The sequence below is a fragment of the Bradyrhizobium cosmicum genome (assembly GCF_032290525.1).
GTDB classification, from domain to species: Bacteria; Pseudomonadota; Alphaproteobacteria; order Rhizobiales; family Xanthobacteraceae; genus Bradyrhizobium; species Bradyrhizobium cosmicum_A.
On record NZ_JASXTA010000003.1, the window covers coordinates 57,672 to 173,014 of the forward strand.

90 protein-coding genes, 1 other RNA gene and 6 pseudogenes are annotated in these 115,343 nt (G+C 61.8%); 44 read left to right on the forward strand and 53 right to left on the reverse strand.

From position 1 onward, the window contains the following. Window positions 1-180: 180 nt before the first annotated feature. Window positions 181-420 (reverse strand): hypothetical protein, encoded by a 240-nt coding sequence (locus tag QSV46_RS06390; protein WP_314948120.1) that lies wholly within the window; start codon window positions 418-420, stop codon window positions 181-183. A 14-nt stretch (window positions 421-434) separates the two neighbouring features. Here QSV46_RS06390 and QSV46_RS06395 point away from each other — a divergent pair. Continuing rightward, window positions 435-801, forward strand: a pseudogene (locus QSV46_RS06395) (translational GTPase TypA); the annotation flags it as partial. A 185-nt stretch (window positions 802-986) separates the two neighbouring features. Here QSV46_RS06395 and sfnG read toward each other — a convergent pair. From sfnG to QSV46_RS06445, 7 genes and pseudogenes are all read right to left on the reverse strand, one after another. Continuing rightward, window positions 987-2,080 (reverse strand): annotated as a pseudogene (sfnG, locus tag QSV46_RS41385) (dimethylsulfone monooxygenase SfnG). A gap of 42 nt (window positions 2,081-2,122) precedes the next feature. After that, window positions 2,123-2,914: an ABC transporter ATP-binding protein gene (locus QSV46_RS06420; RefSeq protein ID WP_314948133.1), complete on the reverse strand. Its 792-nt coding sequence runs from the start codon at window positions 2,912-2,914 to the stop codon at window positions 2,123-2,125. Window positions 2,915-2,934: 20 nt separating this feature from the next. Continuing rightward, the gene (locus tag QSV46_RS06425) at window positions 2,935-4,284 is read right to left on the reverse strand and encodes an ABC transporter substrate-binding protein (protein ID WP_314948136.1); all 1,350 of its coding nucleotides are present in this window, start codon (window positions 4,282-4,284) and stop codon (window positions 2,935-2,937) included. 83 nt (window positions 4,285-4,367) lie between these two features. Then, complete coding sequence (locus QSV46_RS06430) at window positions 4,368-5,426, reverse strand: branched-chain amino acid ABC transporter permease (protein WP_314948138.1); 1,059 nt, start codon at window positions 5,424-5,426, stop codon at window positions 4,368-4,370. A gap of 3 nt (window positions 5,427-5,429) precedes the next feature. After that, window positions 5,430-6,311, reverse strand: a complete 882-nt coding sequence (locus QSV46_RS06435) for a branched-chain amino acid ABC transporter permease (protein ID WP_314948141.1) — start codon at window positions 6,309-6,311, stop codon at window positions 5,430-5,432. 7 nt (window positions 6,312-6,318) lie between these two features. Next, entirely contained in the window at window positions 6,319-7,089 is a 771-nt protein-coding gene (locus QSV46_RS06440) for an ABC transporter ATP-binding protein (RefSeq protein WP_314948144.1), read from the reverse strand. 6 nt (window positions 7,090-7,095) lie between these two features. Next, entirely contained in the window at window positions 7,096-8,517 is a 1,422-nt protein-coding gene (locus QSV46_RS06445; RefSeq protein ID WP_314948147.1) for an LLM class flavin-dependent oxidoreductase, read from the reverse strand. Between the two features lie 512 nt (window positions 8,518-9,029). Here QSV46_RS06445 and QSV46_RS06450 point away from each other — a divergent pair. Both QSV46_RS06450 and QSV46_RS06455 read left to right on the forward strand, forming a co-directional pair. Further along, window positions 9,030-10,253: an acyl-CoA dehydrogenase family protein gene (locus QSV46_RS06450; protein WP_314948149.1), complete on the forward strand. Its 1,224-nt coding sequence runs from the start codon at window positions 9,030-9,032 to the stop codon at window positions 10,251-10,253. Between the two features lie 93 nt (window positions 10,254-10,346). Next, the gene (locus QSV46_RS06455; protein WP_314948152.1) at window positions 10,347-11,717 is read left to right on the forward strand and encodes a styrene monooxygenase/indole monooxygenase family protein; all 1,371 of its coding nucleotides are present in this window, start codon (window positions 10,347-10,349) and stop codon (window positions 11,715-11,717) included. A gap of 691 nt (window positions 11,718-12,408) precedes the next feature. On the opposite strand, the gene QSV46_RS06460 is transcribed toward QSV46_RS06455, so the two are convergent. The 10 genes and pseudogenes from QSV46_RS06460 to QSV46_RS06505 all read right to left on the reverse strand — a co-directional run bounded on the left by QSV46_RS06460 (window position 12,409) and on the right by QSV46_RS06505 (window position 21,258). Next, window positions 12,409-13,065, reverse strand: a complete 657-nt coding sequence (locus QSV46_RS06460) for a hypothetical protein (RefSeq protein ID WP_314948155.1) — start codon at window positions 13,063-13,065, stop codon at window positions 12,409-12,411. Next, window positions 13,053-13,643, reverse strand: a complete 591-nt coding sequence (locus tag QSV46_RS06465) for a hypothetical protein (RefSeq protein ID WP_314948157.1) — start codon at window positions 13,641-13,643, stop codon at window positions 13,053-13,055. Before QSV46_RS06465 ends, QSV46_RS06460 begins: the two co-directional genes overlap by 13 nt. Then, on the reverse strand, window positions 13,633-14,574 hold the full coding sequence (locus tag QSV46_RS06470; protein ID WP_314948159.1) for a CBASS oligonucleotide cyclase: 942 nt from the start codon (window positions 14,572-14,574) through the stop codon (window positions 13,633-13,635). Before QSV46_RS06470 ends, QSV46_RS06465 begins: the two co-directional genes overlap by 11 nt. A gap of 1 nt (window position 14,575) precedes the next feature. Beyond that, complete coding sequence (locus QSV46_RS06475; protein ID WP_314948162.1) at window positions 14,576-15,550, reverse strand: hypothetical protein; 975 nt, start codon at window positions 15,548-15,550, stop codon at window positions 14,576-14,578. After that, complete coding sequence (locus QSV46_RS06480; RefSeq protein WP_314948164.1) at window positions 15,540-16,160, reverse strand: 7-cyano-7-deazaguanine synthase; 621 nt, start codon at window positions 16,158-16,160, stop codon at window positions 15,540-15,542. The genes QSV46_RS06475 and QSV46_RS06480 overlap by 11 nt, the downstream gene beginning before the upstream one ends. Window positions 16,161-16,335: 175 nt before the next feature. Beyond that, window positions 16,336-16,527: a hypothetical protein gene (locus QSV46_RS06485; protein WP_314949271.1), complete on the reverse strand. Its 192-nt coding sequence runs from the start codon at window positions 16,525-16,527 to the stop codon at window positions 16,336-16,338. 1,850 nt (window positions 16,528-18,377) lie between these two features. Next, on the reverse strand, window positions 18,378-19,490 hold the full coding sequence (locus QSV46_RS06490; RefSeq protein ID WP_314948166.1) for a histidine decarboxylase: 1,113 nt from the start codon (window positions 19,488-19,490) through the stop codon (window positions 18,378-18,380). Window positions 19,491-19,572: 82 nt separating this feature from the next. Further along, window positions 19,573-20,175 carry a GNAT family N-acetyltransferase gene (locus QSV46_RS06495; protein WP_314948169.1) on the reverse strand — a complete coding sequence of 201 codons (603 nt, stop codon included), beginning with the start codon at window positions 20,173-20,175 and terminating at the stop codon, window positions 19,573-19,575. 428 nt (window positions 20,176-20,603) lie between these two features. After that, complete coding sequence (locus QSV46_RS06500; protein ID WP_314948171.1) at window positions 20,604-20,957, reverse strand: hypothetical protein; 354 nt, start codon at window positions 20,955-20,957, stop codon at window positions 20,604-20,606. Then, window positions 20,954-21,258, reverse strand: a pseudogene (locus QSV46_RS06505) (hypothetical protein). The gene QSV46_RS06500 and the pseudogene QSV46_RS06505 overlap by 4 nt, the downstream one beginning before the upstream one ends. Before the next feature lie 657 nt (window positions 21,259-21,915). Here QSV46_RS06505 and QSV46_RS06510 point away from each other — a divergent pair. From QSV46_RS06510 to QSV46_RS06520, 3 genes are all read left to right on the forward strand, one after another. After that, complete coding sequence (locus tag QSV46_RS06510; protein WP_314948172.1) at window positions 21,916-22,194, forward strand: recombinase family protein; 279 nt, start codon at window positions 21,916-21,918, stop codon at window positions 22,192-22,194. 1,000 nt (window positions 22,195-23,194) lie between these two features. After that, on the forward strand, window positions 23,195-24,487 hold the full coding sequence (locus tag QSV46_RS06515; protein WP_314948174.1) for a hypothetical protein: 1,293 nt from the start codon (window positions 23,195-23,197) through the stop codon (window positions 24,485-24,487). A 17-nt stretch (window positions 24,488-24,504) separates the two neighbouring features. Beyond that, the gene (locus tag QSV46_RS06520; RefSeq protein WP_314948176.1) at window positions 24,505-25,944 is read left to right on the forward strand and encodes a hypothetical protein; all 1,440 of its coding nucleotides are present in this window, start codon (window positions 24,505-24,507) and stop codon (window positions 25,942-25,944) included. A 14-nt stretch (window positions 25,945-25,958) separates the two neighbouring features. Here QSV46_RS06520 and QSV46_RS06525 read toward each other — a convergent pair whose 3' ends face one another. The 3 genes from QSV46_RS06525 to QSV46_RS06535 are packed head-to-tail and all read right to left on the reverse strand — an operon-like array spanning window position 25,959 to window position 34,076. After that, window positions 25,959-27,326 carry a hypothetical protein gene (locus tag QSV46_RS06525; RefSeq protein ID WP_314948178.1) on the reverse strand — a complete coding sequence of 456 codons (1,368 nt, stop codon included), beginning with the start codon at window positions 27,324-27,326 and terminating at the stop codon, window positions 25,959-25,961. Window positions 27,327-27,336: 10 nt separating this feature from the next. Beyond that, the gene (locus QSV46_RS06530) at window positions 27,337-32,124 is read right to left on the reverse strand and encodes a hypothetical protein (protein ID WP_314948180.1); all 4,788 of its coding nucleotides are present in this window, start codon (window positions 32,122-32,124) and stop codon (window positions 27,337-27,339) included. Next, window positions 32,121-34,076, reverse strand: a complete 1,956-nt coding sequence (locus tag QSV46_RS06535; RefSeq protein ID WP_314948183.1) for a CHAT domain-containing protein — start codon at window positions 34,074-34,076, stop codon at window positions 32,121-32,123. Before QSV46_RS06535 ends, QSV46_RS06530 begins: the two co-directional genes overlap by 4 nt. A gap of 3,442 nt (window positions 34,077-37,518) precedes the next feature. Here QSV46_RS06535 and QSV46_RS06545 point away from each other — a divergent pair. The 6 genes from QSV46_RS06545 to QSV46_RS06570 all read left to right on the forward strand — a co-directional run bounded on the left by QSV46_RS06545 (window position 37,519) and on the right by QSV46_RS06570 (window position 45,001). Beyond that, window positions 37,519-38,880 (forward strand): ferritin-like domain-containing protein, encoded by a 1,362-nt coding sequence (locus QSV46_RS06545; RefSeq protein WP_314948186.1) that lies wholly within the window; start codon window positions 37,519-37,521, stop codon window positions 38,878-38,880. Beyond that, a complete protein-coding gene (locus QSV46_RS06550; protein ID WP_314948189.1) occupies window positions 38,877-40,265 on the forward strand; it encodes a hypothetical protein in 1,389 nt (462 codons plus the stop codon). Before QSV46_RS06545 ends, QSV46_RS06550 begins: the two co-directional genes overlap by 4 nt. Continuing rightward, a complete protein-coding gene (locus QSV46_RS06555) occupies window positions 40,262-41,110 on the forward strand; it encodes a hypothetical protein (protein ID WP_314948192.1) in 849 nt (282 codons plus the stop codon). Before QSV46_RS06550 ends, QSV46_RS06555 begins: the two co-directional genes overlap by 4 nt. A gap of 260 nt (window positions 41,111-41,370) precedes the next feature. Then, window positions 41,371-42,474, forward strand: coding sequence for a radical SAM/SPASM domain-containing protein (locus QSV46_RS06560; RefSeq protein WP_314949242.1), 1,104 nt, complete (start codon window positions 41,371-41,373; stop codon window positions 42,472-42,474). Beyond that, window positions 42,471-43,844, forward strand: coding sequence for an NAD(P)/FAD-dependent oxidoreductase (locus tag QSV46_RS06565; RefSeq protein WP_314948194.1), 1,374 nt, complete (start codon window positions 42,471-42,473; stop codon window positions 43,842-43,844). The genes QSV46_RS06560 and QSV46_RS06565 overlap by 4 nt, the downstream gene beginning before the upstream one ends. Continuing rightward, a complete protein-coding gene (locus QSV46_RS06570; RefSeq protein WP_314948195.1) occupies window positions 43,844-45,001 on the forward strand; it encodes a hypothetical protein in 1,158 nt (385 codons plus the stop codon). Before QSV46_RS06565 ends, QSV46_RS06570 begins: the two co-directional genes overlap by 1 nt. On the opposite strand, the gene QSV46_RS06575 is transcribed toward QSV46_RS06570, so the two are convergent. Then, window positions 44,989-45,900, reverse strand: coding sequence for a cupin-like domain-containing protein (locus QSV46_RS06575; protein ID WP_314948197.1), 912 nt, complete (start codon window positions 45,898-45,900; stop codon window positions 44,989-44,991). The genes QSV46_RS06570 and QSV46_RS06575 overlap by 13 nt on opposite strands. Window positions 45,901-47,234: 1,334 nt before the next feature. Here QSV46_RS06575 and QSV46_RS06580 point away from each other — a divergent pair. Then, window positions 47,235-47,456 carry a hypothetical protein gene (locus tag QSV46_RS06580; protein ID WP_314948200.1) on the forward strand — a complete coding sequence of 74 codons (222 nt, stop codon included), beginning with the start codon at window positions 47,235-47,237 and terminating at the stop codon, window positions 47,454-47,456. Between the two features lie 2 nt (window positions 47,457-47,458). Further along, window positions 47,459-47,680 (forward strand): hypothetical protein, encoded by a 222-nt coding sequence (locus tag QSV46_RS06585; protein ID WP_314948202.1) that lies wholly within the window; start codon window positions 47,459-47,461, stop codon window positions 47,678-47,680. Between the two features lie 859 nt (window positions 47,681-48,539). Here QSV46_RS06585 and QSV46_RS06590 read toward each other — a convergent pair. The 4 genes from QSV46_RS06590 to QSV46_RS06605 form a co-directional block, all read right to left on the reverse strand. Further along, window positions 48,540-48,962 (reverse strand): hypothetical protein, encoded by a 423-nt coding sequence (locus QSV46_RS06590; RefSeq protein WP_314948204.1) that lies wholly within the window; start codon window positions 48,960-48,962, stop codon window positions 48,540-48,542. Between the two features lie 17 nt (window positions 48,963-48,979). Beyond that, entirely contained in the window at window positions 48,980-49,201 is a 222-nt protein-coding gene (locus QSV46_RS06595; RefSeq protein WP_314948207.1) for a hypothetical protein, read from the reverse strand. 283 nt (window positions 49,202-49,484) lie between these two features. Beyond that, a complete protein-coding gene (locus tag QSV46_RS06600) occupies window positions 49,485-49,673 on the reverse strand; it encodes a hypothetical protein (protein ID WP_314948209.1) in 189 nt (62 codons plus the stop codon). A 265-nt stretch (window positions 49,674-49,938) separates the two neighbouring features. After that, window positions 49,939-50,403 (reverse strand): phasin family protein, encoded by a 465-nt coding sequence (locus QSV46_RS06605; protein WP_314948211.1) that lies wholly within the window; start codon window positions 50,401-50,403, stop codon window positions 49,939-49,941. Between the two features lie 233 nt (window positions 50,404-50,636). On the opposite strand from QSV46_RS06605, the pseudogene QSV46_RS06610 reads away from it, so the two are divergent. Together QSV46_RS06610 and QSV46_RS06615 are read left to right on the forward strand one after the other, a co-directional pair. Beyond that, a pseudogene (locus QSV46_RS06610) lies at window positions 50,637-50,854 on the forward strand (NYN domain-containing protein); the annotation flags it as partial. Between the two features lie 523 nt (window positions 50,855-51,377). Further along, entirely contained in the window at window positions 51,378-51,506 is a 129-nt protein-coding gene (locus QSV46_RS06615) for a hypothetical protein (RefSeq protein ID WP_314948212.1), read from the forward strand. Between the two features lie 1,683 nt (window positions 51,507-53,189). Here the strand turns inward: QSV46_RS06615 and QSV46_RS06620 are convergent. Both QSV46_RS06620 and QSV46_RS06625 read right to left on the reverse strand, forming a co-directional pair. Next, window positions 53,190-53,933 (reverse strand): hypothetical protein, encoded by a 744-nt coding sequence (locus tag QSV46_RS06620; protein ID WP_314948215.1) that lies wholly within the window; start codon window positions 53,931-53,933, stop codon window positions 53,190-53,192. A 1,703-nt stretch (window positions 53,934-55,636) separates the two neighbouring features. Continuing rightward, window positions 55,637-55,837, reverse strand: coding sequence for a hypothetical protein (locus tag QSV46_RS06625; protein WP_057848204.1), 201 nt, complete (start codon window positions 55,835-55,837; stop codon window positions 55,637-55,639). 193 nt (window positions 55,838-56,030) lie between these two features. Between QSV46_RS06625 and QSV46_RS06630 the strand changes: the two genes are divergently transcribed. Next, window positions 56,031-56,261 (forward strand): hypothetical protein, encoded by a 231-nt coding sequence (locus QSV46_RS06630; protein ID WP_314948232.1) that lies wholly within the window; start codon window positions 56,031-56,033, stop codon window positions 56,259-56,261. Between the two features lie 13 nt (window positions 56,262-56,274). Here QSV46_RS06630 and ybgC read toward each other — a convergent pair whose 3' ends face one another. Further along, entirely contained in the window at window positions 56,275-56,718 is a 444-nt protein-coding gene (ybgC, locus tag QSV46_RS06635; RefSeq protein WP_314948234.1) for a tol-pal system-associated acyl-CoA thioesterase, read from the reverse strand. Between the two features lie 1,024 nt (window positions 56,719-57,742). Between ybgC and QSV46_RS06640 the strand changes: the two genes are divergently transcribed. Beyond that, on the forward strand, window positions 57,743-59,446 hold the full coding sequence (locus QSV46_RS06640) for a recombinase family protein (RefSeq protein ID WP_314948237.1): 1,704 nt from the start codon (window positions 57,743-57,745) through the stop codon (window positions 59,444-59,446). 129 nt (window positions 59,447-59,575) lie between these two features. Here QSV46_RS06640 and QSV46_RS06645 read toward each other — a convergent pair whose 3' ends face one another. The 5 genes from QSV46_RS06645 to QSV46_RS06665 form a co-directional block, all read right to left on the reverse strand. Then, the gene (locus QSV46_RS06645) at window positions 59,576-60,496 is read right to left on the reverse strand and encodes a metallophosphoesterase (protein ID WP_314948239.1); all 921 of its coding nucleotides are present in this window, start codon (window positions 60,494-60,496) and stop codon (window positions 59,576-59,578) included. A gap of 149 nt (window positions 60,497-60,645) precedes the next feature. Then, a complete protein-coding gene (gene ruvB / locus QSV46_RS06650; protein WP_314949243.1) occupies window positions 60,646-61,680 on the reverse strand; it encodes a Holliday junction branch migration DNA helicase RuvB in 1,035 nt (344 codons plus the stop codon). Between the two features lie 20 nt (window positions 61,681-61,700). Next, entirely contained in the window at window positions 61,701-62,318 is a 618-nt protein-coding gene (gene ruvA / locus QSV46_RS06655; protein WP_314948241.1) for a Holliday junction branch migration protein RuvA, read from the reverse strand. Continuing rightward, window positions 62,315-62,842 (reverse strand): crossover junction endodeoxyribonuclease RuvC, encoded by a 528-nt coding sequence (gene ruvC, locus QSV46_RS06660; RefSeq protein ID WP_314948244.1) that lies wholly within the window; start codon window positions 62,840-62,842, stop codon window positions 62,315-62,317. The genes ruvA and ruvC overlap by 4 nt, the downstream gene beginning before the upstream one ends. A gap of 215 nt (window positions 62,843-63,057) precedes the next feature. Next, on the reverse strand, window positions 63,058-63,804 hold the full coding sequence (locus QSV46_RS06665) for a YebC/PmpR family DNA-binding transcriptional regulator (protein WP_314948247.1): 747 nt from the start codon (window positions 63,802-63,804) through the stop codon (window positions 63,058-63,060). A gap of 218 nt (window positions 63,805-64,022) precedes the next feature. Between QSV46_RS06665 and QSV46_RS06670 the strand changes: the two genes are divergently transcribed. From QSV46_RS06670 to QSV46_RS06690, 5 genes are all read left to right on the forward strand, one after another. Then, complete coding sequence (locus QSV46_RS06670; protein WP_314948249.1) at window positions 64,023-65,768, forward strand: methyl-accepting chemotaxis protein; 1,746 nt, start codon at window positions 64,023-64,025, stop codon at window positions 65,766-65,768. A gap of 107 nt (window positions 65,769-65,875) precedes the next feature. Next, complete coding sequence (locus tag QSV46_RS06675) at window positions 65,876-67,300, forward strand: methyl-accepting chemotaxis protein (protein WP_314948252.1); 1,425 nt, start codon at window positions 65,876-65,878, stop codon at window positions 67,298-67,300. 674 nt (window positions 67,301-67,974) lie between these two features. Further along, window positions 67,975-68,439 (forward strand): (2Fe-2S)-binding protein, encoded by a 465-nt coding sequence (locus QSV46_RS06680; RefSeq protein ID WP_314948255.1) that lies wholly within the window; start codon window positions 67,975-67,977, stop codon window positions 68,437-68,439. A gap of 8 nt (window positions 68,440-68,447) precedes the next feature. Next, a complete protein-coding gene (locus QSV46_RS06685; protein WP_314948257.1) occupies window positions 68,448-70,613 on the forward strand; it encodes a xanthine dehydrogenase family protein molybdopterin-binding subunit in 2,166 nt (721 codons plus the stop codon). After that, entirely contained in the window at window positions 70,610-71,953 is a 1,344-nt protein-coding gene (locus QSV46_RS06690) for a c-type cytochrome (RefSeq protein WP_314948258.1), read from the forward strand. The genes QSV46_RS06685 and QSV46_RS06690 overlap by 4 nt, the downstream gene beginning before the upstream one ends. A gap of 195 nt (window positions 71,954-72,148) precedes the next feature. On the opposite strand, the pseudogene QSV46_RS06695 reads toward QSV46_RS06690, so the two are convergent. The 6 genes and pseudogenes from QSV46_RS06695 to QSV46_RS06720 form a co-directional block, all read right to left on the reverse strand. Further along, window positions 72,149-72,397: pseudogene (locus tag QSV46_RS06695) on the reverse strand (YmdB family metallophosphoesterase); the annotation flags it as partial. A 738-nt stretch (window positions 72,398-73,135) separates the two neighbouring features. Beyond that, window positions 73,136-73,960 carry a TIGR00282 family metallophosphoesterase gene (locus QSV46_RS06700; RefSeq protein WP_314948260.1) on the reverse strand — a complete coding sequence of 275 codons (825 nt, stop codon included), beginning with the start codon at window positions 73,958-73,960 and terminating at the stop codon, window positions 73,136-73,138. Next, window positions 73,938-74,534 carry a 5-formyltetrahydrofolate cyclo-ligase gene (locus QSV46_RS06705; protein WP_314948262.1) on the reverse strand — a complete coding sequence of 199 codons (597 nt, stop codon included), beginning with the start codon at window positions 74,532-74,534 and terminating at the stop codon, window positions 73,938-73,940. The genes QSV46_RS06700 and QSV46_RS06705 overlap by 23 nt, the downstream gene beginning before the upstream one ends. A gap of 202 nt (window positions 74,535-74,736) precedes the next feature. Next, window positions 74,737-74,897, reverse strand: a non-coding RNA gene (gene ssrS, locus QSV46_RS06710) — 6S RNA. Window positions 74,898-74,957: 60 nt separating this feature from the next. Continuing rightward, entirely contained in the window at window positions 74,958-75,341 is a 384-nt protein-coding gene (locus QSV46_RS06715; protein ID WP_314948263.1) for a cell division protein ZapA, read from the reverse strand. Continuing rightward, window positions 75,338-75,658 (reverse strand): DUF4164 domain-containing protein, encoded by a 321-nt coding sequence (locus QSV46_RS06720; protein ID WP_409997151.1) that lies wholly within the window; start codon window positions 75,656-75,658, stop codon window positions 75,338-75,340. The genes QSV46_RS06715 and QSV46_RS06720 overlap by 4 nt, the downstream gene beginning before the upstream one ends. A gap of 382 nt (window positions 75,659-76,040) precedes the next feature. Between QSV46_RS06720 and tkt the strand changes: the two genes are divergently transcribed. From tkt to QSV46_RS06760, 8 genes are all read left to right on the forward strand, one after another. Next, window positions 76,041-78,026: a transketolase gene (gene tkt / locus QSV46_RS06725; RefSeq protein ID WP_314948268.1), complete on the forward strand. Its 1,986-nt coding sequence runs from the start codon at window positions 76,041-76,043 to the stop codon at window positions 78,024-78,026. A gap of 170 nt (window positions 78,027-78,196) precedes the next feature. Then, complete coding sequence (gene gap, locus QSV46_RS06730; RefSeq protein ID WP_314948271.1) at window positions 78,197-79,204, forward strand: type I glyceraldehyde-3-phosphate dehydrogenase; 1,008 nt, start codon at window positions 78,197-78,199, stop codon at window positions 79,202-79,204. 125 nt (window positions 79,205-79,329) lie between these two features. Then, window positions 79,330-80,526 (forward strand): phosphoglycerate kinase, encoded by a 1,197-nt coding sequence (locus QSV46_RS06735; RefSeq protein WP_314948273.1) that lies wholly within the window; start codon window positions 79,330-79,332, stop codon window positions 80,524-80,526. A gap of 66 nt (window positions 80,527-80,592) precedes the next feature. Further along, complete coding sequence (gene fba, locus QSV46_RS06740) at window positions 80,593-81,660, forward strand: class II fructose-bisphosphate aldolase (RefSeq protein WP_314948275.1); 1,068 nt, start codon at window positions 80,593-80,595, stop codon at window positions 81,658-81,660. A gap of 230 nt (window positions 81,661-81,890) precedes the next feature. Then, a complete protein-coding gene (locus QSV46_RS06745) occupies window positions 81,891-82,916 on the forward strand; it encodes a class I fructose-bisphosphate aldolase (RefSeq protein WP_314948278.1) in 1,026 nt (341 codons plus the stop codon). Window positions 82,917-82,919: 3 nt separating this feature from the next. Further along, a complete protein-coding gene (locus tag QSV46_RS06750; protein ID WP_314948281.1) occupies window positions 82,920-83,594 on the forward strand; it encodes a thiamine phosphate synthase in 675 nt (224 codons plus the stop codon). Window positions 83,595-83,602: 8 nt separating this feature from the next. Then, window positions 83,603-84,685 (forward strand): tetratricopeptide repeat protein, encoded by a 1,083-nt coding sequence (locus QSV46_RS06755; RefSeq protein ID WP_314948284.1) that lies wholly within the window; start codon window positions 83,603-83,605, stop codon window positions 84,683-84,685. 84 nt (window positions 84,686-84,769) lie between these two features. Further along, entirely contained in the window at window positions 84,770-85,564 is a 795-nt protein-coding gene (locus tag QSV46_RS06760) for an inositol monophosphatase family protein (RefSeq protein WP_314948286.1), read from the forward strand. Window positions 85,565-85,587: 23 nt separating this feature from the next. On the opposite strand, the pseudogene QSV46_RS06765 reads toward QSV46_RS06760, so the two are convergent. The 4 genes and pseudogenes from QSV46_RS06765 to QSV46_RS06780 form a co-directional block, all read right to left on the reverse strand. Then, window positions 85,588-86,717, reverse strand: a pseudogene (locus tag QSV46_RS06765) (AAA family ATPase). Between the two features lie 122 nt (window positions 86,718-86,839). Further along, window positions 86,840-90,001 carry an efflux RND transporter permease subunit gene (locus tag QSV46_RS06770; RefSeq protein ID WP_314948290.1) on the reverse strand — a complete coding sequence of 1,054 codons (3,162 nt, stop codon included), beginning with the start codon at window positions 89,999-90,001 and terminating at the stop codon, window positions 86,840-86,842. Window positions 90,002-90,007: 6 nt separating this feature from the next. Continuing rightward, window positions 90,008-91,201 (reverse strand): efflux RND transporter periplasmic adaptor subunit, encoded by a 1,194-nt coding sequence (locus QSV46_RS06775; protein WP_314948294.1) that lies wholly within the window; start codon window positions 91,199-91,201, stop codon window positions 90,008-90,010. 231 nt (window positions 91,202-91,432) lie between these two features. Further along, entirely contained in the window at window positions 91,433-92,452 is a 1,020-nt protein-coding gene (locus QSV46_RS06780; protein ID WP_314948296.1) for a cyclopropane-fatty-acyl-phospholipid synthase family protein, read from the reverse strand. A gap of 206 nt (window positions 92,453-92,658) precedes the next feature. On the opposite strand from QSV46_RS06780, the gene QSV46_RS06785 reads away from it, so the two are divergent. From QSV46_RS06785 to QSV46_RS06800, 4 genes are all read left to right on the forward strand, one after another. Continuing rightward, window positions 92,659-93,678, forward strand: a complete 1,020-nt coding sequence (locus QSV46_RS06785) for a flagellar motor protein MotA (RefSeq protein WP_314948298.1) — start codon at window positions 92,659-92,661, stop codon at window positions 93,676-93,678. A gap of 4 nt (window positions 93,679-93,682) precedes the next feature. After that, window positions 93,683-94,711 (forward strand): peptidoglycan -binding protein, encoded by a 1,029-nt coding sequence (locus QSV46_RS06790; protein ID WP_314948301.1) that lies wholly within the window; start codon window positions 93,683-93,685, stop codon window positions 94,709-94,711. Further along, window positions 94,711-95,160 carry a GNAT family N-acetyltransferase gene (locus tag QSV46_RS06795; RefSeq protein WP_314948305.1) on the forward strand — a complete coding sequence of 150 codons (450 nt, stop codon included), beginning with the start codon at window positions 94,711-94,713 and terminating at the stop codon, window positions 95,158-95,160. The genes QSV46_RS06790 and QSV46_RS06795 overlap by 1 nt, the downstream gene beginning before the upstream one ends. Window positions 95,161-95,240: 80 nt before the next feature. Beyond that, a complete protein-coding gene (locus tag QSV46_RS06800) occupies window positions 95,241-95,507 on the forward strand; it encodes a hypothetical protein (RefSeq protein ID WP_314948308.1) in 267 nt (88 codons plus the stop codon). A 53-nt stretch (window positions 95,508-95,560) separates the two neighbouring features. Here the strand turns inward: QSV46_RS06800 and QSV46_RS06805 are convergent, their stop codons facing one another. Together QSV46_RS06805 and QSV46_RS06810 are read right to left on the reverse strand one after the other, a co-directional pair. Beyond that, window positions 95,561-95,752 (reverse strand): hypothetical protein, encoded by a 192-nt coding sequence (locus QSV46_RS06805; protein WP_314948310.1) that lies wholly within the window; start codon window positions 95,750-95,752, stop codon window positions 95,561-95,563. 150 nt (window positions 95,753-95,902) lie between these two features. Next, a complete protein-coding gene (locus QSV46_RS06810) occupies window positions 95,903-97,753 on the reverse strand; it encodes an ABC transporter ATP-binding protein/permease (RefSeq protein WP_314948312.1) in 1,851 nt (616 codons plus the stop codon). Between the two features lie 201 nt (window positions 97,754-97,954). Between QSV46_RS06810 and rpmE the strand changes: the two genes are divergently transcribed. Then, window positions 97,955-98,182 carry a 50S ribosomal protein L31 gene (gene rpmE, locus QSV46_RS06815; RefSeq protein ID WP_027530154.1) on the forward strand — a complete coding sequence of 76 codons (228 nt, stop codon included), beginning with the start codon at window positions 97,955-97,957 and terminating at the stop codon, window positions 98,180-98,182. Window positions 98,183-98,334: 152 nt separating this feature from the next. Here rpmE and QSV46_RS06820 read toward each other — a convergent pair whose 3' ends face one another. Further along, a complete protein-coding gene (locus tag QSV46_RS06820) occupies window positions 98,335-98,844 on the reverse strand; it encodes a DUF1465 family protein (protein ID WP_314948319.1) in 510 nt (169 codons plus the stop codon). A 547-nt stretch (window positions 98,845-99,391) separates the two neighbouring features. Further along, window positions 99,392-99,583: a DUF1192 domain-containing protein gene (locus tag QSV46_RS06825; RefSeq protein ID WP_314948320.1), complete on the reverse strand. Its 192-nt coding sequence runs from the start codon at window positions 99,581-99,583 to the stop codon at window positions 99,392-99,394. A gap of 112 nt (window positions 99,584-99,695) precedes the next feature. Between QSV46_RS06825 and QSV46_RS06830 the strand changes: the two genes are divergently transcribed. Both QSV46_RS06830 and QSV46_RS06835 read left to right on the forward strand, forming a co-directional pair. Next, window positions 99,696-100,694 (forward strand): NAD(P)H-quinone oxidoreductase, encoded by a 999-nt coding sequence (locus QSV46_RS06830; RefSeq protein WP_314948323.1) that lies wholly within the window; start codon window positions 99,696-99,698, stop codon window positions 100,692-100,694. 154 nt (window positions 100,695-100,848) lie between these two features. Further along, on the forward strand, window positions 100,849-103,725 hold the full coding sequence (locus tag QSV46_RS06835) for an EAL domain-containing protein (protein ID WP_314948325.1): 2,877 nt from the start codon (window positions 100,849-100,851) through the stop codon (window positions 103,723-103,725). A 141-nt stretch (window positions 103,726-103,866) separates the two neighbouring features. Here the strand turns inward: QSV46_RS06835 and QSV46_RS06840 are convergent, their stop codons facing one another. Beyond that, window positions 103,867-104,139 (reverse strand): hypothetical protein, encoded by a 273-nt coding sequence (locus QSV46_RS06840; RefSeq protein ID WP_314948326.1) that lies wholly within the window; start codon window positions 104,137-104,139, stop codon window positions 103,867-103,869. A gap of 158 nt (window positions 104,140-104,297) precedes the next feature. On the opposite strand from QSV46_RS06840, the gene QSV46_RS06845 reads away from it, so the two are divergent. After that, window positions 104,298-105,794, forward strand: a complete 1,497-nt coding sequence (locus QSV46_RS06845; RefSeq protein WP_314948329.1) for a sensor domain-containing diguanylate cyclase — start codon at window positions 104,298-104,300, stop codon at window positions 105,792-105,794. 6 nt (window positions 105,795-105,800) lie between these two features. Here QSV46_RS06845 and galU read toward each other — a convergent pair whose 3' ends face one another. Next, window positions 105,801-106,676 (reverse strand): UTP--glucose-1-phosphate uridylyltransferase GalU, encoded by an 876-nt coding sequence (gene galU, locus QSV46_RS06850; RefSeq protein ID WP_314948332.1) that lies wholly within the window; start codon window positions 106,674-106,676, stop codon window positions 105,801-105,803. 257 nt (window positions 106,677-106,933) lie between these two features. Here galU and QSV46_RS06855 point away from each other — a divergent pair, with 257 nt between their 5' ends. Together QSV46_RS06855 and QSV46_RS06860 are read left to right on the forward strand one after the other, a co-directional pair. After that, window positions 106,934-108,274, forward strand: coding sequence for a lytic murein transglycosylase (locus QSV46_RS06855; RefSeq protein WP_409997152.1), 1,341 nt, complete (start codon window positions 106,934-106,936; stop codon window positions 108,272-108,274). A gap of 182 nt (window positions 108,275-108,456) precedes the next feature. Beyond that, window positions 108,457-110,154, forward strand: coding sequence for an SGNH family hydrolase (locus QSV46_RS06860; protein WP_314948337.1), 1,698 nt, complete (start codon window positions 108,457-108,459; stop codon window positions 110,152-110,154). 187 nt (window positions 110,155-110,341) lie between these two features. Here QSV46_RS06860 and QSV46_RS06865 read toward each other — a convergent pair whose 3' ends face one another. Continuing rightward, entirely contained in the window at window positions 110,342-110,716 is a 375-nt protein-coding gene (locus QSV46_RS06865) for a CsbD family protein (protein ID WP_314948339.1), read from the reverse strand. A gap of 63 nt (window positions 110,717-110,779) precedes the next feature. Beyond that, window positions 110,780-111,517: an SDR family oxidoreductase gene (locus QSV46_RS06870; RefSeq protein ID WP_314948341.1), complete on the reverse strand. Its 738-nt coding sequence runs from the start codon at window positions 111,515-111,517 to the stop codon at window positions 110,780-110,782. A 108-nt stretch (window positions 111,518-111,625) separates the two neighbouring features. Here QSV46_RS06870 and QSV46_RS06875 point away from each other — a divergent pair, with 108 nt between their 5' ends. After that, window positions 111,626-112,405 carry an SDR family NAD(P)-dependent oxidoreductase gene (locus QSV46_RS06875; RefSeq protein ID WP_314948342.1) on the forward strand — a complete coding sequence of 260 codons (780 nt, stop codon included), beginning with the start codon at window positions 111,626-111,628 and terminating at the stop codon, window positions 112,403-112,405. 98 nt (window positions 112,406-112,503) lie between these two features. Then, window positions 112,504-113,391, forward strand: a complete 888-nt coding sequence (locus QSV46_RS06880) for a TauD/TfdA family dioxygenase (RefSeq protein ID WP_314948344.1) — start codon at window positions 112,504-112,506, stop codon at window positions 113,389-113,391. Window positions 113,392-113,613: 222 nt separating this feature from the next. Here QSV46_RS06880 and QSV46_RS06885 read toward each other — a convergent pair whose 3' ends face one another. Then, window positions 113,614-114,258, reverse strand: coding sequence for a YqgE/AlgH family protein (locus QSV46_RS06885; RefSeq protein ID WP_314948347.1), 645 nt, complete (start codon window positions 114,256-114,258; stop codon window positions 113,614-113,616). A gap of 142 nt (window positions 114,259-114,400) precedes the next feature. On the opposite strand from QSV46_RS06885, the gene QSV46_RS06890 reads away from it, so the two are divergent. Beyond that, on the forward strand, window positions 114,401-115,240 hold the full coding sequence (locus QSV46_RS06890; RefSeq protein ID WP_314948348.1) for a protein-disulfide reductase DsbD domain-containing protein: 840 nt from the start codon (window positions 114,401-114,403) through the stop codon (window positions 115,238-115,240). Window positions 115,241-115,343 lie beyond the last annotated feature (103 nt).

Sequence of the window (115,343 nt, forward strand, 5' to 3'; positions counted from 1 at the left end):
CACTGGCGCAGGATGGAGCCTTCCGGGCACCACGCCCCAGCCCCTTGTCAAGCCTGGAGTGCAACGTTCGCGGTAGAATAGCGTTTGCAGTGCCAAATCGGCCCCCGTGCTGCGTGGAGGTCCGCACCTTAATCCGCAGCACGGGGGCAGAGCGTATCGGCGCCGCCGCCGACAGCAGCGTCATGATGCACGTGCCTCGAGCCTACGATAGATGCCGTTGTCTGTCGCGCAGCTATACAGCAGTGCCACGCCGAACTGTTGGCCATCAGCCTTTGCCACTACCGATACGAACAGAGCGCGCTCGTCCGGTTCGCCGACTTCGGCGCTCCAACCGGCTTCACGCAATGGCCGAACCAAATCTTTGATGCAATCCTCTGACAGGAGGGCCTTTCGCAAGAGCACGCCGTCATCAGTCGGCATCTCCGGCACAAGACGTCCGTGTTTCCAGCGGCCAGGGCGAAGCGGTTGCTTACGCGATGTTCAAGCTGGAGGATCGCGGCCCGATGATGATCGAGCCGGGCTGGAAGGTCTACAAGGGCATGATCGTCGGCGAGCATACCCGCGACAACGACTCGAGATCAACGTACTCAAGGGCAAGCAGCTGACCAACATCCGAACCACGTCGAAGGATGAAGCGGTGCACCTGACCCCGCCGATCCGCATGACGCTGGAAAAGGCGCTGGCCTATATCGAGGACGACGAGTTGGTCGAGATCACGCCCAAGTCGATTCGCCTGAGCAAGGGCACCTCGACGCCACCGACCGCAAGCGTGCTAAAAATACTAAGGAGGCAGTGGCCTAGTTGTCCTAACATCGCACAATAATGCGATCGATCAGCAAGGATCAGCTCGACCCAGTCCGTCTCAGGGCCATCGAGGCGTTCTACCAAACATTTTGACACGAGCCCCAGGAAAATTGGGCAGTGCCGATCGATCATGCCGCCAAGCGCTACGCTTCCCAGGGCTTGTTTTGGATTGGCCTGTGCTCTCAGCTCATTCCTTTTCCAGACCTTGATACAGCCGGCTCAAGCAGGTTCGCTTCGTGGGTCCTACCGTCTTTGGCCGGGTTGAAGAGCGGAATCACCTCGCGGCCGAACGCCGGCAGTTCGTCGGTGAAATTCAAGGCGCAGAGGATCATGTCGACACCGATGGCCTCATAGGCACGGATGCGTTCCGCGATCAGCTCGGGAGGACCGAACAGACGCGTCTTGAAACCGTCGTTGGGCTGGACAAGATTGCGTCATTCGAATGCGCCCACATTCCGATCTTGTCCGCAGTCGATGCGCCAGCCTGCTTCACCTGTTCGGCGAAGGCCTGCACGATCTCGGGGTCGGCGCCGGCGATGATCGCTTCGAGTTGCTCGAGCGCTTCCCGCTCGGTCGGCCGCTGGATGATGAAGCCGTTGAGCCCGATCTTGACAGTGCGGCCTTCCGCGTTGGCGAACGCGCGGACCTCGTCGATCTGCTGCTTGGCGCCTTCCACTGTAACGCCATTGAGAAAATACCAGTCCGAATATTTCGCGGCCATTTGGCGCGCGCGGCCTTGGAGTTGCCGCCCTGGAAATCTCGGGGTGCGGCTGCGAGATCGGCCTCGGTTTCAGCCAGGCGTCATGCTATAGAAGTCACCTTTGAAGGTGGAACGGTCCTGCGTCCAGAGCCCCCTTGAGCACCTGGATGAACTCTTCCGAACGGCGGTACCGTTCGTCATGATCCAGCCAGGGCTCGCCAAAGGCACGAAACTCATCCTTGAACCATCCGGTGAGAATGTTGATCGCGAACCGCCCCTTCGAATAGACGTCGATCGTGGCCCCCACTTTCTGCGATCATGGCCGGGTGCCAGAAGCCGGTGTGAATTGCGCTGATGAGCTTCAGGCGCTTCGTGTGGGCGGAGAGCACCGCCGTGCAGGTGATGGCCCCCTGCTGCAACTCCCAGCCATGGCTCGCGACGAAGCGCGCCGGCGCAAGTTCATATTCGAAGCCGAGCCCTTCGGCCTCGCCGGCGAGCGAGGTATTGTAGTCGAGCGTCCCGGTCGGTCCGCTGCGGAACGTCGCTGATGACGAAGCCGCCGCTGCCGAGCGGCATCCAATATCAGAAACGAATAGTTATGACGCGCTGCTCCTACTCTCATATGACCGGAGTTTGGACTGGTTCAGCAACCGCCGTTCGGGTTGTTGCGGCACCGAGATAGAATTCGGCAACGTCGTCCCGTTCGGCGAGAACGGCCGCCGTGCTTGACGCGGCGACCCTGCCGTTCTCGATCACGTAGCCGTGATCGGCAAATCGAAGAACGAGAGGAGCGTTCTGCTCAGCCAGCAGAAAGCTGACACCCTCGTGCCTGTTGAGATCGCGGATGATGTGGAAGATCTCCTCCACGATGATCGGTGCAAGACCCATAGAGGGCTCGTCGAGCAGAACGAGGGTCGGACGCGTCATCATCGCGCGCCCGATCGCAACCATCTGCTGCTCGCCGCCTGAGGTCAGGCCGCAACGCGCGCTGCGGCGTTGCTTGAGCCGCGGAAACCAGGAATAGATGCGTTCGAGATCGTCGGCGAGCGCACGACGGCTCGGCCAGCGCACAAACCCGCCAACGAGAAGATTTTCCTCGACCGTGAGTTGGGGAAAGACGTGACGGCCTTCGAGTACCTGAACCACTCCCCTTGCAACAAGATCGGCCGGATCAAGCCGGTTGGTCGCCTCGCCGCGCCAGGTGATTGCACCACGGCTCAAGTGGCCACGCTCGGACCCAAGCAGGTTCGAGATTGCCTTCAGTGTGGTGGTCTTCCCCGCACCATTGGCGCCGAGAAGAGCAACGATTGATCCCTCTTCGACCCTGAGCGATACGCCGCGCAAGGCCAGGATCGCGTGACTGTAGAGGACCTCAATGTTATCGACTTCGAGAAACTGCGACGTGGTCATGGCGATCCTTCAGAGTAACATCAGTTGGTTGCATCGCGCGGCGTGATGCCCTTCTCCTTTGCGTAGGCGGCGGCGCGCTCATAGATCAGGGGCAACAGCAATTCCCGGTCGGATTTCACCCAGCCGTTGGACACCACGTTCCATTTCTCGCCGTCCCACTGCAGCACCTTGCCGGCGCCACCACCCTCATGGTCTTTCGCCGAGAGTTTCAGCGGCTGCTGAAGACCGGTGGCACCGATTTCAGCAAGACGCTTCTCGGAGAGATCGAGATGCTCGAGGCCCCACTGCGCCTCCTCGCCATTGATCGGCCGTACGCCAAAATGCGCCTGTGCAGTCCGGATCGCCTCCACCGCGATGATCGCCTCGTCGACGCCCGAATTGTAGTAGACCGAGCCGAAGCTCTTCGGGTCCTTGAGATCGCTGAGACCCTTGTCGAGAATGTATTCCTTGAGCTTCTGATGGATCTCGAAATTGGCGCCGGCGGGGAATGGCGTGATCGCCAGGTAGCCCTTGGCCACGGCGCCGGCGGGGCGGACGTCTTCCTCGGAGCCCGACCAGATGCCACCAATGATGTGATCGACCGGAAAGCCCACCTTGGCGGCGGTCTTGATTGCGACGGGCGTCATGACGCCCCAACCTCGCAAGAACACCCAGTCGGGCTTGAGCTGGCGGATCTTGGCCCATTGCGCCGATTGCTCATTGCCCGGATGCGGGACCGGAATCTGGATGTCCTCGAAGCCATACGTCTTGGCAAGATGAGCAAGCGGGACCTGGGTCTCCTTCCCATAGGGCGAGTCGTGGTAAACGGTCGCGATCTTCAGGCCCTTCAGCTTGTCCTTGCCGCCGACCTTCTCCGCAATGAAATTGACCGCCGAGGAGGCTTCGTTCCAGAAGCTGAAAACGACGGGGAAGCTATACGGGAACACTCGCCCGTCGATTGCCTCTGTGCGGCCGTAGGCGATCGTGACGAGTGGAATCTTGTCGGCCACCGACTTCTCGGTCAGCGCCTTCGAAATCGGATCGCCATGCGGCAGGAAGATCGGGACCGGCGACCCGTTCTTGCCCGCCTTCACCCGTTCATAGCACTCGATTCCCTTTTCGACTTCCCAATTGGTCTCGCACTCGTCCCAGACCAGCTTGATACCGTTGATGCCGCCTTCGACCTCGTTGATGTAGCGGAAGTAATCGATCTCGCCGGCCCAGGCCGGAATGCCGCTCGACGCATAGGCTCCGACGCGAAAGGTCGCGAGCGGGAAGTATTGCGTCTTCGCATCTTCCGCCGAGGCCGGAACGTCAACGGCGACTGACAGAACGAGCGCCGCCAGCCCGATCGCCCTGCTCGTGATCCGCTTCTGCTTCCGTAGAGACATACTGCTTACCCCCAATTTGATTGCAAAGTTCAAGTTCGACCGTGCGTGTGGCTCACGCCCACGTGTGATGAATTCGTTGTTTGCTAGCGCTCGAACCGCGAAGCCAGTTGCGTCCATGCTCGCGACAGCAACGCTGCGAGCCCTCTCGGCTCCTTGATCAGGAACCAAACGATCAGCGCGCCGAATAGCGCCTTCTGAAGATTTTCGAGTTGTCCGGGATCGATCGCGCTTCCGAACACTCCGCCCCCGACATGATCGAGCAGGATCGGCAGCAAGATCATGAAGGCAGCCCCCACATAGTTGCCACTGATGCTGCCCATGCCGCCGATGATGATCGCGAACATCACCTGGAACGAACGATCCAGATTGAAGCTCCGCGCATCGACCGTGCCGAGATAAGCAAAGGCCCAGAGCGCACCTGCGATCCCGATCACCAGCGAGCTCACGAAGAACGCCTTCAGCTTTCCGGTCGCCACGGGAATGCCGATGACGGAAGCAGCCGTATCCATGTCTCGGATCGCCATCCAGGTTCGTCCGGTCTGACTGCGCACCAGCCGGATCGCGACCACCGTGACGATCGCAACCGTCGCCAGCGTAAGCAGGTACCGACCTGTCGGACTCGACAGATCATGGCCCAGGATCGCAAGCCTCGGCGCCGAGATCGAACTCGATGTCGAGTAGTTCGAGAACCAGCCATATTGATTGAACAGCCACTCCAGTACGAACTGTGCTGCCAACGTCGAAGCGACCAGATAGAAGCCCTTGATGCGCAGGCTTGGCAGACCTACGATGACACCGACCAACCCGGAAATGATGCCTCCGAGCAGCAGGCTGACCGGCAGAGGCAGTTCGGGCAGCCGCAGGAACATATTATAGCTTGCGTAAGCGCCGACCGCCATGAAGCCGCCACTGCCCAGCGACGCCTGGCCCGCATAGCCCATCAGCAGGTTCAGCCCCAATGCCGTCAGAGACATGATCAGGAATGGGATGAGGACAGCGTTCAGCCAATAGTCATTCGCCACGAGTGGAACGGCGGCAAGTCCCGCAAGGAGCGCAACCGTAAGGGCGATGCGCAGCCAACTCCGCGCGGTCTCGTCGGTCGAGTCAAACCCTTCGATCGCATCGGTCCCGATCGACGCCATGCTTCATATCCTTTCGATCGGCGCATCCCCGAACAGGCCGGCCGGACGCACCAGCAGGAAGCCGAGGGCAAGCACATAGGAGAACCAGGTCGACACGCTGCCGCCCAGCAGGCTGGTGAGATAGATTTCAGCGAGACTGTCGCTGGCGCCGACAATCAGGCCGCCGACAATAGCGCCAGTAATCGACGTAAAGCCCCCGATGATCAGCACGGGTAGAGCCTTGAGAACGACAAGGGTGAGCGCAAACTGCACGCCCTGACGCGCGCCCCAGAGCAGGCCGGCTATCAGCGAGACGAACCCGGCGACACCCCACACGATCTGCCATAAGGTCTGCAGCCGAATTCCGATCGAGCGCGCAGCCAGCGGATCGTCGGCAATCGCCCGCAGCGCAATCCCGACACGGGTCCAGTTGAACAAGATCGACAGCGCGATGACGAGAACGCCTGCAGTGGCGGCCGCGACCAGGTCGAACTGGCTGACCTGGACCTCGCCGACCGTGATCGGCGTATCGACGATGCCAAGGTCGAGCTCGTGCACGCTGGCGCCCATCGCGATCTGCGCGATGCCTTCGATGACGAAGGAAAGCCCGAGCGTGGCCATGAACAGAGTGATCTGGGGACGGTTGACGAGCGGCCGCAGGACCACGCGCTCCACCGCGATCGCGATCGCAACCATGATCGCTAGCGTGATCAGGCCGGCCAGCCAGAAATCGATCCCCCTGTCGCGCAAGGTCACGAAGGTCAGGCCCGCGCACAGAACCATCGAACCCTGCGCGAAATTGAACACGCCCGAGGCCTTGTAGATCAGGACGAACCCGATCGCGACCAGCGAGTACATCACGCCTGCTAAAAGGCCGCCGACGAACGTTTCGACGAAGAAGCTCATCTCGACCTCAATGCACCGTGCCCAGATAGGCCGCGATCACATCCGGATTCCTGCGCACCTCTTCCGGGGTGCCGTCGCCAACCTTGCGGCCGTAATCCAGCACGACGACGTGATGGGAGAGGCCCATCACCACGCTCATATCGTGCTCTATCAGCACAACAGTGGTTCGGAAGGACCGGTTCGCTTCCAGGACGAAGCTGCTCATTTCACGCTTCTCGTCCTGGTTCATCCCGGCCATGGGCTCGTCGAGCAACAGAAGGCTCGGCCGTCCCACTAGTGCGCGGGCAAGATCAACCCGCTTTTGCACACCGTAAGGAAGCGTCGACACAACCCTATCGCGATGCCTGGCAAGATCCAGGAAACTAATGATCTCGTCCGCACGTCGGCCGAACGCACGTGTTTCGCTACGGTCGCGACCGAGGCCAAAGGCGTGTTCGATCAGAGTCGTGCGGCTATGCCTGATGAGCCCGGCCAGCACGTTGTCGAGTACGCTAAGATGCCTGAACAGCGCATTGTGCTGGAAAGTCCGACCAATCCCGAGATGCGCGGCGCGCGCGGGACGGATGCGTACGAATGTTTCACCGTCGAAGCTGACGCTTCCGCTGTCGGCGCGATAGACGCCGTTGATGATATTCAACAGCGAGCTCTTCCCGGCCCCGTTGGGACCGATCAGCGCGCAGATCTCGCCTCGCTCCACATTGAAGCTGAGTGCATTCAGCGCCTTGATCCCCTTGAACGACAGCGAGACGTCACGCAACTGCAGAATGGGCTCTGCCATCGCGCATCACGCTTCGACGGTCCGGCGCGGAGCCGCGACCGTCGACTCGCCCGCGCGGCGCTTCACCGCCTGGATGTCGCGATACGCTGCAGCCGGATGGCTCGACGGCAGATACGGCCCTTCTCCGAGCAGCTTCTCCCGCAGGGTCCCGGGACGATAGCTGGTCGGATAGACACCGCGCTTCTGCAGCTCCGGAACCAGCAAGTTGACCACGTCTTCGAAGGTCTCCGGCGTCACCGCGTAAGCGAGGTTGAAGCCGTCAACGTCAGTCTCCTCCACCCACTCCTGCAGGATATCGGCCACCGTCGACGCCGAACCGACAAACACCGGACCAAGTCCGCCGATGCCGCCCCAGCGCGCGAGCTCCTCGATGGTCCAGGCCTTGCTGCCACCCGCGAGATGATCCACGAGGGAAACGATCGCATTCGTCTCGACCTTTTTAACCAGATCGGTCGGCGCGTACTGTCCGAAATCGATGCCGCTCCAGCCGGACATGAACACCAGCGCGCCGTCATAGGAGGTGTATTGCTGATACTCCCTGAATTTGGCCTCGGCCTTCGCGTCGGTTTTGTCGACGATCACCGTGACCAGATTGTAGGTCAGGATCTTGCGTGGATCGCGGCCGGCTTCAACCGCGAGCCGTCGCACCTCCGCCACGTAGGATTTCAGAACCTGCTTGATCGGAGCGGCGACGAACACGCATTCGGCGTGTTCCGCCGCAAAGGCTTTGCCGGCCCCAGACGCACCGGCCTGGTAGAGGACCGGCGTTCGCTGCGGAGACGGCTCGCAGAGATGATAGCCCGGCACCTCAAAGTATTTTCCCTTGTGCTCGATCTCGTGGACCTTCGAAGGATCGGTGAATATCCGCTTCCCGGCATCACGCAGGACGGCCCCCTCCTCCCAGCTGCCCTCCAGCAATTTGTAGAGAACCTCGACATATTCGGTCGCCACCTCGTACCGATTGTCGTGGCGGCGCAACCCGCCCTGGCCGATGTTCTTGGCCCCGCTCTCCAGATAAGAGGTCACGATGTTCCAGCCGAGGCGTCCCTTGCTGTGGTGATCGGCAGTCGAGAGCCTGCGCGCGAAAGTATAGGGATGCTCGAACGACGTCGATGCGGTGATGCCGATGCCGAGATGCTCGGTCGCGAGCGCGATTGGCGCCACCAGCTGCAACGGATCGTTGACGGGGATTTGTGCCGCCTGCTCAAGCGCGTGGGATAGCGAGTTCTTGTAGACGTCATAATACCCGATGACATCGGCAATAAAGATGCCATCGAAGACTCCCCGCTCCAGCGTTCGTCCGAGATCCTGCCAATAGTCGAGGTCCTTGTACTTGTACGAACGGTCGCGCGGGTGCGCCCAGACGCCGGGAGACTGATGGCCGACACAATTCATGTCGAACGCATTGAACCGAATCTGTCGCGCCATTCACACGTCTCCGTCGCGTCGCCCTTGTTCATCCACGCAGCCATCTCGCCACAAAACGCAATCAATCGTCCATTGCGTTTATCAGTCGTTTTCGAGACGCATCTTTCGTCGCATCTCGTTGCGGGTGACAAACCAGCTCTTGGCCCAGTCTCATTCTCTGCCACAAGTTCTGGTCATGCCGCACACCCAATGCGATCGAACGCAACAACTAGCTTCGACCCGATCGCGTCTCGACACGATTCGCCGCATATATCGCACCTCGGAGAACAGTCCTTTCGAGTTGCAAGGGTTTGCGGCATCGCGATCTTCTGTAATCGGCGTTGACCTCATTTCTCGAAACATCGACCGGCCGGATCGCGCAGCAGATTTTTCTTCGTGCGATGTTCCGCTGCAAACGATCGTGTTCTATCGAAGCAAAAATATAGTCTGGCTCTCGTAGGAGAGCAGACTATTCTTCGAGACAACAAACCCTGTCCCTCCAAGGGACTCAAACAACGAGCGGACGCAGTGCGATGACCATTCACCCAGGCAGACCGAGCATCAGCAATGACGAACTTCACAAGCGCTTCGCTCCGGTCTTTGAAACGATCGCGGCAGGTGCCGTGGCGCGCGAACGAAGCCGCACGCTGCCGGTTGAGGAGATCAGACTGTTGAAGGAGGCCAGCTTCGGAGCGCTGCGTGTGCCGATCGAGTTCGGAGGGCTCGGCGCCACGCTGCGCCAGACGTTCGACCTCCTGATCGAGCTTGCGGCCGCGGATTCCAACCTGCCACAGGCGTTACGGGCACACTTCAACCTGGTCGAGGACTTGAAGCTGAACAAGGATGAGGCAGTCAAGGCGCGGTGGCTCGGAGCCATCGCGAACGGCGCGCTCGTCGGCGTCGCTGTTACCGAGCCGGGCCTTGGTGCTGTCGATCGCTACCGGACCGCCGTCACGTCGCAAGGAGCCGCGCTGCGGCTCGACGGGCTGAAGTATTACACGACTGGCACACTTTACGCCGATCACCTGCTTGTCGCGGCCGACCGGGACGGCAAACGAATTGGCGTCCTTGTCGACACCAGCCAGCCTGGCGTAAATGTTGTGGACGACTGGGACGGCTTCGGCCAGCGGCTCACGGCAAGCGGCACGACGAAGTTTGAAAATGTCACGGTCACCCAGGACCGGATCATCGGTGTCGGCTATGGAACGGAAGGCCGGGTGTTTGGAACGGCCCACGTTCAGCTGATCCTGCTCGCCACGCTCGCGGGGATTGCGAAACGTGCCGCGGCGGATACGACTGACTGGATCAAGGCGCGAACCCGTACGTTCACCCATGCTGTCGCCGACCTGCCACGCAACGATCCCCTGGTACAGCAGGTCATCGGTCAGCTCTTCAGCGCGGCCTTTGGTGCACGGGCAACCGTCCTCGCCGCGGTCGACGAGCTCGCGCGGACGTTTGATGGCGGCCACCAGGACCCTCAGCGGCTCGATGCCTCCGAACTTGCGGCGGCGCAGGCGCAGGTGACCGTTATCAAGCTCGTGCTCGACGCCGTGACCACACTTTTCGAAGTAGGCGGCGCCTCTCTCAGCTCGGAGAAGCTCGCCATTGATCGGCACTGGCGTAACGCACGTACCATCGCTTCCCACAATCCCGCGATCTTCAAGCTCCGCGCAATCGGTGCGTACAAGTTGAATGGCGAGACGCTTCCGTATGCCTGGAGTGCTGGCGTTCGTCAGACAGGACAACAGGGCAACTAGCACCCCGCTTTCTCGCGAGCATCACGCATCGAGACGAGGCACGTCCAGATCCCCGCTTCGGCCGCCGAGTCATTCTTCCTTCAGGAGGGCCACGTGTCCAACACCAAACGCAAAGTCGCGATCATCGGAGCAGGTCTTGCCGGAACAACCGCCGGGCTTGGCCTTGTCAATGCGGGATTTGATGTCATCATTTACAGCGATCGAGACCGGGCGTCGCTGCGCAACGATGTGCCTCCGACGGGGACGGCTGTCTATTTCGGCAAATCCCTCGAATACGACGCCGAGGTCGTCGAGGATCTTTATGACATCGGAACCAGCACCGGGATGAGTGTTCGGATCTTCTCCGGCACCGGCGAAACCCGAACTCCCGTTATCGAATTCGACAGTGCCTTCAACTATCGGGCGCAGGCGGTCGATACCCGGCTCCGTGCTGACGATCGCCTCCGTCGTTTCCTGGCGCGAGGCGGCAAATTCGTCGTGCGCGCGGTCACCCCGGAAGACCTGGACGCGATTGCGGCGGACGCCGATCTCACGCTCGTGGCGACAGGCAAGGGCGGCTTGTCGGCCCTATTCCCGGTTGACCCGGATCGCACTGTTTACGCCGAACCGCAGCGGCACCTGCTGCTCGCAACATTCAAGGAGCTGGATCGTGCCGATCATCAGTTCGCCTATCGCAGCTCGGACGGCGCTAGGCACAACTGGTTCAACATCCATGTCGATTTCGGCGAGACCTTCTTCGGACCTTATCTGCACAAGGATCTCGGCGCCACGCGAGCGTTCATTGGGTTCGCCAAGCCTGGCAGCCCATGGATCGATATCTTCAACACCGTGACCGATACTCAGAGCGCGCGTGACGCCGTGGTGAAGCTGTTCGCGACTTATTTTCCTGAAGATGTGGAGCTGATCAATCAGCTGGAGCCTCTGCGGGAGGATCCGTACTCCTGGCTTCTCGGCGCAGTCCCGCCGACTGTTCGACGCGCCGTAGCCCGCACCAAAAGCGGACACGCTGTTGCTGCAATCGGAGATGCCGCAGTCTCCCTAGATCCGCTTGGCGGCCAGGGCGCGCAGAATGCAATCATCCAATCCGTGCTTCTGATCCGAGCGCTCAAGGAGCACAAGGACAAGATCACGTACGAATGGCTGCAGGATCAATTCAACACGCATTGGGGCCATCGCGCCGAGGCAGCTACGGAAGTTACCCGGCTGCTTCTAGGTGATGAAAAATACAAAACGCATGCTGAGCTGCTATTCCCCGCCGCTGCCGTCAACGCAAAGATCGGAAGCGCGTTCTTCGATTTCCTCTCTGAGCCACAGCCCTTGCTCGCTCTCCAGAGCCGAGAGCAGATAGACAACTTCATCGCGAATTTGGCGGGAGAAGCGGTCGAAACCGTCTTGGCGAGGTTCGAGGCACCAAGCCAACTCGCGCGGGCGAAAGCGCTCGAGCGTGTGATTGTGTCGTCTTAAGCCGCCGGGTTGCCTTCTCGGGTTGGAGAGAAGCCACATGTTGGTGATGTCGGGCGGCGGAGTAGCAAAGGAGCGACTTCCACAGCACCCGAACATCTCGGCTCTCGCAATGTGACTCTCAACGCTTGTTTTGCCCGAGCGATATTTTCTAAAGATTAACTCACCCTACTACCAACAAGCAGTAAGGCGAAGCAGGGTGATGGGCCGAGCGATTCAGGAGACGAACGGGCGGCCAGCTGCCGCCCATTGAGAGACGCGGTCTCCGAGGCTCTGGCCGCGGATTGAAACTACTCTTCACCTTCGTAGAACGGCTCGAGCGCAATGGCGCGCGCGTCGCGGAAGGAGCGCTGATCGGGCCGCGATGATAACCGTAGCAGGGCGCGGCCGATTACGGTCATGGCGCCCGCCGCCCGAGGTGAGCCCGGAGATTGACCCACGATGATCCTTCAGCTGCGAGAGCAGCTCATAGAGCTGGTTAAGATCAGAGCGAATCACGCGGGACTTTGCGTCTTGGCCACTAAGCTACGAAAGGAAATGACGTCTAGCATTCAAAACTCACAACAATAATAATTGACCATGCTACGAGCTGAGCAGCTTTGCAACCTTTGGTGCCCTCTCAAAATGATCAAGTTTCCAGCGGGCACTTGATCTATGCCGTCTAACCGAGCCCAGCGGCTCCGCCCCTTACTATTCAGGTCGTCCGATGAGAGCGCCCACTGCAACGCGCCGCCCGCTCCTCAAATCGCCAGAGGATCAAATCCGCAACAGAGACAAGATCTCCACATTGCTCATTTATCTCGTGGCACATTCTATGAACGTCCGAATACCCAAACCGCTCAGCTACGCGGACGAGGTGTCGATCTGGCTTGGCAACGTCTAGACCAATATTTTTCGCCAAGTGCCACTTGGTAACATCACCGATGTATCGGAGCGATCTCAAGGTCGCCAGCGCATCCAGCTCAAGACGTTGCTTCAGCCAGTCAAATCCATTTCGCGCAATTAAGCTTGCAGTGTCACCGATAGCCTGGAGCTTACCTCGATGACTAAAGACCGACGATGCACACCTCACGCAAACATCTCGGTTTTGGCTTATAACTTCAGCTGACTCCCAGTCGCAGAAGCTCAGTGAGATGTAATTGAAGTGCTTCCTGACAACAGCCTCTCGAAAGCCCGAATTGAGCACCACCCAGGCATATTCACGAAGGAAGGCAGTCTCTGAGACCGCGCCCTCGCTCACGATCCGCTTCTGATACTCGACTTCTTGTACAAAGGGTGAACCTTCGACCCAACACTTCGCGGCGAGATAATAGTCCACAAGCTCGGACTGCCGTGCCTCTAGCTTGACCATGGCCAATTATCGCGAATCAAGAGCTTCAATTTTGTTAACCAGATACTCGCTCCGGGCTTTTTGTCGAGCAATTTGCTGATCTCCACTTTCGTGAGGTGCTTTTGCTTCAGATGAAGAAACTCCGATTCCGGCACGCCGCTACCAACGTCACTCGCCATATCATATCGGGCAGCAAGGCGCTGGAATTCACGGGGGGGAATGTCGCTGGACGAGGCGAGCAAGTAGCCGGCCTCTCTCTTTACCTCCGCGTACATCGTGAAGCTGCGCTTATGAGCCTCTCCGCGGCCACGCCAATCAGTTTTCGATTGGATTAAGGTAAGGCAAAACACCACTAGGCCAAAAACGCCCACTACGAATGCGGGATCTAGAGCTTCAAGCATGCCGGGGTGGAGTAGCTTCGGGTCGACAAACGCTAGCGCGGTCACCAGAGCCGACAACACCAAAACAACGATATCCAGTAGTAGAGCTCGCCGGTTAAACCTATCGGACAAAGCAGCGTGCGCGGTGCAGAGCTGATCTGAGACACGGCGTATGCGCTCGATTTCTTCTCGTGAGCCGATATCTGCTTCAATTGTCATTGGTACTGAAAAGTGCCTCCCACTGCTCTCTCGACATATGGGCACTCGCATTTCGCATGCGCTTTGCGATGCGTCCCAAAATATGCGCGGCGGCGACCCTCTCAGGGCTACCGGCGTCGCCTAGATAAGCATCCACATGCACAGATTGCCCCGTGCTATCCCGAATCGGCGAGGTCACCAGTTCACGCGCTCGCTCAAAGAAGACTGGAAGCATCGCCGCTGTCGTCTTAGGGCCCTCGTAATCGCGAAATGCAGCAATCGCTAGGCTCTCTACGTGGTAGCCCGACAGTCGTTGTTGCTCTGGCAGGGCGCCAATAGCTGCCTTAGCCAATTTGATCGTCGGAACAAGCTTCCCGGCACACTGCTCATTTCTGGCGGTGAGCGCGGCCTGAAATTTCTCGGGCGATATGCCAGACCAACCGTCCCTCGTAAAGGAAGGGACCTTCAAGCCTTCGGCCGTCTTGAATGCGGGTAGCAGCTGAATTTCCTGTCCATCCGGATATGTCACTGTCACGGCAAGCCTGCCCGAACTCACCTTTACGTCGCTTCCGAGTTCGCTCGACAGTATGTCCGCAACGGCTTTAATGGCCTCTGACGGCTTTGAACTTTGTAGGTCTGGATCATCGAAGATAAACAGGGAGTCGACATCGCTTAGCCCGTCAACATAGGTGTGCTTCGCTACCGAACCACCAAACAAGGAATCGACGGTTGTTTCGAGCGTCCCCTCTAGCGCGTCCTTTATTTCGTCAAGACGGTCTCTGACTTTATCGATGTCTCTGCTGTTTGCCGATGAAAGGAGTTCATTGAGAAGACCGCCAAGCTGAGTCTCGAATGCCTTAATGGCAGTCTGATCTTCGGTTTCGCGCACCTGCTGACGAAGTTGCTCGGGCGTTCTATTAACAAACGGGCCGCCGCCTCCACCACCACCCATGCTAGGCCCCTCCCAACTCGGCAATCATTGCGTCGTACGCTCTCTTCAGACTCTCATGATGCCTGCCAAAATGATCGAAGCGGCCATCGGCAACGTACTTGATCATACTGAGTCTCATCTCCTGCATGTACTGATAGTTGTTCGTCCAACACCTGCCTTCGACGATGTCCGAATTGGTTGTGATTGGTAGCGACAGCGTTCCAAAGTGATGCCTGTACACGGTATCGCCGTTGGAGAATGCATAGCGCAGCCACGTCAATCCGTCGAAAATGTCCGCCCCCGCTAAGAAGTACATGAAGGTCGAGATAGTATCGAGGCTGCCGAACACGTGAATTGGGACGCCGGGGTGGTGGGCGTCTAGCTCTTTCCTTAGCTTGGCGACGTTGATCATCCGGCTCAATGTGGAATTACCAATCTCCTTCTCTGTAACGCCCACTACTGCAAAGCCCACCATCCGTTTGACGGTAGGGAGTATGTTCTCTAAGTGCAGGCGCTTGGAGGTCTCAGTCTCGGGCTTTATCAACAGTGCACGTGCGCTGTTTCCTGGAGGCAATACCATCGCCTTTGCACGTTCAATTTGCTGTCCGGTGGGCAAGCGATCGTTAGGATGATCATAGCTAACACAAACTGTTGGCGAGCTAGACTTCCATTGGGCCAGGACTTGTTGGTGCTTGTCGAGAGACCACTCTTTTCCGGAATACTCCTTCTCGTACGTGTCAGACAGCTCGGTCTCTTTGGATGCCTCGTAGCCGCCACTATCCAAAAATATGGCGGACGCGAAATCAAAAGGCGGCTTTATGTGATCCTTGTAGACATCATAGGCGCTGACGAGGACTTCATCCGATATATACTCCTCCATCGTCTGCAAGATCTTAGCGACGTTGGGAAAGCCCTTGCTTGAAAAAGATGGCAGCAGAAGCGGGGTCTTTATCGACGGCGCGTTGCCTATTCGCAGAAATCGACGGCTAGCCAGCATAAAGCCTCACACGATCTCTGCATGAAGCGCAGGTACCACACGTGGGGACCGTACCCGTCTCGCAGCTATAAGTGTCATTGAGCGGCAGCTCTGCCGCCTTGAAATAACTATAGACGTCATCCTTCGACCAATCGACGAAGGGGGCAACGATCGAAACACGTCCGTCAGAACACTCCTGTGCCAGCACTTCGACGCGAGAGAGAAATGAGCGAGAGCAATCGTAATAGTGGGTGCCAGAATGAATCCCGATCGCCAACATCCCATCGTGGCAGTTTCCAAGCAGAAGTGCACTTGCGATCAAAAATAGGTTGCGGCCAATAAGCTCTCCGGCGCCAAACTTGGTCGGAGATGACGCTCTAATTTTGATTACCGGGACTGCGAGCTGCTCACTCAGGACATCAACGGCCGCATGCTCGTGCTTCGCCGCCGCCTGCCCAAAGTCAATGAAAATGCCACGCACTTCGTGCCCACTTCTCCTGAAGAAGTGGATACAAGAGGTTGAGTCAATCCCACCGCTAAACAAAACAGAAACGTGCATGAACGAATCGCTCGACTTGAAGTTGCCCTTGTACCCCAGGGTTCCGGTGAGGCAAATGGCCCTGTCCCTCATCCTTTGGTCCGGGTATGGCGCCGCAGGGAAAGTCGAAGCTAACTCCGGGCGTTGATTTGACTGCGACTTGGCGTTCCTTACGCCGGAGCCGTGACAACTGCTCACCGTACTGATACACAGTCGACAATGGCGAGGTGAAAATCCTCAACGGTTTCAGTATGAAGGCCGCCAGCCGTCACAGTTCAATCCTGTCTGGCAGCACCATTTCTCTGATAACAATCAACGACTTAGCGCCATGTTGCAAACATTTCAACGTGCAACCTTTGTTAGAATAGATCGTGCGCGCGAGATCGGCGGTCTTCGCACCAGCCTCATGTTCCCGCAGCACGCCGATAATATGTTCCTCAGTAAACCTGGCTCGCTTCATCTGTCCGTCCTTGAGAAGGCCGGACTCTAACTCCCCGTGGAGGAAATTTGCAGGGGCAGGTCAACTGGTGCCTCAGGCACCCATACTGACACTACAAAAGAATGAGCCTGCGGAAGGCCACGAGACTAGGGGACTAACGCCTTACTTCCCTCCTCGGCCAGCTCTGCCCGAAGGGGCTGTAGACCTCAAATTGACACCCAAGACTAACTACGCCGTGGTCATCCTGGCTTACAGTCTGGGAATAGTCGGATTAGGGATCAATGCTTGGTTCGCTTGGACTCGAGGCAGCACGCTGCCCGACAAGATTCTGTTGTCTTCGCCAGGATTCATCGCGGAAGCGGTGATGTTCTTTCTCCTCTCCCAGGCAAAGTGTTTGTGGGTATCCCGTCAACGCGGAAGCTTCGTAGTCGCGTGTATCGTGTGGCCGGTGTTGTTTGTCTTCGCTCTTACCAACAGCCTAGGGTTACCGTTTCCTTCAATCGGTCGTCTCGATACTGCTCAGCAACGACGGCGTTGAAATCGTGAAGAGACAGCGAGCATATATCGCGAGCCGAAAACTTCTGAAGAGTTAGAAGCACATTAAGAGCCAGTCCGCCGCGTCTTCCAATCTCGAACAGCCCGTCTTCATCCTCGTAAATTTCATCGTCTTCCGTAATCAGATTCCCGCAATGCATGTAGCTGCGAATTATATCTCTTTCCTGGCCCGGTCCACCGGGCCGGCGATGTCCCGCTGGGACGGTGGTCGTGGTGACCTCGGTCAATCGGCTGGTGGCGGCTCGTCCGCACGCCGTTGCAAACGATGAGGCACCCGATCCATACATCATCATGAGGCGCTTGCGACCTCGGAAAGGACCATGACCCCAGCGACGGGCAACTGATCGCATTGCGATTTACGTGACGGCCAATCGACCAATACTACCGAGCTGGCTATCGATCTACCAGCCGCGCTCGCCCCGTCTCCGCAACCCCGACCCGCTCCCGACGGGTCGAGCGCTCCCGTCCTGCCGAATGGCTTCAAAAGAGAATTGACATCAATCCGCAATTAAAGGGCCGATTGACACTCGACGGCTGTGATGAGTTGAGCCTCCCCCTTCGATCGTTCGATCTCGCTGAATAAGGTTGAAAGGTCGACAACTAGCGCGGCGCATATACGTTCGAGCAGCACCAGGCTGGCCGTGGATCGCCCCGTTTCGAAACGACTGAGCATCGAGACTGGAAATACCTGTCGCTGATCCGACATCGCCAGGCTTAAGCCCGCGCTCGAGCCGGACGTGCCGAATGGAATCGCCCATCCTCTCACCGATCGACAACTTCGACGCGCCCTTGGTGGCAGGCAAGAGCTGCTGAGACAAGCCTCCCGTGATGACTTTCTCACGCGCTTCTTGATCTGCTCGCCTGGTCCTACGCAATCCAGATCACCCGCCGCATTTGGTTGTGCAAGACACCTTTTTGCGCCCTACGTTTAGCCGACCTGGATTCTGCCACGAAGACATTTCTACTTTCGGTTCCGGGCAAATACGCTGCGATCCGAAATCGTGACTTAAACAGGTGCAAGCGCTACTAGGTATCGCGCAACTTCGTAGTGAGCCACACGTGATCGGAGTTGCACTGAGCATCAACATCTACCGCATACCTTTTGCAGTGGGCGACTACAGCCTCTCATTACGGGCAGCGTCGATGTACGCCCAGAATACCACCACCCACTCTTGAGCGTCATGGATCTGGTAGCGGGCATGAAGGTCGGCCCACATGCCCCGTTAAGAACTTGGGAGGCGGGGCGAACGTCCTCACATCATTGCTGAAGCCTAGGCCCCGATCGCAAGCAGAACAAACTCCGCAGCTCCACAACATCAGCTGCCACTGTCCGCGATCGCCTCGATTAGCGTATCGAGTTGGCGCTTGGTCGTGCCAGGCGTCACCACCACATGGCTAACGTCTTGAGTGGCAATTTGCCATTTAGCTTTGATGTCTCTTTCGACGGGTGGAAAGACGACGGTAAGCGCATCGGGATTACGCCACGCGCTGACACCTCGGGCGTTAAGCTCATCGGCTGTGTAGGCAGCCAGTTGCTCACATTGATGGAACACACGCTTGATCCCCGCAGTACCGAGACAACGGATCGCGTACCAGAGGACAATCGGGGTATACGCATTTCGCGATCCGCTCAGTGTCGTATCCGAACTGCCGATGTAGTCGATCGCGCGCAAAATACGTTGCACGTTTAACTTACGCGCGAGAACGATACCGCACGGCATCGGCGCCCCGAGAAATTTGTGTCCGCTGACAGTGATTGAGTCCGCTCCATCCACGAAATCGAAGGCCGGCTTTGGGCTAAGCATTGGAGCGTATGGCCCGCATAATGCCGCGTCGGCATGGATATAGATCTGGCTAACTCCGACATCCCGCAGGACCTCGCGGATTTTTAACGTGTCGTCTTTACCTTCCTTCATTGTGGTACCTATGTTCGCGACTATCAGGGCGGGGCGATTGCGGCCACCGCTCGCCCTTCGAGCTAGATCGTCATAGCTAATTTCCCCATTTGGTTGCGAATCCACAACAACGTACTCGAGCCGGAGCAGACGAACCGCTTTGCTCACACTATAGTGCGTGTCCCGCGAGAAATACGCCACGCCATCTGGATAAAGCTCGCGGCCGAGATACAGCCCATAGATGTTTCCCTCAGTTCCGCCGTTGGTGACGTATCCCCAGAAACCGCAATCAGGCGCCCGGAACAGCTGAGCGAAGAAATCAACAACTTCGCATTCGAAGGCATAGGAGTTGACACGATAAGTCCCTGGTTCGAAGGGGTCTCCGGCATTGTTTCCGCTAAAATTCAGGAAGCGCCACAACGGCTCATAATTGAAGTCCTTCGCGAAGGGGTAGCCCAGAAAGCATGCGTTCGCCTCCTGCATGGAGTAAAATAGTTCATCAAGTCGTTTGAGGTTCTGGGATTCTAGCTTCACGAGCGCCTCGCAGCGGTCCGCACTTGAGATGCGGGACGAGCGGGCAGACCATTCTGTTTCGACCCGCTCGCCGGTGCCTCCGTTAAGAAGACGGGCGGAGCATTGGGAAAACCGGTGGCGAACTGCCGATCTGAACTTCACCCACGATCTGCCAGCCTAAGCGCTCATACAGGCGAGCCGCCCTGAGGCTGGTGGCTTCTGTAAATGCCAGTCCTTTCGCTTTGTCCAGAATGGTGAGACCGTGTCGGTAGAGAAGGCCTCCTAACCCGGATCGCTGATGCATGGGATCGACGCCCAGCATGGTGAAATGCCAGTGCGGCTCCTTTGGATGATACTCGTCGAACCGTTCGAATACCTTTTCTGTTTCCGTTCGTCTGTAGTCTGGAACACTGCCGAGTAAGAACTTCATCATTGCTGCATCATCGCGGTGCGCTTTGTCGGTTAACCACAGAAGCGCCCCTGTATCGCCGCTGTCGAAATACGCTCCACTTCGATCTGCGTACGGATCGCCGGCATAATAGTCGAGAAAGCCTGCGAAGTGACGTAAGAAGCGGTCTGGCTCGGGATACAACCACCTCAAGAATGGACACATCGCGAAAGCCACCGTCAGAATAGCACGAACCCTAGAGCGGTCTTCTGGGGCGACGAGCTTAATCGACGCGTGCTGCCCTTTCTGGGATGACATGATTGCACCTCTCTCGATACCTGCGATTGGAGCGATCGCGCAACGAAGCAGAGCTGAAGCGCGCGCGGAAGCTTCCGAAATCAAAGAAGGTAATCCGCATCGCTCCAAACCTTTGGATCCGTTCGCTGCACTCGGCAACCTTTGCTGCCACGGAGAGCATTGCAGGACTTGGGCCACTCAGGTTCCGGCCGGATTCTCGTTTCTTTTGGGCCCGGCGTCGTATTCACAACACGGGTTGTCGGATTGCAAGCGTGAGGCCCGTTTGTTGTTGGATAGAAGCACGCGCAACCTGGGATATTCTGGAGAGTCCCGGAAACCGTCCTGCACGATGTCTCGCAGTTGCGGTCGTAGGCCTATGACCTCGCAAGCCGCGCCACGCTCAAGGAACTGTCGCCCAGCGACTGGCAGCGTAACTGTCAGGAAGTCCGTCATCGGCGCGGCGCCCAGACCGACTCCGCTCGCTCGACATTCATGTCGCTGCTTTGCAAGGCCGCCGTCATGATGGTGACCACGTAAATCAGCCCCGCTTTGTCGTCGAACGATAGGATGCGGCCTGCAAACAGAGCCTGTGGTCCTTCCGATCCAGAGAACCACTTGTCGAGTGCGTCACGTTTCTTGCCGCGCGGCTTCTCCAGAATACCGCGGCGAATTTCCGCAACGGTAAGCGAAGCAATGAAGAGGTCGTCGTCCTTCTGCGCTCCCATCCAAGCCAGCAGCGAGCCCGGCGGCTCCGGCTTTATGACGTTGCTGATGATGTTGGCATCACGGAGGTAGCGTGTCACAGATCGACCTTACGCTCCTGTTCTCGCGGCCGGTTGAGGTCGAGATCCGCGCTAACCAGAGATGAGTGACGCAACGCGGCGAGAATACCACCCGCTTTCGGAGGGTCGCCCGCCACTGCCTGCTGTATGGTCCGGCGAAGCTGCCCGGCTTCCGGCCCCTCCTCAGTCAACTTCCGGGAAAGGGACCGGAGTAGATCGCGGGGTCGGCGTCGAGCGCCTGGATCTCGAATCGCGCGATGCCGCGTTCACTAAAACGCGTCCGATAATTCTCGATGGCTCTCTTCTGCGCGCGGTTGCTCATCCTATGCCTCCGAGCTATATCTAGGTATATAGCCGTGTTTTCATTTGAGCGCAAAGTTGGTGGAACCGTTTTCCATCCCGGCGGGTGAAGATGGCGGTTTAGGGTGCTGGGGGTTGCCACCGCGACGTCCCTGTTCTGCTGGCACGACAGGCCGCGCGGGACTGCGTTCGAGCCGAAACAGACAACCGGACGCGAGACCGCCTCCCGGAGTAAGGAGGTTGCCTCATAAAGATTGCGCTCCGCGTCCGCTACTCATCGGACAATCAGCGAGACGCCTCGATCGCGGATCAGTTGCGGCTCTGCCGCCTGCATGCCCAAAAGCAAAGGCTGGACAGTCGTACACAGCTATATCGAGCGCGCGATCTCCGGCGCATCGCTGTGCACCCCGGCATTAAGTAACTGATCGGCGATGCAATGCGCGGCAAATTCGTCGTCGTGTTGGCCGAGGCCATAATTCGTCTGAGCCGCGATCAGGAAGACATTGCTGGGCTCTTCAAGCGTGTGGCGTTCAGCGGAGTGGCATCGTCACGCTGTCGGAAGGTGACGTGACGCATCTGCATGTAGGTCTCAAGGGCACGACGAACGCGCTCTTCCTAAAGGACTTAGCAGACAAGAGGCGCTGCGGGCTGCGCGGTCGCGTCGGGGACGGCAAGTCCGGTGGCGGGCTGCTTCGGTTATGACGTGGTGAAGCACTTCGCGCCAAATGGCGAGCCGATCCGCGGCGATCGGACGATCAACGAGGCGGAAGCCGCTGTCATGCGCCGTATCTTTGCGGACTACATTGCCGGCAAGTCCCGCGCGATTGCCTTTGGGTTGAACAAGGAAGGCATGCCCGGGACGCAAGGCACGGAATGGGGGCCATCAACGATCCATGGTAACCCGAAGCGGGGCGTCGGCATCCTCAATAATGGACTGTATATCGGCCGCCTCGTCTGAAATCGGCAGCGCTAAAGGCTATACGCGATTTGATCGTCTCTTGCGCGATACCCGTTGGCAACGCTTACTTCCTCATCGACAAGGCGGTCGAAGGCAGATAATGTGGCAGATGGTGTTCGCGAGGCGGTCTTGTCTAACGAGCATGTTGCGATAGCGCGCCGCGTTCGCGATTTCCCATCTACTACGTACCGCCAGGCAACCGAAAACTGCCTACGTGACGGTCACGCTCCGGAAGCCGCGGCCTTTTGCCCTTGGTGAGCCGATCGCAGGATGCTGTGGATCGCAGTAGGCGAACACGATGGCTGGGCCGATCGTAATGCCTGCGCCAGGATAGGCTCCGCGCATTGGCGAGGTCATGTATTGCCGCAAGCATATGCTCGAAACCACTCGGCGGGTCTCATAGAGCGCGCCGATCCGCGGCGGTAGATCTCCGCCATGTTCGGATGCGGGAGGGCCGGGGGCTCATCGGCGTTCGCCAGCAGCTCAGTTAGTTCTGCCTTGCCGGCTTCAAGACCACCGATCTTGTCCTTGAGCTGAGCGCCAGGCGCACCATCCAGGATGGATTGGATCGCTCGATCCAGGTCTCGCCGGACGCGTTCCAAGTCCTTGCGCTGGCTGATGATGTCTGCGCTACGCTCAATCCGCGACCCGCAAGCTCGACGCGCTGGACAGCGCCGATGTCTCGAAGATGCACCGGAAGATCGGTAGGGAGACGCCGATGACCGCAAATCGGGTCGCCGAGTTCGTGGGATCTTCCCGAGGAAGGTGTTTGCGAACAAATGTCCCTGATATCTATTTTCTCTTGCAAAGATACGCGATGCTGGGGAGCTACCCGCGATCAGAGGCTAAATATCGAACCTTGAGCGCATAAAATGTCACGACACACGTTACGGATGTGCTTATGATCAGCCACGTGCGCGCAGATGCCTCACCTAGATTTTGTCCGGTTCTTATTTCGTATTCACCAACCGTCGATATGTAGTGTCGGGAACAGAACTCCATGCCGCTCTGTGAAATTCCTGGATCGGTTTCATCTTATTGGCTCGTCGGCTTCGATAAAGATGGTGACGAGCTCAAAGATCCAAGTGCGGGCACGCATACCTTCTTGAGTGCGCGCATCCTATCCGAAATACGCGACCATCGACCCACGGATATTTTCCTGTCCAGTCATGGCTGGAAAGGCGATCTTCCGGGGGCAAAGGCGCAATACGACCGCTGGTTCGGCGCCATGCTTGCGCGGCAAGACGACCTGCGCGCCATGGGTACTGATTTCCGGCCGCTATGGATCGGATTGCATTGGCCAAGCCTTCCATTCGGCGAGGAAACGTTCGGCACGACGTCGTTCTCGGCGGAGCATCCGTCGCAAGAAGAAATTCTGGAAAAATACATCGAATTCTTCGACAACGGCTCGCAGGACATTCGTCAATTGCTGGGTACCATATTTCGCGAACACCAGAAAAACGCCGGTGCCGTGCAAATGCCCGAGCATGTGGCACGGGCCTATCGGGAACTGAGCCAGCTGATCGGCTACGAGAGCGGAGGGCTCGACGCTCCTCCTGACAGCGATGGCGTGGATTTCGACCCGGTTGCAGCCTTTGAGGTATCCGAAGAACTAGGCGACGACTTTGCCGAGTCAGCAGTGCTTTCAGGCTTGCTCTCGCCGCTGCGCCAATTGTCATTCTGGACCATGAAAAAGAGGGCTAGGAGGCTTGGAGAGAACGCAATGCATGCCTTCTGCAGGGCGCTCCAGGGAGAATGTCCGGCCGCTCGCATTCATCTTATTGGACACAGCTTTGGCTGCATCGTCGTGTCATCCATTCTAGGCGGTCCCGGAGGGACCGCAAGGTTGGCGCGTCCCGTGGAGTCCGTGGTCTTGATCCAAGGCGCCGTGTCGCTGTGGGCTTTCGCGGATTTCATCGAGGTGGTCGCTAAACCGGGATATTTCAACTCCATGCTACGCGGCCCGGCCGTGTGCGGGCCGATCGTCATAACGCGCTCTAAGCACGATGGAGCTGTCGGAACGCTGTATCCATTGGCGGTGGGGATTGCCCTGCAAGTGGCGTTCGATGGGCAGCGGCTCCCGATATTTGGTGGAATCGGGACTTGGGGAATGCAAGGCGTGCGAGAAGCCGAGGATATCGTGATGCTTCCCGCCTCGGAACCATACGCGTTCCGGTCCGGCGGCATCTATAATTTGGAGTCAACCGAATATGTCGGAGGACACTCAGCGATTGATGGGCCCGAAGTAGCGCACGCCATATGGGAAGCGGTACGAACGGGCGCGGGAAAATAACCTTGATGGCATAACCCATGGATGATGAGATCGAAACCGACAGAAGCGACGAATTGCCCTTGCCCATAGGCATCTGGGAAAGCGGACAGTCACTGGCCCCGCTCGATCGACGCGTTCTGTCAGGCATAGAAGCGCCGCCGAGGGAAGTCATCCAACGCGCGGCCGATGGAGCATCCGAGAAGCTCGCCGTATCGGACATCGATGCCAACAATCTTACCGAGGCAGGTTGGGGCATTATCTTCGCCGAAAAATCAGATTCGGCGGTGCGGGCTGCGCTGCAGCCATTGATCCAGCATCGTTCGCGCCAGGTCCGGACTGCCCATCTCCTGCGGATTTTCGAGGGCGACAAGGGATACCGACAAGGCGATACGGCGCGCTCTTGGCTTACCAAGAACAATGTTGGTTTTTCCGTAGTCGATCCCAATTTAGGGGTGCCGTTTTACCTGACGATTGTTGGGCCTCCCTCGGTTATTCCCTTCGAGTTCCAGTACCAGCTCGATACATATTGGGGTGTAGGTCGTCTTCACTTCGACGATGCCGAGGGCTACCGCAAGTATGCTCAACACGTCATCGATTATGAGCAAGCCCCCGCTGTTCAACAACGCCGCGACGTCGCGATTTTCGCACCAAAAAACCTGGGCGATCGTGCAACTGGCTTGCTACATGACCTGGTTGCACAGCCGTTGGTGAACGGCAACGCGTACGTTAAGCCGCTTGGTACTCGACAGCGATTCGAGATGAAGCCGCTGCTTGGCGAAGACGCGACGAAAGCTAATCTGAAGTCGTTGTTGCGCGGCGATCACGGGGGCCCGCCGGCACTGCTTTTCACTGGCTCCCACGGGCTGGCGATACCGTGCGATGCCCCCGGTCAGCTGGAACGGCAGGGAGCGATCATTTGCCAAGACTGGAAAGGAGGCCCGGTCAGCGCGAATATGATGTATTCGGCGGCCGACGTGGATGAAAAGACCACGCTCGGCGGTTTGATCCACTTCTTTTTCGCCTGCTACAGCGGCGGTTGCCCTGTCCTCGACGACTACGGACGGGATGTCTTAGGTCGCCCCATCAAGATTGCGAGTACGCCTTTCACAGCCCGGTTGCCACAACGTCTGCTGCTTTCGGGTGCCCTGGCGGTATTGGCGCATGTCGACCGCGCTTGGTCCTATTCGTTTCGGGGTGGCCGCAGCGTGCCGCTAGTGCAGGAATTCCGCGACGTTATGGTTCGGATCCTAAAAGGAGAACGGCTCGGCCAAGCTACGGATCAATTTAACCTGCGCTGGTCGGTCCTCTCCGGGGAACTAGCCGACATGGAGCGCGCGCGGGATCTCGATCCATTGCAGGTGTCTGAGGGAGTTCTCGCCAATCGCTGGGTCGCGCGGAATGATGCGCGGAACTATGTCTTATTCGGCGACCCGGCTGTGCGTCTCCGAGTAAATGACATGCCGCCGCAAGGCCAATGAGATACTGGCCCGTATCAAATGTCTGCAAACAAAATCGCTGCGAGACGATCGACTTCAGCAGAGTCCTGCGCATCGTCCGTATCGGGTAGCGCTGGCGTAGCTCCTGCCACACCGCCAGGTCGTGTCGTGAGATGATGGTCACGAAGTTTTTGCCAGACGCTTGGCAGTGATGCATTCACGGGCGGATTTTGCAAGAGCAGGCGAGCTGCAGCGACATAGGTGCGGGCCGGCTTTGGTTCGTGAGCAGGCAGCCCGCCGCCTTGCCGGTAGACATTAGCCATGATGGTGGCAACATCCCGCATTGGGCGTCGGAAGCCCTCAAATTGCGGCTGCCTTGGATCGAACACTTCGCAGAAGCTGTTCACGACCGCTTCAAAGTCCCGACTAAACTCTTCCAAAGAATTCTCTGGATAGGCCTGCGACCAGCACGCAGAAATGCTGCTCGCGTCAGTTTCAAAGCCCATGACCCGCAGACCATGACAGCAGAATAAGACTCGTACTGTTGCGGTGGGGTATGGCGTCCAACTGCCATTCTCGTGAGGTCGCGTTTGCCGGTGGATTTGTCCTTGATCGCTTGCGAGATATTCGGCCAGGGACCAGACAAAGGCCGGCCCACCCATCGCGCAGCCGTACCAGTCTGCAAACACTTCCTTGCGCCAGGCCTTCCAGCCCGCCCGACGCTCCTCCGTGTCGCATGCGGCGTCGTCGATCGCCTGATCCAGTCGAGCGGTGAGTCCGGCGCCGCGTTCGACGGCGTGACCAAGCTCATGCGCAAGCAGTGCCATGTGTGGCAAATATGTAAGATAGGACCAGGGCACTCCAACCAGCGTAAGCGGTAGCCGGTCGAGCGCGTCTTGGAACTGTGTCGCGGTTAAAAGCCCGCTTCCCTCTTGGTCAGGCTGCGGGGTGTCGCCGTCAGGCTTAATCCACGGGGAAACCTGCTGATCGAACGTAACCAAGGGGGCGGGACATAGCTGATCGGGAGCAATATTGCGTAACTGCCGATAGACCGGCTCATAGCATTCCCTGGCATATGCATCGGCGAGGGCCAGGTAAGTATCGAACGGAGAAACCAGACGAAGCGACAAGCGGCTCCGAAATTGATCCCACATGCTATGAACGATCAACGTCTTCTTTTCAAGGCTGGTCGCCCGAAGCCACAGTTCACCGCGGCCGACGGCTTGGCTAAACTCGGCCTTGACCACCGCATGGAGCCTTTCGATACGAAGCGAAAGCAGGCTGATCTGGCTGTGATTTTTTTGCAGGGAGTGTTCGATCGCTGCGCGCTGGCGCCATTCGTTCAATTCCTCCGGAAGACTGGTGAGCTTCCATCGCAACTCTGCTTCCTTGCGCTGCAGAAGGCCCCCTAGAGCGGGATTCATCGCGGCAGCCTCACTCTGTACGCAAGAAAAGAGCGGTTGCCGGTAGCCCCAGCATCTCTTCGAGTCCGGAAATATTCTTCGGGAACAACTCTGATTTTCTAAGCCTACGCATGACGTCCAGCTCATTTCTTGCGTTTCGCAACGACTCGAGCAATCCATCCTGTTGATCCGGCCCCCTCGACGTCAAGCTCGTCGCCAGCACGCCAGAAACGTTGCCCGCGTTCACAAGAGCTTGCGCCAACTGGTTCCTGGCAAATATCTGATCAAGCGCGCGCGAAAGCCCTTGACCTATTGGCGAGTGCAACACGACGAACGGTCGCGATCTGGATTTCCACCTAAGCTGCAGATCACGACCAAGCAGTTCACCCGTCATTCCCCCGGGAAGGCAGGGTTCGGGTAGCGACGGTGAGTCTTCAATATCGGTCATGATGTAGATAATGTCTGCCGCGGCAAAATCATCGCCGGCAAAGAAATGACTAGCAAGCAGCCGCTCATCCAATACACTGACCTGCGAAATCAGCTCTGATGACGGTGTGTAAGGGATAGGATATTTGGCGATTGTTGGTTGCGACCAAGACCGCTGGTCTAGATGAGAGAGAAGTCGCGCCAGACGGCGCGATTTCTCAGGGTGCCGGATTTCCTCCGCCAAAGGTCCTTCAGCGCGACCGTTGCCGATGCGGATCGGCACATGCGATCCCGGGATGCTCAGTTCCCACGGTACCGCAACGAGCGGTGCGCCGGCGAGTGCAAGCAACAAGACATCGTCAATATTTCCTTCCTGCAGGAACCCGGCAAAGGGCTCCTGCATCTCTTCAAGTGGACCGGGCCACGTAGCCACGAAATGCCGACCCAAGCGCCTCGGGGTACGTTCTCGGGTGTATCGGGAGATATAGCTTAGCGATTCATTTTCATGGGTCGAGAGAAGTTGGCGGACACGTCCCGCCGCCTCAATCGAAATTCGCTCGGCATCAACGGAGAGCAGTACACAACGGAAGTCCGCCAGCGTCGACGCATTTCCTTCGATTACGCCCTCGACGCCTTCATGATCGGCCGATTGCGGCCTTGCCGCTTCCTCGAATGCAGTTTGCGCGGCGCGGTGGCGTTCCGCGAGAACAGGATGGAGGGAATTCGTCCTTAGCACCTCGCCAGCCGCAGTCAGACATTGCTCCGCCACGGTCCGTTCCGATCGACGTGTGGCGCGCTGCGCATTTTCCACCACTGCCGCCACGTAAAGCGCCGGCTCAGAGGCAAGCCCGTTCCAGAACTCAAGCGGCTGAGCCGGCGCCTCAGGATCGCCGAGACAGCGTTGCCGGTAGATAGCCAGTTCGGCGGCGCCCGCGCCGGGCCCGACCTTGATGTTGGCAAAAGCCGCACTGGCTCTCTTGTGATCTCCCATTGCGATAAGAGTTCGGCCGTAGCGAACCCAATCCATCATTTCGGTTTGCTCGCCAAGCGTTGATCCCAACCTGTTCCGCAGCTCCCATCGCTTGAACCAGCCAATTCGCCATGGATTGACTTGTCCAAGAAGGACCGGAGGCTCCATGAGCTGAAGCCGCCTTGCGGCATCGATTGTGCCTAGTAATTCGATGAAGCGGTTGTTCAGAACCGTAGGCAGAAGCATCCCCCAAGTGACGCCTGCAATCGTAGCCCGAAGCCGCGTGGATACCGAATGCCGGTCGGAAAGCTGTTCGTTAATAATTTTCTCGCACGCTGCCGCGTTCCCGCGAGTCTGAAATGCCCGGATTAGCTCCACTTCGGTTGCCGCTCCGATCGGCGATGACGACGGGCTGGCCGGTTCCGTCGCAAGTTCGGCTTCGAACAACCGGAACGCCAAGTCATCGCCGCGGACCTCATTCAGCAATGCCTGGGTTTCGTTCTTCAAGACCGCCTGCGTCGCATCGGCAAAAGCCGCTGCCGCGTCGTCGATCCGTAGTAGCTGTCCTAGGGCTCGCCCCCGCAACTGATGAAACCGGAAATGGGTTCTGTCCGCGATGCCCTCGATCTGCGCAAGCGCCGCCCATGCGTCGCGGCGGAGCAAGGAGATCTCTATGCTTAGCAACAGCAACTCTTGGCTTGGTCCGGTGGTCGCGACGATTGCCGGGGCCATCTCCTCTTCGGCGTCTCGCAACCGGCTGCTTTCAACAAGCAACCCGACCAGGCTGAGCTGGATGCGCTCAAAGTGTTTTCGGTTGGGCAGCGCCTTCCGACTGCTCCGTCGCAGATAGTCCTCGGCGCGTCGATACAACCCTCGTTTTTTGTACGCATAGGCCACTCGTTCCGTAATCGCCCACTCTGGAATGCGAGTAGACCGGACGCGTCCGTCGGCTAGTCCGAAGATCGCCGCCCCTATCGTAAACGCCAGTGTCGAGAGCCTGCCTTGCCCATACATTTCCGCCAGCAGCAGACAATAGCGGGCCCTGCTCTCGCCTGATTTTATCACCAGCCACAGGTCTGCCAATATACCCAAGTCGCTCGGAAAATTACGATCGAGAAAATCACGCCACTTAAAGGCAAATGCGGGTAACTCAACGTCGGCATCCCGGTTCAGCTCAAAAGCCTTTTCCAGATTTCTGCGAATATCCTCGCGCCGCCCATCTTGCGGCAAATAGTCGAAATTTGCATCAACGGCGATCGCGTCTGCGATCTCGTAATGCGCGCGCGCGAGTGCCGCCGGTGGCGCGCCGGAAAAATCTCCATCGGGTTTGACGATTTCTCGGAGGATCTCCAGGCGCTCGGCGGCATCGTCCGGCGATGGGCGCTCATCCAAGGCCTTCACCAACACCGCGTGAATGTCATCCTCACCGAGCTGGACCCGGTGGTAAAACTCCGCGAGTGTTAGCTCAACCCATCGATCCGGATTCTCCGACTTCAGCTTTACGAAATGATTTACTGCCTCGCGATGAATCCGGCTGAAGATCGGCTGCTGCTTGAGCAATCGTCGCATCGGCTTGACGACATCCGGATGTAGTGTCGCAGTATTGGGATCCTTGCTCTGCAGCGAGATCCAGCTATGATCACTCGCATATCGTGACAAACGCTCCCACAGATGCTCTGGATCGAGCATTGTATCCGCGTTCTTCAGCCACGCCTCTCGTTCCTTGGGCGATGGTATGTCCTCCTTCGCTTCCTCGATCTTTCCGCTCAGGGCGTCGATCAGTAACGGGTAAAGGACATCTTGCAAAAAGGACCGCGTTAGCCGGCGGGGGACGGCTCCGTACCTTAATACCCAGCGTAGGCCGAGCTCATCCGCCACCGGGATGCGCTCGATGACACGTTTGATGAGATAGGCGACGTCGACGTCAGGCCCGTACTCTTTCAGTTGTTCGGCCGTCATTTCCGGATTCTTGCTGACGGTCTCGCAAAGCATAAACAGTTTGAACGGGTTGCCGGCGGCGGCAGCAACCATTATGTCTGTCAGCTTGCCGCCCACGTCCGGCAACTGGTTGCGAATGAAGGCGATGGCCTCGAAAGGAGCCAGCGGCTCAAGACGAACGAAACTGGTTTGCGTCTTTAATTTGTCGTCGTACTGATAGAAATGGCCCTTTTTATCCGGATATCCTGGGTCATTTTCAAGGGATGGCGCGTAGCGACCTGACAAGATCAGCCGCAACTGCGGCAGTGCGGCACGAAGCTCCTCGAAGCGCTCCAGTACCTTCCGGAATTCGGCGGGCCAGTGCAGTGAAGCCTCTTCGATCGTATCGATGAAGACCACCAGCGGACGATCCCGTGGCAATTCCATGCAGCGGCTGATAAAGCCGTCCCAGCGAAAAAACTGCTCGGACGCGAGAGCTCTGAGGTTGTAGCGCTGAACATCGGTGAGGGTTTGGCCGCGATTGGTTTCGCGCCGATAGAGCAACGGACTGAATGATCTTACGTCCGACAAAAAGCCTTCACCTTCGGAAAACATCCGCATGGTGAGCTGCTCGTCGAGTTCCTCAGCGATCTCTATCGCGACGAGCCAGGGCGTTTTAGCGATCTCCGACACTTGAATGTCGTCGAGGTCGATGCGCGCAACAAAGGGAAATGGATGCTTTTTGAGCAAGTCACGTGCGATCATGTGCTGCACGAACATAGTCTTGCCCATACCACCCGGAGCCGAGAGATAAAGAATCCATTCGGAGCCGTCACTTTCGATCAGCCGTTTGAACTCGGCCTCAAGCACGCGGCGGGGAAAATAGCCAACAGTGCGGTGGAATTCCCGCAGGAACCAAGCTCGGCCACGATATCGTGCGACGATCGCAGCAAACTCGGGTTGGAGAGATGGTTCGATTTTCGTCAAATTTGCCTCAACCTGTTGCGTCAACGCATGGCACAGTGTGAGGTCGTCGCGATCATTTGCTTTTTCGAACTCGGCCTTCAGAAGACGCAAGGCCTTGGTTACGTCGAAGCGCAATAGCAAGGCCAGCCGCTCGGCCGGATCCTCGTTGTTTTTCTCGAGCCACGCCACAAACTCCATTGCCCATCGCACGTATTCTTCGGGATGATCGCTCCAATAAGATCGTGCGTAATTCTGGACAGCTTCGCGGATCCAGAATTTCCCATCCGCCCTCGGTACGCGTTGCACGTCCGGGCTCTTGATCAAATCGTCGAATTCTGGCAAGCCGCTATCGGACTGCCCGCACACGGTCTGGTACATCGGGCGATCAAACGCACGCGTGATACTCAAAATGCGGAGCGCTCGGTCTTCCCCACTCTCTCGCGGCGATAGAATTTGATCTCGCAGCGCTGCATTATCCTTGAGTAATTCCTCGAGGCGTTGCCGCTGCTCGCTATCAAGATTCAGCTGGTAGAGGTTCATGGAACCACCTCCTTTTCGACCAACTGGCCCCAGAGCCGAAATTCGGACGCGTCCCACGGCTGGTTTTTGATGCGGATCAGCGCGACTTGACGGATCGTGTCGAGATCGGGCTTGCGGTAGAAACGGCAAAGCTCCTGGAACAACATCGGCACGTCATTCTGATTGAACAGTTGAAGTTCGATAGGCTCTCCAGGAAGTCTAGCGAGCTCGTATTGTTCAAATAAGTCCTGCCGCAACGCGATGATAAGGCGCAGATTATTGATTGAGCCTTGCGCGATCTTTATCCAAAGCGGCAACAAGATGGTCGTGAATTCCTTAGCCGGCAAAGTCTCTACTGCTGCCGCTTCCCGCTGGAATTCGTCCAAGACGATTGTGAGCTCCTGTTCCTTCGTGACTTGTCGTAGGCCTCGCTCAAAGGCGTCCATAATGCGTTCGACTGAACTGTTCGCGTCGCGCTCGGCAACAAATTCCTTGAAAGCGTCGCCATCCAGCGCAGCGTGCACTTCCGACCCAACTTGCGTAGTATCGGCGTCCACGATCGCGGACAGGACGTCGAGATAATTGACAGAAATAGTCCTGCCACCACAGACCTCGACATATTTCACGCGGTGGCCGATTTGGATCGCATCGCGCAACGTTCGCATCACAAGCCAGGATTTTCCGCCGTTATGCGGTCCTTTAATGACGAGGCAGTTCGAGGTCCGCAACCATTCAAGCGCCTTCCATCGCTGGTCCGCCCAACCTAATCCGACAAATGGTGCTGGTAGACGGTCGCTTCGCATGAAGCGCTTGAGCACGGCGCAACGGTGCAGGACCGCGATCGGATCGTGTTGTTGCGTGGGCTCGGGAAATAGCTCTTCCGGTGGAATCGAAACGCTTAAGACAGGGAGCCCCCAATCGCGCGATTCCCAACCCGCTCCGCTGCTCCGCTGGCCTATCTGAACGCGCGCTTTCATTAACGCTACGTCGACTGGCTTGCGGGCAAGTAACTCCTGATAGAAGATTTGCGAAAGCTCTGAGGTCACCGCTTGTTGAATCGGTGCCTGCGCAGCGACCACGGCCGGAATGCCGCTTGTCATCAGCATTTCAAGAAGAGAATAAAGACTGCCGGACGGCTGCGCACTGTCACACGCGTTCAGTACCACCAGGCGCGGTTTGTGCACCCTATCGAAAAAAAACTGGTAGATTCCCGCGGTATCCCACCACCATGCCTGGCCCATTCCAGGCGTATTAATTTTTAATGCCGGCCTCCCTGTCGTGGGAGACAGTTCTCCATGGCCGGTGAAGTGGACAATTTCCGGATTGAGCCTATCGAACACTGCACCCAGCGCCGGGAGCGACGGGGTCTGCAGCAACTCCGCATGGGCGAATATTTCTGAGCGCTGAAACTCTCGCAATACAGCGCCCGCGTCGTCTCCAGGGAAACCTCCGACTTTCCAGTCAATCGCCTCGCCGGTAATGACGATGGTATTGAGTTGGCGGGGCAGCGGACCGGGTGCCGAACCTCCGTCGGTCAGAACCCGCAGCATCGGTTTCTGCCTGTCGGCGAAATAGCGGTAGATAGCGCCGCCTTGCTTTTTTTGTGCGAGATACTCCCATGGCAGGTCAGCTAACAGGCGGGTGCCGCCTTGCCGGAGCGCATCGGACGGTCTGACGACCTCAAGATAGGTTCGCGTCTCGGCGACCCGCTTCTCTTCCCATCGGGCAAGAACAGAAGCATCCAGCAGAGAGCGAAGCTCGTGTCCGAAATCCTCAAACAGGCCGATTTGGGCTCCGACGGCGAATGCCATCTGCTGCTCGCGATCCGTCCAGCCCTGCTCGCGCATCTTGCCGAGTGGAAAATCGTTTGCAATGATCGGTTTATGCCCCTGCGGGGGGAAGGCAAGGTCGAACAGCGCAATCCGACCGTGCTGCTCATCCAACTGTTCCACGCGAAGCCACAGCGACTGCATGTGTTCGAATCCTGAAACGCAGCATCAAAGGCTCTATTTTAGAGGATCATGAAAGCAAAAGGTCAACCACCGATTTCAATCTACCCAGCGAGTGATCAGCTACGGTTGCCGTGAAAGTGCCTCCCCTGGCTCTGTATTGAGTAGATATCCCCGAAACCACCCTACAACTAGGAATATTTTCTAAGCCGTTGTCTGAAGGCGCCCTCCGCCTTTCCTTCGTCAGCGTCCATGTACGGCCTGGCAAACGGCGTCATACCCTCTTCCTGGCTCAGCAGGATCATCAACACCGCCTCCTCTATGAGTGGCTCGAGTTCGTGCGCGACGGCAGCGGTTTACCCTCCGCGCATAGGCGCCGCGCCACATAGTCTTCGGGCAAGAGGCCTTTGCTCGGAGCCGCCCGTCCCGGGCCCGCAATTCAAACATCAGGTTCAACGGTTCGTCGCAAATCCAATAATGGATCCCGACATTTGCCCAATCCTTTGGCCGGCGCACAAGCTGCACATTCTGCTTCGTCATTGCATGCGAGGACGCTAGCGAGCAGAATCCAATCTCGCGAGACAGGGTTGTCCTGGATGCCTGACGTTGCCGAAGCTTACCGAACATTCTCCCCGTGCGGCCCGCGGGGCCGCACGAGGTTCTTCAAGCAAACCTCGATCCATCAAGCAAACACCTTCTTGAGGCGAGCCATACTTGACCGGACCGATGCGTGCTCCGCGACAAAAGCCGGGCGTAGGTCTGCCCTGCTCCGGCGCTTTGGACACCACTATCAACGAGAATGCTGGCTCTTCAAGCAGACCCGCGAAACGGGAATGCAATAGGCCCGACAATATTGGGGAATATGTATCCCAAAATGCGAATTCGGGCTGCGCATCCGCGAAGCCACTTACCCGCAACCGTCCTGGCTATTGCTTGGGAAGTGGGCACTTCCTTTCAGTTCCGGCTTCTGTAGCCGCATCGAAAAGTCCTGTCGCGATCCCTGCCCCATCAAATAGCACAGAATTTGTCTTGCGATGCCGTAGCTGCTTTCGCCGTCCTTCTTCGCGCTTCGCTTTTCATGACCGCACGTGCGATGTTCCATTCGTCGTGCGAGCCAAAGCTGAGCTTGGTTCCCTCTATCAGCATAGATATGCCGCCGCGCGTCGGCTATTCAGACTCCAGTTACGCCGACCGCGATGGCGCGCTCCGCGCTGCGCCGCCAGGCCGATGACTTCACCGACCTAAGCTCGGCCGTGATCCGTCCGAACGCCCCACCCCGCGTGACCGTGAAGCGCGTGGACACACGCCCAAGTTCTCGCAACAGCCGAAGGGAAACGAATCTTCCGACTGACCACCGTCCTTTGCGGGGCTACGCCGCCAGAACCAACAGCCGGTTTATTTGAGGCGACCAAGCCCGTTGCAACCGCGTCCTTGCACTTCCATGCGCCGCCCACTCAGCCGCTAAACGAAACAACAAGGATCGAGATCATAATGACCAAGAACTTCTTGCCGAGCTTTTCCCTACATGACCATGCTCCTTCGGGCGGAGCTCTGAAGGTTATTGCGAGAACAATCCGTCGAGTTCCTATTCCCTGCGACGTGAAGACGTTGCGGCGGCGCAACAGCTCTGGATGTTCCGCTCCGGAACAGATGCATTTGGACTCACCCTCCAAACCAAGTTCTGGAATCATTGCCGCTAGCCGGGGCTGGAAGTGCTCATTCCGTAAACAATCAATTTTCCCGGTAGGCCGCAGGATCCATTCAGATCCTGCGGCCCCCTTTAGGTCCGCGGCGCACGCCTATAGAAAACAGGTACATCGCAGGCGACCAGCCAATAAGGCCGAGCCCGGGAGGGAGGAGGCGACAAGTCCGCCTGCTGAATGGGCCTTGCAGATCTTATGTCACCTCGCGATCGGCCCCAGCGTGGGACCAATCAGAAGCGTTGGATCAGCACCCGCCATAACGGCCCTGTCCAGTCTCGGCGCTCTGTGAACTGCTTCACACGCGCGTCACGGTCGCCCGCTAGGCTTATTCCGCTGGGAATTTCATGGGCTCGGTTGAGAAGCCGCCGTCAGGACGCTGTAGTACGAGCCAGCCGCGTACGTTCTTGTGATCAGGTGGTTGGGGTTGCCGGTGAGGCCAGTGTCAGATGCCGATGATGGAAGCTGAGCAATCGGCTCGAACACAAGTTTGTCGCAACAACATCCAACGATATCACCGCCTATTGCGAACCCGCCTGACCGAATTTGAGCGCATCTTCATTGAGAAGCGTTTGAGCGAAGAGCGATCAGAGCTGGAGAGATTAGCCAAGGCTCCTGCAAACGAGCTTCGATTAGACCGCCCGGATAATCAGTAGCCCAGTTTTTCATTCAGCTCGCAGCATCAATGCTGCGCCCGGTGACTTGAGCACAATTCTAGATCAGCGCTTCACATAGTGCGTCCATCTCCAGGCGTCCTCTTTGCGCGCTCCGCCGATGATTGGTGAGTTATGCGTCTCTTTTCCCAACGCAGTAAACCTATTCTTTTCTGGCTTTCTCGAACGGGGACTTCAAACTTCCTCGTATTGAGAACTCAAATCTTTCGGGGGGAAGTGGTGATGGCGAAACCTGCTGTTACTCGCGATGCGTTCCGTGGCTGTTTGCCTTCTATGCGGCCAAGGCTCACCACGACAAACAGCCCAACGGAGAACGTCGGGTGACTGGGTGCAGCCGGGGGTGTGACGACAAGAGGACGTAGTCCTCCATCGGCGCGGCTTGGGATGAGCAGCCTGTAGGTTCGGCTTCCGGCAGCTTTCCTGAAGGTGGCGCGATGAATCTTGTGCCGTCCGGTGCAATATCGGCCATGGACGGTGGAGCGCGCCCGACCGAACCTGGCAGGCCGAATCCGGAAAGATCGTTCCTGCCGCCGCATGGCGCGGGGCGGTTGCGCCTTTCGACAGAAGTGGCCTGCGTGGGCGGGCTGCTCTCCCTCTCCTCGACAACGTTGGCTTTCACGTCGATGCTCGGCGGCTCGAGCCTCACGGGCTCGACATGCGCACCGCCCCTTGTCGCTGCGGGGCCGCCATCCCCCCGCAGCATTCGCTGCCGGAGTGCAGTGGCATCGACCAATTGGCCGGCTCGCGTGAGGCGAGTGCCCACCGGCGACGAAGCTCGACACCTCACCGTGTGCGGAGTGCAGAAGCCGTGTACCTGGGCCGAAGCGGCGCTGCCGACCTGGGAAAGAGCCTGTCCGACAGGAAGGCCAGATCGAAGGTACCCGACATCGAAGCTACTGAAGACCCGGTCGCTTCTGCCCGGGGATAAGTTGCGCGGCTTCCTGGGCGCCCCAAAGAAAACTATGCAATTCCGCAATCTGTGGTTTACTGGTCCGCAATCAAGGGGATGCCGGCATGCGTGCGCGCAACGAACGCTATCTCGCGAGTCTCTTTCCGACCTCGCCCAAGCTTGCGATTTCGCCGAAGATCGAAATGACGATGCTCGCGGCGGCCAAGCACGCCGCCTCGGAATCTCCGCCTCCCGAGTTCACCTGGCGCGAATTCGCCGTCTTCCTGCTCACCACCGCGGCTGAGATCGAACATTCCCTGATGGTCCAGTACCTGTACGCAGGCTGGTCGTTGGGCGGCGCCCAGGTGCCGGAGGAGCACCAGGAGGCGGTCACGAAATGGAGACAGATCATCCTTGGAATTGCCAAGGAGGAGATGGGACACCTCGTGACGGTTCAGAACGTCATTCGCTTCCTCGGGGCTCCGCTCGCGCTCGACAGAGAAGACTACCCATGGGATTCCGTCCTTGCCCCCTATCCGTTCGCGTTGGAGCGCCTCACGCGAACCACGCTGGCGAAGTACATTGTCACCGAAAGTCCCGAGACCTGGCCGGACGACGTTAGCGTCGGGGAGCGCAAGGAGATCGAGAGGCTGGCGGCGGGCCCCGACGAACAGAAGATCAATCGCGTCGGCGCGCTGTACAAGAAGCTGATTGAGCTCATCGGCGATCCTTCCAAGCTGGCCGCCTCTGAATTCCACCCGGAATCCTATCCGACCCAATCGTCCTGGGACGAATATGCCCGGGGATACGGCAAGGGAGCACGCGGGTCGTCGGTCGCGGGCACCACGAAGACGCCGGACGTTCTCGTCATGCGGGCTGCATCGAGGGCGGACGCGGTCGCCGCGTTGAGCGCGGTCGCGGAGCAAGGCGAGGCACCCGACAAGGCGGCGGCCCAGGACGACGAGTCCTCTCACTTTCGTCGCTTCCTCACGGTCTTCAGGCACTTCCCGAAGGATGGCGCCTGGGAAGCGACCATTCCCGTGCCTTCAAATCCTGTAGCGCCTGGTCTGCCGGCGGCCAAGGGCCAGTCGCAGATCGAGGATGACCTGGCTGGACTTTGGGCCAACATCTTCAACATCCGCTATCGCATGTTGCTCAGCTACCTGGCTCATTCCCATACCTCGTCCGGCGAGGGCGCCCTGACGCGGCGACAAGGCGTCGTGATCAATAGGATGTTCGCAGAGATGTACACCCTGAGAGCGGTCGCCGCCGTGCTTTCTCGGCATCCCTTGAACGCCGCTGGCGAACAAAGAGCGGCAGCGCCGTTTCAGATGCCCTATTCGCTTCAGCTTCCGGATAGCGACGCCGCGTTCTGGCGATTGCATATCGACCTGCTGGCCGCCTGCCGCACACTTTTGAAAGATCCCAGGATCGCCCTAGGCACCGACGCCGAATATGCGGCCACCCTGCTAAGCCTCGACGCAACCGCGGCGGAAGAGATGCGCCTCTACGCCGACGCCGCTACCGTGCGCACGGGTCATCGCCGCTCGACGGGGGCCGCATGAGCATTCATGAAATCCGGATCCTACCGCCTCTCGCCGTCGCGCGTCTCGGCTCTTCCGAGGAGCCACTTGAGAACTACGAGCTCGTTGTTGAAGACCCCCTCGGACACCGGCAGATCCGCGCCGCCGAGACCCTGCGAGTTGACGCACGGACCGGCGAGATCTCGGACGCCTACCAACCGAAGGAACCGGTCAAATTCCGGGATGGCAAGCGCATCCGGCCGGTGGCCCCCTTTCTCGAGATTTTCGCGCGGACCGATGCCGACACGCTGGTCCCGCTCACCTTGGATCTCCTAGCCGCCGACGGCCTGAAACCCGCCGACGTGAAATGGACCGTCTCGCTGGGCAACCTCAAGGCGTTCCGGCGTACGGGCGTCGAGCAGGACAAGGTGCATGCTTCGACGTCGTTCAGCGACCACGATGCGCATCCAATCGAAGGCCGCTGCGACAATTTCCTTCCTGGCAAGATCCTTCCGCTCGGATCGGCCCGGTACATCAGACCCAACGCCGCCTTCCCCGAAATACGCCTGCGATACACGCCTGCGGCGGGACTGGTCTACGGAGCCTCGGAGAGGCGAATTTCGGCAATGGGGGTGAACGGCCCCATAACCGAAGTGGACGATGTCGTGAAGGACCGGATCATCTACGACGCTACCAGAGAGCATGCAACGTGGCTCGGCTACGTCGATCCGGGCGAACCCACGGACACCAATCCCGGGGCGATCTACGCCGGCTACGCCAACGAGAAGGGCGCACAGGTCAGTTGGGGCTATCTCGACGACGAGTGCGACGGCATCGTGGAAGCCGAACTTCAGGTCGGAGGCAAGACGCTGCGAGCGTTTGCGAGGATCGGGGCCGGTCCGCCCGGGTTCGCGCCGGATTCCCTTCCGATACGCACGGTCGCGGACGAAATCGAACAAGCCCTGTTCGGGCCCGAGGTTCGGCTCGCCGACGTCTCGGCCGAAGGGGTGGAAGACATAGTCCGCCGCGCTTACGAGACCGTCCGTCTCTTGAACACGGCGGTCCTCAACGGTAACCCGGTGGATGGCCGCCTTGGTACCGAGAGCATGATGTCATTGCAGGATTCCAACGACTTCCACCGCATGTTCGCCCCGATCATGGCGACCACCCTCGTCGACAATCTCTCCGTGGTCGCCTTGCACCAGTCGATCCTGACCGCACTGAAAAGCGGAACGCCGCCCTGGTTCGTCGACGTGCTGCGCCGACCGGAGGAAGTGGGAGACCTTTCGGACAAGGGCCGACGCAAAATGCCGGCCATGATGCGGGGAGCGGATGCGCGGTATCTCACGCTCACGCGGCGACAGATAGATCTGATCCGCAGGTCGGTGACGCGCGGGCTGTTTCCAGAACGGAGCGCAGAAGAATGAGCGACGATCGCGCCGAAATAACGCCCCGAAATCTAGCGGCACAACTGGCATATCGCGGTCGCGGAAATCCGCCTGCCAGCCATCCCACGTCCGCAATATCGAACTGCTTTCCGGGACTGGAATTCGACTTCCGGGCGGTCTGGCGGCGCTTCCTGGTGGGGATCGTGCTGTCCGAGAACAACAACTACGTGGTCGGATTCGAGGACGAAAAATACAAGGATCTCGTCGGCTGCCGACTCCTGAAGATCAACGAGCGGCCGATTTCCGTCCTGACCCAAGGTCCGGTCATGCCCGGCCGCGGTCCGGCTACGCTTTCGACCGGCGACAGTCCGGATGCAGTGTCGTTCATGGAGTGGTCGAATACGATAGCCCTGCTGGTCGGCCGGCAGGGCGCGAGAGTTCACTGCGAATTCACCAAGGACGCGAGCCAAAAGGAAGTGCTGCCGGGCAACCCCGATGTCCCCATTCAGACGATAGAGTTGGAGGTGAGGCAGATATTTGAGCACACCGATGTCGAAGGAACATCAGAGCGGCTTGCGCTTCTCTCGGAGGTCCTCGCGAAACCAGGAGAACTGAGCCAAGGGCTCTGTTCTCCCTGGCAGAACGATTATCGCGAGTGCGCCTGCTACTATTGGGCCGCGAGCAGGCCGGACTACGTGAACGTCGTCCCCGGCGACGATGGTCTCAGCCGGGGCGACAATTGGATGCAGCGCGAGAACACGGGCAACTACATCGTCGACAACCGGGATTTCCAGTCCAGCCTCAGCTACGACGATCTGTTCAAATCCTGGGAATCCGCACTCCGGTTCGTCATAGGCGGCATCCAGGAGCCTCCGCCAAAGTGAACCAGGAAGCGTCATCGAGGATCGTGTCGAACGCTGCCGAAAGCAGCAGGCCGCGGTTCAGCGACGTACACCTGCTCCGTACCGGAGAAAGTGGTCATCTTTTCCTGGTTGACGGCAGCCAACTCTTCGATCTCGACGCCAATACCTTCGCCAGTTTCGTGTCTGCCTCGAGCGACGGTGAGGTTTCGGAACTCCTGACGAAGCTCGGACTGACGAGACAACGACCGCATATCGGCGACGAGGTGCCCGGCGACATACCCGTGCGCGCGATCTCGTTGGCGATCGCACAGAAATGCAATCTCGGCTGCACCTACTGCTATGCACGAGAAGGCGAATTCGGGTCGTCGCCGAAGAACATGCCGCTCGAGACCGCTTTGGCGTCCATCGATCTCCTCATCTCGGAGACACGGCCGGACGAGCGCATCAATCTCGCCTTCCTAGGCGGCGAGCCGTTGATCAACAGGGCCGTCCTGCGGCAGGCGACTGCGTACGCTTCGGAAAGGGCACATGCGAGAGGCCAGAAGATCGGATTTTCGATCACCACCAACGGCACCTTGATCGACGGCGACGACGCCGACTTCTTCGAAAGTCATGGATTTGCGGTCACGGTAAGTCTCGACGGTCCGGCAACGGTCCACGACCGGCTGCGTCCGTTCAAGAGCGGTCGCGGAAGCTACGATCGGATCATCGAGCGCGTACGGCCGCTCTTGCGGCGCACGGGGCGCCTGCAAACGACCGCGCGCGTGACCGTCACGCCGACGAATTTGGGATTGAAGCAGACCTTGGACGAGCTTCTTGGCATCGGCTTTCACAGCGTCGGATTTTCACCGATGCTGGCCTCGCCGACCGGACGCGGAGAATTGGACGAGGCCGACCTGCAGAACATGCTTGCGGCCATGATCGAGTGCGGCGAGGAGTTCGAACGGCGCGTGATGGCGGGAGAGCGGTATGCCTTTTCCAACATCACGACCGCGCTCCACGAGATCCACAAGGGAACCCATCGACCCTATCCTTGCGGCGCCGGAGGTGCCTATCTCGGTGTTTCGGCGGACGGCGAACTTGCCGCCTGCCATCGGTTCGTCGGCGACGAAGCCGGAGCGATGGGAAGTATCGAGGGCGGCATCGATCACGACCGAAAGACCGCGTGGCTGGAGGACCGCCACGTCCACAGACAGCAGCCCTGCCGCACCTGCTGGGCGCGATACCTCTGCGGCGGAGGTTGTCATCACGAGGTCATCGCCCGCGGAAGGCCCGCCTGCGACTTCATAAGGGGCTGGCTGCTCTACGCTCTGCAGACCTATCTGCGATTGGGTTCCGAAGGTCTCGGCCGAGCGTTCGGCGCGGGATCCGGTCCAGCAGCATGATGACGTTGGACACGGAAGTGCTCGTGATCGGTGGAGGTCCGGCCGGTGCGGCGTGCGCGCTCGCGCTGTCACGGCTGCGCAGAAGCGTGATCCTTTGCGAAGAGGTCTCGTTTCCTCGCGACCACATCGGGATCTGCCTCAGCCCGGGGTTATTCAAACAGCTCGAATTCCTGGGTGTGCCGCATGTCCTGGAGCATCCGGCCCATCGGCATGGCCTGACGTTCGAACGGCGATGGGGGGCGATCGACTCAGCCCTCGCGCCTTCCGAAGTCCTGGTCGCCGACAGGGGGCGTTTCGATTCCGATATGCTCGCTACGGTCGCCGGTTCTTCGGCGAGAGTTCTGCAGCCCGCTCGGGTCGCGAAGGTGACGCGCTTCGCCGGAGGCTGTGTCGCCAACGTCGCCACTGCGGCGGGCATGCGACAGGTTCGGGCCGCGTTCGTCGTCGATGCCAGAGGCCGAAGCTCGGGGCATCGTGCTCGAAGACGCCTCGGAGCCCCCACCGTTGCCGTGCATGGCACGTGGAGAGGCGAAGTCCGACCGACCGTGCTGATGTCTTCGAACGGTTCTTCGTGGGTCTGGGCGGCGCCGACCGGTACGCGGCGGAGCCTGGCCGTCGTATTCACGAGCCCCGACGCGCTACATCGCCTGAAGGGGTCGTTGGAAAAGCGCTACCTACGCCTTCTTGAAGAAGCGGACATCCTGGAGCGGGGACTCGAACTCGTATCACCGCCGCACGCATGCGACGCCACTCCGTACTTGACCGAAGGAGGCGAGACGGGACTTCTGCGGATAGGCGACGCCGACGCAGCCTTGGATCCTCTTTCGTCCAGCGGCGTACAGGCAGCGGTTCAATCCGCGTTGTGCGCAGGTCCCGTGATCAATACCCTTCTCACCCCGTCGGCGGACCATTCGGCCGCGAACGATTATTGGAGTTCTCGCCGGATAGCGCGAAGTGAAACTCACAAGAGTTGGGCGGCGGAGAGATACGCCGAGGCTTTCTGCTTCCATGGGACGGAGTTCTGGAAGGACCGGGCCGCAGCAGCTTCGGCAGCCAGGCCTTCCCCAGTTTCTCCGACGCTCTTGCCGTTTCCGGATCAACTATTGATGCTTTCGGACCAGGTGACGTTCGTCGAAGCTCCATGCCTGGTAGATGATCTCGTCGTGCGGGAGCGGTGCCTGTTCCATCCCAATCTCGACGAGCCGATTGCATTTGTCGACGGACTTGCACTTCGCCCGATGATCAAGGCATTCGCCGGAAAGACGACCGCGGCCCAAGTCGTGACGCTTTGGTCGTCGTTCTACACACCGGAAAAGGCGGTGGAGTTGCTACGTTGGTTTTGGCGGCATCAAATCGCGGTCGCTTGCTGATGCCGATGAAGCTCTCGGTGCTACCCGATACCAGGAAGTTTCTCCTGCTTGCCGTCCCCCTGATCGTCGGCAACCTGATTGTCGCGCGGGCGCTTCCGGTACTGAACCAATTCCTTTTTCTCGACATGTGGGCCACTGCCACCGCCAGCATTCTGGGCGGCCCGTGGTACGGAGCGATCATCGGCTGTCTCACAAATCTGACCGGAGACGTCTTTTTCGGAGGCCAGTATCTGAATTACGCGCCGGTCAGCGTGTGGGGAGCCATCATCTGGGGCGCATTTGCCCATCGTTGGGGGCTCGGCCCCTTCATTCCGCCTGAGCATAAACCCAATCTCTACCGGCAACTGACCATCAGGATTCTCGTGAACGGGCTCGTGGTCGGCGTCGTGTGCATGCTGCTGGTGATGGCGATCCTCGACGACTTTTCCGCTTGGATAACCGTGCCCCCTCGGGACGCCGCGGCCAAGGAACATCCTGCCGTCCTCATGCTGCGGATATTCTATGATTACTTTGAGAAGATCGGTCTCGCGGAGTACGGCTTGATCGACACCGCAAGGTCGCGGATGTCGGATCTTCTCACGTTGCCGATGCACCTCGTGATGACCATTCCGGACAAGGTCTTCAGTGCGAGTCTTGCGTTCTACATCGCCATCTGCATTGCCCGGAAATCCGACTACGCCGAGTGGCTCCTGGCAGGAAGAAAACCGTCCTTACATCCCATTTTCTCGCCTGTGGCGTTCGTGTGCATCTTTCCGGCCATTCTGGCGACTCTTGTCGCGATCAACCATCCCGGTTTCGGCGTCGAGAAGCTACCTCACTATTGTCTCTGGCTGTCACCTCTCTTGGCGGCTGCGCCTGCGCTGCGCTCGGGACTGCGTGGAGGGGTGGCCGTCGGTCGAAAGAAGCAGAGCGTCGACGATCATCCCGGGGCTTACCGCAAGCTTACCAATACGATGGACCTTCTGCACTACGATCTCTTCGACCTCTATACGGTCGGCTACGCCATCGCGTTGTTTACGGTCTTCGCTCAATTCACCGACAACGGCGTCGTCATGGCGATCAAGGAAGTATTCGAGAGAGGGATCGGGGTGGTGACGCTATTGTTACTTCTGAAGGTCTTGCCCGTATTCGCCAGTCACCTACTTCACGACGCCTGACGCCTTCGCCAATTTCCGACGCGTGTGGCGCCGATCGCAGGATAGATAACGGCACGGACGATCTGATCTGCTGCTGCGCGGTGGTCATGAGATGTCTTCCCCGGAATGCGCCGAAAAGAAGGACTCGCGGTCTGGCATGCCCGCACTGGATCAGTCGTTGCACCGATCGCAATGCTATGTTCGAACGGTCGTCCTAACCCATCCTGCATTGATTCGGTTTCGGGCAGAGATTTTCGAATCATTCCCAAAGAGGAAATTGGTGAGCGAAACATTGATGCTGATGTCGAGCGAACGCAGTGATGCCACCATCCCACCGGTATCAAGAGCGCCTCGCCCGGCTCGAGCACGACGTCGAAGATCTCCGCCTCCGCAAATCGCGGATACTCCAGATGAAATTCCTCACGCGACAGATCGCGGCGCCGTTCAATCGAGGAGTTCGTCGGGTCCTGGCGAAAAAGGGCGCGCCTGACATCCAGAAGCGTTTCGAGATTTCCAACGCGGCGGCCGAGCGGCTTGGCGCCGCGGAAGATCGGATCGTTCGCTACCCGATGAACGAGATCCGCCTTCGATCTGACCCACCGCGTCAGCCCTTCTGTGCGCCCCCTCTTAGCCATCGCGCCGCGCCGCCCGATTGGCACCACGAGGTATGCCGCCCTCTTCGATCGAGGCTTGGCTTCGCCCTCGCCTGCGACCCCAATACACCGAGGGAGGAAGGGCCAAGCCCCAAGGCGCCGCCACGCCGGGCCTTCCCCCATAGGGGTGACACTTTGCAATTCGACTTTGCAGAGCGTTGCAGGCCTGAAAACATAGAGCTTTGCAGCACTTTGCCGAAGTGTATTTTGCAAAGTTGTTGCAAAGCTCACGATTTCTAATGAATTCAGCAGGTTAAGAACCGTCATTGCAAAGTGACCCGGGGACTTTGCAATGCCGCGAGGAGGGACTTTGCAATGCGAGCCTTGCGCCACCGTGTATGAAATACACTTCGATCACTTGTCGCCGTCCGGCGGCAGCGTCTTCTTCAAACGCCCGGACATGTTCCTAATCTGTGCCCCCAAGTTCGTGACCTATGTTTTCCGTGAACTGGGATGCGAGCGGCTTCCCGCCAAATGATTGGTTTGCGTTGGCCGTTGCGCTCAAAGACACAGATGAACAAGCTACCGCAGCTCTTGCTGGCGCGACGGTGGGCTGTCAGGGATTCACCAGAGACGGCGGAGGCGTGATCGTGGATGTAGCGATACCGCGGCGAAAGGGCTGAACTGTTCAACGCAGAGCCAGCCGGCACACCGCCCCGCTATTGCCTGCGAAATAGCCAGAGCCGGCCCGAATTGGTTAATGGATTGTTAATCGGCGTTCGGCAGCCTTGCGGTCGCGCTGCCGATTAGCCCCCCAGCCACGGTAGCGCAAGCGATGGCCGGCGGCAGCGATGCCCGCCGGCCATTGTCCAGGAGCGGCAAATGGCTCTTCAGGTTCTCGAAGCGCAACTTGGACTACCCGAATGAAACTGCTCAACGAGCGGCCCTACGCCGAACCGGCTAGCCCAATGATAGAGCGGTCGAAATCCACCGCTGCCACGCGATCAGTCTACTAATTGAGCAAAGAATTTCCCACTCTTCCTACTCGCTCGCCCCCGCTGCTTCTGAAAACGCTGCAAGCGAGCGTAAACCGCTTGGCGGGTGCGGCCTAGGCGTCCGCCGACCTCCTCAGCTGTGGCACCTGCGCCAAAGAGCGAGAGCAATTCCGCCTCTTCGTCCGGCAACCACGGACGCGTCGATGTGCCATTGTTCGTCATGCGCGACGCCCCTAACGCCTAAAGACGCGGCGGCGCCGGCCGCCGCGGGGGGTCGGGAAACCGAGTTGGCAGCTCTGAGCGCGGCGGCGCTGGCAAGCGGCTGGGCCCTGGCACGCGATTGCCGCGCGTCATCCACGCTGCCAGACGAGCGTAGCTTCGCCTGAGAGCCGGAACGAACCAAGCAGATGCGCCCTCGTGATCCATGCCGCAGAACAATATCCATGAACCATTTAGAAAAGGTTGCCGGTTGTTCCCGATCCGTAACTGATCGTAAACCATGCGATGGCAACAAATGGCGATGCTCGTCCTTCTACGCAACGCATGGATGGAGCGAAGCTCAACCGGCAAAGGTCTCGAATATCGTTTGACGGAAGCCGGCTTGGCAGAACTTAGCCGCACCCGATAGGCGCGAACCGGTGGGAAACGACGAACGTGTCACAGGCCATGGAATTGATCGTCGCTGGCTACGTCAAGGTGCGGGACCGTCCCGCTCTGACGGAGTTGCTGGCGCATCGGCGCAAGGTGCTCGCTGAACTGCAAGCTGTATCAGGCATCAACCCCGAAAACGCAGTCAAGGCGATCCAAGACGAACTGGCTGTGATCGAAGCCGGCCTCGAAGAACTTAAACCGCCGCCCGGTTCGCTCCCTGAGAACGACTGGAGCTAGAGATGCGCGTTAACAAGATCAATTGGGACAAAATCGGCCGGGTGACGGAGCCGGGTCGATATAAGTGCTTTTTCGGATATCTCACCGTCACGCCTGACGACCTCGATGTGTGGGCACGTTATCCGGACGCGACGTTCACTTTGATCACGCAAACGGCGGATGAGCAGTCAGTTGGCGAAGAATATCGTCTCGGCGCGTTCGACATAGGAAATCCTGAACAGTAGCGCAACGGGCGAAGCTGATGGCGAAGCGAAGGCGGCATATGAAGCCGTGCATCCGGAGACGAAGCACGGAGGGGCGCGGCGCGGAGGTGGAAAGAGTAGACAAGTTGGCCACTCTAACGACCGCTTTACGGCCGACACTGCCGCCTAAACTGGGACGCCGGGACGTTCCATTCGCCGCGACGCGGCCCGCGCCAAGGCGTTAGGCCCGATCTGAACCGGGTCACCGGAACGTCGCCGGATAAGAGCGCCGAACTGGACGCGCATGCTCCGCCGCTTGTTCCAGATTTAACTCTCCGCGGCGACATCAAGCTTAACCCGCGGTTTCGATTGCACCGGAGCTGCTGAGCGTTAGCCTCTCTGCACCGGACATTGTCCCCGTCCGGGCTCACCATGGTGAAGCCGTCGCGCCATTATATTTGGCGCGGCGGCTTCGTTTATCGGTCACAACGGTATGAGCTTTATTTGGCGAACAGGCCCGACGATGACCGGCCCGATCTCGTTGAGATGCGACGACAGATCACGAACTTGCGCTCGCAACACTCTGACAATCTTCTCGTCACATCGCGATTGAACCGCTTCCTCGCGAAGATTGCTTTTCTCTCGGAGCCAAAAGATGCGGCGCACGCTCGACATCTTCAGTCTGAATTCGCTCGGATGCTGCGAACTGTTGACGAAATCGTCTCACGAGGCCGATCCACGAAGCCGCGGCTCAAGTAACACTAACGCACGGACGTTCTTGCGCCGATCCGGCCCAGCGCAGATGCTGGATGCAGTCGCGAAGTCGTCCTCGTTTCGCGTATTGGCGCCTTCGCGGCGAGGGGGCGCCGTCCTCTCGGTCGGCGGCCCCGCCCATGGGGGCCTAGTAAGCACGCCGCACTACTCGGGGCAGAGATGGCACTCTCGGAGCAAACCGGTGGGCAAGCGCGAGCACTGCGGCTTCGTCGGTTTCGAGCGCGATCTTCTGAGCGAGCATCACATCCCCAGCCGCCAGAGCACGATCGGGAACGAAACACCAGCCGACCGCGGGCTGCCCTGATGCGTCGAGCTCTACGACATTGCTCAGGGTACCATATTGAACTCGATATCGTTTGCCGGTGTGAGAACCGATGACTTCGAAATAGTTGTTGGCATCGAATTGCGCACGCTGCGCTGGAGATAACCAATCCCGCAGCAGGCGCCGCGAACGCGCTTCCGGGCCGTTTTGCTCGGTGAAGCTCCGATAAAGTTCACGGAGGGCACGGAACCGCGCACTGTTAGCGTCACCGCGTCTAAACAGAAACATCGTCGCATCGCGATAGCTTAGCCGCCGACGAGACGCGGATAGAATAGTGTCTCATCCGCGGTGGGATCAAACGACCGTGTGACCTTCAGTTCACTGCCCGCCTTTCGCGTCGCGGCGGTAAATCCCTGATCCGTGAGCTGCTTAAATCGCCGTGCGGCCTCGGCTAGCCCCTTCGGATCAGTTTGTTCAAAGAAATGTCTGCTGTCGCCCGTCTGGTCCAGAACGATCTGGGTAGCCATGGAAAGAACTCCGCAATGCGTAGGGCTCTGATGAAGGAAAGAAACCTCGCAGCACTAAGAAGTGTTCCTAAGTTCGGCACGCCTTGGCAGTTCTTCTGGCGAGGCTTGAAATCCACAAATACCTGATCCTCCGCCACCTAAGCCGGCACGGATGGGCGAAGGCCGCCGGAGCGGTAGGCGCGAACCGGAAGAGGCCGCGGCGACACCGCCGCCAAATGGGGACGGCTGAACGGGCGATCTGCTGCGGAGCGACCCTGTGGCCAAGGCGCTGATCTGGATCGTTTCAAGACGTCGCGTACCAGCCCTCAGGAAATGGAATGAGCGGCCAGTGCGTGTTTTCGGCGTTGTCGATCGCGGCGGCGGGTTTGCTCGCAGGTGTAAGATCGGTGGAGCAGTCCTCCACCTCAGCCACCTCAGCCACCTCAGCGTCACTCGCCGGGCTGCGCGCGGCGCACCTCAAATCGATTTGCATGAACAAAGCTCCCCACCGGAAGCGCGGTTAAATTTGCAGAGTTCTCAAAAAATCGATCAAGACTTAATCACCCGACAAGATATCGGGTCGCATTGGCTAGCGATAGGAGCGCGAACCTGACCTAGTTGGTGGCCAGCGCTACTCAAGCGTTGCCGCGCGCCGAGAAACGAAAATGGGGTTTCGGGAAAGCACGTGGCGATCGCCGCCCTGAAAGAACCGGCCGGATCTCCCTCTTGAACGAACCTGGATGTAAATTGAGTGCAGCTTAGTTGCCTTGGTGAAGGACCTTGGCGACGTGCTTCTTGAGCGGTTCGCCGGTCGCGGTTGCAAGCTTTTGGGTAAGGTCCCACAAGTCCTTGCTTTGCGCGGATGCGGTATCGAAAGTCTTGCGCGCCTGCTCCGCGGACAAAGTGACGACATCCGCTGCCGACTTGCTACCCAAGAGTTGGACGAAGAAATCGATCGCAGAGGCGGTATTAAGGTTCGAGATCTCGATGACCTTGAGCCCGTAGTCTGTCACGCTCCTGGCATTTCCCGAATAGGTCTCGCACAGCGCTCCAGCCATATCTTCTGATGCGGCTTTGATCTTCGCGCAGCCTTCCCGTGCGTGGGCGACGCCCTGCTCGGAAAATTGACCGAGCACACCGGGCAACGCAAACTTCGCCAATCCGAACGGTGGCATCGCGAAGCCGTTTGTTCCGTTCACTTCAGCCTTTTTATTTTCACTCACAGCTGCTGTCTCCAATTTTCAAGCGAAATCATTTCCCGAAACGCTGGCTTGCGCCACAGGAGTTCGTGAGTGGAAAGTTTTCCGCCTCAGCGACCGTTCAATTTTGATGAGCTTCAATCCAGTCCCGATACCACCATGTCCAACGACAGGAGAGCTGTCCGTTCGCTTTGCGACTCTCGACAAAAAAGCTTCGGAGGATGTCAATACGCACGATCGTACTATCAACAGTCTGCTTGCAGCGCCCTGGCGTGCGGGTCACCGTTGTTTCCACGATCGCGAGCCAGCCGTCGATGATCGCCGACGACTCGCCGCCAGGGCCGACGTGTTCACCGATCTTATCGAGCTCCAAGCTAGGGTCGGCCGCAATCCCTCTGAACGCCCGGTTCCCCGTGAGCGCGAGTCGCGCTATCGCCTGCAACAGATCCCCGAGCGTCAGACCATCGCGCGGCCGGAAGGGAAGGGACCGCGTTTTCGAGGACTAATCCTGAGCGAGACTGCTGCGGCAATCCAGAAATTGCTAGGACTTGGTAGCCAGCGCACTTGGTCGTTCGTTCAAGCTGTGTGCCGCAGAATGAGCTTGACGAATGAGCCCGGCATTTGCGCCGGGCTGATCGCCAGTAAGGTTCAGGTGCTGGGCAACGGACCAACTAGGGAAGCTCCTGAGCGGTCGTCGGTTCGGTTTCTGACATTGCTGCCTGCTCAGGCCGCTTCGCATGCATGTCACTGGGCCCAGCATGGCCCATGGCGCTGCGCTCGATCACGCGGAACTGCGCAATTGCGCGCGCGACGGGCTGCACAGAGTAGCATTCGAAACTGACGTGAAGCCTAAAGCGAAAATAAGTTCCGCTTTGACCCTCTGGCGGAACTTAACTGGCTGCCGGTGAAGGACAAATTTAGTTATGCCCCGTAATCATGATGACTCCACCACAATTTAAAAAAATAAGGTTGGGGAAAACCAAGCAGGGAGTTTTTCGATGGAAGCTATGCGCCGCTTTCGCGCGATCGCGTTGCTATGCCGACAGGCCGCCGTGCGTGATCCCGAGAGAAGCTGGAAGCTGCTCGCAGAGGCAGAGTACTGGGAGCATCTGGCGGCTTCGGTCTAGCTCGCTGAGCTTCGGCCTAGCGATTATTCGATCTTCTCTCTTTTTTCGCCGACTACTTCACTTCACAAAATTAGGGGCAGGTAATGTCCAGTATTCGTCAGGTTTATAATTGTGCGCTTCTGCGTGAACGTCTGCAAATGATGCTGGCGGAGCTTCGAGAAGTCGAGAAGCTTCGAAACAGAGTCCGAGATGTAGAAGCGAGAACAATCGTCAGGAGACGGCGTGCCAGATTGAGCGGCAGATCAAGAGCGGTTTGAAGACGACGCTAGGTCGCAACCCGAACATTGGGCTGGATGGACTCGCACGCGCGACGTCGATGTGCGGATTACGAGCCATCATGAAAGCTGACATCCTTTGGAAGCAAGGCTTGCGTCTCCATCCCCGCGAGTAAGACGAATGCTGGCAGGAGCTGGTCATGCTCGTGCGAACCCAGCCACAACGGCGACGACAGCCGTTGGTACACGAATAGATCAGAGCGCCGTTCTCCAGGAGAACCATCTGAGCCCCAGCCGCTCCGAGTCAGAATTGCGTCCTTTCATCCTAGCATTCCGCGGGTTTGAGTGTCGTTGATGCGCTACGTGGCGTACGCGGTAGATTTGTCCGGAGTGGCAGTCGGCATCTACGAACTGGAACGTGCGGGCAATGATGGAGCAAGGCACCGAGCGGAGAAGTTTCTCGAAGCGGATCCGACCGTAGAATCGGACGGAGGGCGGCGCGTTGCGCGGCTCACCCGTCCAGCAGGCGAAAGCGGTGACTGATTACGGCCCCACCGTCCCAATCAGTGAAGCACCTGTATCGAACCCGCATCGTTGATAAGGAATAGCTCGCGGTCTAAGATTGCAACCCTATTTAAGGTATTGAAGAGCGGCTCATTTCAAGTAGGTAGTTTTCCGAGCGGTACCATGAATAGTCGTGCGCGGCTGTACAATCGGTCTTTTGCCTTGCGGCAGCGTTGTGAGGCGCTCGTTTCGCAACTGGCCGGACTCAGGGATCTGACGGGGTGGCCAAGGCCGAGCAAAGTAAACCATCCCATCAAATTCCTCGTAAAAAACTGCCGAGATGGCGCTTCGCCAGGTCTGCAGGCAGACGCACCGTCCGTCCCTCACGTTCGAACCGCTGCCGCCCCTGATAGCGGCGCGGCCTGTACGTCCGCCAAATCAGCCGGAAACTCGGAGAGCCCTGAAGGACAGCAAGCAAATGCAGCGGCGACGAAGGGTCCGCTCGTAATCCGGCCGCCGCCCGCTTCGTCATGGCAGGTTACTTTCCGTGCTGCTAATTTAGATATATACAATTTAAACGTGTGCTAGACATTTAAAAGGACGGGTGGTGCCATGCTGACACAGATGACGGAGATCGGCGTGACTTCTTGAAAACCTGCGGCAGGTTCGCGGCCGTGACCCGCCCCACGCTGACCGCCTTGCTTTCCACGTCCTTGACCACAACTGCCATCTCAAGGTCGGGAGGCGGCGTCATCCATCATCATGAGCACCATGACCACCACGACCACGATTGAGCAAGGCCGCTGATCCGAGCGACAGCCCATATTGAACGAAGGCTTGCCGCCGATGCCAAACGTCGAGCATCCACCTGCAGTGGGTGCCGAGCAGACTAGTCCCAGCTGCGCGTCGGCCCCGGGCTGTGGCCTCTCTCTGTCTGGTACAGCCCCCGAGTCTACCTTCCCCGTCAACAGCGCAACAGCACAGCTTCCCGAAGCTCGCGGCTGGAGCTTAAGACGGAGACGATACCCAACGCCATTAACAGCACGCCTATCCAGGTTGCCGTCGAGCCTCTTCCCATATCGCCCGCCTCTGTAGCACGCACGCCGATCGGCATAACCGGAGGCACGGAGGCAGCCAGCGCTTCGCTGGCGACCGGCGCGGCCGGAAGAACGTTCGCCAAGTCGACTTGGCGCGGGACGGGGTGATCGGGCGTGGGCTCGCCGGTCGCAACCTCGGTGAGGGGTGTCGCCGGGACCAGGGCCGCCGTGCGAGTGCCGAAAACGGATGCGGCATCAACTAGCTTGACTCCGCGCGCGGGAGGCGCCGCCTGAGCCCCCTCGGCCGGTGCGGGACGCAGCAGCTCCGCGCGCGCATCAACGACCGCGCTCCGCCTGCGCCGTGCGGTCTCGTTCTCGTCGGGACTGGTGCCGCGATTGGCCACGCGACGATGGACCGGCTTATGCACCGTCGTGGTGTGCTCGGTCAGGAACCAGCATTTGCGGTGGCCGTCCATTCGATAGACCCAATGCTGGCCCTCGGGCGGCGAGTTGCCGGGGCGTCCCAAGCACTCCGCCTGCGGCGGAGAGGCTACGGCAGGTTGGGGCGCGTTATTGAAGAAGTCAGCAAAGGGGGTGGAGGAAGCAGGTGTCGCCGAAAGACCGACAACAAGAACTAAACCGGCGAAGAAAAATCGCAAATGACCGGACATCGAAATCTCCCGGTGTTGCGCCCCGCCCGCCGTGACCCTTCGCGCCGAGATGGGCCGCCGTGCGGCTCAAATCTGGCGGCGCCGAGGATTCATTGTGCTCCTGAACTAGATCGATTGCGAAGAAGCCCGATCCCCCGCCGCCATAGGCGTATGATCATCCGCTATACACTGGCTGAGCGGTGAATGACGGAGTACCTGACGTTCGACACCGTGAGGAAGCCGATGAACGAGGTCAGTCGTCGGTATCCAGCCCAAATTCCACTGCAGCAGATAGGTTTGCGCGAGTAGCGCGTATGGCTCCGCATGCTCCGGATCAAGGTGCTAGCTGACCTGCAGAGGTTTGCGGTTAGTTGGTTAGTGTCCGGTGCAAACCGGTAATAGAGTTCGCGGCGCGCAAAAACAGCTCGTATGATTCCACGCTCATCGTCTTATATCCCGAGCTCTTATGACGGGGCTTTGTCGCGCAGCTTGATCTTAAGCGCCGAAACGATTTTGTTGTTGACTTCGTCCTGCACCGCAAAGATGCCATGCAATTCGCGGTCGTATCTGTCCGCCCATACGTGTCCGCCAGTCGCCGCGTCGATTACCTGTATGGTGATTCCAACCCGGTTGCCAACCTTTCGAGCACTGCCCTCGACAACAAACTGCGCTCCAAGCTCTTGCCTGCCCGCCGATATCGATCGACTTCCCCTTGTAGGTAAAAGTGGAGTTTCGGGCGATTACGAAAAGCCCGAGCACCTTCGAAAGATCGGTGATGATGTCCTCAGTGAGTCCCTCGCTGAAGTATTCTTGTTTCGGATCTTCGCTCATGTTGAGTAGGGGGAGGACGGCTATACTGGCTCGGTTAGGCTCCTCGAGAGGAACACCTTTGCTCGCTTTCGCCGGCTAACCGCGAATACCCTTACGGGCTCGGCTATGTTCTTGAGCTGGCGCTCGCCCAAGTCCGCGAAGGTCCCGTTCACCTTGCCAACGACATCCACGAGACAGGGCCGTTCATGCGGGACAGATAGACTTACGAAACGACAAAACGAGCAAGCTTTTCGGGCTGGTGAATGTAATCATAGAATCACAGATCACTAAGACAAAACACATTGCGGAAATGTACGAGAACATTGTTCCGGACACGGCGAAAGAACAAATCGAAAAGCGCGATGATCCTAAACATTTGCAGCCACCCAAGCCCGAAAGTAGTCTCATTTTACTTTCAAGTTGAATAGCTGGATGGATGCGCCCAAGAATTCACTCAGAGGGTCATATTGATGGTAACAAAGGCACCGCCAACCAACCGGTGACCAATACTACGGCGCAACCCAACGCGAACAAACCTCATCATTCGTCGTCGGATTCTTCCGCGTGTTCAGTATCCTTCGGGCGCCCCTTCCCGCTCATAACGGCCTGGTTGCTAGTTCGACTCCTGGGGAAATCGCCCGCACTAGATTTTCGACTGGTCCCCTTCGCCCTGCGGTTCTGAGGGCGGCGTTACTTCGTACGGTTGAACGCCGCGTGATAGCTCGCCACTAGGCGTACTTCTCTGCTCAACCTGCCAAGGTGTTCTTCTAGTCAACCGCAACCTGCGGCTGCCCTCCTAAAGTCGTAATGAGCGCCCAACAACTTCATTGTGACAACAGCGACAAGAACGCAAATGATCTGCAACAACGTTCTGGTCGAGAACACTCTATTTAAGCGCGTCGTGATGCCGCCTTCTAGCGCTGATGACCGAGCCGGATTCCAAGCTTGAGCGCCTTTTGGCGGAGTGAGCCTTCTGAGCGCTTTGTGAGCTTCGCAATTTTCGCAACCGGAGTCTTCGCTTTCGAATGAGCGCGCAGCTCCTTCACGTCAGCCTTCGTGTATTCACGACGCACAGGTTTCTTCTTCGTAGCCGTCTTCTTTGCCTTCTTCGCCACTCTTAGCTCCTCGATTCGAGAGTGGGCGTACTAGCACAGCTACATTGAGGCGCAACTCTCCATCAGTTGTCCCTATCCGCTGGTCCAACGCGTGAACTCGCTGTGACCTCAGTTTCGCCGGCGATTTGATGCCGGAGACACTCGGCCTCTGCCCGAAGTTCAAGCATGCATTAATGCGCTGCTGGCGGCTGGCATGACCACCGGTGCTGCCAAATTCATCCACGACGAGCGCGGCATCGAGACGTTTGGAAAGGCCCCGGCCGGGCGCTGGCGCGCCTTCACGCCGACCTTCGTCTTTTCTTTGCACACGGGGCCAAGTGAGCACGGGCACGGTGTGCTACGAGCTTGCCAACAGCGCATCCGGTCTGTCCGATTTGCACGCTACGCGACGCACCTTTTGTTTGTCGCCGGACGGTCGGCCTGAATGGGGAGCAGATTCATTTATGCCCTTCCATGGCAAGCCGCAGCGCCTTCGGGATACGCTGCGCTTTTCCGCCTGAGATAAACGCCACACGTACACGCGCCCTGACCAAGAGATCCTCTGCGCGCCTGCATTCCTGCAGTAAGGTGATTGACGCGCCTCTCACCTCTTGCGGGAGAGTAACGACGTCAAGCACGTCGTCCAAGACCGCCGGCTTTAGAAAATCAATTGTCATCGACCGAACGACAAAGGTAAAGCCGGGCTCATCGTTCTGCGCCTTTTGGAGCAGCGCGTGCTGACTCGTTCCGAGCAGGCGCAAGTAATTCGTCCTGCCGCGCTCCATGAAGCGCAAAAAATTCGCATGATACACAATTTGGCCGGAATCCGTATCTTCGAAATAGACGCGGACCTGCAACTGATGGCATCCATCGCGAATTTCGCCGTCAAGAGAGGCTGTCACAGTGCGATTCCCCTTGTTGGGTTTTCGAGAACTCGTTCTCTTGCGCGGACGCGCTTTTCCGAGCAAATCGTCAAAATCTTGGGCATTGCAGCGCCCTCTCTTTCGCGCTGTGCGCATGGGGCGGGCAAGCACCGAAGGGGTTCTCGCCCTTAGTGCTGGTAACTTGTTCGATATGATATCTGGAAGGTAGGGTAAGTCCAATAGCAGTCAGCTGCTTTGGCGGCGTCTCCCGCAGGGCGGCAGATGACGGCTCCGATGATTGCCAGGAAGGCAGAGGATTCGCGTCGCAGGCGCGCAAGCAGTTAGATCCATCCGGTCGCGGAGTCGCACGCCAGTGGGTCGGTGCGGCTCCGACGTGTCTTGCGTCCGGTTCAATGACGTTCGTCGTTTGATGACGCGAAAACGGCGTCGTCAAGCTATGGACGGCATCAATCGGATGTCTCGCACCTCAGACACAAGTATTTCTACTCCGCTTTGCTTAGCAAATTCCCTCCGGCCTACGATTATCTTCGCAGCGACACGCTCGCGCCTGACATTCGAAGAATCTCATTTTCATTCACGACTGCAACAGTCAACATGAATAGACTCGCCATTGCCGATTGGAACTTCCATGAGCGCTGCAGGAGCAAAAGTCATCCGTCGCCCTGTCGTGACTCCTGTCTGGTCATGGCGCTTGCCGACTGAGGCTGCTGCTGGATGGCAATCCGCATCGGGCGGAAGCCGAATGCGGGGGCATCGATCGAGCCTCCGAACGGAGCATGCGACCGCCCCACGTAATTCCTGTCGCCCATCCATAGCGCGCGCTGGAAATTTACGGTAGCTTGTGAAGGCTTTGCTGTAATGCGTACCCGGATCCGATCGCCTCGGGGCCAAAAGGCGATCATCCGACCGCTTGATCCTTCTCACCTGCAAAGTTGGGACAACCCCAACAATGAGGAAATTTGGCTTGAGCTGGCGCGTGCCATTGGACGGCAGCTTGCGCGGGATGAACAAGGCGTTTCGGGGCAGTCGATAAGGGAACGGGATGGCGACACCATCACAAAAAAAGAGGGCCGCGATATACGCCCGCTACTCGAGCGACATGCAAAAAGTGACCTCGATTGATGGTCAGCTATTACTCTGCCGGAAGGTCGCCGCACGCAATAGCCTTGATGTCGTTGGTGAATTTCTCGACGCTGCAAAGTCTGGCCTTACCGAAGACAAGCGCGATGGCTATCAGCGTTTGCTCGAAGGTGTGCGAAAGCAAGACTTCGATGTGATCATCGTCGAGCATTTCGACCGCTTGTCGCGCGACCCCGCCACAATCCAACGGCTCAAGCAGGTGTTTGAGTTCCACCGCGTTGAGCTGATGGATCAGAAAGGCGTTTATGCGACGGCGACTGACATCAGCATCGCAAGTCTCTACAATACGATCTACAAGCCACAGCTCGCTGACAAGGTTCGGCGCGGGCACGATAACGCTGTCAGCAATGGAAGAATTCCCGGCTCATACGCCTATGGTTATCGGCCAAGGCCCGGCGCGCCTGGCGAGCGGATGATCGAGGAGAGTGAAGCGAAGATCGTGCGCCGTATCTTCATCGAGTATACGTCGGGCCGGTCAACGCGAGATATCGCCGCCGATCTCACCCGCGAAGGCGTGCCCTCGCCTGGGGCCACTCGTCATAAGAACAAGGCTGGTCGTACCACCTGGAATCATCAGTGCATCACTGGCGGCCGCCATGGTCGCGGCATTATCGGCAACGAACTGTATATCGGCGAAATACATTGGAATGTTCGCTCAACAATTCTCAATCCGGAAACGCAGAAGAAGCAGAAGCGCCGCAATCCGGAAGAACGCCACATCATCGTCCAAAACGCCGAGCTGCGGATCGTTCCCCAAACGCTCTGGGATAAAGTGCAGAAGGTTCGCAGTGAGCGCGCTATCCACATGTTCGGACCGACCGGCAAGCCGCGGCGCCGACCCGTGGTCCCGCGCAACAACGAGCATCCGCTTGCAGGGGTCCTTCGGTGCGGCGTTTGCAATGGCCATATGCGAATCGCTCAATCCTCCCGGAATGGCGGACCACGCGCCGCATGCGCCAACGCGCATCAGCGAAGCACCTGCGAGCATACCCGCAGCTTTGATATGGACGTTCTACTGAAGGATGTTGCGGAGAAAATGGAAGTAAGATTGCTTTCTCGGAAAGCCATTGAAGAGGCGATGCGTGCCTGGAAGGAGGAGCGGAAGAGCGATCAGCAAAAGGACAGCGAACGCTCTAACCTAGAGCGTCGGCGCCATGTGCTGAACACTGAGATCGAACGCTTGTCATACGCGATCGCGAACAGCCGTCGCAAGCCGGAAGAGTTGGTCAAGCGGATAGATGAATGTGACGCGGAGCGGGAAACTGTCGAGGAGCGCCTGCGGTTGCTCGGCAACGGTGGCGAAAACGTGATCCCGTTCGACCATCCGAGGTTTGGTGAGCGATATTGTTCGGAGGCAAAGAGACTGGTCACCGCTCTCAAGACAAATCCGAAGGCGATCGAGACTCGTGTCGCTTTTCGTAACTTGGTTGACTGCATTATAGTGCATCCGGTGCGCAAGCGGATGCCCTACGAGTACACCCCGTACTTGAACGCCGCAGCCCTTTTCAGCACGCAGCTTTTCCCAGAAAACTGTCCGAAAACAGGGAACATCAGCACGCTTATCTGTTACGACAACGTCCAGTCAGAGAAATCCGTGTCCTCGTAGTAGACGCGGACCTGCATATGGTGGCGGCCGTCGCGGATCTCGCCGTCGAGATGAGCTGTCACGTCGCGAGCCTCTTCGCTTGTCGCTACCGGTCCGTTTTGCGCAAAAACGGCGGGACGCGCAAGCGTGTTAGGACACAACCAGCTCGGTCCTTCCTAGCGTCACCTCGACGATCTCGGGCGGTACGCCGAAGCGCACGGGCAGGATGCTGCAGCCGAGGCCGCCCGAAACGATGAGATCGCATGTCAGCCGGACATGACCATAGGCGAGCCGAACGCCGTTCTGCGGCGGAACGGCCGGCGACCAGCCGAGCAGGCGGACCTGGCCGCCATGGGTGTGGCCGGACAGTTGCAGCGCGACTCGTGCGGGCACGCGCGGCGCGATATTGGGCTCGTGTGCAAGCAGGATGACCGGCGCGTCGTCGGTGACTTTCGCCAGCGTCGCACTGAGATCGTCGGCGCCGAAACGCCCGGTGCTCCGGATGCGCCGCGCCGGCAAAAAGGCAAGCTGATCGCCGAGGCCAGCGAGCCAGAAGGGGCGGCCGTCCTTGGTGAGGCGCACGACGTCGTTCTCGTAGACGGGAATGCCGGCCGTCTCCAGCGCGCGATGCGCCACCGTCGGCCCGTGGCCGATCTGCTGCACGGCCCTGTCATCCCAATAATCGTGATTTCCCATGACGGCATGAACGCCGAGCGGCGCCTTGAGCCCAGCCAGCACCTTGGCCCATTCGCTCGACGGAATGAGGCGCGTGACCTGATGGAGACCGGCGACGTAATCGCCGAGCAGCACGATGAGATCGGGCTTCAGCGCGTTGGTCCGGTCGACGATGGCCTCGATCCGCTCCAGCGACATCCAGGGGTCGCAGGCATGGATGTCGGCGATCGCGGCGATCTTCAGCGGGAAATCCGCCGGCCATTGCCGCGGCGTCGGGTGATAGCGGGTGATGCGGAGCCGCAGCACCGGCTCCACGCCGACTCCATAGGCCGCCGTCGAGACGCCGAGGGCGGATAAGGCGCCGATGGAACGGATGAAATGCCGACGCGTGATCATGGAAGCCCGCTGGTGATGCGCCTCTTGATGCAGTCCGATTGAAGCCGAATTGGGGTGCTCTCGTGCAGACGGTCAGCATACGCGTGCAGGCCGTCTGCACAAACGTTACCGGATGTTCATAACGACCGGAGCCATCTGTGTTGCGCGGATCAGTCGTCGCTCTCGTCGGGGCCGAACAGGCCGAACTGTGCCGCCGCATCGCGCGAGGGCTCGGCGATGCCGAGATGGCGGAAGGCGTGCGAGGTGAGCAGGCGGCCGCGCGGGGTGCGCTGGAGGTAGCCGCACTGGATCAGATAGGGCTCGATGATGTCCTCAATCGCATCGCGCGGCTCGGACAGCGCGGCGGCCATCGTCTCGACGCCGACCGGACCGCCGCCATAATTCATCGCGATGGTCGTGAGATAGCGGCGGTCCATCGCGTCGAGGCCGGCGGCGTCGACCTCGAGCGCGCTCAGCGCGTGATCGGCGATCTTGCGGTCGATCTTGTCGGCATCCGCCGCCGAGGCGAAATCGCGCACGCGCCGCAGCAGGCGGCCGGCGATGCGCGGCGTGCCGCGGGCGCGGCGCGCGATCTCGTTGGCGCCATCAGCGCTCATGCCGACATTGAGCACCCGCGCGCCGCGGGTCACGATGCTTTCCAGCTCCTCGATCGTGTAGAAATTGAGCCGGACCGGGATGCCGAAGCGGTCGCGCAAGGGATTGGTGAGAAGGCCCGCGCGCGTGGTGGCACCGACTAGGGTAAATTTCGACAGCTCGATCTTGACCGAACGCGCCGCCGGGCCCTCGCCGATGATGAGGTCGAGCTGAAAATCCTCCATCGCGGGATAGAGCACCTCTTCCACCGCCGGGCTCAGGCGATGGATCTCGTCGATGAAGAGCACGTCGCGCTCTTCGAGATTGGTGAGGAGGGCCGCGAGGTCGCCGGCCTTGGCGATCACCGGTCCCGACGTGGCGCGAAAGCCGACGCCGAGCTCTTTCGCCACGATCTGCGCCAGCGTGGTCTTGCCGAGGCCGGGGGGACCCACGAACAGCACGTGGTCCAGCGCCTCGCCGCGCTTGCGCGCCGCCTCGATGAAGATCGAGAGGTTCTTGCGCGCCTGCTGCTGGCCGACGAAGTCGGACAGCGATTGTGGGCGCAGCGCGGTGTCGCCGACATCGTCGCTGCGGCGCTCGGGCGTGACCATGCGATTGGCCTTGGGATCGCTCACTTCGCGAGCTCCTTCAGGCCGAGCCGAATGAGCTGCGCGGTCTCGGCGCTCTCGCCCGCGCTACGCGATGCCGATGCAATCGCCGCCGCCGCCTGCGGCTGGCCGTAGCCGAGATTGACCAGCGCGGAAATCGCGTCCGCCACCGGCCGCGGTGCGCGCTGGTCGTCGACGGCGCCGGCGAGATGCACGACGGCCGGATCGACACTGGCGAAGGCCGGCGCCTTGTCCTTCAATTCGGTGACGATGCGCTCGGCGACCTTGGGGCCGACACCGGGCGTACGCGCGACCGCGGCCTTGTCGCGGAGCGCAATGGCGTTGGCGAGATCGGACGGCGCCAGCGTGCCGAGCACGGCGAGCGCGACCTTGGCGCCGACGCCCTGCACGGTCTGGAGCAGGCGGAACCATTCGCGCTCCTGGTCGGTGCGAAAGCCGAACAACTTGATCTGATCCTCGCGGACATAGGTCTCGATCGACAATACGGCCGCCTCGCCCGGCGCGGGCAGGTGCTGCAACGTGCGCGCCGAGCAGTGCACCTGATAGCCGACGCCGCCGACGTCGAGGAGTACATAATCCTCGCCGTAGGAATCGATCAGACCCTTGAGCTTGCCGATCATAACCCCGCAACCTTCAGCCTGAGTGCCGTGCTGTGGCGGTGATGGGCGTGGGTGATGGCAATCGCGAGCGCGTCGGCAGCATCGGCTGACGGCGGCTCGGCCTTGGGCAGCAAAATCTTCAGCATCATCGCGATCTGGTGCTTGTCGGCATGACCGGCGCCGACCACGGTCTTCTTGACCTGGTTCGGCGCGTATTCGGCGACAGAGATGCCGAACATTGCGGGCGCGAGCATGGCGACGCCGCGGGCCTGGCCGAGTTTCAGCGTTGCGACGCCGTCCTTGTTGACGAAGGTCTGCTCGACCGCGGCTTCCATCGGCTGGTAGTTCGAGAGAACGGCCGCCAGCCCCTCGTGGATCGCGAGCAGACGGCTCGCCAGCGGCAAATCGTCCGGCGGCTCCACCGAACCGCAGGCGACGTAGATCAAACGGTTGCCCTCGGACTCAATCACCCCCCAGCCGGTGCGCCGCAGGCCGGGGTCGATGCCGATGATGCGAACGGGGCCACGAATCGGGAGCACGGTCATGGGCCAGTGATAGCGGCTGGCCGCCGTGGGGGAAACAGAAACAGAACGGAAGTAACAGGGGAAGTGGCGGCCTGTGCCCCCGGGCGCGGCGCAACGCGAAGCGGTGCGCCGCTGAACCGGGGCCCATATCGCGACCGGCGCGTGATGCCCCCGTGGGTCCCGGCTCTGCGCGGCAGCGTTTCACGCTGCAGCGCGTCCGGGACACGAGACGGGTCTCAGCCGCCCATCTTCGCCATCAGCGCGTCCGACACCTCGAAATTGGCGTAGACCTGCTGGACGTCGTCATGCTCGTTGAGCAGGTCCATCAGCTTCAGCAGCTTCTCGCCGGTCTCGTCGTCGACCGCGACCGTGTTCTGCGGCTTCCAGATCAGCGCGGCCTTCCGCGGCTCGCCGAACTTGGCCTCCAGCGCCTTGGCGACGTCGCGATAGCTTTCGGTCGAGGCATAGATCTCGTGGCCGCCTTCGCCCGAGATCACGTCGTCGGCGCCGGCCTCGATGCCGGCATCGAGCATGGCGTCGTCGGAGGCGACGCTGCGGTCATATTCGATGATGCCGGTGCGGTCGAACATGAAGGACACCGAGCCGGTTTCGCCGAGATTGCCGCCGGACTTGGTGAAGAAGGAGCGGATATCGGAGGCGGCGCGATTGCGGTTGTCGGTCAGCGCCTCGACGATGACGGCGACGCCGCCGGGGCCGTAACCCTCGTAGCGGATCTCGTCATAGTTCTCGCCCTCATTGCCGAGCGCCTTCTTGACGGCGCGCTCGATATTGTCCTTCGGCATGTTCTCCTGGCGGGCCGCGATGATGGCGGCGCGCAGGCGCGGGTTCATGTTGGGGTCGGGCGTGCCGAGCTTGGCCGCGACGGTGATTTCCCGCGCCAGCTTGCCGAACAGTTTCGACTTCTGCGCATCCTGCCGCCCCTTGCGGTGCATGATGTTCTTGAATTGGGAATGTCCGGCCATGCGTGTCTTCTCTAGGGAATCGTGCGACAAAAACGAGCGTGGGAAGCGCGGCCTTATAGGCCGCCAATCCACCGGAATCAAAGGGCTGCGTTGCTCTTGGGTAGCACTGTAAAGGTAGCCGCCGTAACGGGCCGTGCCTAGATGCCGGGCACCGTTAACCCTGATTTCATTCCAGCCTGCGAAAATAGCGTCCGCCCGTCCCCGACAAGAGTGACCTGATGGCGTTCGCATTATTTCGGAAGCGTCTGCCTGACGTGCCTGCGCCGGCCGCAGCCGTGCAGGCTGCCCAGCCGGTCGATGCCACACCAGCGCCGGCCCCTGAGGGTGATTCGGCCCGGGAAATCCTGGAACTGCTGGAACTCGAGCTCGGCGCCCTGATCCGCCAGCTCGAGCGGGCCGCCAATTCGGTGGCCGGCGGCGCCGAAGCAACCGCTGTAACCCTTGCCGCCATCCGCGATCGCACCGACGCCCTCACCGGCCGGACCAATGCCGCGCAGTCGACCGCCTCCACCTTCGCCCATGCCGCCGACAAATTCACCCAGTCCGCGCTGGGAATCGGCGCCCAGGTGCGCGAGGCCGGCAAGCTCGCCGACGAGGCCAGCGCCGCGGCCCAGGAAGCTCGCGCCAATGTCGAGCGCCTGCGCGAATCCTCCGCCGCGATCGGCAATGTCGTCAATCTCATCGCGCAGATCGCGCGGCAGACGACACTGCTCGCGCTCAACTCGACCATCGAGGCCGCGCGTGCTGGCGCGGCCGGCAAGGGCTTTGCAGTCGTCGCCACCGAAGTGAAGGCGCTCGCCGTCCAGACCCAGGGCGCGACCGAAGAGATCACCAGGAAGATCGACGCGCTGCAGCGCGACGCCGCCGGTTCCGCCGATGCGGTGCACCGCATCTCGCGGGCGATCGAGGCCATCCGCCCCGTGTTCGATACCGTCAACGGCGCGGTGGCCGAGCAGAACGCGACCACCAGTGAGGTCTCCGGCAACGCGGCAAGTGCATCGCAATTCATCGTCTCGGTCGGCGAGAGCGCGGCGGAGATCGATGCCGCCACCAAGGCCGCCGAAACCCACGGCCACAACGTCGCCAGCGCCGGCAAGGCTGTCACCACCTTCGCGCAGAAACTGAAATCGCGCTGCGCAGTGCTGCTCGGTCAGAGCGAGCACGACGACCGTCGCAAGACCGAGCGGCTGCCCTGCCATCTCAAATTCGAGACCGCGCGCGGCGTGTTGCCGGTCTATGAGATCTCGATGGACGGCGTTCTGATCGGCGGTGCGGACGCAAGCCGGCTTGCGCCGCAGGCGATCATCGAGGGCGCGCTCGAAGACGTCGGCGCCTGCCGCCTGCGCGTGATCGAGCAGTCCAAGGCCGGAGCCCGCGCGCAATTCGTCAGCCCGAGCGCCGATCTCCGCGAGAAGATCGAAGACAGGCTGTGGGCGATCCACGAGGAAAACACCGAGTTCGTCACCCGCGCCATGGAAGCCGGCACCGCGCTGACTCAAACATTCGAGCAGGCGGTCGCGCGCGGCGAGGTCAAGCTCGACGACCTCTTCGACACCGATTATGCGGAGATCGCCGGCACCGACCCGCAGCAATACCGCACCAGATATCTGGACTGGGCCGACCGTGCGCTGCCGGCGTTCCAGGAGGCCTTTCTCGCCAAGGAGCCGCGCATGGCATTCTGCGCCATGGTCGATCGCAACGGCTTCCTGCCGGTGCACAACAAGATCTATTCGCATCCGCAGCGGCCGGGCGACGCCGCATGGAACACGGCCAACTGCCGCAACCGGCGCATTTTCAACGATCCGGCGGGGCTCGCCGCCGCACGCAACCTGCGATCGTACCTGGTCCAGAGCTATGCGCGCGACATGGGTAATGGCAACACCGTCATGATGCGCGAGATCGACGTGCCGATCCGCGTGCAGGGCCGGCATTGGGGCGGATTCCGCACGGCTTACAAGCTCTAGTGCACGCTCAGGCAAGACGCCGGCCGCGAATCATCCTTTAACGCTGAAATTGGAATGGGAATGCCGCGGAGAGCCGGCGAACGGCTCTGACTGGAGAAAGCCCGTACATGTCCCTCGCGCAACTTGCAGTATTGGACACCGGCTCCAACCGGACGCTCGCCGAGCGTCTGATCGACCAGCTTGCCGACCGCATCGGCGGCCTCGGCGTGGAGCTCGCCGACATTGCCGGCAACGTCCAGGAAGTGGCAAACCGCGTCGCCAACCAGTCGGAACGGTTCCATCATCTCCAGAAGACCGCCGAGACCATGGTCTCGGCCAACCACGACATCGCCAACGCCTCGCAGGCGGTGCAAACGACCACGTCAGCGGCGGTCGGCGAGATCGCTCAGTCGCGTGGCGCGGTCGACGCCGCGGTCGGCCACATCTCCGAGCTCGTCGCCGCGGTGGAGCGGATCGAGGCACGCCTCTCCGCCGTCGGCTCGGCGCTGGCGCAGGTGGCGAAAGTGTCCGGCTCGATCGAGGCGATCGCGAAGCAGACCAACCTGCTCGCGCTCAATGCCACCATCGAAGCGGCGCGCGCCGGCAATGCCGGCCGCGGTTTTGCGGTGGTCGCGAGCGAGGTGAAGAACCTTGCGGAAGCCACCCGCCAGGCCACCCATCAGATCTCCGACACGGTCCGCGATCTCGACGGCCAGATCGAAGGCCTGATCGGCGAGAGCAGCGACGCCTCGCAACGCGCCAAGACTGCCGGCGAAGGCGCCCAGCAGATCTCCGGCATCATCTCGCGGGTCCAGCAAGGCTTCGCCTCCGTGGAAGCGGAGATCGGCAGCGTCACGCGCGCCGCGACCTCCAATCTCGGCCATTGCGACACAGTCATTGGCGAACTCAACGAGCTCGCCAAGGGCGTCGACCTGTCCTCGCGCGATCTCAAGAACGCCGACCAGCGCGTGACAAAACTGCTCGACACCTCCGAAGCGCTGATCGCACTGATCGCCGACAGCGGCGTGGAGACGTCGGATGCGCCGCTGATCCGAATCGTCGTCGAGACCGCAAAGCGGATCTCGGACGAGTTCGACGCCGCGATCGGGCGCGGCGAGATCACGCTCGACCAGCTCATGGACGAGAACTATCGGGAAATCCCCGGCACCGATCCCAAGCAATACAACACCAGCTACGTCGACTTCACCGACCGCGTGCTGCCCGCCATTCAGGACCCGATCCAGAAGGCCGATCCGCGCATCGTGTTCTGCGTTGCCTGGGCCAAGGGCGGCTATCTGCCGACGCACAATCCGAACTACCGCCTGCCGCAGGGCAAGGACCCCGTCTGGAACAACGCCAATTGCCGCAACCGGCGCCTGTTCAGCGACCGCGCGGTGAAGAAGGTCGCGGCGAACACAAAGCCGTTCCTGCTGCAAACCTACCGCCGCGACATGGGCGGCGGGCAGTTCGTGCTGATGAAGGACCTGTCCTCGCCGATCATGATCCGCGGCAAGCACTGGGGCGCCTTCCGGATGGGCTTTCGGCAGAGCTGAGCGACGCTCCTGCGGGCCCTGAATCAAAATCCTCAAAAACAACCCCATGCACAGTAGCCGGGGCGTGGGAAATCAACGGCTTACGCAAGCAGGCCACGACCCGGTTTGACCCGTCGGGCAAAACAGGCGTAGACTGCTATTATTCCGAAGTTTGCGCATATCCGGAGACAGACCCTCAGCCGAGTGGATCTGCATATGGCAGTTTGCACGACCTGAGCGCGCGCCTCGTCCTTCGAGACGACCGCTTCGCGGTCTCCTCAGGATGAGGCTAAGCGGCATCGGTGCTCATAAAAACCACGGCCACACACTCGGTCCTCATCCTCAGGGCCGCCGCAGGGCGGGCGTCTCGAAGGATGGCCGCAAGCAGGGACGCGCCGACTTTCTCAATCGCACGACTTTCGTCATCGCATGATTTTGCGTCTTCGCACGATCATCTGCAGCGATCAGCGACACGTGCGACGAAAATGCGTCAAAACATGATGAATATCATATCATTGACCCAAAACCTTTGCAGCGTTCGCCGCACAAATTCGTGAACGTCATGGCCTGACGCGCTGCCTGCGCATATGATTGGCAGAAATTTCGATGCTTCATGATTTCGCATCGTTATGATTATGGTCGCGCGAATTCGTCGACCTGATCGCCGCAAGCGATCGTCGAACAAGGGGATGCATATGGCAACGATACTCACGATCAACGGCGAAGCGAAATCGTTCGACGCGCCACCCGACATGCCGTTGCTGTGGGTGCTGCGCGACATCCTCGGGATGACCGGCACCAAGTTCGGCTGCGGCATCGCGCAATGCGGCGCCTGCACCGTGCATGTCGACGGCAAGGCCGTGCGCTCCTGCGTGCTGCCGGTGAGCGCCGTCTCGAACCGCGCCATCACCACCATCGAAGCCGTCGGCAACACGCCATCGGGTGCCAAAGTGCAGAAAGCCTGGCTCGATGCCGAAGTGATCCAGTGCGGCTATTGCCAGTCCGGCCAGATCATGGCGGCCGCAGCACTATTGGCCGCAACGCCGAACCCCGACGATTCCGACATCGACGCCGCGATGGCCGGCAACATCTGCCGCTGCGGGACCTATGTGCGAATCCGCGAGGCCATCAAGCACGCCGCCAACGGCCGGCAGTCGTGAGCTCTACCATGAATGCACACAACAGCGTCTCCCGCCGCACGCTTCTGACCGGCGGCCTCGCCACCGGCGTTCTGCTCGCCTTCCATCTGCCGCTGCGCGCCGCCGTCAACGAGCCGGTGCAGCGCGACGTGACCGAGGACAAGTTCGCGCCGAACGCCTTCATCCGCATCGACGAGACCGGCCGCACGATCCTGATGATGCCGCAGGTGGAGATGGGTCAGGGTACCTACACCTCGATCTCGGCGGTGCTCGCCGAGGAGCTCGACGCCGACTGGAGCAAGGTCGAGGTCCAGCACGCGCCGCCGAACGACAAGCTCTATGGCAATCCGACCTTCGGCCTGCAAGTCACCGGCAATTCCAACTCGATCCGCGCCTGGTGGATGCCGCTGCGCAAGGCGGGCGCGACCGCGCGCGCGATGCTGGTGCAGGCCGCAGCCGGTCAATGGGGCGTTGACGCAGCAAGCTGCACTGCGTCCAAGGGCGAGGTCGCGCATGCCGCGAGCGGCCGCAAGCTCGGTTATGGCGCGCTGGCGCTCGCCGCACAGAGCCAGACACCGCCCAAGGACGTCGCAGTCAAGGATCCCAAGGATTTCGTTCTCATTGGCCAACCCCTGAAGCGGCTGGACACGCCGGACAAGGTCAACGGCAAAGCGGTCTACGGCATCGACGCGATCCTGCCCGACATGAAGATCGCCGCGATAGCGAATTGCCCGGTGTTCGGCGGCAAGGTTGGCAAGGTCGACGACACCGCCGCGATGAAAGTCGCCGGCGTACGCAAGGTCGTCGTGCTCGACGACGCCGTCGCCGTGATCGGCGATCACATGTGGGCGGCAAAGAAAGGTCTCGAAGCGCTCAAGATCGAGTGGAACGAGGGGCCGAACGCCAGGATCTCCACCAAGGACATCTGGGACGATTTGCGCAAGGCCAGCGAGAAGGACGGCGCGGTCGCGAAATCCGACGGCGACATCGCCAAGGCACTCGCCAGTGGCGACAGGTTCGAGGCCGCATATGAGCTGCCGTTCCTCGCTCATGCGTCGATGGAGCCGATCAACGCCACCGTCCATGTCAAACCGGACTCCTGCGAGATCTGGACCGGCACGCAGATCATGACCCGCGTGCAGTCGGAGGCGGCGAAGGCGGCGGGCCTTCCGGTCGACAAAGTCATCGTCAACCAGCATCTGCTCGGCGGCGGCTTCGGCCGCAAGCTCGAGCCCGACATGGTGGTCGCCGCGGTGAAGATCGCCAAGCAGGTCGACTACCCCGTGAAGGTGGTGTGGACCCGCGAGGAGGACATCCAGCACGACGTCTATCGTCCGGTCTATCGCGACCAGATCACGGCATCGCTGGTCGACGGCAAGGTCGCGGGCTGGAAATACAAGGTCGCCGGATCGGCCGTGCTGGCGCGCTGGCTGCCGCCGGCGTTTCAGAAGGGCATCGACATCGACGCGGTCGACGCCGCAGTCGATGCGCCCTACGACTTCGCCGACTTCCACGTCGAATATGTCCGCGCCGAACCGCTGTCGGTGCCGACCGGCTTCTGGCGCGGCGTCGGCCCGAACAACAACGTGTTCGCGGTCGAATGCGCGATGGATGAGCTTTCGCGCAAGGCCGGCAAGGATCCGGTCGAGTTCCGCAAGTCCATGCTGACCAAAAACCCGCGCATGCTCGCGGTGCTCAACCAGGTCGCGGAGAAATCCGGCTGGGGCCAGCCATTGCCGGCGCGTGTCGGCCGCGGCGTCTGCGTGCAGCCGTCATTCGCAAGCTTCATCGCAACCGTCGTGGAAGCGGAGATCGATGACATCGGCGAGATCGTGCTCCGCCGCATCACCTCGGTGGTCGACACCGGCATCGCGGTCAACCCCGACACCGTGAAGGCGCAGATCGAGGGTGGCCTGATCTTCGGTCTCACCGCCGCGCTCTATGGCGAGATCACCATCGAGAAGGGCCGTGTGCAGCAGTCGAACTTCCACGATTACCGCATGATGCGCATCAACGAGACGCCGAAGATCGAGGTCATCGTGGTCAAGAGCGGCGAGGCGCCCGGCGGCATCGGCGAGGCCGGCGTCAATGCCGGACCGCCGGCGCTGCGCAACGCGATTTACGCCGCAACCGGCGTGGCGCTGCGGCGCCTGCCGATCGATCGAAAACTGCTGGCTGCGGGGAAAAAGGCATGAGCGGCAAGATGCGTATCCTCACCAGCCTCATTGTGATCGCCATCGTCGGCGTGGCGCTCGGCGTCTTCATTATCCGCGGGCCCGGCCCGCTCGACTTTACCGGCGGCACCAAGGTGGCGCTGGCCGACTACCGCGCCGGCAAGCCGACCGGCGTGCCGGCCAGGCTGGAGAAGGCGAGCCTGATCGAACGCGGCGAGTATCTGGCGAAAGCTGCAGACTGCATGGTCTGCCACACCAAGCCGGGCGAGAAGGACTATAGCGGCGGGCTCGGCTTCAAACTGCCGTTCGGCACGCTTTATTCAACCAACATCACGCCGGACAAGGACACCGGCATCGGCAATTACAGCGACCAGGATTTTCTGGCCGCTGTCCAGCATGGCAAGCGTCGTGACGGCGCGCGGCTCTATCCGGCCATGCCGTACACGTCCTACACCTTCATGACGGACGAGGACGTGCTGGCGGTGAAGGCCTATCTGTTCAGCCTGCCGCCGGTGCGCGCCAAAGCGCCGGAGAACACACTGTCGTTCCCGTTCAACCAGCGCTGGGCAATGATTGTCTGGTCGGCCGTGTTCAATCCGGACACCCGTTTTGCGCCTGACACGTCGAAGAGCCCGGAGTGGAATCGCGGCGCATATCTGGTCGAAGCACTGGCGCATTGCGGCGAGTGCCACACGCCGCGCAATCTCGGCTTCGCGCTGGACAATCGCAAGAAGTTCGCCGGCGCGATCACGGCCGGCTGGCGCGCCTTCAACATCTCTTCGGACAAGGCGACTGGCCTCGGCAACTGGCGCGACGAGGATCTGACCTCATATCTGTCGCTCGGCCACGCACCGGGTCACGGCTCGGCCTCCGGTCCAATGGGCGAAGCGGTCGATCACAGTTTCAGCCAGTTCGCGCCAGAGGACATCAGCAGCATCGTCGCGTATTTGCGTAGCGTGCCGCCGCAGCCTTCACCCGACCTGCCCGCCACCACGGCGCCGGTCGCGCCCGCCTCGCACAAAGAAGGCATTACGGCAGATCTGCGCGGCAAGAAGGTGTTCGCCAGCGCCTGCGCCAGCTGTCACGGCTGGAGCGGCGAGAGCCCGGTCTCGCCCATGGCGACGCTGACCGGCACCTGGGCCGTCAACGATCCCGCCGCCACCAACGTCGCGCAGATCGTGCTGTCGGGCACCAGACGGCATACGCCTGATGGTGCGCTGTCGATGCCGGCGTTCGGCAACGCCTACACCGACGACGAGATCGCGGCGGTGACGAATTACGTCACGGCGCGGTTCGGGACGAAGGGCTCGAAGCTGACGGCGAAGGATGTCGCGGAGTTGCGGGAGCAGACGGCGGAGTAGCGCGAGGCGAGATTGACGCGTGATCGCGCGTCAATCTCCGCTGTCGTCCCGGACAAGCGAAGCGCAGCTCCGGGACCCATACCCACAGGGAGCGGTTTGACGAAGATTCGGAGTGGGAGCTTTGCCTCACACTTCTCCCTGTGGTTATGGGTCCCCGCCTGCGCGAGGACGACACTGAGGGTGTGGCCTCGTTTTTCAACTCAACCAGAACCTCGGCGTGGCCGGCTCCAGTCTTCGGCCCATTCGCACTGGCGCGATGCGCAGTGCTAGTCCCGTCGCGTCATCCGTTTCCACCGCAACACCGCTCAACGTCGCAGCACCAGCCGCCGGCTCGAACCGCCCCGATGGAATCCCCGACGTGAACCTCCGCAACGGTTCTTCCTTCTGCATGCCGATGATGGAATCGTAATCGCCGGTCATGTACGCGGTGCCTCCGGCAAGGATCGGTGATAGGCGACCACAGCATTAAACCACCACGGTATCTACCTATCCCTTAGTGAGCGCGACCGAATAACGTCGTTAGCGTGTGGCGCATTCACAAGCTTTGCAAAGCGAAAGTCGATGCTTTCTAACAGTTCTGTTGGCGCTTTTGGTCTGGCTGTTCGGCGCGTCCTAATTGGGCGAGGCGCAACGAGGGCTTCGAGTGCCTGAATAGCGCTATGATTTGTTGTCCGACTTAAGCCATTACGAAATGATTGCTGCTCTTTCAAAAGTCTCTTGAACCAACCCAGATCTGTCACTTCTAAAGGCTTAGTGCTCGAATCGACCTCGAAGTGCACTACTCGCGCATTCGAGCTTCCCTTCTTTCTAGCGATTCTCGTAATTGTCCCCGCCGCAACCAAACTGTACCTTTTTGGCGAACCAACTCCCTCGAAGGCCCACAGACGCTGCCGAAGCAGGGTCTCATCTCGGAACGCTTTCGCTGTCCAAAACGTATGTTCCCGACTAGCGTTGCCGTTGGCAGTTCTATAGCGACCGAATTTCTCGCCATTGTGATAAGCAACGAAATGCTTGATATCGTCTGCTCTGGTTTTTTTGCGAATTGACACGATAGTTGCCATCCCACTCGATCAGGCGTCACAGCGCCGTGGTGCGCGAAGAGCCCATCCAACAACTCATAGATCACGCGATATAGGTGCCGACCTTCGCCGGGACGACACCGAGGATGTAGCGGAGCGACCTTCAGCTCAACCAGAATCTCGGCGTCGCCGGCTCCAGCCTTCCGCCCATTCGCACCGGCGCGATGCGCAGTGCTAGCCCCGTCGCGTCATCCGTTTCCACCGCAACACCGCTGAGCGTCGCCGCTCCGGCCGCCGGCTCGAAGCGGCCCGACGGAATCCCCGACGTGAACCGGCGCAGCGGTTCTTCCTTCTGCATGCCGATGATGGAATCGTAATCGCCGGTCATGCCGGCGTCGGTCATGTAGGCGGTGCCGCCCGTGAGAATCTGATGGTCGGCGGTCGGCACATGGGTGTGGGTGCCGACGACGAGGCTGGCGCGGCCGTCGCAGAAGAAGCCGATGCCCTGCTTCTCGCTGCTGGCTTCGCAATGGAAGTCGACGACGATGGCGTCCGCGGCAACGCCGAGCGGACAGGCGCCGAGCTCGCGCTCCAGCGCTGCGAAGGGATCGTCGAACGGGGTCATGAAGACGCGGCCCAAAGCGTTGACGACCAGCGCATGCTTGCCGTTCTTGGTCTCGACCAGGGCTGCGCCGCGGCCGGGGGTGCCGCGGGGGTAGTTTGCCGGGCGCACCAGGCGCTCGGCGCGTTCGATGAACACCAGCGCTTCGCGCTGGTCCCAGGAGTGATTGCCGAGCGTCACCGCGTCGGCGCCGGCGTCGAGAAACTCCTGATAGATCGCTTCCGTGATGCCGAAGCCGCCGGCGGAATTCTCGCCGTTGACGACGACGAAATCGAGCGACCAGTCCTTGACCATGCCGGGCAGATATTCGGCGATGGCGTTGCGGCCGCTACGGCCGACGACATCACCCACGAAGAGAATGCGCAACTTCAGAACTCCGGAAATCGAACACGTCCGATTCCGTTAGCACATAATCCAGCGCCACGTCGTGGGCTAGTGCCGGAACCGCCTCGATCTCCTGCGCTGCAAAAGCAAGCCCGATGCCGACGATAGTCTTGGCCTTGCGAAGATGCGCGAAGCTGTGGTCGTAGTGCCCCGCACCATAGCCGATGCGATGGCCGAGACGGTCAAAGGCCGCGAGCGGCGTCAGCATGATGTCGGGAACGACCTCGCTTGCTGCCGGCGACGGCTCGGGAATGCCGAGCGGGCCGAGCATCAGGCGGTCGTTCGGATGGAAGATGCGGAAGACCAGTGACTGGCCGCGCGCGGTGACGCAAGGCAGCGCCAGCTTTGCGCCCGCCTCCGCGAGCTTCTTCAGCAGCGGCATCGGATCGATCTCGCTGCGGATCGGCGAGTAGCCGGACACGATGCTGCCTGGCAAGAGCTTGAACGGCAGCCCGCGCTTGGCCAGCTTGGCGGCGGCAGCAGCGCGCTTCTTCTCGCTGAGCGCGTCACGCGCCGCGAGGGCTTTGGCGCGGAGTTCGGCTTTTGAGTTGGACATGCGCGTTTTCCCCCGAAGGCAGAGCCTTGCTCCACCGTCATCGCCCGCGGAGGCGGGCGATCCAGTATTCCAGAGACGCCAATGCTACGACCTCGACGCCGCGGCGTACTGGATGCCCCGGTCAAGCCGGGGCATGACACCGAGACTGAACCGCAAGTGTCGGGGACGCAATTCGAGAGCACGAACCGGAAGGAAACAAAAGTGCGAAGCCGCGTACGCCGTTGAAGCACTCGATCCCGGAGTTCCCTACGAAAGTAGGTGGGCACCATATGTCCGGGCCCACGGGCCCGGCCAGGGACAGTTCCCTAAAGGATCGATAAGGCCCCGGGGATATACGGCTCCTGACGCGCGTCGCAGCCTCGCTCACGCAATGTAACAACGATGCCGACGAATCGCCAGCCCAACCGGCCGGTCCGCCCGAAATCAGCCGATCGCGATGCCGTTGCCGACGGTCCGGTTCAGGACCTGGGTCGACTTCTCGATGCGTTCGGCGGCGGCGTTCAGCGCATTCACCACCGCGGTCTGCGTCATCCTGGCGCGCTCGACGGCGGCGTTACGGAAATCCCGCAGTTCGGTCAGCTCCTGCTCCAGGGTGCGGACGCGGTTGCCGGCATCGACCAGCTCGTCGCAGACGGTCAGCGCCGCCATCACGGTCAGGCGCGCATCGCCGATCTCGCCGAATTTTCCGCGCAGCGACTGAATCCGTGTCTCCAGGCTCTCGGCCAGCTTGAGCAGCCGCACCTCCTGGCCCTCCTCGCAGGCCATGCGGTATTGCCGGCCGTTGATGGTGACGTTGATGTGGCTCATCCGTCCTCTCCGGTATCGAGCACCGAGCGTATCGTGACGATTGCGGAATCCAGCCGATCGGAGATCTCGCGATTGGTGCGCTCGAGCTTGCGCGCCTTCACCAGGGCGCCGTCGAGCTCGTCGGCAAGCCGCGAGCGATCCGCGCCCAGCGCCTGGATTCGGGCCGCAAGCTCGTTCTCGTCGCGATCGGCATCACGCCGTCGCTCGACCGCGCCTTCGAGCGCGTCGAGCGCCGCCATGAGCCTGCGGGTCGCGATCTCGATCTCGACGGCGGAGGACTCCGTCATGGCAGAGCTGTTGGAAACGCGATCATTCATGCAGTCAGCGGCGGAACCTGTTGCCTTTGCCCGATGGGCTTTCCCCGGGAGCTTGCCGTCCGGCAAAAGACTCGGTTCGGCAAGCGGTTAGAAGCAGAAATTTACGTGGCAAGCTAGCCGAGCGCAACGCCGCCGCGAAACTATGCACTGCTAGATCGGGGTGAGATCCATCCCGATCCAGCAGTTCCTCATGGGCATGATCGTGTCGGAAAACCGGCCCTCCACTTTTCCGGATCATGCCGCACGCAACTTTTGCGGCCAAACCGACGTTCGATTGCCTTGGACTCCCGGAACCGAGGTGCTATCCAGCCCCGGCCTTCCAAGGCTCCTCCCACACGGCCCGCACCACCGCCAAGCGCCTCATTTCAGACGGATTTCAGACATGACGCAAGTCGACCACACCCGTATGGCCAACGCGATCCGCGGTCTTTCGATGGACGCTGTCGAGAAGGCCAAGTCAGGCCATCCCGGCCTGCCGATGGGCGCGGCCGACATCGCCACGGTGCTGTTCACGCAATTCCTGAAATTCGACGCCGCCGCAACCAACTGGCCCGACCGCGACCGCTTCGTGCTCTCCGCCGGCCACGGCTCGATGCTGCTCTATTCGCTGCTGTATCTGACCGGCAATGCCGAGATGACGCTGGACCAGATCAAGCAGTTCCGCCAGGTCGACTCGCTGACCCCGGGACACCCCGAGAATTTCCGCACCAACGGCATCGAGACCACCACCGGTCCGCTCGGCCAGGGCATCTCGACCGCGGTCGGCATGGCGCTCGCCGAGAAGATGCTCGCTGCAGAGTTCGGCAAAAAGATCGTCGACCACCACACCTACGTGCTCGCCTCCGACGGCGACCTGATGGAGGGCGTGTCGCAGGAAGCGATCGCGATGGCCGGGCACTGGAAGCTCAACAAGCTGATCGTGCTCTACGACGACAACGGCATCTCGATCGACGGTCCGACCTCGATCTCCGATTCCGTGGACCAGGTGAAGCGCTTCAAGTCGGCGGGCTGGGCCGCCGAGAAGATCGACGGCCACGACCAGGCTGCGATCGCCGACGCCATCACCCGCGCGAAGAAATCCAGCAGGCCGACGCTGATCGCCTGCCGCACCACCATCGGCTTCGGCGCGCCCCATAAGGCCGGCACTGCAAAGGCACATGGCGAGGCGCTCGGCGCCGACGAGCTCAAGGCCGCCAAGGAAAATCTCGGCATCTCGCTCGAGCCATTCGCGGTGCCCGATGACGTGCTGAAAGCCTGGCGCGCGGCCGGCAGCCGCGGCGCGGCGGCCCGGCAGGAATGGGAAGGCCGGCTCGGCGAGCTCGGCAGCCGCAAGCGCGCCGAGTTCGAGCGCCGCCTGCGTCATGAGCGTCCCGCTTCGCTCGCCAAGGCGGTGCGCGCGTACAAGAAGGAGCTGCTGGAAAAGCCGATGAATGCCGCCACCCGCAAATCCTCGGAAGCCGTGATCGAGGTGATCGCCGGCGCCATGCCGATGGAGTTCCTGGCGGGCTCGGCCGACCTCACCGGCTCCAACAACAACAAGGCGAAGTCGGCGACCGCCTTCTCCGCCAAGACGCCGAAGGGCCGCTTCATCCATTATGGCATCCGCGAGCACGGCATGGCCGCGGCCATGAACGGCATCTTCCTGCACGGCGGTTTCGCGCCGAACGGCGCGACCTTCCTGGTGTTCACCGATTATGCGCGTCCCGCGATGCGCCTTGCCGCGCTGATGGGCGCCGGCGTCGTCTACGTGATGACGCACGATTCCATCGGCCTCGGCGAGGACGGCCCGACCCACCAGCCGGTCGAGCATCTCGCCGCGCTCCGTGCCATTCCCAACATGCGCGTGTTCCGCCCCTGCGACTCAATCGAGGTCGCGGAGTGCTGGGAGCTCGCGCTGAATCGTACCGACGGCCCGACCGTGCTGGCACTGACGCGGCAGAACCTGCCGCAGCTCCGCACCAATGCGCCGAACGATGTTCCCTGCGCGGCCGGTGCCTACGAGCTGGTTGCAGCCCAGGGCGAAGCCAAGGCGACGCTGTTCGCCTCCGGCTCCGAGGTCGAGATTGCGGTCGCCGCCCAGAAGCAGCTCGCCGAGCGCGGCATCGCGTCACGGGTGGTCTCGGTGCCCTCCCTCGAGCTTTTGTTAGCGCAACCAGAAGCCAAGCGCGCCGAGATCATCGGCAACGCGCCGGTGAAGGTGGCGATCGAGGCGGCGGTGCGCTGGGGCTGGGATGCCGTGATCGGCCAGGATGGCGAATTTATCGGCATGCATTCGTTCGGCGAAAGCGGTCCGGCCAAGGAGCTCTACAAGCATTTCGGCATCACCGCCGAGGCTGCGGTTAACGCTGTGCTGAAGCGCGTTTCCTGAGAGTTGAGCTTGCCAAAAAAAAGGACTACGAAGTCTCTCATATGATCAAGCATCGCCCGGCCGAACCGGGCGTCCGCCCCTAAAAAACCCTCGCAGGCGCGTATGGCGCGTTGTGCGGGAAGACTAGGCGTTATCGAGCCCGTCATTGAACGGTCATAAGGAGATGAAACATGGCAGTCCGCGTCGGAATTAACGGTTTTGGCCGCATCGGCCGCAACATCCTGCGGGCTATCGCCGAGTCCGGCCGCAAGGACATCGAGGTCGTCGGCATCAACGACCTCGGCCCGGTCGAGACCAACGCCCATCTGCTGCGCTTCGACAGCGTCCATGGCCGCTTCCCCGGCACCGTCACCGTCGACGGCGATACGATCAGCCTCGGCAACGGCAAGATCAAGGTGACCGCCGAGCGCGATCCCTCCAAGCTGCCCTGGAAGGATCTCGGCGTCGACATTGCGATGGAATGCACCGGCATCTTCACCGCCAAGGACAAGGCCTCCGCGCATCTGACCGCAGGCGCCAAGCGCGTGCTGGTCTCCGCGCCCGCCGACGGCGCCGACGCCACCATCGTCTACGGCGTCAACCACGACACGCTGACCAGGGATCACCTGATCGTCTCCAACGGCTCCTGCACCACCAATTGCCTCGCGCCGGTCGCCAAGGTGCTGAACGACCTCGTCGGCATCGAGACCGGCTTCATGACCACCATCCACGCCTATACCGGCGACCAGCCGACGCTCGATACGATGCACAAGGACCTCTACCGCGGCCGTGCGGCTGCGATGTCGATGATCCCGACCTCGACCGGCGCCGCCAAGGCGATCGGCCTCGTGCTGCCCGAGCTGAAGGGCAAGCTCGACGGCGTCGCGATCCGCGTGCCGACCCCGAACGTGTCGGTCGTCGACCTCAAGATCGTCGCCAAGCGCGCCACCGATCCGAAGGAAATCAACGAGGCGATGAAGCGCGCTTCCGAGCAGCAGCTCAAGGGCATCCTGGGCTACACCACGGCGCCGAACGTCTCGATCGACTTCAACCACGATCCGCACTCCTCGACCTTCCACATGGATCAGACCAAGGTGCAGAACGGCACGCTGGTGCGTGTGATGGCCTGGTACGACAACGAGTGGGGCTTCTCGAACCGCATGGCGGACACCGCCGTTGCGATGAGCAAGGTGATCTAACTCCGCAGCTGTTTCGTCATTCCGGGATGGTCCGAAGGACCAGACCCGGAATCTCGAGATTCCGGGTTTGCGCTACGCGCGCCCCGGAATGACCTCCTAGAGGCCCGGGACAAGAGAGCCCAGAGATGACCAACAAATTCCGCACCCTCGACGACGTCGACGTGAACGGCAAGCGCGTCTTGCTGCGCGTCGATCTCAACGTGCCCATGGACAACGGGCGCGTCAGCGACGCCACCCGGCTCGAGCGCGTCGCGCCGACCATCACGGAACTCGCCGACAAGGGAGCCAAGGTCATCCTGCTCGCGCATTTCGGCCGGCCGAAGGGACGCGATGCCAAGGAGTCGCTCAAGCCCGTCGCCGAAGCGCTGTCGAAGGTCGTCAAGAAGCCCGTCGCGTTTGCCGACGACTGCATCGGCGAGCCCGCGGCCAAGGCCGTCGACGGCTTGAAGGATGGCGACATCCTGTGTCTCGAAAACACCCGCTTCCACAAGGAAGAGGAAAAGAACGATCCGACTTTCGTCGCGGAGCTGGCCAAGCTCGGCGACATCTGGGTCAATGACGCGTTCTCGGCCGCGCACCGCGCCCACGCCTCGACCGAAGGTCTCGGCCACAAGCTGCCGGCCTATGCCGGCCGCACCATGCAGGCCGAGCTCGACGCACTGGAGAAGGCGCTGGGCTCCCCGACCAAGCCGGTCATCGCGATCATCGGCGGCGCAAAGGTCTCGACCAAGATCGACCTGCTCGAAAACCTCGTCAGCAAGGTTGATGCGCTGGTGATCGGCGGCGGCATGGCCAACACCTTCCTGCACGCCCAGGGCGTCGGAATCGGCAAGTCGCTGGCCGAGAAGGATCTTGCGCCGACTGCACTGCGCATCATGGAGAAGGCGGAAGCCGCCAACTGCGCCATCATCCTCCCCGTTGACGCCACGGTCGCCTATCATTTCGCGGCCAACGCGCCCTCGCATGCCTACGGGCTCGACGCGATCCCGGCAGACGGCATGATCCTGGACGTCGGCCCGCAATCGATCGCGCGCGTCCATGCGGCCATCGACGATGCGGCAACGCTGGTCTGGAACGGACCGCTGGGTGCGTTCGAGATGCAGCCGTTCGACCGCGGCACCGTCGCGGCCGCCAAGCACGCCGCCGAGCGCACCAAGGCCAAGAAGCTGATCTCGATCGCGGGCGGCGGCGACACGGTCGCGGCCCTCAACCAGGCCCATGTGGCCGGTCAGTTCACCTATGTCTCGACCGCCGGTGGCGCATTTCTTGAATGGATGGAAGGCAAGCCCCTGCCCGGCGTCGAAGTCCTGCGCATCAAGTAATTCGTCCGCAATCAGCAAGCGGCCTTCAGGCAGTGGCCTTGCAGGCCCAAACGGAGAAGAAGACACATGGCTCGGATCACGTTACGTCAATTGCTCGACCATGCGGCTGAGAACGATTACGGCGTACCGGCCTTCAACATCAACAACATGGAGCAGGCGCTGGCGATCATGGACGCGGCCAACCAGGTCGACGCGCCCGTCATCATCCAGGCCTCGCGCGGTGCGCGCTCCTACGCCAACGACATCATGCTCAAGCACATGATGGACGCGGTCACCGAGATCTATCCGCACATTCCGGTCTGCGTGCATCTCGACCACGGCAACGAGGCCGCGACCTGCATGACCGCGATCCAGGCCGGCTTCACCTCGGTGATGATGGACGGCTCGCTCAAGGCCGACGGCAAGAGCCCGGCCGATTGGACCTACAATGTCGGCGTCACCAAGACTGTGACCGACATGGCCCATCTCGGCGGCATCTCGGTCGAGGGTGAGCTCGGGGTGCTCGGCTCGCTCGAAACCGGCATGGGCGACAAGGAAGACGGCCACGGCGCTGAAGGCAAGCTGAGCCACGACCAGCTCCTGACCAATCCGGACGAGGCCGTGAAGTTCGTCCAGGAAACCAAGGTCGACGCGCTCGCGATCGCGATGGGGACGTCTCACGGTGCTTACAAATTCACCCGCAAGCCGGACGGCGACATCCTCGCCATGAAGGTGATCGAGGAAATCCACCGCAAGCTGCCGAACACGCATCTGGTCATGCACGGCTCGTCGTCGGTGCCGCAGGACCTCCAGGACATCATCAACGAGTACGGCGGCAAGATGAAGCCGACCTGGGGCGTGCCGGTTGCCGAGATCCAGCGCGGCATCAAGAACGGCGTGCGCAAGATCAACATCGACACCGACAACCGCATGGCCATGACGGGCCAGATCCGCAAGGTGTTCAAGGAACACCCGGAAGAGTTCGACCCGCGCAAGTACCTGAAGCCGGCGATGGAGGCGATGACCAAGCTGTGCAAGCAGCGGCTCCAGGAGTTCAATACCGCAGGGCAAGCTTCCAAGATCAAGAAGGTCCTCACCACCGCCGAGATGGCCAGGCGCTACGCCAAGGGCGAGCTGGACCCCCGCGTCGCATAGCGATCGCGGGTGGCGTAGGCCCTCAACCACATCCTCCCGTCATTCCGGGGCACGCGGAGCGTGAGCCCGGAATCCATAACCACAGCCTGGGGTTATGGATTCCGGGCCTGCGCCTTTCGGCGCATCCCGGAATGACAGCGGGCGCCCCTGCGACGAACGTTAACCTCGGCAATTGCCCGAGAACGGTCTATTTTCACGGGCAAGGGCAGAATCGTTTTGGGAGGACCTCGATGAATCTGACTGAGCTGAACAGGATCGCGACCGCCATGGTCGCGCCAGGCAAGGGCATCCTTGCCGCCGACGAATCCTCCGGCACCATCAAGAAGCGCTTTGACGCGATCGGCGTGGAATCGACTGAAGAGAACCGCCGCGACTATCGCGAGATGCTGTTCCGGTCGAATGAGGCCATGAGCCGGTACATCTCCGGCGTGATCCTCTATGACGAGACGATCTGGCAGGACGCCAAGGACGGCACGCCGCTGGTCAAGCTGATCGAACAGAGCGGCGCCATCCCCGGCATCAAGGTCGACGAAGGCACGCAGACCTTGCCGATGTGCCCGGGCGAGCTTGTCACCGTCGGGCTCGACAAGCTCGCCGAGCGGCTGAAGAAATATTACGAGCGCGGCGCGCGCTTCGCCAAATGGCGCGCCGTGATCGACATCGGCAGCGGCATCCCCTCGATGACGGCGATCAGCGTCAACGCCCACGCGCTGGCGCGCTATGCCGCGCTGTGCCAGGCCGCGCAGATCGTGCCGATCGTGGAGCCCGAGGTGCTGATGGACGGCGATCACGACATCGATCGCTGCTATGAGGTGACGAGCCGCGTGCTCAACAAGACGTTCCAGGAATTGCGCGTGCAGCGCGTCGCGCTCGAGGGCATGGTGCTGAAGCCGAACATGGCGATCTCGGGCAAGAAGTGCGCGAAACAGGCTCCGGTTGAGGAAGTCGCGGAGAAGACGATCCGGCTGCTGAAAGCCTGCGTGCCGGCGGCGGTGCCCGGCATCGCCTTCCTCTCCGGCGGCCAGTCGGACGAAGAGGCAACCGCCCATCTCAACGCCATGCACAAGCTCGGCCCGCTGCCCTGGGGCCTGACCTTCTCCTACGGCCGCGCGCTGCAGGCCGCGCCGCAGAAGGCCTGGTCCGGCAAGGCCGAGAATGTCGCAGCCGGCCAAAACGCATTCAGCCACCGTGCCCGCATGAACGGGCTCGCCTCAAAGGGCGAATGGCAAAGCAGTCTGGAACAGAAAGCGGCCTAGATCTTGTCGAACAAATCGCCTCCGCCGCGCCCGGCGCCGCGCCTCTATCTCGCGACGCCCGCCGTCGATGATCCCGCTGCGCTCGTCGCCGAACTGCCGGGCTTGCTCGCGTGCGCCGACGTCGCGGCCGTGCTGCTGCGGCTGAAGGAGACCGACCAGCGCACCATGATCTCGCGCATCAAGGCACTGGCGCCTCCGGTTCAGAAAGCCGGCGCCGCGCTGCTCGTCGAGGGCCATGCCGAGCTGGTCGCGCGCGGCGGCGCCGACGGCGCGCACCTGCCCGGCATCGCCGCGCTGAAAGAGGCGCTGCCATCGCTCAAGCCCGATCGCATCGCCGGCGTCGGCGGGCTGACGACGCGGCACCATTCCATGGATGCGGGCGAGATCGGCGCGGACTATGTGCTGTTCGGCGAACCCGACGCGAAAGGCCAGCGCCCGTCGTCACTAGCGATTGCCGAGCGGCTGGACTGGTGGGCCGAGCTGTTCGAGCCGCCCTGCGTCGGATTTGCCACCTCAGTGGAAGAAGCCCACGATTTCGCCGCCAGCGGCGCCGATTTCGTGCTGGTCGGCGAATTCATCTGGGCGGATCCGCGCGGGCCCAAGGCTGCGCTGCTCGAGGCCGATGCAGCGATCAAGAAGGCCCATGCGAGTGCGCTTGCGGATCAGGAGCACGGCTAGCGCCCGACATGAAGCTCCCGCGCATCACCATGCTGGCCACGCTGCTCTTGACGGCGCCCGCGGCCGCGCAGCTCCAGATCACGCCGCCGGCGGCAACGCCGAGCGCGCCCGCCGAAAAGCAGAAGCCCAAGCCGCCCCCGGCTGCCAAGAAGAAGGAGGCCGCGCCGGCGCCGAAGCCTTCGAGTTCCCCGAAGCCGGCCGCCTCGCCCAAGCCGGCGTTGCCCGCGACCGTGATCCCCGCGCCGGCGACCGACACGCCCGGTGTCGATCTGGTGTTCGGCGCCTATCAGCGCGGCCAGTACAAGACCGCGTTCGATCTCGCCACAGCCCGTGCCGCGACCGGCGATCCCAAGGCGATGACCATGCTCGGCGAGCTCTATTCCAACGCCATGGGCATCCGCCGCGACTACGTCAAGGCACAGGAATGGTACAAGCGCGCCGCCGACGCCGGCGACCGCGAGGCGATGTTCGCGCTCGCCATGCTGCGCATCTCGGGCCGCGGCGGCAAGGTCGACAAGGGCGAGGCGGTGAAGCTGATGGCCTCCTCTGCCAAGCTCGGCGAGCCCAGGGCCGCCTATAATCTCGCTCTGCTGTATCTGGACGGCCAGACCCTGCCGCAAGACGTCAAGCGGTCCGCCGAGCTGCTGCGCCAGGCGGCCGATGCCGGCGTGCCCGAGGCGCAATACGCGCTCGCGACCTTCTACAAGGAGGGCACCGGCGTGCCCAAGGACCCGGAACGCGCGGTGCGGCTGCTCCAGGCAGCCTCGTTGGCCGACAATGTCGATGCCGAGGTCGAATATGCCATCGCCATGTTCAACGGCACCGGCACACCGAAGAACCACCCGGCCGCTGTCGCGTTGCTTCGCAAGGCTTCCCGCCAGGGCAGCGCGATCGCGCAGAATCGCCTCGCCTGGGTGCTGATCAACGGCATGGGCACGACCGTGGACAAGATCGAGGGTTTCAAATGGCATCTGGTGGCCAAGACCGCCGGCAAGGGCGATCCGGAGCTCGACAAGCAGTTCTCCGAACTGCCGGCCGAGGACCGGTCCAAGGCCGAGGCCGCCGCCAGAAAATGGCTCGGGACCAAATGACTTGACCTTCAGCCCCTCGCAGGGCACCCCATCCCTCAAACAGGCGCGATTTCGCGCCATTTCCCCCGATCAAGACCAGAGCTCATGCTGTATTCCGCAACTATCAACGTCATGGTCAAGGCCGCGCGCCGCGCCGGCCGCAGCCTCAAGCGCGATCTCGGCGAGATCGAGCATTTGCAGGTCTCGCTGAAGGGACCGGCCAATTTCGTCTCGCTGGCCGACAAGCGCGCCGAGGAGATGCTCTACCAGGACCTCGCCAAGGCCCGTCCCGGCTACGGCTTCATCGGCGAGGAAGGCGGCACGCGGGAAGGCTCCGACAAGAGCCACACCTGGATTGTCGATCCGCTCGACGGCACCACCAACTTCCTGCATGGCATCCCGCAATTCGCGATTTCGATCGGGCTTTCGCGCGAAGGCACCATCATCGCCGGCGTGATCTACAATCCCGCCAATGACGAGCTCTACATCGCCGAGCGCGGCAAGGGCGCCTTCCTCAACGACCAGCGCCTGCGCGTCGCCGGCCGCCGCCAGCTCAACGAATGCGTGGTGGCCTGCGGCCTGCCCCATATCGGCCGCGGCGACCACGAGGAATTCCGCCGCGAGATGACCGCGATCCAGGACCGCGTCGCCGGCCTGCGCCGCTTCGGCGCCGCCTCGCTCGACTTAGCCTTCGTCGCCGCCGGCCGCCTCGACGGCTATTGGGAGCGGAATCTGCAGCCTTGGGACATCGCGGCCGGGCAGATCATGGTGCGTGAGGCGGGCGGGACGATCACCGACATCGACACCCCGGGCGATGCGCTGGTGACCGGGCATGTGGTGTGCGGGAATGAGTTCGTGCATGGCGAACTGATCAAGATATTGAAGCCGCTAGGGCAGTAGCACGACGGCTCGATCTACGACGGTTAAGAATTGTCGTCTTCGTCCGCTTCCTCGTCACGATATTCGCCGCCGATGGTCAGGCCCTCGATCGTCGTGGCGCCTTTCGACTTGATCACCCGGCGAAGCGGGACCGAACTCTCGCTTCGCAATGCCTCCATCAGCTGTTCCGAATGGGTGACGATCCAGATGTCGGCGCGGCGTGATGCCTTGGCGATGAGCCGCGCCAGCGGCGCCAGCAGCGACGGATGCAGGCTGGTCTCCGGTTCGTTCAGCGCGATGAAGGGCGGCAGCCGATAGCCCATGAACACTGCGAGCAGGCAGATGTATTTCAGTGTCCCGTCGGATAGTTCATGAGCCCTGAACGGCCGCGGCATATCCGCCAATTGCAGATCAAATTGACACAAGCCGTTTTCCTCCCATGCGCGGAGTTCGGCGCCCGGGAATGCATCTTCAATTGCGTCCTGCAGATCGGCAGCGTCTTGCCGAATGACATAGAGGGTCGCCAGGGCGGCAGCCAAATCGGTCCCATCGGCGCTGAGCGAGGGCGTTGCGATCGCCAGACAGGGCTTTCGTATCGGTGACGCCGGATCGGTACGAAAGTCGTGATAGAATCGCCAGCCCAGCATGGCATTCCTGATCAGGTGATTTCGGGGCACTCCTTGCCATCGGAAAAAGCCGCAAGCGCCGTCTCGGACGGCAGCACCGCATCCTTGTGGGCGGTCCAGGCGCCGCTCTCGCCGCGGACGCTGACGAGCGAGTTGATCCGCTCCATCAGCTTGACCGTGCGTTTGCCCTGCGTCGTCTCGATGCTTTCGGCCTTGATCATCGGCTCGCCGGAAAACGCGGCCTGAAGCGGGCTCGGAAACCCCAGCTCGATGGAATACCTCATGCTGTCGAATGTGGCTGACAACCGCAGCCGCCCATCTTCGCCGCGTTTGCGAATGCCGGACCAGCAGACCGAATTCAATCCGCCCTCATCGGCGATCGTGCGGGTGATTTGACCGGTCGCTGCGTCGCGCAACAGCGACAAGGATTTGTAGAGATTGGATTTGCCGACGCCATTTTCACCCACAAACACGGACAAGGGGTGGATGGGTATGGAGAGCCGCCGAAGAGAGCGATAGTTCGAGATCGCAATGTCAGTCGGACGCATCACATGCTCTCAATCGGCGGGCCATCTGCGCAGCCGCGCAGCCGTGCAGATACACATTCCTTCAATCCAGGGATGCAGTCTGGCTTGACAATCCCGAGAAAGCAAGCCGAGCGATCCGGCGTTCAGTGGCCGGCCCTTGCCGGAGCGGGCGGCCCGTACACCTCGCCCTCCTTCGCCGCGTTGGGCTCCCGGTCCCCCGCCAGCACGCGCTGCACCGAGACGAAGAACACCGGCACCATCAGCAGCGCCAGGATCACCACCGCGATCATGCCGCCCATCACGATGCTGCCGAGCGCCTGCTGGCTGGCGCCGCCGGCGCCGTGGGCGATGGCCATCGGCAGCACGCCGCAGATGAAGGCGAGGCCGGTCATCAGGATTGGGCGGAAGCGCAGGCGGCAGGCCTCCAGGGTGGCGTCCACCAGCGGCTTGCCCTCTTTGCGCAGATCCTTGGCGAACTCGATGATCAGGATCGCGTCCTTGGCGGCAAGGCCGATGATGGTGATGAGGCCGACGGTGAAATAGACGTCGTTGGGCAGGCCCCGCAGCATCGCCGCGATGACGGCGCCGACGATGCCGAGTGGCACCGTGAGCAGCACCGCGAGCGGAATGGTCCAGCTCTCGTAGAGCGCAGCCAGACACAGGAACACCACGAAAATGGAGAGAGCGAGCAGGAACGGCGCCTGCGAGCCCGACAGCTTTTCCTGCAGCGATTGCCCGGTCCATTCATAGCCGAAGCCGCGCGGCAATCTGCCGGCAAGCCGCTCCATTTCCGCGATGGCGTCGCCCGAGGTAAAGCCGGGTTTCGCTTCGCCCGAGATGCGCACCGCCGGATAATAGTTGAAGCCGGCGATCTGCGTCGGGCCGCGCGCCCATTCCACCGTGGTGAAGGAGGAGAACGGCACCAGCTGGCCGCGGCTGTTCTTGACGTTGTAGTTGAGGATGTCCTCGGTCCGCATGCGGTCGCGGGCATCGGCCTGCACCACGACGCGCTGCATGCGGCCGCGGTTCGGGAAATCGTTGATGTAGTTCGAGCCGAGATTGGTCGAGATCGTGTTGTTGATGTCCTCGAACGTGACACCGAACGCGCCGGCCTTCTCGCGGTCGATCATGAGATTGACCACGCCGGCCTCGGGCAGGCCCTCGATATAGACCTTCTGCAGCACCGGGCTGGCATTGGCCTCCGCGATCAACTGGTCGGCGGCGCGCATCAGGGCCGGATAGCCCTTCTGGCCGCGGTCCTGGAGACGGAACGAGAAGCCCGAGGAATTGCCGAGATTGTCGATCGGCGGCGGCTGCAGCGCGGAGATCTTGGCGTCGCGGATCGACGACGACAAATCGCGGTTGATGTCATTGACGATCGCCGCGGCCGAGTCCTTCGGCCCGCGCTCCGACCAGTCCTTCAGGGTGATGAAGGCCTGCGCGGTGTTCATGCCCTGGCCGGAGAAGCTGAAGCCGGTGAGGAAGGTGACATCCTTCACACCGGGACGTTCTGCGAGATATTTCTCGACCTTCTCGATCACGGCCTCGGTGCGGCCGTAGGACGAATCCGACGGCGTCTGCACGTCGGTGGTCACAAAACCCTGGTCGTCGATGGGCAGGAAGCCGCCGGGCAGATTGACGAAAGCCCAGGACAGGCCGACGAGCAGCGCGACATAGACCAGCATCAGCCGTCCGGTTCGCTTCAGCGAGAAGCCGACAGTGCGGGAATAGCCCTCCTTGCCGCCTTCGAGCATGCGGTTGAACCAGCCGAACACGCCCCTCCTGGCATGGCCATGACCAGCCGCGACGGGCTTGAGCAGCGTTGCGCACAGCGCCGGCGTCAGCGACAGGGCGAGGAAGGCGGAGAAGCCGATCGCGGCGACCATGGTCACCGAGAACTGACGGTAGATGATGCCGACCGATCCCGGGAAGAACGCCATCGGCACGAACACCGCCATCAGCACCAGCGTGATGCCGATGATGGCGCCTGATATCTGCGACATCGCCTTGCGTGTCGCTTCCTTCGGCGGCAGCCCCTCCTCGCTCATGATGCGCTCGACGTTCTCGACCACGACGATGGCGTCGTCGACGAGGATGCCGACCGCAAGCACCATGCCGAACATCGAGAGCATGTTGATGGAGTAGCCCGCGAGCAGCAGGGTGGTGCAGGCGCCCAGCAGCGCCACCGGCACCACGATGGTCGGGATGATGGTGTAGCGGATGTTCTGGAGGAACAGGAACATCACCACGAACACCAGCACGATGGCTTCGACCAGTGTCGACAGCACCTTCTTGATCGAAGCTTCGACCACGGGCGTGATGTTGTAGGGGATCTCGTAGGAGATGTTGGCCGGGAAGAAGCGCGACAGCTCCTTCATCTTCTCCTCGACCGCGCTGGCGGTCGCCAGCGCATTGCCGGTCGGCGACATCAGCACCGAGAGGCCCGCGGTCGGCTTGCCGTTCAGGCGCGTGTTGAACTGGTAGCTGAGGCCGCCGACCTCGATGCGCGCGACGTCGCGCAGGCGCACGGTCGAGCCGTCGGCGTTGGCGCGCAGGATGATGGCGCCGAATTCGTCCGGCGAAGACAGCTGGCCCTTGACCAGCACCAGCGAGGAGGTGCGTTGACTGGACGTCGACGGCTCGGCGCCGAGGCTGCCCGACGCGACCTGCGCGTTCTGCGCGGCGATCGCCTTGTTGACGTCGTCGGCGGTCATGCCATAGCCGACGAGCTTGGCCGGATCGACCCAGACGCGAAGCGAGCGCTCGGTCGAATAGAGCGTGGCGCGGCCGACGCCGGGGATGCGACGGACCTCTCCGAGCACGTTGCGGATCATGAAGTCGCCGAGACCGACCTCGTCCAGGCTGCCGTCGGTCGAGTTCAGCGTGATGATCTGGAGAACCGCGCTGGAGGCCTCCTCGATCAGGATGCCCTGCTGGATCACCGCGCGCGGCAGACGCGCCTCGACGCGCTTGATGCGGTTCTGCACCTCGACCGAGGCGGCACTGGTATCGGTGCCCGGTTGGAAATTGGCGATGATCTCGACCTGGCCGAGCGAGTCGCTGGTCGATTCGAAATTGAGAATGCCCGAGGCGCCGTTGAGCTCCTCCTCGATCAGGCGCGTGACGCTGTTGTAGAGGTTCTCGGGCGAGGCGCCGGGATAGCTGGTCGAGATCGAGATCGAGGGCGGCGCGATGATCGGATATTGCGCGATCGGCAGCAGCGGCACCGCGATGGCGCCGATCAGGCAGATGAACAGCGCGACCACCCAGGCGAAGATCGGCCTGTCGATGAAGAAACTCGGCATGGCGCGTTACCGCGTGAGCTTCTGGGCGTGCCGGTTGTCCGCCGTGGCGTCCGCTTCCGACCAGGATTGCGGCTTGACCTTGTCGCCGGCCGCGAACTTCTGGAACCCTTCGACCACGACCTTGTCGCCGGCCTTCAGACCCTCGGTGACGAACCAGAGTCCGTCCTGCGCGGACCCGGTGCGCACCGGCTGCACCGCGATGTGGTTGTCATCCTTGACGACGAACACCTCGCTGCCGCCGCCGCCATTGCGCTGGATCGCCTGCTGCGGCACCGCGATCGCGTCGCTATCGAGGCCCTGGTCGATGCGGACGCGGACGTACATGCCCGGCAGCAGCTCGCGCTTGGGGTTGGGGAATTCGCCGCGCAAGGTCACCTGGCCGGTGTGGGCGTCGACCTTGGCATCGGAGAACAACAGCTTGCCGTCGAGCGCGTAGATGGTGTTGTCGTCGAGCACGAGGCGCACCTTGGCGGCATCGGCGGCGATGCGCTCGAGGTCGCCGCTCTCGAAGGCGCGGCGGAGCTGGTTGAGTTCGTTCACCGACTGGGTGAAGTCGGCGTAGATCGGATCGAGCTGCTGGATGCTGGCGAGGTTGGTTTCGTTCTGCACCGCGAGCGCGCCCTCGCTGACCAGCGCCGCACCGACGACGCCGTCGATCGGCGCACGCACGGTGGCGTAGTCGAGGTTGAGCTTGGCGCGTGCGAGGTCGGCCTTGCGGCCCTCGACCTCGGCATGGGCCTGGCGCTCGGCCGCGATCGCCTTCTCGTTCTCGGCTTCCGGCGCCGCACGATCCTTGGTGAGGGTGGCGATGCGATGCGCCTGCTGCCTGGCCTGCATCAGGGCGGCCTCGGCCTTGGCGACCGCCGCCTCGCTCGCCATCACCTCGACCTCGAACGGGCGCGGATCGATGCGATAGAGCGGATCGCCCGCCTTGACCTCGCTACCTTGGCGGAACAGCCGCTCGACCACGATGCCGGAGATGCGCGGACGCACGTCGGAAACGCGGGTCGGCGCGATGCGGCCGGGCAGCTCGCGCACCACGGCGCGCGGCTGCGGCTTCACGATCACGATGCTGACGTCAGGATCGGCCGGCGGGGCAGCGGACACTGCGGAGCTGGATTCCCCGCAGCCCGCGAGCAGCGGCGCAAAGGCCGCGAGCATCATTGCAACGCATGCCGGTCGCGCACGAAGTCCTGACATGAAGTTAAGTGCCCCAATGTTGTTGAAACTGATCACGCTCCGCGCCGCGCCCGTTCTGGGCACATTCCGCGCGGCTGATGCCGTCAAAATAGAATAGACTTGCTGCGACGCAACGCATGCTGCGGGCGGCTCATTGTCACACGACCTATGTTGCTGACTTCAGTGCGCTTTTTGGGTTTCACCGGATTGTGAGTCGGCTCCATCGCCGCGAGCTGCGGCGGAACATCGCAATCAGGAGGCGGCCTTCATCCGATACTGGCTGACGCCCCATTCGGTTCCACCGGCGTAGCCGAACAGGCCCGACGTCGCGAGGAAGAACCAGCGCCAGCGCCGCATCCACGGGCCGGTCTCCTCGCCATGGACCTGGCGCAAGGCCGTTTCGATGGTGTCGCGATGCGCATCGAAATTGGCAAGCCAGTCGTTCGCGGTGCGCTGATAATGCGTTCCGCTCCAGCACCATTCCTTCTCGATCGCGAAGATGTCGCCGAACTGCCTGACGAGGTGGTGGCTCGGCATCAGCCCATCCGTGAGGACGTGCTGCGCGATCCAGTCCTCCCGATTGGTCCGGTCGATCAGATGGGAGCCGGAGCGATGGGTGACGATGTGCATGAAGAAGCGTCCCTCTGGCACGAGCCATGAGCGCACGCGCGTCATCAGCTTGCGCCAGTTCGTCATTTGCTCGAACATCTCGACCGACACGATGCGGTCGAACTGCCCCTCGGGCGCGAACACGTTCATGTCCGCGGTGACCACACGCAAATTGAGCAGCCCGCGCCGCCGCGCTTCCTCCTCGACATGGTCGCGTTGCATCTGCGAGTTCGATACGGCTGTGATCCTCGCATGCGGAAACTGCCGCGCCATCCATAGCGACAGCGAGCCCCAGCCGCAGCCGAGCTCGAGGATGGCCTGCCCGTCGGCGAGACCGGCATGTTCGACGGTCTGGCGCAGCGCCTCCTCCTCCGCCTCCCGCAGGCTGGTCGCCTCGGTCTTGTAGAAGCAGCACGAATATTTGCGGTTGGGGCCGAGCACCTCTGCCAGGAGCGCCGCGGGCACCTCGCCGTGCCCGGCATCCGGATCCCCGGCGATCGGCCGCAGCATCATCCTTCCCGCGAAGGCGGCATCGTCGGCCGCGCCCAGCGCGGACAGGCGCGTCGCCGTGCGCGAGCACAGGCGCTGGATCGCGGCGCGGATCACGACGTCGGGCAGCGGCACACGTTCGGCAGTCCCGATGATCGCGGAAACGACGCTCATGCGTCCACTCCGTCTCTCGGCGGCAAGCGCCAGAATCCGAGCTAAGCCTGTGGATTGCTGAAGTTTTACAAAACGCGCCGGTATCAAAGCGTGGTTTCGGCTTTGGGTTCCGCAAGCTCTCCACGAAATCGGCCCATCCGGCACTTTTTTTGGGCTGGCGCTGTGCCATAGTGTGCGCCGCAAGCAAGTAACGGATGATACCGGCCATGCCGTCAGGCGCCTCGCCCCGCTCCCCCATGGAAATCGAGTATACCAAGCTCTCCTCGCCCAGCGTTTTCCTGGTGCGGATGCTGGTCTTCCTGGTGCTCTGCACGCTGGTGGGCGTGGTGCTCTACAAGCAGATCATTCAGGCCTTCTTCGCCAATCCCGGGCTCAATGCCCTGATCGGCGGCGTGCTGTTCATCGGCATCATCCTGGCCTTCCGCCAGGTGATCCGGCTCTACCCTGAAGTCTCCTGGGTCAACAATTTCCGCATCGCCGATCCCGGCCTTGCCCCCGCCCGCCACCCCAAACTGCTGGCACCGATGGCGATGATCCTGGGCGGTGAGCGCACCGGGCGGATGTCGATCACCCAGACCACCATGCGGCATCTGCTCGATTCGATCGCGACCCGCCTCGACGAGGCCCGCGACATCTCGCGCTACATGACCGGGCTGCTGGTCTTCCTCGGCCTGCTCGGCACCTTCTGGGGTCTGATCGAGACGGTCGGCTCGGTCGGCAAGGTGATCGACGGGCTCAAGGTCGGCGGCGATTCCGGAGCCCTGTTCGACACGCTGAAGGAGGGCCTCGCCGCCCCGCTCGGCGGCATGGGCATCTCGTTCTCGAGCTCGCTGTTCGGCCTCGCCGGCTCGCTGATCCTCGGCTTCCTCGATCTGCAATCGAGCCAGGCCCAGAACCGTTTCTACACCGATCTCGAAGACTGGCTCGCCACCACCGTGCGCGAATATGGCCGCGGCGAGGTTGCGGTCGCAGCCGGTGGCGGCGGTGTGGCCAGCGGCGAGCTGCAGGCCGCGGTCGAGCGCTTACGCTCCGTGCTCGAGGAAGGCAGCGCCAGCCGCGGCACCACCGCGGCGATGGCGAGCCTTGCCGAAGCGATCCAGGCGCTGGTCTCGCACATGCGCACCGAGCAGCAGATGATCCGCGAATGGGCCGATGGCCAGGGCGAGCAGAATCGCGATATCCGGCGCCTGCTCGAGCGCATCGCGCGCCAGCCCGAGAAGGGTTAGGGTCATGGCACTGGCGCGCGGCCGCCGCGGCGATACCTCCTTCAACTACTGGCCCGGCTTCGTCGACGCGCTGTCGACGCTGGTGCTGTCGATCGTGTTCCTGCTGTCGGTGTTCCTGGTCGTGCAGTTCTTCCTGTCGCAGGAGGTGACCGGCAAGGACAAGGCGCTGGAGCAGCTCAATGCCAAGATCGCGCAGCTCAACGAGCTCTTGTCGCTGGAGAAGCTCGGCAAGCTCACGCTCGACGACCAGGTCTCGTCACTGAAAGCCGGCCTCGCCTCGGCCGAAAGCGAGCGAGACCGCATCAAGGGCCTCTATGAGGGCCTCGCTGCCGCCGGCAACGACGCGCAGGGCAAGACAAGCGAGCTCGGCAAGGCGCTGGATTCGGAGAAGGCGGTCTCGGCGCGGGCGCTGGCGCAGATCGAGGTGCTGAACCAGCAGATCAGTGCGCTGCGCCGGCAATTGGCCGCGCTCGAAGAAGCGCTCGATGCATCCGAGAAGCGCGACAAGGAATCGCAGAACCGCATCGCCGATCTCGGCTCACGTCTGAACGTGGCGCTGGCGCAGCGCGTGCAGGAATTGTCGCGCTACCGCTCGGAATTCTTCGGCCGCCTGCGCGCCATCCTCGGCAACCGCCCTGATATCCGCATCGTCGGCGACCGCTTCGTGTTCCAGTCCGAAGTATTCTTCGACACCGGACAGGCGGCGCTGCTGCCCGAGGGCCGCGCCGAGCTCGACACATTGGCGACCGCGCTGATCGAGCTCGACAAGAAGATTCCGAACGAGATCCCCTGGGTGTTGCGCGTCGACGGCCATACCGATGTGCGGCCAGTGAGCGGCGCGAACTTCAAATCGAACTGGGACCTGTCCGCGGCCCGCTCGATCTCGGTGGTGCAGTATCTGGTCTCGCTCGGCGTCCCCGCCCAGCGCCTCGTCGCGGCCGGCTTCGGCGAATTCCAGCCGCTCGACGCCGCCAACACGGAAGAGGCCTACAAGCGCAACCGCCGCATCGAGCTGAAGCTGACGGAGCGGTAGTGAGCGCCGCCCTCCACCTCCGCCCCTACCGCCCCGAGGACGAAGCCGCCACCATCGACCTCTGGCATCGCACCTGGCAGCAGGCCTATCCGCAGATCGATTTCGCCGCGCGGCTTGACTGGTGGCGCGAGCGATGGGGCAAGGATCTGGTGCCGAAGGCGTCCATTGTCGTCGCGGAAGCGGATGGTGCGCTCACCGGTTTCGTGACCATCGACGGCGACGGCTATCTCGACCAGCTCGTGGTCGACCCGGATCACTGGGGTTCCGACGCTGCGCGGTTGCTGGTCGACGAAGCAAAACGCCTGTCACCATCGGGCATCACGCTGCTCGTCAACAAGGACAACATTCGCGCGATCCGCTTCTACGAGCGCAACGGCTTTGCGCAGGCCGGCGACGATGTGAACCCGACCTCGGGCCGGCCGGTGCTGAAGATGGCGTGGCGGGCGTGATGCCCGTCACGTCTGGATCCCCAGACGTCGGTTATTCGTTGTGGCAGGCAGCAGCGATGACAGACGGATGGAGACGATCCATGAAGCTGAGCGACCTGGCCAAGGGGTCTTCGGTTCTGCTGGGCGTCGTCATCGCCGGCTATGTATCGACGACCTATGTCGACCAGCGCCTCGCGCCACCAAGGACAGCAAGCGAAACGACGAATTCGCCTGCGCCGACGAACACCCGCTCTCCGACGGGCAGCCCGACTCCGGCCGATGGCGAGTCGCCCTGCATTGGTGAGGGCGGAAGCTGGAAGAACTGGCCGTGGCCGAACGTGCCGATGGGATCGCCGAAATGTAAGTGAGGCGGGGATAGCGGAGCTTCATCGACGGCAAAGAAAGCATCACGTCAGGGATGCTACGGCGAAGGGGCGGGCTTCTTTCGAATGCTGCTGACAATATGACTTTTCTTTCTGGGCTGCCGTTTTTCTACGATGGCAGGGACTAAATCCGGAGCGGTGTCCGTTTCGCCAAAAAGTTTGATATATTCAGAAAGCGGCATGTATCCGGCTTCGACTAACGCGCGGGCATCATTCCGATCAATGGGCATTCGCGAGACCTCCAGCCTTCAGTCTCGATTGTAAGCGCCCCCCGGTAAATGCAACGTTAGATCAATGCAGCACTGGCGTGCTGCGCTGCGGTAGCGATGGTGCGACGCGAGAGTGCCGCGAGCGCACAGGCGACACACCAGTGCAGCGCCTCACGCCCCCTCGAACTGCAACCTCGCCAGCCGCGCATAGAGCCCGTTCGCGGCGACGAGCTCGGCATGCGTGCCCTGCTCGACGATCCTGCCCTGGTCCATCACCAGGATGCGGTCGCAGGACAAGACGGTCGCGAGGCGGTGCGCGATCACCAGCGTGGTGCGGTGGCGCATCAGCTCTTCCAGCGCGGTCTGCACCAGCGTCTCGCTTTCGGCGTCGAGCGCGGAGGTGGCTTCATCGAGCAGCAGCAGCGGCGCATCGCGCAGGATGGCGCGGGCGATCGCGATGCGCTGGCGCTGGCCGCCTGACAGCGTCACGCCGCGCTCGCCGAGCGGGGTCTCGAAACCTTCGGGCAGGCGGCGGATGAACTCGGCGGCATGCGCGAGCTCGGCGGCGCGCTCGACCTCGGCGTCGCTGGCATCAGGACGGCCGAAGCGGATGTTGTCGCGGGCGCTGGCGGCGAACACGTTCGATTCCTGCGGCACCAGGGCAATGCGGCAGCGGAAGTCGCGCGGGTCGGCGGATTTGACCGGGACGCCGTCAAGCGAGATCGCACCGCTGCGCGGATCGTAGAAGCGGAGCAAGAGATGAAAGATGGTGCTCTTGCCGGCGCCGGACGGGCCGACGATCGCGACCTTCTCGCCCGGGCGCACCGTGAACGACACGGCATCGAGCACCTTGACGTCGGGACGCGCGGGATAGGCGAAGCTGACCTGATCGAAGCCGACCTCGCCGCGTGCCGGCACCGGCAGCGTGCGCGGCGATGCGGGCGCGGTGATCTCGGGCTGCACGTGCAGGATCTCGAACAGGCGCTCGGCCGCACCTGAGGCCGCCGAGACCTCGCCCCAGACCTCGCTGAGCTGGCCGAGGCCCGCCGCGGCGAACGCCGCGTAGAGCACGAACTGGCCGAGCCGGCCCGGCGTGATGGTCCCGGTCAGAACGTCATGCGAGCCGATCCAGAGGATCGCGACCACGCTTGCGAACACGATGAAGATGATGATGGCAGTGAGCACCGCACGCGCCTGCGTGGACGTGCGCGCGGCTTCATAGGCCTGCTCGACCTCGCCGCCAAAACGCTTCTGGGCGAGCCCCTCGCTGGTATAGGCCTGTACGGTGCGGATCGCGCCGACCAGCTCGCCCGCATAGGCCGAGGCCTCGGCGAGCGTGTCCTGCGCGTTGCGCGACAGCCGCCGCACCCAGCGCCCGAACGCGACCAGCGGCAGCACGATCAGGGGAATGGCGAGCAGCACGAAGCCGGACAGACGCGGGCTGGTGATCACCATCATGGCTGCCGCGCCGAAGAACATCATCAGATTGCGCAGCGCGATCGACACGGAGGCGCCGACTGAGGATTTGATCTGGGTGGTGTCGGCGGTGAGGCGCGACACCAGCTCGCCGCTGCGCGCGGAATCGAAGAAGGAAGGCGACAGCGACAGCAAGTGCGCGAACACATCGCGCCTGAGGTCGGCGACGATGCGCTCGCCGATCGTCATCACGAGGTAGTAGCGCGCGGCACTGGCGAGCGCGAGCACGGCGACCACCGCGATCATCACCGAGAAATAGCTGTTGATCAGCGCGATGCCCTCGGGCGTCAGGCCGAAATCGATCATCCTGCGCACCGCGACCGGAACCAGCAGCGTCGTCAGCGCGGCAATCGTCAGCGCAATGAAGGCCAGCGCCGCACGGCCGCGATAGCGGGCCACATAGGGCGCGAGCGCCAGCAGCGGCCGCAGCTTGGCGCGCCCCTTGGCGGGCTGCTCGATCAGCTCGGCCTCGATCGACGCGGCGTCCGCCGGCGCAGGGTCGCGCTGGTCGCGATACTCGTGGTCAAGCCGTTCCACTGCGCTCATGTGATCGGACCCAAGGAGACACGTCAGCTCCACATAGGCCGGTGCCGAGGGAGTGGCAAATCCGGGATGTCCCTTAGGGGACGCTCCGGTTCTCCTGTCCCCACAATGGCTTGTTTTAGGGGGGCTCGTGGGGTATAGAGCGCCCAAATCCGTCATCGATTATCACTCAAGCGAGCGGCGCCGGTCGCCCTAGGAATTGCCATGAAAGCCGAAATTCATCCGGATTATCATACGATTAAGGTCGTGATGACCGACGGGACCGAGTACCTGACCCGCTCCACCTGGGGCAAGGAAGGCGACACGCTGAACCTCGACATCGACCCGAAATCGCATCCGGCCTGGACCGGCGGCAACGCCCAGCTGATGGATCGCGGCGGCCGCGTCTCGCGCTTCCAGAAGAAGTTTTCGGGCTTTCTCAAAAAGGATTGATCCGGCCCTCAAGGCTGGACACGAAAAACGCCCCCGGAGAGCCGGGGGCGTTTTTGTTTTCTATCGCTGTCATTCCGGGGCGGCTCGGAGAGCCGAACCCGGAATATCGAGATTCCGGGTTCGCGCTTCGCGCGCCCCGGAATGACGGTTGCCTACCGCTCGAACGCCGCCTTCAGCGCGTTGAGATGCGGCACCAGCGGATTGCCGATCGCGGGCACATCGGCGGGCGGGGTGTGGATGGTGGTGTCGAGACGGCGCACGCGGGTCTGAAGGCTCATCGAGCGATGGATCAGGTCCTGCAATTGTGTCGGCAGCTTCTCGATGGTGTCGGCGGGGCCGGGATCGGCAGCGGAGAGCTTCACCTTGGTCTTTTCGCGGTTGGCCTGGCCCAGCGTCATCTCGCCTTCCTTCACCGCGCGATGCAGCAACAGCCACGAGGCAAGCTGCATCAGGCGGGTGGTGAGGCGCATGCTCTCGGTCGCGTAGGTCAGGCTGACCGCGCGGTCGAGCGCCTTGGCTTCAGCGCGGCCGGCGCCGTCGAGATAGGCGGCGGTCTCTTCGACGAGATCCATGCCCTCACGGAACAGGACGCCGAACGCCGCAGAATTGGTGAACCGCTCGCTGAGTTGAACGAGAGCGCCGTCGGCTTGCAAACGTTCCATGGTTAACGCCCCTTACGCAACTGTTTACCCACCCGGCTTTGCGCCGGCTTATGATGAACAAATCATTGCGCGGGCGGCACGCGGAGTCCAGCGACAAGCACGGATATGGTTTCCGCGGGTCCTTCCGCGGAATTCAACTGGGGCGAGACGGCAAAACACCCCGGCTCGACGCAAAAAAGAGCCGCCGGAAAACCGGCGGCTTTGAAAGTTGATAACAGGGAGGCGTCAAACAGAGTGGACAGGAGCCACTCGGTGTCCAAACGAGGACAGTTCCAGTCATAAAGCGAAAAGCTTAATGTGGAGTAAACGAGCTAAATTTTTGAGGGTTCGTTAGCCATGTCGGTCAGTGGCCGAGTGCGCTCTCGTGCCCCGGACGCAGCGCAGCGCCAAAAGCGCGTTCACGCGCGTCTTCGACACGCTATGGCGGTGCGCTGCAGAGCCGGGGCCCAGTGCTTTGGTCGAGGAGTTTGGAGAGGCATTGGGTCCCGGCTCTGCGAAGCAGCGCTACGCGCTGCACCGCGTCCGGGACACGAGAGTCGTGAGACTCCTACTTCTTGAAAAAACTATCCGCCGCATCGCGCGAGGCGCGCTTCTTGGCGGCGGCTTCCTCCAGCCTCGCGATCTCGGTGTTGAGCAGAGCGACGCGCTCGGTCAGTTCCTCCACCGACAACAGCGAGAGATCCTGTCCGATCTCGTGGCTGATCTTCCTGCGCGGGCGGTCGTCGTCTTCCGTCACCATCCTCATTCCTCCTGCCTTCGCGCGGGCACATTGCCGAGGCGGTTGCCAGCCTGGGCCGCGCTGGCTAAGCAATGGCCTCGCTCCTCCCGCACCTTCGCTCAAGGACAACATCATGGACAAGCTGCCCGCGCAAATGACCGTGGTCGCCATCTCCAAGCCTGGCGGACCGGAGGTGCTGGTGCCGGAAACCCGCGCCGTTCCGGTTCCCGGCCCGGACGAGATCCTGGTCAAGGTGCAGGCCGCGGGCGTCAACCGGCCCGACGTGGCGCAGCGCTCCGGCGCCTATCCGCCGCCGCCCGGCGCCAGCGACCTGCCCGGCCTCGAAATCGCTGGTGAAGTGGTCGCCGTCGGCAGCAATGCCAAGCGGCACAAGATCGGCGACAAGGTGATGTCGCTCGTCGCCGGCGGCGGCTATGCGCAGTACTGCATCGCCCAGGACACCCAGGCCATGAGCGTGCCGCCGGCGCTGTCGATCAACGAAGCCGGCGCGCTGCCGGAAACCCTGATGACGGTCTGGCACAATGTGTTCGAGCGTGGCGGCCTCAAGGCCGGCGAGACGCTGCTGATCCATGGCGGCTCCTCCGGCATCGGCACCATGGCGATCCAGCTTGCGAAGGCGTTCGGCGCCAAGGTGTTCGTCACCGTCGGATCGCAGGACAAGATCGATGCCTGCCTCAAGCTCGGTGCGGACCGCGCCATCAACTACAAGAGCGAAGACTTCGTCGCCGTGGTCAAGGCGGAGACGAACAATGCCGGCGTCAACCTGATCCTCGACATGGTCGCCGGCGACTATGTCGACCGCAACTATGACGCCGCCGCGGTCGACGGCCGCATCGTGCAGATCGCGACCCTCAACGGCCCCAAGGTCAGCGTCAACATCGCCAAGGTGATGGTGAAGCGGTTGACCCATACCGGGTCCACGCTGCGCCCCCGTACGAATGCGGATAAGGCGGCGATGGTGGCCGCAATCGAGGCGAAAGTGATGCCGCTGTTGCGCGAAGGCCGGGTCAAACCGCTGATGGACAGCACTTTCCCGCTGGAAAAGGCGTCCGATGCGCACCGGCGCATGGAGACCTCGGCACATATTGGCAAAATTGTGTTGGAGGTCTAGGCCAGCGGCCCATAGGGCAAGGCGGAAACCCTTTGATTTTCCTCGCTTTCGTGGCATCTATCGCGACGCGCCGAACCATCTTGTTCCGTTCGGAAAACGCCTTGCACTGACGATCCTGCACCGAAGAGTTTGCGTCGAACGCGGAGAACCGACCTTGCGTCTGATCAGGTGCCTCGCGCCCATAGCGCTGGGCCTCATGATTCTCGTCGCCGCGTCCCCGGCGCGCGCGCTCGACGCCGTCAGCGTCCGCGGTGACGCGCCCGCGATCGACCTCACCGGCGTGCTCGAGCACCAGCGCAGCGACGCCGACCGTATCCAGGTCTCGACCGCGCCGGGCACCGACGGCATCGTCCGCCGCATCGAGGTGCGCGCCCGCGAAGGCGGCCAGAACTGGGTGGTATTCGCGCTCGCCAACAACACCGACGACCAGCTCGACCGCCTGATCGTCGCGCCGCATTACCGCATCGTCTCCTCGGGGCTGCTGTGGCCCGACCTCGGGCTGTCGCGCATCGCCACCATCACGCCCTCGACCGGCGACCGGCCGGAGCGGCAGGAAAGTCCGACCGCCGACGTCTTCCGCATCACGCTCGACCCCGGCGCCGTCATCACCTTCGTCGCGGAGCTGCGCACCGACAAGCTGCCGCAGCTCTATCTGTGGGAGCCGGAAGCCTACAAGGACAAGGTCAACTCGTTCACGCTCTACCAGGGCATCGTGATCGGCATCTCCGGGCTGCTTGCGCTGGTGCTGACCATCCTGTTCGTGGTCAAAGGCAGCATCATGTTCCCGGCGGCCGCGGCGCTGGCCTGGGCGGTGCTGGTCTATATCGGCGTCGATTTCGGCTTCTGGGGCAAGGTGCTCGACATGTCGAACAACGCCGAGCGCATCTGGCGCGCGGCGGGTGAGGCAATCCTGGCCGCGACGCTGCTGGTGTTCCTGTTCGCCTATCTCAATCTCAGCCGATGGCACGTGCGCTATTCGCACATCACGGTGGGTTGGCTCGCCTTCCTGGGTTCCCTGGTCGCGCTGGCCCTGTTCGATCCCGCCGTGGCCTCCGGCATCGCGCGCATTTCGCTGGTGCTGATCGCCTTCGCCGGCTTTGCCCTGATCGTCTATCTCTCCACCCACGGCTTCGACCGCGCGGTGCTGCTGATCCCGACCTGGTTCCTGCTGGTGGTCTGGGTGGTCGCGGCCGGCATGACGGTCGCGGGCTCCGTCACCAACGACATCGTCGGCCCGGCGCTGCTCGGCGGCCTCGTGCTGATCGTGATGCTGATCGGCTTCACGGTGATGCAGCACGCCTTCGCCGGCGGCGGCGCTACCAACGGAATCGTCTCCGACATCGAGCGCCGCGCCCTGGCGCTGGCCGGCTCGGGCGATCTGATCTGGGACTGGGACGTGTCCGCCGACAAGGTCTTCACCAGCCCCGAGACCGAAGCCCTGCTCGGCCTCAAGCGCGGCACGCTGGAAGGTCCGGCGGCTTCATGGCTCGAGGTGCTGCATCCGCTCGACCAGGACCGTTTCCGCGCCGCGCTCGACAGCGTGCTCGACCAGCGCCGAGGCCGCCTGGTGCAGGATTTCCGCCTGCGCACACCTGACGGTCACTTCATGTGGTTCGCGCTGAAGGCGCGCCCGGTGGTCGGCTCCGACGGCGAGGTCTCGCGCGTGGTCGGCACGCTCACCGACGTCACCGAGCTGCGCATCGCCGAAGAGCGCCTGCTGCACGATTCCGTGCACGACAACCTCACCGGCCTGCCTAATCGCAAGCTGTTCATGGACCGGCTGGGTGCGGTGGCAAACTTCGCCAAGACCGTGCCGACGCTGCGGCCGACGCTGATGGTGATCGACCTCGACCGCTTCAAGCAGGTCAACGATTCCGTCGGTATCGCGGTCGGCGATTCCATCCTGCTGACGCTGGCCCGCCGCCTCACCCGCATCCTGAAGCCACAGGACACCCTGGCCCGGCTTGCCGGCGACCAGTTCGGCCTGATTCTGCTCTCGGAGCAGGACCCGGCCCGCATCACCGCCTTCGCCGAGACCATCCGCAAGACCATCCGCGCGCCGATCGCCTTCAACGAGCGTGAGATTTTTCTGACCGCCTCGATCGGTCTCGCGCTGTCCGATCCGCAAGTTCAACTGACCGACGAGATCATCAAGGACGCCGAGCTTGCGATGTATCATTCCAAGCGCATCGGCGGCGACCGCATCGACGTCTACAAACCAGCGATGCGCGCGCGAAAAACCGACCGCCTGACGCTGGAGAGCGAGCTGCGCCGCGCCATCGAGCGGCAGGAGCTGACGATTCTGTACCAGCCGATCGTGCGACTGGAGGACCGTTCCGTCGCGGGCTTCGAGGCGCTGGTGCGCTGGGATCACCCAAAACTCGGGCGCATGGCGCCGTCGGAATTCATCAGCATCGCGGAAGAGACCGGGCTGATCGTCGACCTCGGCATGTTCGTGCTCGACCAGACCGCAAAGCAGCTCTCGATCTGGCAGCGCGCGATGCGCTCGCGCGAGCCGATCTTCGCATCGGTCAACGTGTCGTCGCGGCAATTGCTGCGCCACGACCTCATCCACGACATCCGCACCGTGCTGTCGCGCTCCTCGGTGGCGCGCGGCACGCTGAAGCTGGAATTGACGGAATCGCTGGTGATGGAAAACCCGGAGCACGCGGCGCAGATGCTGACCCGCATCCGCGAGCTCGGCACTGGACTCTCGCTGGACGATTTCGGCACCGGCCATTCCTCGCTAGCCTATCTGCAGCGCTTCCCGTTCGACACCATCAAGATCGACCAGTCGTTCGTGCGCACCACCAACCGCGGCACCCGCCCGGTGATCCTGAAATCGATCATCGCGCTCGCGCACGATCTCGGCATGGACGTGGTCGCCGAAGGCGCCGAGACCGATTCCGACGCGGTCGAGCTCTACCAGATGGGCTGCGAATATGCGCAGGGCTTTGCCTTCGGCGAGCCGATGGACGCGGATGCGGCGATGCGGCTGCTCACGGAAGTGCGGCTGGAAGCGGCGAGCTGATCTCGCCGCGAGTCCGGTATCGTCGGGTGGGCAAAGGCGCACTTGCGCCGTGCCCGCCATCGATCAAACATTGCAACAGAAGTGGTGGGCACGCTTCCGCCTTCGCTCTTCGAGCTACGGCGGACAAGTCGCTTGCCTATCCTACGATACTGGACGCCGCCGCTCACTCTTCTGCTTCGTGAACCGCACCGTCTGGCCGTCCGGCATCCGGGTGGCTTTAAAACCTGCGGCGATACAGGCTTCGCGCTGCGGCATCTTGATATCCGGGCTGCGCGAGGTGTCCCACCAAGAGGCGCGATTCGCAGCGCGCGGCAGCGCCGCGCCGATGATCTCCTCGATCTGCTCGTAGGTCAGCACGAATTCCGCCTGCTTCTGCCGCATCAGATAATCGCGCAACGCGTCGTAGTCGTTCACAATCGTCTTCTCGTCCGAGTTGTGGATCTGCTCACATGAGGCTGCCCAAAACCGTGCGCCTCATAAACCGTCTCTTAACTCATTGCGGCACTGTCGTCCTGCCTTAAACACTACGCAAGCTTTCGGGCGCATCCAGTGATGTCGGGAGCAAGCGAGCGATGTTGTCTGGATGGCGCGACGTCTCGGCCCGGCGGCCGTGGCGGATTTCGGCGAAGCTGCTGATCATCTCGTCCGTGGTGACGGTGATCGGCTTTTCCGCCATTTGCGTCAACGTGATGCTGGACATGCGCCGGGGCGAGGAAGCGCTCGCCCGCCAGACGCTGGAGAACCTGGCGACGACCATCGAGTCCGACATCAGCCGTAACATCGAGATCTACGATTTATCCCTGAAGGCAGTCGCCAGCAACATGTTGCTGCCGGAGATCAATACGGTCTCGAAGCCGATCCGCCACTTGATCCTGTTCGACCATGCGACCACGGCGAGGCATTTCGGTGCGATCCAGGTGTTCGACGCCGGAGGCGGACTGACCATCGACGCCTCCACGCTCGACCCGCTGCCGGCGAATCGCAGCGAGGAGGACTACTTCAAGATCCATCGCGACAATCCCAACGCCGGGCTCTTCATCAGCCGTCCCATGCTGTTTCGCGGCGCCTATTCGATCGTGCTGAGCCGCCGCATCAGCGACACCGACGGCGGCTTCCTGGGCGTCGTCGCCGGCTCGATCCGCTTCAGCTATTTCCACGAATTGTTCGAACGGCTGAGCCTCGACCCCGAGGACACCATCACCGTGCTCAGGCGCGACCGCACCGTGATGATGCGGCGGCCGTTCGACCTCGACGTCATCGGCACGAACCTCGCCGCCCGGCCAGCCTGGAAGGCCGACAACCTGAAGATCGGCGGCGCGTTCTCCGGGCAGGGGCCGATCGACGGCACGCCGCGCCTCTATGTCCGCAGCGCCGGCAGCAATCCGCTGTTCGTGGTGGCCGGAAAGCCGCTCAGCGTCGTCTTTGCGCTCTGGCGGACGGAGGCGCTCCGCATCGGCGCCGTGGTCCTGGCGCTTGCGCTGTTCGTGCTGGGAACGGCGATCGTGCTCGCGCGCGAGATCGGCCGGCGCGCCGAAGCCGAAAGCAAGCTCGAGGAGATGGCGACGACGGATGCGCTCACGGGCCTGAAGAACCGCCGCAAGTTCGATTCCGTCATCGACACCGAATGGCGGCGCGCGATGCGCCAGAAGACGCCGGTCGCGCTGCTGATGATCGATGCCGATCACTTCAAGGCCTACAACGACACGTTCGGCCATCAGGCCGGCGACCAAGTGCTGGTCGGCATCGCCATCTGCATTTCCGATTCGGTGAGCCGCGCCGGCGACTGCGCCGCGCGCTATGGCGGCGAGGAGTTCGCCGTGCTGCTGCCGAACACCTCCGCCACCGACGCCTTCAAGGTCGCCGAGACGATCCGCGTGAAGGTGCAGGGCTGGTCCGACGACCACACGAGTTCGACGGTGTCCTGCGGCATTGCGAGCTTCGTTCCCACGACCGGCATGGACTGGCCGATCCTGGTCGCCGCCGCCGACAAGGCCCTCTACGCAGCGAAAGCCGGCGGCCGCAACCAGTCGGTGGTCGCGAGCCTGCCGAAGCTGTCGATGGTGGCGTGAGGCCCGCTACTGTCCCAGATACTTCTTCATCTCCGCGATCAGCCCGTCGCGCAGCTCCGGCCGCTTCAGGCCGTAGGCGATGTTGGCGCGGAGGAAGCCGGGCTTGGAGCCGCAATCGTGGCGCTCGCCCTCGAACTCGACGCCGTAGAATTTCTGCGACTTGGCCAGCCCGATCATGGCGTCGGTGAGCTGGATCTCGCCGCCGGCGCCGCGCTCCTGGGTCTCGAGGATCTTGAAGATCTCGGGCTGCAGGATGTAGCGGCCGGTGATCGAGAGGTTGGAGGGCGCGGTGCCCTTGGCCGGCTTCTCGACCATGCCGTCGACCTCGAACATCTTGCCGGTGCGCTTGCCGACGCCGCAGATGCCGTATTGATGAGTGAGATCGTCGGGCACCGCCTCGACCGCAATGACGTTGGACTTTTCGCCGAGCCTGGCGGCGGTCTCGATCATCTGCTTCAGGCAGCCGGGCGAGTTGAGCACGAGCTCGTCGGGCAGCACGACCGCGAACGGCTCGTTGCCGACGATGTCGCGCGCACACCAGACCGCGTGGCCGAGACCGAGCGGCGCCTGCTGGCGGGTGAAGCTGACGGCGCCGGCTTCCGGCTGGTTCTGCGCCAAAATCTCCTGCTCGGCCTTCTTGCCGCGCGCAGCCAGCGTCGCGTCGAGCTCGAACATCCGGTCGAAATGATCTTCGATGACATTCTTGTTGCGGCCGGTGACGAAGATGAAGTGCTCGATGCCGGCTTCCCGCGCCTCGTCATAGACGTACTGGATCAGCGGCTTGTCGACGATGGTCAGCATTTCCTTCGGCATCGCCTTGGTAGCGGGCAGGACGCGGGTGCCGAGGCCGGCAACGGGGAATACGGCTTTGCGAATTTTCATGGGATTGATCGAATACCTGAGGACGTGACGGGAGCAATGGCATCTTGCTAGCTTGTTTGCAGCCGCTAACAAAGGCGGATGTGGGGCCTCGCCTGCACAGAGTTAAGAAAAAAGCAGCCAACAAAATTTCACCTTTGTTAAGCTATTGGCAACGGGTACCGGGCCTCCTGAGGGCGGATTTTCAGCTGGACGGGTGGGGTATGATGCAATCGGTGGCAGCGCTGGCAAAACGTGCTGGATTTGTGACCGGCGGGACGATGCTTGCGGCCGTCTTGCTGCTGCCGGCCTACGGGCACGCCCAGACGCAGAATGGCCTGTCGAACCTGTTCGGCGGCATCTTCTCCGGCTCGCAGCCGGCGCCGGCGCAAGCCCCGCCCGGCCCCGGCGGCGCCTCGACTGGACCTCAACCCTGGACCGGCGAGGACGGCGCCTCCGGTCATCCGCTGATGACATCAGCCGCGATCCGCGAGGCGGCCTCCAACTTCAACAATTGCGTCGCCGGGATGTGGCCCGATGCCGCACGGCGGGGCATCACGCAGGAGAACTTCCAGCGCTTCACGACCGGACTCTCGCCCGACCTGCGCATCATGGACCTGATGGATTCGCAGCCGGAGTTCACCAAGTCGATCTGGGAGTATCTCGACATCCTCGTGAACGACAACCGCCTCGCCAAGGGCCGCGAAGTGCTCGCCAAATACAAGGCGCAGTTCGACGCCACCGAGAAGGCCACTGGCGTCGATCGCTATATCATCGCCTCGATCTGGGGCATCGAATCCAATTACTCGACGCAGATGGGCGACCGCAGCGTGCTGCAATCGACCGCGACACTCGCCTGCATTGGCCGCCGCCAGGCCTATTTCAAGGACGAATTCCTCACCGCACTCGAGATCCTCAACCGTGGCGATCTGCGCCCGGAGCAGATGCGCGGCTCCTGGGCCGGCGCCTTCGGCCCGACGCAATTCATGCCGACCGCGTTCAAGCGTTTTGCCGTCGACGGCGACGGCGATGGACGGCGCGACGTCGTCGACAATCCGACCGATTTGATCGCATCCACCGCCAACAATTTGAAGAAGGACGGCTGGCAGGCCGGCCAGACCTGGGGCTACGAGGTCGTGGTGCCCCAGGGATTCAACTACATGCTGGCCGATCGCGCCAAGGCGATGACGATCGCTCAATGGGAGAAGCTCGGGCTCAAGCGCCCCACCAACCAGCCCTTCCCGCATCCGGCCGAGAAGGCCTATCTGCTGGCGCCGGCCGGCGCGCAGGGGCCCGGCTTCCTGATGCTCCAGAACTACCGCGTCATCATGAAGTACAACCCGGCCGAGGCCTATGCGCTGGCGATCGGCCATTTCGCCGACCGCCTGCGCGGCGGGGCGCCGTTTGTGCAGCCCTGGCCGCGGCAGGAGCGCGAGCTGTCGCGGACCGAGCGGCTGGAACTGCAGCAGCTGCTGGCCCAGCGCGGCTTCTACAAGGGCACCCCGGACGGCCAGTTCGGCGGCCAGACCCGGGAGGCCCTGCGCAACTTCCAGGCGTCGATCGGCGTCCCCGCCGACGGATTTGCCTCCTCGGACGCGCTGGAACGGCTGCGCGGGCGGTAAAATCGCGCCGAAAGTAACCCTGAACAGGGATTTTGCCCGCCAGCCTTGACGGGGGCGGCCGATCCCCGTGTATGGCCTAGAGACCAAAAGAAAATCTGCGAGAGAATCTGCCCGTTTGCGGCCGGATTCCGTTATTATATTGACTCCTCGTTCCAATCCCCATTGCGCGTGCCCGAGATCGCATGTCGAAGCCCAGGCCCCAGTTCAAGTCCCTGTTCAAGGCGCTGACCGAGACCGGCCCGTTGATCGCGCTGGGGACGGCGCTTGCGATTCTGGTCGGGGTCGCCGGACCCGCTTCGGCGCAGTTCTTCAATTTCCCCGGCTTCGGCGGTCCGCCGCAGCGCGCGGCCCCGCCACCACCACGGGGCGGCGGAGGCGGCGGCGGATGGTTCGGCGGCGATTTCTTCGCGCCGTTCCAGCAGCAACAACCGCAGGCGCCGCGGCAGGATTTTTCGCGCGCGCCCGCGCCGGCCAAACGCGACACGGCTGCCGACAAGAACGTGCTGGTGATCGGCGACGGCATGGCCGACTGGCTCGCCTACGGCCTCGAGGATGCCTACACCGAGCAGCCCGACATGGGCGTGATCCGCAAGCACAAGACCACCTCCGGCCTGATCAAGTACCAGCCGAAGGGCGAGCCTTCGGACTGGGCGGCCGCTGCGAAGGGAATTCTGGAGACCGAGAAGCCCGACGTCATCGTCGTCATGCTCGGCCTCAACGACCGCATCGCGATCCGCGAGGCCGCGCCCGAGAAGGCCGTGGACAAGGACAAGAAGAACGACAAGGGCGCGCGCGCAAAACCGCCAGCAAAGCCCGGCGACGCCAAGCCCGACACCGCCGCCAAGCCGGACGACAAGCCGGCTGATGCCGATCTGCCGCAGGATGATGCCGACAACGCCGACACGCCGGCGGCCGCAGCGCCCGAGAAGACCGCGCGCAATCCGAACGGCCTCACCGAATTCCGCGACGAGCGCTGGGTCGAACTGTACGGCAAGAAGATCGAGGAGCTCGCGAACGTCCTCAAGACCAAGGGCGTGCCGGTGCTCTGGGTCGGCCTGCCCGCGATCCGCGGCCCGAAGGGCACCGCGGACATGCTGTTCCTGGATTCGCTCTACCGCGAAGGCGCGGCCAAGGCCGGCATCACCTATGTCGACGTCTGGGACGGCTTTGTCGACGAAGCCGGCCGCTTCCTCCAGAAGGGCCCGGACTTCGAAGGCCAGATCCGCCAGCTCCGCAGCTATGACGGCGTCTATTTCACCAAGCCCGGCGCACGCAAGCTCGCCCACTATGTCGAGCGCGAGATCACGCGCCTGCTCGCGGGACGCTCCGGTCCTATCGCGCTGCCGAGCGAGCCCGCGACCCCCGACACCAGCGCCGAACCCGGCAAGCCCGCACCGCGGCCGCTGGCGGGCCCGATCGTGCCGCTGGTCGCGGCCTCGATCTCGACCGATCAATTGCTGGGTGGGCCGGGCTCGCGTCCTGCCACCGTCGATGCGCTTGCTGCAAGGACGATGGTGAAGGGCGAGCCGCTGGCGGCTCCGGCCGGACGGGCCGACGATTATGTCTGGCCGCGCCGCGAGGTCGGCCGCGAGCAAGCCAAGGGCGACACGCCGATGGCGGCGACGACGCCCGGCGGCGGCGCAGCTTCCGGTTCGCCGGGCGCTGCCGCTGCGATCGCGCCGCAAAAGCTCGCGCCGAAGAAGCCACCAGTGCAGCAGCAACCTGCACAGGCCCAGCCTTCAGTGCGCGATTTCTTCGGCTTCGGCTCTCCACAGCCACCGCCGCGTCAGTTGGCGCCGGCGCCGCGCAACCCGAATCCCAACCCAGCGATCCCGCGTCCGCCGGGCAATGTCGGGCGGTCGGCGGAAGTGTTCCGCTAATTTCTAAGCTGAGGTCTCGTGTCCCGGACGCGCTGCAGCGTGAAACGCTGCTGCGCAGAGCCGGGACCCAGCACGTCCGACAGTCTCAAAAAAAGGGCCCCGGCTCAGCAATGCAGCGTTTCCGGACGATGCTACGCATCGCCTAGGCTGCATTGCGTCCGGGGCACGAGAGATCGAGCTACAACGACTAGCCGTAATAGCGCCAGCGCTGCGGCGGGCGCCGAGCGGGGCGCGACATCAGCAGCGCGAGCGCGAAGCCGATGCCGCCGGCGACGAGCAGCGCGCCGACCGGGTTGTCCTGCACCTTCTGCGCGATCGCCTGCGAGCCGTCGCGGAAAGTTTCGGCCGGCTTTTCGTAGGCGTCCTTGGCGTAGCTTGCCGCGGTGTCCGTAGCGTCGCGCACGGCATCCTTGGCCTGGCCGTAGAGATTTTGCACAGCGCCGGCGGCTTCGCGCGCCTTGCCTGACGCCTGCGTCTTCGCATCTCCGGCCATCTCGCCCACTGTACCTTCCACGCCGCCCGCCACTTCCTTTGCTGATCCGATAATCCGATCCGCGTCCATGATAATCCTCCTCGGTGATCAGCCGGAGTAACCGATCAGAAGCAACACGGTTCCTTGCATTGCCTAGAGAATGAGCCCGCCATCGACGACCAGTGTCTGGCCGATCATGTAGGAGGACAGCGGCGAGGCCAGGAACAGGGCCGCGCCAGCCATGTCAGCCGGCGTGCCCAATCGCCGCAGTGGAATGCGCGACAGCGCGTCTTCGAGCCGCTTGGGATTGTCGGTCGTCACCTTCGTCATCTTGGTGTCGACGAGTCCGGGGGCGATGCCGTTGACGCGGATGCCGTCCTCGGCCCAGGCTTCACCCAGCGTCCGCGTCAATCCGACCGCGCCGGTCTTCGAGGCGTTGTAGGCAGGATTGCCCATGGTGGAATGATAGGCCGCGGTCGACGACACCACGATCAGCGCGCCCCTGGCATCCCGCAACATGGAATGAAACCGCGTCGCGCAGGCCATCAGGCTCATCAGATTGACCTCGACGACCTTGCGGAAGCCAGCCATCTCGAATTCGCCGCGGCGATACAGCACCGCGCCCTGCGCGAGCACGAGCACGTCGAGCCGCTCGAAGGACGGCGTGAACGCTTCGATCGCGCCGGGATTGCTGACATCGAGCTGCGCGTAGGCGAGGCCGCTGAGATCGGAGCCTTCCTCCGCAAGGTAGTCCGCGGGGAGGGCACGCGTGCCGCACACCGCGACGTGCGCGCCCCGGACGCGAAAGGCCTGCGCGATGCCGTTGCCGATACCGCTGGAACCGCCGACCACCAACACCTGCCTGCCTGAGAAATCCAGCTCGTTCGCCATCGCGACCTCCCCTTTGCGCTGCTTTATTGTGCTTGTTTGACCTGTCTGCGGATCGATGCCAGCCTTGTCAATCGCATAACAAGAAACAAGATCCCGCGAGGAAACAGCATGTCCGACTTCAAGCAGCTCAGCCGGTCGGTGAAGGGCCTGACCGTCCTGGTCACGGGTGCAGCGAGCGGCATGGGACGCGCGACCGCGCGCGTGTTCGCCGCCGAAGGCGCGAACGTCGCCGTCACCGATTATGACGAGCAGGGCGCGCTGGCGGTCGCGAAGCAGGTCGAGGCGAGCGGCGGTTCGGCCAAGGCGTGGAAGCTCGACGTCGCCGAGGGCGGCGAGATCAAGCGCGTGGTTGGTGACGTCGCTGCGCATTTCGGCGGGCTCGACATCGTCGTCAACAATGCCGGCATCTCCGTGCGCGTCGCGATCGACGACGAGGCTTATGAAGACGCCTGGGCCAGGGGCATCGCCGTGATGCTGACGGCGCATCCGCGCATCATCCGCGCCGCGCTGCCGCACTTGCGCAAGTCGAAGAGCCCGCGCATCGTCAACATCGCCTCGACCGAGGCGCTCGGCGCCACCGCGTTGCACAGCCCCTATTCGGCGGCGAAGGGCGGCGTGGCGAGCCTCACCCGCTCGCTCGCGGTCGAGCTCGGCCGCGACGGCATCACCGTCAACTGCATCTGCCCGGGACCGATCCGCACCGCGATCACCGACCGCATCTCCGAGGAGCACAAGACCATCTACGCCAAGCGCCGCACCGCACTCGGCCGCTACGGCGACCCCGAGGAGGTCGCGCATATGACGCTCAGCCTGTGCCTGCCGGCGGCATCCTTCCTGACCGGCGCGGTAATTCCGGTCGACGGCGGCCTGATGGCGCGCAACGCGTGAGGGGTATGCTGCCTGAGCGTTGACAACGCCGGGTGCCGGAGTAGCTTTTTCGCCAACAGAGCGGGAGCAACCGCTCGCGGTCCGCGGGAGAAAACGCCATGACGATCGCCATCCGGCAGCTTCAGACGCATTTTGTCGGCGAGGTTTCGGGCCTCGATCTGCGAAAGCCTCTCACCGAGGCCGAGGCGCGCGAGGTCGAGGCCGCCATGGACAAATATGCGGTGCTCGTCTTCCACGACCAGGACATCACCGATGAACAGCAGATGGCCTTTGCACTGAATTTCGGCCAGCGCGAGGACGCGCGCGGCGGCACTGTCACCAAGGAGAAGGACTACCGGCTCCAGTCAGGGCTCAACGACGTCTCCAATCTCGGCAAGGACGGCAGGCCGCTGGCGAAGGACAGCCGCGCGCATCTGTTCAACCTCGGCAACTGCCTGTGGCATTCCGACAGCTCGTTCCGTCCCATCCCGGCAAAATTCTCGCTGCTGTCGGCGCGCGTGGTGAACCCGAAGGGCGGCAACACCGAATTCGCCGACATGCGCGCGGCCTATGACGCGCTGGACGACGAGACCAAGGCCGAGATCGAGGACCTCGTCTGCGAGCACTCGCTGATGTATTCGCGCGGATCGCTCGGCTTCACCGAATATACCGACGAGGAAAAGGAGATGTTCAAACCGGTGCTGCAACGGCTGGTGCGAACCCATCCGGTGCATCGCCGCAAGTCGCTTTATCTGTCATCGCATGCCGGCAAGATCGTCGGCATGAGCGTGCCGGAGGGCCGGCTCTTGCTGCGCGATCTCAACGAGCACGCGACGCAGAGCGAGTTCGTCTACGTCCATAAATGGAGGCTGCATGATCTCGTGATGTGGGACAACCGCCAGACCATGCACCGCGTCCGCCGTTACGACCAGTCCCAGCCCCGCGACATGCGCCGCGCCACGGTGGCGGGGACGGAGCCGAGGGTGCAGCAGCAGGCGGCGGAGTAGGTACGGCATTCTCCGCTGTCGTCCCGGACAAGCGCAGCTCTAGATAACGCGCAGCGTTATTTTGAGCGGAGCGCTGATCCGGGACCCATAGCCACAGGGTGTGGTTTGGCGAAGACTCGTGGTGACCAGCCTGCCTCAAACTCCACCGTGGGGTTATGGGTCCCGGATCTGCGCGCGCTAAGGCGCGCTTGTCCGGGACGACAACGGAGGATGTAGCACGAGCTACGCGTGTCCCGCCTCGTTCGAGAGCATGCCGGGATCGATGCCGATCTTGCGCAGGGCGCGCGAATACTTTTCGTCGACATCGTCGCCGAAGATCAAATCCGAATCCGCATCGCAATGCAGCCAGCCGTTGCTCTGGATCTCGGTCTCGAGCTGGCCCGGAGCCCAGCCGGCATAGCCGAGCGCGAGGATAGCGTGCTTGGGACCGGAGCCGCTGGCAATCGCGCGCAGGATGTCGACGGTTGCGGTCAGGCAGACGCCGTCGTCGATCCGGAGCGTCGCGTTCTCGATATAGAAGTCGCTGGAATGCAGCACGAAGCCGCGGCCGGTATCGACCGGCCCGCCCCGCAGCACCTTCATGCTTTCGGCATTCTCCGGCAGCTTGATGTGCTCGCCCTTCTTGATGATGCCGAGCTGCTCCAGGAGTTCGGGGAAATCGATGCTGCCGGCCGGATGGTTGACGATGATGCCCATCGCTCCCTCCGCGGAATGGGCGCAGAGATAGATCACCGAGCGTTCGAAGCGGGAATCGCCCATCACGGGCATCGCAATCAAGAGCTGGCCGTCGAGATAGCCGGCCGCGTTCGGGAGCGCAGGGCCCGCGCTGCGGGTGCTTTCGCCCGTCCTTTTGCCTGTGGGAGCCATCGGTGAAGCACTCCGGTTTCAGTTCCTATCCTGATGTCGGGCCGGTCCGCTGTCAAATCAAGGCTTGCAGAGACTCGATTCAGGTGCATCCATCACACGCAATTCAATGGTTTGCCCCGGGGAGGCCCTGTAAAGACGTGCCATGTTGACAAGAGTTCCAATGCGCGCGGCGATTGGCGTCGCGACAAGCCTGCTTGCGTCATCGCTGGCGCTTGCCGCCCGCGCCGACGACGCCTCGCCGTGGCAGCGCGACGGACATTCCGCGGTGCGGCTGCTCGCGGGATCGCGCAGCGGTACGGTCCTGCTCGGCGGCATCTCCTTCCAGCTCCAGCAGGGATGGAAGACCTACTGGCGCATGCCCGGCGATTCCGGCGTTCCGCCGCGGTTCGATTTCTCGAAGTCGGATAATGTCGAAGCGGTGACGGTGATGTGGCCGGCGCCGTTGAAATTCGACGATGGCGCGGGCGGCCATTCGATCGGCTATCATGGCCAGATCGTGCTGCCGTTGCGTATCGTGCCCAAGGCCGCCGACAAGCCGGTGACGCTGCGCGCCGAGATCAACTATGCGGTGTGCGAAAAACTCTGCATTCCCGTCGAGGCCAGTCTCGAGCTCGGCTTCAACAACGTCGCCTCGACCGAGGATGTCAATCTGCGCGCGGCGCTCGACACCGTGCCGAAGCCCGCCACGATCGGCGACCCCAATCCGCTGACCATCCGCGACGTCAGGCGTGAAGGGCCCAAAAACGTGGTGGTCGACGTGGTCGCGCCTGACAGCCGCAACGTCAACCTGTTCGTGGAGGGGCCGACGCTCGACTGGTCGCTGCCGATCCCCAAACCGGTCGAGCCGAGCCCGCCGGGCGTCAAGCGCTTCTCCTTCGAGCTCGACGGACTGCCGCCGGGCGCCAAGCCCGACGACGCGGCGCTGAAGTTCACGCTGGTCGGGCCGGAGAAATCGTACGAGTTCAATACGAATCTGAAGTAGTTGTCGCCCTGGCGAAAAGCCGGGACAACGGCGAGTGAGTTGTTCGGCTGCCGCTCCACATTCAGCTGTCGTCCCGGACAAGCGTAGCGCAGATCCGGGACGA

What these genes read in the sequence shown, in the direction of transcription:
- QSV46_RS06390 (WP_314948120.1), bottom strand. Translation starts at nt 420, where the DNA reads ATGCCGACTGATGACGGCGTGCTCTTGCGAAAGGCCCTCCTGTCAGAG.
- QSV46_RS06420 (WP_314948133.1), bottom strand. Translation starts at nt 2,914, where the DNA reads ATGACCACGTCGCAGTTTCTCGAAGTCGATAACATTGAGGTCCTCTAC.
- QSV46_RS06425 (WP_314948136.1), bottom strand. Translation starts at nt 4,284, where the DNA reads ATGTCTCTACGGAAGCAGAAGCGGATCACGAGCAGGGCGATCGGGCTG.
- QSV46_RS06430 (WP_314948138.1), bottom strand. Translation starts at nt 5,426, where the DNA reads ATGGCGTCGATCGGGACCGATGCGATCGAAGGGTTTGACTCGACCGAC.
- QSV46_RS06435 (WP_314948141.1), bottom strand. Translation starts at nt 6,311, where the DNA reads ATGAGCTTCTTCGTCGAAACGTTCGTCGGCGGCCTTTTAGCAGGCGTG.
- QSV46_RS06440 (WP_314948144.1), bottom strand. Translation starts at nt 7,089, where the DNA reads ATGGCAGAGCCCATTCTGCAGTTGCGTGACGTCTCGCTGTCGTTCAAG.
- QSV46_RS06445 (WP_314948147.1), bottom strand. Translation starts at nt 8,517, where the DNA reads ATGGCGCGACAGATTCGGTTCAATGCGTTCGACATGAATTGTGTCGGC.
- QSV46_RS06450 (WP_314948149.1), top strand. Translation starts at nt 9,030, where the DNA reads ATGACCATTCACCCAGGCAGACCGAGCATCAGCAATGACGAACTTCAC.
- QSV46_RS06460 (WP_314948155.1), bottom strand. Translation starts at nt 13,065, where the DNA reads ATGGTCAAGCTAGAGGCACGGCAGTCCGAGCTTGTGGACTATTATCTC.
- QSV46_RS06465 (WP_314948157.1), bottom strand. Translation starts at nt 13,643, where the DNA reads ATGACAATTGAAGCAGATATCGGCTCACGAGAAGAAATCGAGCGCATA.
- QSV46_RS06470 (WP_314948159.1), bottom strand. Translation starts at nt 14,574, where the DNA reads ATGGGTGGTGGTGGAGGCGGCGGCCCGTTTGTTAATAGAACGCCCGAG.
- QSV46_RS06475 (WP_314948162.1), bottom strand. Translation starts at nt 15,550, where the DNA reads ATGCTGGCTAGCCGTCGATTTCTGCGAATAGGCAACGCGCCGTCGATA.
- QSV46_RS06480 (WP_314948164.1), bottom strand. Translation starts at nt 16,160, where the DNA reads ATGAGGGACAGGGCCATTTGCCTCACCGGAACCCTGGGGTACAAGGGC.
- QSV46_RS06485 (WP_314949271.1), bottom strand. Translation starts at nt 16,527, where the DNA reads ATGAAGCGAGCCAGGTTTACTGAGGAACATATTATCGGCGTGCTGCGG.
- QSV46_RS06495 (WP_314948169.1), bottom strand. Translation starts at nt 20,175, where the DNA reads ATGTCATCCCAGAAAGGGCAGCACGCGTCGATTAAGCTCGTCGCCCCA.
- QSV46_RS06515 (WP_314948174.1), top strand. Translation starts at nt 23,195, where the DNA reads ATGCCGCTCTGTGAAATTCCTGGATCGGTTTCATCTTATTGGCTCGTC.
- QSV46_RS06520 (WP_314948176.1), top strand. Translation starts at nt 24,505, where the DNA reads ATGGATGATGAGATCGAAACCGACAGAAGCGACGAATTGCCCTTGCCC.
- QSV46_RS06525 (WP_314948178.1), bottom strand. Translation starts at nt 27,326, where the DNA reads ATGAATCCCGCTCTAGGGGGCCTTCTGCAGCGCAAGGAAGCAGAGTTG.
- QSV46_RS06530 (WP_314948180.1), bottom strand. Translation starts at nt 32,124, where the DNA reads ATGAACCTCTACCAGCTGAATCTTGATAGCGAGCAGCGGCAACGCCTC.
- QSV46_RS06535 (WP_314948183.1), bottom strand. Translation starts at nt 34,076, where the DNA reads ATGCAGTCGCTGTGGCTTCGCGTGGAACAGTTGGATGAGCAGCACGGT.
- QSV46_RS06545 (WP_314948186.1), top strand. Translation starts at nt 37,519, where the DNA reads ATGACGATGCTCGCGGCGGCCAAGCACGCCGCCTCGGAATCTCCGCCT.
- QSV46_RS06550 (WP_314948189.1), top strand. Translation starts at nt 38,877, where the DNA reads ATGAGCATTCATGAAATCCGGATCCTACCGCCTCTCGCCGTCGCGCGT.
- QSV46_RS06555 (WP_314948192.1), top strand. Translation starts at nt 40,262, where the DNA reads ATGAGCGACGATCGCGCCGAAATAACGCCCCGAAATCTAGCGGCACAA.
- QSV46_RS06565 (WP_314948194.1), top strand. Translation starts at nt 42,471, where the DNA reads ATGATGACGTTGGACACGGAAGTGCTCGTGATCGGTGGAGGTCCGGCC.
- QSV46_RS06570 (WP_314948195.1), top strand. Translation starts at nt 43,844, where the DNA reads ATGCCGATGAAGCTCTCGGTGCTACCCGATACCAGGAAGTTTCTCCTG.
- QSV46_RS06575 (WP_314948197.1), bottom strand. Translation starts at nt 45,900, where the DNA reads ATGACGGTTCTTAACCTGCTGAATTCATTAGAAATCGTGAGCTTTGCA.
- QSV46_RS06580 (WP_314948200.1), top strand. Translation starts at nt 47,235, where the DNA reads ATGGAATTGATCGTCGCTGGCTACGTCAAGGTGCGGGACCGTCCCGCT.
- QSV46_RS06585 (WP_314948202.1), top strand. Translation starts at nt 47,459, where the DNA reads ATGCGCGTTAACAAGATCAATTGGGACAAAATCGGCCGGGTGACGGAG.
- QSV46_RS06590 (WP_314948204.1), bottom strand. Translation starts at nt 48,962, where the DNA reads ATGTTTCTGTTTAGACGCGGTGACGCTAACAGTGCGCGGTTCCGTGCC.
- QSV46_RS06595 (WP_314948207.1), bottom strand. Translation starts at nt 49,201, where the DNA reads ATGGCTACCCAGATCGTTCTGGACCAGACGGGCGACAGCAGACATTTC.
- QSV46_RS06600 (WP_314948209.1), bottom strand. Translation starts at nt 49,673, where the DNA reads ATGCAAATCGATTTGAGGTGCGCCGCGCGCAGCCCGGCGAGTGACGCT.
- QSV46_RS06615 (WP_314948212.1), top strand. Translation starts at nt 51,378, where the DNA reads ATGGAAGCTATGCGCCGCTTTCGCGCGATCGCGTTGCTATGCCGACAG.
- QSV46_RS06620 (WP_314948215.1), bottom strand. Translation starts at nt 53,933, where the DNA reads ATGTCCGGTCATTTGCGATTTTTCTTCGCCGGTTTAGTTCTTGTTGTC.
- QSV46_RS06630 (WP_314948232.1), top strand. Translation starts at nt 56,031, where the DNA reads ATGACCACCGGTGCTGCCAAATTCATCCACGACGAGCGCGGCATCGAG.
- QSV46_RS06640 (WP_314948237.1), top strand. Translation starts at nt 57,743, where the DNA reads ATGGCGACACCATCACAAAAAAAGAGGGCCGCGATATACGCCCGCTAC.
- QSV46_RS06645 (WP_314948239.1), bottom strand. Translation starts at nt 60,496, where the DNA reads ATGATCACGCGTCGGCATTTCATCCGTTCCATCGGCGCCTTATCCGCC.
- ruvB (WP_314949243.1), bottom strand. Translation starts at nt 61,680, where the DNA reads ATGGTCACGCCCGAGCGCCGCAGCGACGATGTCGGCGACACCGCGCTG.
- ruvA (WP_314948241.1), bottom strand. Translation starts at nt 62,318, where the DNA reads ATGATCGGCAAGCTCAAGGGTCTGATCGATTCCTACGGCGAGGATTAT.
- ruvC (WP_314948244.1), bottom strand. Translation starts at nt 62,842, where the DNA reads ATGACCGTGCTCCCGATTCGTGGCCCCGTTCGCATCATCGGCATCGAC.
- QSV46_RS06665 (WP_314948247.1), bottom strand. Translation starts at nt 63,804, where the DNA reads ATGGCCGGACATTCCCAATTCAAGAACATCATGCACCGCAAGGGGCGG.
- QSV46_RS06670 (WP_314948249.1), top strand. Translation starts at nt 64,023, where the DNA reads ATGGCGTTCGCATTATTTCGGAAGCGTCTGCCTGACGTGCCTGCGCCG.
- QSV46_RS06675 (WP_314948252.1), top strand. Translation starts at nt 65,876, where the DNA reads ATGTCCCTCGCGCAACTTGCAGTATTGGACACCGGCTCCAACCGGACG.
- QSV46_RS06680 (WP_314948255.1), top strand. Translation starts at nt 67,975, where the DNA reads ATGGCAACGATACTCACGATCAACGGCGAAGCGAAATCGTTCGACGCG.
- QSV46_RS06685 (WP_314948257.1), top strand. Translation starts at nt 68,448, where the DNA reads ATGAATGCACACAACAGCGTCTCCCGCCGCACGCTTCTGACCGGCGGC.
- QSV46_RS06690 (WP_314948258.1), top strand. Translation starts at nt 70,610, where the DNA reads ATGAGCGGCAAGATGCGTATCCTCACCAGCCTCATTGTGATCGCCATC.
- QSV46_RS06705 (WP_314948262.1), bottom strand. Translation starts at nt 74,534, where the DNA reads ATGTCCAACTCAAAAGCCGAACTCCGCGCCAAAGCCCTCGCGGCGCGT.
- QSV46_RS06715 (WP_314948263.1), bottom strand. Translation starts at nt 75,341, where the DNA reads ATGAGCCACATCAACGTCACCATCAACGGCCGGCAATACCGCATGGCC.
- QSV46_RS06720 (WP_409997151.1), bottom strand. Translation starts at nt 75,658, where the DNA reads ATGAATGATCGCGTTTCCAACAGCTCTGCCATGACGGAGTCCTCCGCC.
- tkt (WP_314948268.1), top strand. Translation starts at nt 76,041, where the DNA reads ATGACGCAAGTCGACCACACCCGTATGGCCAACGCGATCCGCGGTCTT.
- gap (WP_314948271.1), top strand. Translation starts at nt 78,197, where the DNA reads ATGGCAGTCCGCGTCGGAATTAACGGTTTTGGCCGCATCGGCCGCAAC.
- QSV46_RS06735 (WP_314948273.1), top strand. Translation starts at nt 79,330, where the DNA reads ATGACCAACAAATTCCGCACCCTCGACGACGTCGACGTGAACGGCAAG.
- fba (WP_314948275.1), top strand. Translation starts at nt 80,593, where the DNA reads ATGGCTCGGATCACGTTACGTCAATTGCTCGACCATGCGGCTGAGAAC.
- QSV46_RS06745 (WP_314948278.1), top strand. Translation starts at nt 81,891, where the DNA reads ATGAATCTGACTGAGCTGAACAGGATCGCGACCGCCATGGTCGCGCCA.
- QSV46_RS06755 (WP_314948284.1), top strand. Translation starts at nt 83,603, where the DNA reads ATGAAGCTCCCGCGCATCACCATGCTGGCCACGCTGCTCTTGACGGCG.
- QSV46_RS06760 (WP_314948286.1), top strand. Translation starts at nt 84,770, where the DNA reads ATGCTGTATTCCGCAACTATCAACGTCATGGTCAAGGCCGCGCGCCGC.
- QSV46_RS06770 (WP_314948290.1), bottom strand. Translation starts at nt 90,001, where the DNA reads ATGCCGAGTTTCTTCATCGACAGGCCGATCTTCGCCTGGGTGGTCGCG.
- QSV46_RS06775 (WP_314948294.1), bottom strand. Translation starts at nt 91,201, where the DNA reads ATGTCAGGACTTCGTGCGCGACCGGCATGCGTTGCAATGATGCTCGCG.
- QSV46_RS06780 (WP_314948296.1), bottom strand. Translation starts at nt 92,452, where the DNA reads ATGAGCGTCGTTTCCGCGATCATCGGGACTGCCGAACGTGTGCCGCTG.
- QSV46_RS06785 (WP_314948298.1), top strand. Translation starts at nt 92,659, where the DNA reads ATGCCGTCAGGCGCCTCGCCCCGCTCCCCCATGGAAATCGAGTATACC.
- QSV46_RS06790 (WP_314948301.1), top strand. Translation starts at nt 93,683, where the DNA reads ATGGCACTGGCGCGCGGCCGCCGCGGCGATACCTCCTTCAACTACTGG.
- QSV46_RS06800 (WP_314948308.1), top strand. Translation starts at nt 95,241, where the DNA reads ATGAAGCTGAGCGACCTGGCCAAGGGGTCTTCGGTTCTGCTGGGCGTC.
- QSV46_RS06805 (WP_314948310.1), bottom strand. Translation starts at nt 95,752, where the DNA reads ATGCCCATTGATCGGAATGATGCCCGCGCGTTAGTCGAAGCCGGATAC.
- QSV46_RS06810 (WP_314948312.1), bottom strand. Translation starts at nt 97,753, where the DNA reads ATGAGCGCAGTGGAACGGCTTGACCACGAGTATCGCGACCAGCGCGAC.
- rpmE (WP_027530154.1), top strand. Translation starts at nt 97,955, where the DNA reads ATGAAAGCCGAAATTCATCCGGATTATCATACGATTAAGGTCGTGATG.
- QSV46_RS06820 (WP_314948319.1), bottom strand. Translation starts at nt 98,844, where the DNA reads ATGGAACGTTTGCAAGCCGACGGCGCTCTCGTTCAACTCAGCGAGCGG.
- QSV46_RS06825 (WP_314948320.1), bottom strand. Translation starts at nt 99,583, where the DNA reads ATGGTGACGGAAGACGACGACCGCCCGCGCAGGAAGATCAGCCACGAG.
- QSV46_RS06830 (WP_314948323.1), top strand. Translation starts at nt 99,696, where the DNA reads ATGGACAAGCTGCCCGCGCAAATGACCGTGGTCGCCATCTCCAAGCCT.
- QSV46_RS06845 (WP_314948329.1), top strand. Translation starts at nt 104,298, where the DNA reads ATGTTGTCTGGATGGCGCGACGTCTCGGCCCGGCGGCCGTGGCGGATT.
- galU (WP_314948332.1), bottom strand. Translation starts at nt 106,676, where the DNA reads ATGAAAATTCGCAAAGCCGTATTCCCCGTTGCCGGCCTCGGCACCCGC.
- QSV46_RS06855 (WP_409997152.1), top strand. Translation starts at nt 106,934, where the DNA reads ATGCTTGCGGCCGTCTTGCTGCTGCCGGCCTACGGGCACGCCCAGACG.
- QSV46_RS06860 (WP_314948337.1), top strand. Translation starts at nt 108,457, where the DNA reads ATGTCGAAGCCCAGGCCCCAGTTCAAGTCCCTGTTCAAGGCGCTGACC.
- QSV46_RS06865 (WP_314948339.1), bottom strand. Translation starts at nt 110,716, where the DNA reads ATGGACGCGGATCGGATTATCGGATCAGCAAAGGAAGTGGCGGGCGGC.
- QSV46_RS06870 (WP_314948341.1), bottom strand. Translation starts at nt 111,517, where the DNA reads ATGGCGAACGAGCTGGATTTCTCAGGCAGGCAGGTGTTGGTGGTCGGC.
- QSV46_RS06875 (WP_314948342.1), top strand. Translation starts at nt 111,626, where the DNA reads ATGTCCGACTTCAAGCAGCTCAGCCGGTCGGTGAAGGGCCTGACCGTC.
- QSV46_RS06880 (WP_314948344.1), top strand. Translation starts at nt 112,504, where the DNA reads ATGACGATCGCCATCCGGCAGCTTCAGACGCATTTTGTCGGCGAGGTT.
- QSV46_RS06885 (WP_314948347.1), bottom strand. Translation starts at nt 114,258, where the DNA reads ATGGCTCCCACAGGCAAAAGGACGGGCGAAAGCACCCGCAGCGCGGGC.
- QSV46_RS06890 (WP_314948348.1), top strand. Translation starts at nt 114,401, where the DNA reads ATGTTGACAAGAGTTCCAATGCGCGCGGCGATTGGCGTCGCGACAAGC.